This window comes from Phenylobacterium sp. (assembly GCF_030681155.1).
GTDB lineage: Bacteria > Pseudomonadota > Alphaproteobacteria > Caulobacterales > Caulobacteraceae > Phenylobacterium.
The window spans coordinates 115,344-225,062 of record NZ_JAUXXE010000030.1; the positions used below are offsets into that span (position 1 = coordinate 115,344).

General features: G+C 65.5%; 113 protein-coding genes, 3 tRNA genes, 2 pseudogenes and 1 riboswitch (2 of these 119 running past the window's edge). Of the genes and pseudogenes, 57 read left to right on the forward strand and 61 right to left on the reverse strand.

The features are described 5' to 3' along the window. The 3 genes from Q8M13_RS06875 to Q8M13_RS06885 form a co-directional block, all read left to right on the forward strand. Positions 1-528, forward strand: the end of a protein-coding gene (locus Q8M13_RS06875; RefSeq protein ID WP_305299038.1) for an amidohydrolase family protein. It extends 1,500 nt beyond the left edge of the window; the window shows 528 of its 2,028 coding nt (coding positions 1,501-2,028); its start codon lies beyond the left edge, outside the window; its stop codon occupies positions 526-528. Positions 529-583: 55 nt separating this feature from the next. After that, positions 584-689: riboswitch (SAM-I-IV-variant riboswitch) on the forward strand. 50 nt (positions 690-739) lie between these two features. Beyond that, positions 740-1,783, forward strand: a complete 1,044-nt coding sequence (locus Q8M13_RS06880; protein WP_305299039.1) for a low specificity L-threonine aldolase — start codon at positions 740-742, stop codon at positions 1,781-1,783. Between the two features lie 70 nt (positions 1,784-1,853). Next, positions 1,854-2,975 carry an AAA family ATPase gene (locus Q8M13_RS06885; protein ID WP_305299217.1) on the forward strand — a complete coding sequence of 374 codons (1,122 nt, stop codon included), beginning with the start codon at positions 1,854-1,856 and terminating at the stop codon, positions 2,973-2,975. Here Q8M13_RS06885 and Q8M13_RS06890 read toward each other — a convergent pair. The 10 genes from Q8M13_RS06890 to Q8M13_RS06935 form a co-directional block, all read right to left on the reverse strand. Next, positions 2,972-3,868, reverse strand: coding sequence for a siderophore-interacting protein (locus Q8M13_RS06890; RefSeq protein WP_305299040.1), 897 nt, complete (start codon positions 3,866-3,868; stop codon positions 2,972-2,974). The two genes, Q8M13_RS06885 and Q8M13_RS06890, sit on opposite strands and share 4 nt — an antisense overlap. A gap of 220 nt (positions 3,869-4,088) precedes the next feature. Beyond that, positions 4,089-5,117, reverse strand: coding sequence for a sensor histidine kinase (locus tag Q8M13_RS06895; RefSeq protein WP_370869976.1), 1,029 nt, complete (start codon positions 5,115-5,117; stop codon positions 4,089-4,091). 345 nt (positions 5,118-5,462) lie between these two features. Beyond that, the gene (locus tag Q8M13_RS06900) at positions 5,463-7,667 is read right to left on the reverse strand and encodes a TonB-dependent receptor domain-containing protein (protein WP_305299042.1); all 2,205 of its coding nucleotides are present in this window, start codon (positions 7,665-7,667) and stop codon (positions 5,463-5,465) included. Positions 7,668-7,769: 102 nt separating this feature from the next. Next, the gene (locus tag Q8M13_RS06905) at positions 7,770-9,032 is read right to left on the reverse strand and encodes a DUF445 domain-containing protein (RefSeq protein ID WP_305299043.1); all 1,263 of its coding nucleotides are present in this window, start codon (positions 9,030-9,032) and stop codon (positions 7,770-7,772) included. Between the two features lie 6 nt (positions 9,033-9,038). Further along, complete coding sequence (locus tag Q8M13_RS06910; RefSeq protein WP_305299044.1) at positions 9,039-9,680, reverse strand: type II toxin-antitoxin system HicB family antitoxin; 642 nt, start codon at positions 9,678-9,680, stop codon at positions 9,039-9,041. Positions 9,681-9,756: 76 nt separating this feature from the next. Continuing rightward, a complete protein-coding gene (locus Q8M13_RS06915; protein WP_305299045.1) occupies positions 9,757-10,602 on the reverse strand; it encodes a hypothetical protein in 846 nt (281 codons plus the stop codon). 98 nt (positions 10,603-10,700) lie between these two features. Beyond that, positions 10,701-11,660, reverse strand: coding sequence for a formylglycine-generating enzyme family protein (locus Q8M13_RS06920; protein ID WP_305299046.1), 960 nt, complete (start codon positions 11,658-11,660; stop codon positions 10,701-10,703). A gap of 75 nt (positions 11,661-11,735) precedes the next feature. Then, positions 11,736-12,659, reverse strand: a complete 924-nt coding sequence (locus Q8M13_RS06925) for an HAD family phosphatase (protein ID WP_305299047.1) — start codon at positions 12,657-12,659, stop codon at positions 11,736-11,738. Positions 12,660-12,661: 2 nt separating this feature from the next. Then, positions 12,662-13,018: a sulfatase-like hydrolase/transferase gene (locus tag Q8M13_RS06930; RefSeq protein ID WP_305299048.1), complete on the reverse strand. Its 357-nt coding sequence runs from the start codon at positions 13,016-13,018 to the stop codon at positions 12,662-12,664. 139 nt (positions 13,019-13,157) lie between these two features. Next, positions 13,158-13,331 (reverse strand): hypothetical protein, encoded by a 174-nt coding sequence (locus Q8M13_RS06935; protein ID WP_305299049.1) that lies wholly within the window; start codon positions 13,329-13,331, stop codon positions 13,158-13,160. Positions 13,332-13,500: 169 nt separating this feature from the next. Between Q8M13_RS06935 and Q8M13_RS06940 the strand changes: the two genes are divergently transcribed. Both Q8M13_RS06940 and Q8M13_RS06945 read left to right on the forward strand, forming a co-directional pair. Next, entirely contained in the window at positions 13,501-13,854 is a 354-nt protein-coding gene (locus Q8M13_RS06940; protein WP_305299050.1) for a DUF1622 domain-containing protein, read from the forward strand. A 1-nt stretch (position 13,855) separates the two neighbouring features. Further along, positions 13,856-14,521, forward strand: coding sequence for a hypothetical protein (locus Q8M13_RS06945; protein ID WP_305299051.1), 666 nt, complete (start codon positions 13,856-13,858; stop codon positions 14,519-14,521). Positions 14,522-14,529: 8 nt separating this feature from the next. Here Q8M13_RS06945 and Q8M13_RS06950 read toward each other — a convergent pair whose 3' ends face one another. From Q8M13_RS06950 to Q8M13_RS06970, 5 genes are all read right to left on the reverse strand, one after another. Further along, complete coding sequence (locus Q8M13_RS06950; RefSeq protein WP_305299052.1) at positions 14,530-15,666, reverse strand: BamA/TamA family outer membrane protein; 1,137 nt, start codon at positions 15,664-15,666, stop codon at positions 14,530-14,532. An 8-nt stretch (positions 15,667-15,674) separates the two neighbouring features. After that, positions 15,675-16,286 carry a hypothetical protein gene (locus Q8M13_RS06955; protein WP_305299053.1) on the reverse strand — a complete coding sequence of 204 codons (612 nt, stop codon included), beginning with the start codon at positions 16,284-16,286 and terminating at the stop codon, positions 15,675-15,677. Between the two features lie 11 nt (positions 16,287-16,297). Continuing rightward, a complete protein-coding gene (locus Q8M13_RS06960; protein WP_305299054.1) occupies positions 16,298-17,041 on the reverse strand; it encodes a DUF2092 domain-containing protein in 744 nt (247 codons plus the stop codon). Between the two features lie 109 nt (positions 17,042-17,150). After that, positions 17,151-17,708: a DUF4136 domain-containing protein gene (locus tag Q8M13_RS06965; protein ID WP_305299055.1), complete on the reverse strand. Its 558-nt coding sequence runs from the start codon at positions 17,706-17,708 to the stop codon at positions 17,151-17,153. Between the two features lie 250 nt (positions 17,709-17,958). Further along, on the reverse strand, positions 17,959-18,594 hold the full coding sequence (locus tag Q8M13_RS06970) for a response regulator transcription factor (RefSeq protein ID WP_305299056.1): 636 nt from the start codon (positions 18,592-18,594) through the stop codon (positions 17,959-17,961). Positions 18,595-18,823: 229 nt separating this feature from the next. Between Q8M13_RS06970 and Q8M13_RS06975 the strand changes: the two genes are divergently transcribed. Further along, a complete protein-coding gene (locus tag Q8M13_RS06975) occupies positions 18,824-20,287 on the forward strand; it encodes a histidine kinase (RefSeq protein ID WP_305299057.1) in 1,464 nt (487 codons plus the stop codon). A gap of 217 nt (positions 20,288-20,504) precedes the next feature. After that, entirely contained in the window at positions 20,505-22,010 is a 1,506-nt protein-coding gene (locus tag Q8M13_RS06980) for a DUF6880 family protein (RefSeq protein WP_305299058.1), read from the forward strand. Positions 22,011-22,075: 65 nt separating this feature from the next. Here the strand turns inward: Q8M13_RS06980 and Q8M13_RS06985 are convergent. Continuing rightward, positions 22,076-22,150 (reverse strand) — tRNA-Thr (locus Q8M13_RS06985). A 335-nt stretch (positions 22,151-22,485) separates the two neighbouring features. Here Q8M13_RS06985 and murA point away from each other — a divergent pair. The 11 genes from murA to Q8M13_RS07040 all read left to right on the forward strand — a co-directional run bounded on the left by murA (position 22,486) and on the right by Q8M13_RS07040 (position 29,899). Further along, positions 22,486-23,775: a UDP-N-acetylglucosamine 1-carboxyvinyltransferase gene (gene murA / locus Q8M13_RS06990; protein WP_305299059.1), complete on the forward strand. Its 1,290-nt coding sequence runs from the start codon at positions 22,486-22,488 to the stop codon at positions 23,773-23,775. A gap of 1 nt (position 23,776) precedes the next feature. Next, the gene (locus Q8M13_RS06995; RefSeq protein WP_305299060.1) at positions 23,777-24,202 is read left to right on the forward strand and encodes a DUF2948 family protein; all 426 of its coding nucleotides are present in this window, start codon (positions 23,777-23,779) and stop codon (positions 24,200-24,202) included. Between the two features lie 40 nt (positions 24,203-24,242). Next, complete coding sequence (hisD, locus tag Q8M13_RS07000; protein WP_305299061.1) at positions 24,243-25,529, forward strand: histidinol dehydrogenase; 1,287 nt, start codon at positions 24,243-24,245, stop codon at positions 25,527-25,529. A 271-nt stretch (positions 25,530-25,800) separates the two neighbouring features. Beyond that, complete coding sequence (locus Q8M13_RS07005) at positions 25,801-26,451, forward strand: SH3 domain-containing protein (protein WP_305299062.1); 651 nt, start codon at positions 25,801-25,803, stop codon at positions 26,449-26,451. A 166-nt stretch (positions 26,452-26,617) separates the two neighbouring features. After that, the gene (locus Q8M13_RS07010; protein ID WP_305299063.1) at positions 26,618-27,097 is read left to right on the forward strand and encodes a UPF0262 family protein; all 480 of its coding nucleotides are present in this window, start codon (positions 26,618-26,620) and stop codon (positions 27,095-27,097) included. A gap of 6 nt (positions 27,098-27,103) precedes the next feature. Further along, entirely contained in the window at positions 27,104-27,565 is a 462-nt protein-coding gene (locus Q8M13_RS07015) for a low molecular weight phosphatase family protein (protein WP_305299064.1), read from the forward strand. A gap of 111 nt (positions 27,566-27,676) precedes the next feature. After that, positions 27,677-27,895 carry a translation initiation factor IF-1 gene (gene infA, locus Q8M13_RS07020; protein ID WP_305299065.1) on the forward strand — a complete coding sequence of 73 codons (219 nt, stop codon included), beginning with the start codon at positions 27,677-27,679 and terminating at the stop codon, positions 27,893-27,895. Positions 27,896-27,911: 16 nt separating this feature from the next. After that, positions 27,912-28,493, forward strand: a complete 582-nt coding sequence (locus Q8M13_RS07025; RefSeq protein WP_305299066.1) for a nucleoside triphosphate pyrophosphatase — start codon at positions 27,912-27,914, stop codon at positions 28,491-28,493. After that, entirely contained in the window at positions 28,490-29,527 is a 1,038-nt protein-coding gene (locus Q8M13_RS07030) for a ribonuclease E/G (protein ID WP_305299067.1), read from the forward strand. Before Q8M13_RS07025 ends, Q8M13_RS07030 begins: the two co-directional genes overlap by 4 nt. Continuing rightward, positions 29,524-29,691, forward strand: a complete 168-nt coding sequence (gene yacG, locus Q8M13_RS07035) for a DNA gyrase inhibitor YacG (protein ID WP_305299068.1) — start codon at positions 29,524-29,526, stop codon at positions 29,689-29,691. The genes Q8M13_RS07030 and yacG overlap by 4 nt, the downstream gene beginning before the upstream one ends. A gap of 132 nt (positions 29,692-29,823) precedes the next feature. Next, positions 29,824-29,899, forward strand: a tRNA-Phe gene (locus Q8M13_RS07040). Positions 29,900-29,925: 26 nt separating this feature from the next. Here Q8M13_RS07040 and Q8M13_RS07045 read toward each other — a convergent pair. Beyond that, positions 29,926-30,435, reverse strand: coding sequence for a DNA-deoxyinosine glycosylase (locus tag Q8M13_RS07045; RefSeq protein WP_305299069.1), 510 nt, complete (start codon positions 30,433-30,435; stop codon positions 29,926-29,928). A gap of 33 nt (positions 30,436-30,468) precedes the next feature. Then, positions 30,469-31,014, reverse strand: a complete 546-nt coding sequence (locus Q8M13_RS07050; RefSeq protein ID WP_305299070.1) for a sugar O-acetyltransferase — start codon at positions 31,012-31,014, stop codon at positions 30,469-30,471. Positions 31,015-31,669: 655 nt separating this feature from the next. Between Q8M13_RS07050 and exbB the strand changes: the two genes are divergently transcribed. From exbB to Q8M13_RS07070, 4 genes are all read left to right on the forward strand, one after another. Then, complete coding sequence (gene exbB / locus Q8M13_RS07055) at positions 31,670-32,581, forward strand: tonB-system energizer ExbB (RefSeq protein WP_305299071.1); 912 nt, start codon at positions 31,670-31,672, stop codon at positions 32,579-32,581. Positions 32,582-32,586: 5 nt separating this feature from the next. Beyond that, complete coding sequence (locus tag Q8M13_RS07060; protein WP_305299072.1) at positions 32,587-33,018, forward strand: biopolymer transporter ExbD; 432 nt, start codon at positions 32,587-32,589, stop codon at positions 33,016-33,018. An 11-nt stretch (positions 33,019-33,029) separates the two neighbouring features. After that, positions 33,030-33,743: an energy transducer TonB gene (locus Q8M13_RS07065; RefSeq protein ID WP_305299073.1), complete on the forward strand. Its 714-nt coding sequence runs from the start codon at positions 33,030-33,032 to the stop codon at positions 33,741-33,743. 161 nt (positions 33,744-33,904) lie between these two features. Further along, positions 33,905-33,981, forward strand: a tRNA-His gene (locus Q8M13_RS07070). A 39-nt stretch (positions 33,982-34,020) separates the two neighbouring features. On the opposite strand, the gene putA is transcribed toward Q8M13_RS07070, so the two are convergent. Further along, positions 34,021-37,119, reverse strand: coding sequence for a bifunctional proline dehydrogenase/L-glutamate gamma-semialdehyde dehydrogenase PutA (putA, locus tag Q8M13_RS07075; RefSeq protein ID WP_305299074.1), 3,099 nt, complete (start codon positions 37,117-37,119; stop codon positions 34,021-34,023). Between the two features lie 111 nt (positions 37,120-37,230). Here putA and Q8M13_RS07080 point away from each other — a divergent pair, with 111 nt between their 5' ends. Next, the gene (locus Q8M13_RS07080) at positions 37,231-37,701 is read left to right on the forward strand and encodes an Lrp/AsnC ligand binding domain-containing protein (RefSeq protein ID WP_305299075.1); all 471 of its coding nucleotides are present in this window, start codon (positions 37,231-37,233) and stop codon (positions 37,699-37,701) included. Here Q8M13_RS07080 and Q8M13_RS07085 read toward each other — a convergent pair whose 3' ends face one another. Beyond that, positions 37,702-38,589: a glyoxylate/hydroxypyruvate reductase A gene (locus Q8M13_RS07085; RefSeq protein ID WP_305299076.1), complete on the reverse strand. Its 888-nt coding sequence runs from the start codon at positions 38,587-38,589 to the stop codon at positions 37,702-37,704. 63 nt (positions 38,590-38,652) lie between these two features. Between Q8M13_RS07085 and Q8M13_RS07090 the strand changes: the two genes are divergently transcribed. Further along, on the forward strand, positions 38,653-39,894 hold the full coding sequence (locus Q8M13_RS07090) for a hydrolase (protein ID WP_305299077.1): 1,242 nt from the start codon (positions 38,653-38,655) through the stop codon (positions 39,892-39,894). Between the two features lie 4 nt (positions 39,895-39,898). Here the strand turns inward: Q8M13_RS07090 and Q8M13_RS07095 are convergent, their stop codons facing one another. Next, positions 39,899-40,387, reverse strand: a complete 489-nt coding sequence (locus Q8M13_RS07095; RefSeq protein ID WP_305299078.1) for an Lrp/AsnC family transcriptional regulator — start codon at positions 40,385-40,387, stop codon at positions 39,899-39,901. Positions 40,388-40,494: 107 nt separating this feature from the next. Between Q8M13_RS07095 and Q8M13_RS07100 the strand changes: the two genes are divergently transcribed. The 3 genes from Q8M13_RS07100 to Q8M13_RS07110 are packed head-to-tail and all read left to right on the forward strand — an operon-like array spanning position 40,495 to position 44,181. Further along, positions 40,495-41,508, forward strand: coding sequence for an arginine N-succinyltransferase (locus tag Q8M13_RS07100; RefSeq protein WP_305299079.1), 1,014 nt, complete (start codon positions 40,495-40,497; stop codon positions 41,506-41,508). Then, a complete protein-coding gene (gene astD / locus Q8M13_RS07105; RefSeq protein ID WP_305299080.1) occupies positions 41,495-42,904 on the forward strand; it encodes a succinylglutamate-semialdehyde dehydrogenase in 1,410 nt (469 codons plus the stop codon). The genes Q8M13_RS07100 and astD overlap by 14 nt, the downstream gene beginning before the upstream one ends. Beyond that, positions 42,901-44,181: an N-succinylarginine dihydrolase gene (locus Q8M13_RS07110; protein ID WP_305299081.1), complete on the forward strand. Its 1,281-nt coding sequence runs from the start codon at positions 42,901-42,903 to the stop codon at positions 44,179-44,181. The genes astD and Q8M13_RS07110 overlap by 4 nt, the downstream gene beginning before the upstream one ends. A 23-nt stretch (positions 44,182-44,204) precedes the next feature. Here the strand turns inward: Q8M13_RS07110 and Q8M13_RS07115 are convergent, their stop codons facing one another. Next, entirely contained in the window at positions 44,205-44,450 is a 246-nt protein-coding gene (locus Q8M13_RS07115) for a DUF6356 family protein (protein WP_305299082.1), read from the reverse strand. Between the two features lie 119 nt (positions 44,451-44,569). On the opposite strand from Q8M13_RS07115, the gene Q8M13_RS07120 reads away from it, so the two are divergent. Both Q8M13_RS07120 and Q8M13_RS07125 read left to right on the forward strand, forming a co-directional pair. Next, complete coding sequence (locus Q8M13_RS07120; RefSeq protein ID WP_305299083.1) at positions 44,570-45,034, forward strand: Lrp/AsnC family transcriptional regulator; 465 nt, start codon at positions 44,570-44,572, stop codon at positions 45,032-45,034. A 6-nt stretch (positions 45,035-45,040) separates the two neighbouring features. After that, positions 45,041-46,435 carry an AMP-binding protein gene (locus tag Q8M13_RS07125; RefSeq protein WP_305299084.1) on the forward strand — a complete coding sequence of 465 codons (1,395 nt, stop codon included), beginning with the start codon at positions 45,041-45,043 and terminating at the stop codon, positions 46,433-46,435. A 3-nt stretch (positions 46,436-46,438) separates the two neighbouring features. Here the strand turns inward: Q8M13_RS07125 and Q8M13_RS07130 are convergent, their stop codons facing one another. After that, positions 46,439-47,206 (reverse strand): helix-turn-helix domain-containing protein, encoded by a 768-nt coding sequence (locus tag Q8M13_RS07130; protein WP_305299085.1) that lies wholly within the window; start codon positions 47,204-47,206, stop codon positions 46,439-46,441. An 88-nt stretch (positions 47,207-47,294) separates the two neighbouring features. Between Q8M13_RS07130 and Q8M13_RS07135 the strand changes: the two genes are divergently transcribed. After that, positions 47,295-48,557 carry an MFS transporter gene (locus Q8M13_RS07135; protein WP_305299086.1) on the forward strand — a complete coding sequence of 421 codons (1,263 nt, stop codon included), beginning with the start codon at positions 47,295-47,297 and terminating at the stop codon, positions 48,555-48,557. Here Q8M13_RS07135 and Q8M13_RS07140 read toward each other — a convergent pair. Continuing rightward, positions 48,554-49,351 (reverse strand): DUF1295 domain-containing protein, encoded by a 798-nt coding sequence (locus tag Q8M13_RS07140; RefSeq protein ID WP_305299087.1) that lies wholly within the window; start codon positions 49,349-49,351, stop codon positions 48,554-48,556. The two genes, Q8M13_RS07135 and Q8M13_RS07140, sit on opposite strands and share 4 nt — an antisense overlap. A 60-nt stretch (positions 49,352-49,411) precedes the next feature. Further along, positions 49,412-50,401, reverse strand: coding sequence for an aldo/keto reductase (locus tag Q8M13_RS07145; protein ID WP_305299088.1), 990 nt, complete (start codon positions 50,399-50,401; stop codon positions 49,412-49,414). Between the two features lie 152 nt (positions 50,402-50,553). On the opposite strand from Q8M13_RS07145, the gene Q8M13_RS07150 reads away from it, so the two are divergent. Further along, the gene (locus Q8M13_RS07150; RefSeq protein WP_305299089.1) at positions 50,554-51,078 is read left to right on the forward strand and encodes a GNAT family N-acetyltransferase; all 525 of its coding nucleotides are present in this window, start codon (positions 50,554-50,556) and stop codon (positions 51,076-51,078) included. Here the strand turns inward: Q8M13_RS07150 and Q8M13_RS07155 are convergent. Both Q8M13_RS07155 and Q8M13_RS07160 read right to left on the reverse strand, forming a co-directional pair. After that, positions 51,075-51,884: an alpha/beta fold hydrolase gene (locus Q8M13_RS07155; protein ID WP_305299090.1), complete on the reverse strand. Its 810-nt coding sequence runs from the start codon at positions 51,882-51,884 to the stop codon at positions 51,075-51,077. The genes Q8M13_RS07150 and Q8M13_RS07155 overlap by 4 nt on opposite strands. 76 nt (positions 51,885-51,960) lie before the next feature. After that, positions 51,961-52,566 carry a TetR/AcrR family transcriptional regulator gene (locus Q8M13_RS07160; protein ID WP_305299091.1) on the reverse strand — a complete coding sequence of 202 codons (606 nt, stop codon included), beginning with the start codon at positions 52,564-52,566 and terminating at the stop codon, positions 51,961-51,963. A gap of 72 nt (positions 52,567-52,638) precedes the next feature. Between Q8M13_RS07160 and Q8M13_RS07165 the strand changes: the two genes are divergently transcribed. From Q8M13_RS07165 to Q8M13_RS07180, 4 genes are read left to right on the forward strand one after another with little or no spacing between them, the layout of a single operon-like run. Next, positions 52,639-53,409, forward strand: a complete 771-nt coding sequence (locus Q8M13_RS07165) for an SDR family NAD(P)-dependent oxidoreductase (protein ID WP_305299092.1) — start codon at positions 52,639-52,641, stop codon at positions 53,407-53,409. A 10-nt stretch (positions 53,410-53,419) separates the two neighbouring features. Then, positions 53,420-53,974 carry a hypothetical protein gene (locus tag Q8M13_RS07170; RefSeq protein WP_305299093.1) on the forward strand — a complete coding sequence of 185 codons (555 nt, stop codon included), beginning with the start codon at positions 53,420-53,422 and terminating at the stop codon, positions 53,972-53,974. Between the two features lie 52 nt (positions 53,975-54,026). Continuing rightward, the gene (locus Q8M13_RS07175) at positions 54,027-54,314 is read left to right on the forward strand and encodes a 2TM domain-containing protein (RefSeq protein WP_305299094.1); all 288 of its coding nucleotides are present in this window, start codon (positions 54,027-54,029) and stop codon (positions 54,312-54,314) included. A gap of 9 nt (positions 54,315-54,323) precedes the next feature. Next, positions 54,324-55,055, forward strand: coding sequence for a dienelactone hydrolase family protein (locus Q8M13_RS07180; protein WP_305299095.1), 732 nt, complete (start codon positions 54,324-54,326; stop codon positions 55,053-55,055). Here Q8M13_RS07180 and Q8M13_RS07185 read toward each other — a convergent pair. From Q8M13_RS07185 to Q8M13_RS07195, 3 genes are all read right to left on the reverse strand, one after another. Continuing rightward, a complete protein-coding gene (locus Q8M13_RS07185) occupies positions 55,052-55,861 on the reverse strand; it encodes a phytanoyl-CoA dioxygenase family protein (protein WP_305299096.1) in 810 nt (269 codons plus the stop codon). The two genes, Q8M13_RS07180 and Q8M13_RS07185, sit on opposite strands and share 4 nt — an antisense overlap. 30 nt (positions 55,862-55,891) lie before the next feature. Then, positions 55,892-56,341: a hypothetical protein gene (locus Q8M13_RS07190; protein ID WP_305299097.1), complete on the reverse strand. Its 450-nt coding sequence runs from the start codon at positions 56,339-56,341 to the stop codon at positions 55,892-55,894. Positions 56,342-56,479: 138 nt separating this feature from the next. Further along, the gene (locus Q8M13_RS07195; RefSeq protein ID WP_305299098.1) at positions 56,480-57,739 is read right to left on the reverse strand and encodes a cytochrome P450; all 1,260 of its coding nucleotides are present in this window, start codon (positions 57,737-57,739) and stop codon (positions 56,480-56,482) included. A gap of 182 nt (positions 57,740-57,921) precedes the next feature. On the opposite strand from Q8M13_RS07195, the gene Q8M13_RS07200 reads away from it, so the two are divergent. From Q8M13_RS07200 to Q8M13_RS07215, 4 genes are all read left to right on the forward strand, one after another. Continuing rightward, positions 57,922-59,271 carry an FAD/NAD(P)-binding protein gene (locus Q8M13_RS07200; RefSeq protein ID WP_305299099.1) on the forward strand — a complete coding sequence of 450 codons (1,350 nt, stop codon included), beginning with the start codon at positions 57,922-57,924 and terminating at the stop codon, positions 59,269-59,271. A 66-nt stretch (positions 59,272-59,337) separates the two neighbouring features. Continuing rightward, a complete protein-coding gene (locus tag Q8M13_RS07205) occupies positions 59,338-60,387 on the forward strand; it encodes a LacI family DNA-binding transcriptional regulator (RefSeq protein WP_305299100.1) in 1,050 nt (349 codons plus the stop codon). 128 nt (positions 60,388-60,515) lie between these two features. Next, positions 60,516-62,624, forward strand: a complete 2,109-nt coding sequence (locus tag Q8M13_RS07210) for a M13 family metallopeptidase (protein WP_305299101.1) — start codon at positions 60,516-60,518, stop codon at positions 62,622-62,624. Next, positions 62,618-63,430 carry an RNA methyltransferase gene (locus Q8M13_RS07215; protein ID WP_305299218.1) on the forward strand — a complete coding sequence of 271 codons (813 nt, stop codon included), beginning with the start codon at positions 62,618-62,620 and terminating at the stop codon, positions 63,428-63,430. The genes Q8M13_RS07210 and Q8M13_RS07215 overlap by 7 nt, the downstream gene beginning before the upstream one ends. Here the strand turns inward: Q8M13_RS07215 and Q8M13_RS07220 are convergent. From Q8M13_RS07220 to Q8M13_RS07240, 5 genes are all read right to left on the reverse strand, one after another. Continuing rightward, a complete protein-coding gene (locus Q8M13_RS07220) occupies positions 63,427-63,897 on the reverse strand; it encodes a helix-turn-helix domain-containing protein (RefSeq protein ID WP_305299102.1) in 471 nt (156 codons plus the stop codon). The two genes, Q8M13_RS07215 and Q8M13_RS07220, sit on opposite strands and share 4 nt — an antisense overlap. A 117-nt stretch (positions 63,898-64,014) precedes the next feature. Further along, positions 64,015-64,278 carry a hypothetical protein gene (locus tag Q8M13_RS07225; RefSeq protein WP_305299103.1) on the reverse strand — a complete coding sequence of 88 codons (264 nt, stop codon included), beginning with the start codon at positions 64,276-64,278 and terminating at the stop codon, positions 64,015-64,017. Further along, positions 64,275-64,817, reverse strand: a complete 543-nt coding sequence (locus Q8M13_RS07230; RefSeq protein ID WP_305299104.1) for an isochorismatase family protein — start codon at positions 64,815-64,817, stop codon at positions 64,275-64,277. The genes Q8M13_RS07225 and Q8M13_RS07230 overlap by 4 nt, the downstream gene beginning before the upstream one ends. Next, entirely contained in the window at positions 64,814-65,446 is a 633-nt protein-coding gene (locus Q8M13_RS07235) for a GNAT family N-acetyltransferase (protein ID WP_305299105.1), read from the reverse strand. The genes Q8M13_RS07230 and Q8M13_RS07235 overlap by 4 nt, the downstream gene beginning before the upstream one ends. 1 nt (position 65,447) lies before the next feature. Continuing rightward, positions 65,448-66,008 (reverse strand): hypothetical protein, encoded by a 561-nt coding sequence (locus Q8M13_RS07240; RefSeq protein WP_305299106.1) that lies wholly within the window; start codon positions 66,006-66,008, stop codon positions 65,448-65,450. A 102-nt stretch (positions 66,009-66,110) separates the two neighbouring features. On the opposite strand from Q8M13_RS07240, the gene Q8M13_RS07245 reads away from it, so the two are divergent. Together Q8M13_RS07245 and Q8M13_RS07250 are read left to right on the forward strand one after the other, a co-directional pair. Further along, entirely contained in the window at positions 66,111-67,088 is a 978-nt protein-coding gene (locus Q8M13_RS07245; protein WP_305299107.1) for a LysR family transcriptional regulator, read from the forward strand. 108 nt (positions 67,089-67,196) lie between these two features. Then, complete coding sequence (locus Q8M13_RS07250; protein ID WP_305299108.1) at positions 67,197-69,602, forward strand: ATP-binding protein; 2,406 nt, start codon at positions 67,197-67,199, stop codon at positions 69,600-69,602. A gap of 2 nt (positions 69,603-69,604) precedes the next feature. Here the strand turns inward: Q8M13_RS07250 and Q8M13_RS07255 are convergent, their stop codons facing one another. Further along, positions 69,605-71,062: an NAD(P)/FAD-dependent oxidoreductase gene (locus Q8M13_RS07255; RefSeq protein WP_305299109.1), complete on the reverse strand. Its 1,458-nt coding sequence runs from the start codon at positions 71,060-71,062 to the stop codon at positions 69,605-69,607. A gap of 199 nt (positions 71,063-71,261) precedes the next feature. Between Q8M13_RS07255 and Q8M13_RS07260 the strand changes: the two genes are divergently transcribed. The 6 genes from Q8M13_RS07260 to Q8M13_RS07285 all read left to right on the forward strand — a co-directional run bounded on the left by Q8M13_RS07260 (position 71,262) and on the right by Q8M13_RS07285 (position 76,955). Further along, positions 71,262-71,864 (forward strand): TetR/AcrR family transcriptional regulator, encoded by a 603-nt coding sequence (locus Q8M13_RS07260; protein ID WP_305299110.1) that lies wholly within the window; start codon positions 71,262-71,264, stop codon positions 71,862-71,864. A 248-nt stretch (positions 71,865-72,112) separates the two neighbouring features. Continuing rightward, positions 72,113-73,093, forward strand: coding sequence for an ATP-binding cassette domain-containing protein (locus Q8M13_RS07265; protein WP_305299111.1), 981 nt, complete (start codon positions 72,113-72,115; stop codon positions 73,091-73,093). Further along, complete coding sequence (locus tag Q8M13_RS07270; protein WP_305299112.1) at positions 73,059-73,898, forward strand: ABC-2 family transporter protein; 840 nt, start codon at positions 73,059-73,061, stop codon at positions 73,896-73,898. The genes Q8M13_RS07265 and Q8M13_RS07270 overlap by 35 nt, the downstream gene beginning before the upstream one ends. Next, the gene (locus Q8M13_RS07275; RefSeq protein WP_305299113.1) at positions 73,895-74,671 is read left to right on the forward strand and encodes an ABC-2 family transporter protein; all 777 of its coding nucleotides are present in this window, start codon (positions 73,895-73,897) and stop codon (positions 74,669-74,671) included. The genes Q8M13_RS07270 and Q8M13_RS07275 overlap by 4 nt, the downstream gene beginning before the upstream one ends. Positions 74,672-74,734: 63 nt before the next feature. After that, the gene (locus Q8M13_RS07280) at positions 74,735-75,772 is read left to right on the forward strand and encodes an FAD-binding oxidoreductase (RefSeq protein ID WP_305299114.1); all 1,038 of its coding nucleotides are present in this window, start codon (positions 74,735-74,737) and stop codon (positions 75,770-75,772) included. Between the two features lie 13 nt (positions 75,773-75,785). Then, positions 75,786-76,955, forward strand: a complete 1,170-nt coding sequence (locus tag Q8M13_RS07285; RefSeq protein WP_305299115.1) for an acyl-CoA dehydrogenase family protein — start codon at positions 75,786-75,788, stop codon at positions 76,953-76,955. 16 nt (positions 76,956-76,971) lie between these two features. Here Q8M13_RS07285 and Q8M13_RS07290 read toward each other — a convergent pair whose 3' ends face one another. From Q8M13_RS07290 to Q8M13_RS07300, 3 genes are all read right to left on the reverse strand, one after another. Continuing rightward, positions 76,972-77,655, reverse strand: a complete 684-nt coding sequence (locus tag Q8M13_RS07290; protein ID WP_305299116.1) for an energy transducer TonB — start codon at positions 77,653-77,655, stop codon at positions 76,972-76,974. Positions 77,656-77,874: 219 nt separating this feature from the next. Next, complete coding sequence (locus Q8M13_RS07295; RefSeq protein WP_305299117.1) at positions 77,875-80,298, reverse strand: TonB-dependent receptor; 2,424 nt, start codon at positions 80,296-80,298, stop codon at positions 77,875-77,877. 229 nt (positions 80,299-80,527) lie between these two features. Continuing rightward, a complete protein-coding gene (locus Q8M13_RS07300) occupies positions 80,528-80,710 on the reverse strand; it encodes a hypothetical protein (RefSeq protein WP_305299118.1) in 183 nt (60 codons plus the stop codon). Positions 80,711-80,901: 191 nt separating this feature from the next. Here Q8M13_RS07300 and Q8M13_RS07305 point away from each other — a divergent pair, with 191 nt between their 5' ends. After that, a complete protein-coding gene (locus tag Q8M13_RS07305; RefSeq protein ID WP_305299119.1) occupies positions 80,902-81,723 on the forward strand; it encodes a transglycosylase SLT domain-containing protein in 822 nt (273 codons plus the stop codon). Here Q8M13_RS07305 and Q8M13_RS07310 read toward each other — a convergent pair. Together Q8M13_RS07310 and Q8M13_RS07315 are read right to left on the reverse strand one after the other, a co-directional pair. Beyond that, entirely contained in the window at positions 81,720-82,916 is a 1,197-nt protein-coding gene (locus tag Q8M13_RS07310) for a CaiB/BaiF CoA-transferase family protein (RefSeq protein WP_305299120.1), read from the reverse strand. The two genes, Q8M13_RS07305 and Q8M13_RS07310, sit on opposite strands and share 4 nt — an antisense overlap. Positions 82,917-82,982: 66 nt before the next feature. Next, complete coding sequence (locus Q8M13_RS07315; protein ID WP_305299121.1) at positions 82,983-84,785, reverse strand: hybrid sensor histidine kinase/response regulator; 1,803 nt, start codon at positions 84,783-84,785, stop codon at positions 82,983-82,985. A 162-nt stretch (positions 84,786-84,947) separates the two neighbouring features. On the opposite strand from Q8M13_RS07315, the gene Q8M13_RS07320 reads away from it, so the two are divergent. Together Q8M13_RS07320 and Q8M13_RS07325 are read left to right on the forward strand one after the other, a co-directional pair. Then, complete coding sequence (locus Q8M13_RS07320; RefSeq protein WP_305299122.1) at positions 84,948-86,096, forward strand: DUF2336 domain-containing protein; 1,149 nt, start codon at positions 84,948-84,950, stop codon at positions 86,094-86,096. Between the two features lie 53 nt (positions 86,097-86,149). Beyond that, positions 86,150-86,926 carry an NUDIX hydrolase gene (locus Q8M13_RS07325; RefSeq protein WP_305299123.1) on the forward strand — a complete coding sequence of 259 codons (777 nt, stop codon included), beginning with the start codon at positions 86,150-86,152 and terminating at the stop codon, positions 86,924-86,926. 6 nt (positions 86,927-86,932) lie between these two features. Here Q8M13_RS07325 and Q8M13_RS07330 read toward each other — a convergent pair whose 3' ends face one another. The 3 genes from Q8M13_RS07330 to Q8M13_RS07340 all read right to left on the reverse strand — a co-directional run bounded on the left by Q8M13_RS07330 (position 86,933) and on the right by Q8M13_RS07340 (position 89,406). Next, a complete protein-coding gene (locus Q8M13_RS07330) occupies positions 86,933-87,403 on the reverse strand; it encodes an Hpt domain-containing protein (RefSeq protein WP_305299124.1) in 471 nt (156 codons plus the stop codon). A gap of 77 nt (positions 87,404-87,480) precedes the next feature. Continuing rightward, positions 87,481-88,263 carry an NAD kinase gene (locus Q8M13_RS07335; protein WP_305299125.1) on the reverse strand — a complete coding sequence of 261 codons (783 nt, stop codon included), beginning with the start codon at positions 88,261-88,263 and terminating at the stop codon, positions 87,481-87,483. Between the two features lie 33 nt (positions 88,264-88,296). Further along, entirely contained in the window at positions 88,297-89,406 is a 1,110-nt protein-coding gene (locus tag Q8M13_RS07340) for a DUF2336 domain-containing protein (protein ID WP_370869988.1), read from the reverse strand. 129 nt (positions 89,407-89,535) lie between these two features. On the opposite strand from Q8M13_RS07340, the gene glpK reads away from it, so the two are divergent. Next, positions 89,536-91,035: a glycerol kinase GlpK gene (glpK, locus tag Q8M13_RS07345; protein WP_305299127.1), complete on the forward strand. Its 1,500-nt coding sequence runs from the start codon at positions 89,536-89,538 to the stop codon at positions 91,033-91,035. Here the strand turns inward: glpK and Q8M13_RS20980 are convergent. Both Q8M13_RS20980 and Q8M13_RS07350 read right to left on the reverse strand, forming a co-directional pair. Next, a pseudogene (locus Q8M13_RS20980) lies at positions 91,032-91,133 on the reverse strand (PEPxxWA-CTERM sorting domain-containing protein); the annotation flags it as partial. The gene glpK and the pseudogene Q8M13_RS20980 overlap by 4 nt on opposite strands. Before the next feature lie 15 nt (positions 91,134-91,148). Continuing rightward, positions 91,149-91,631, reverse strand: a pseudogene (locus Q8M13_RS07350) (CHRD domain-containing protein); the annotation flags it as partial. Positions 91,632-91,898: 267 nt separating this feature from the next. Between Q8M13_RS07350 and Q8M13_RS07355 the strand changes: the two are divergent. From Q8M13_RS07355 to Q8M13_RS07365, 3 genes are all read left to right on the forward strand, one after another. Beyond that, on the forward strand, positions 91,899-92,669 hold the full coding sequence (locus tag Q8M13_RS07355) for a class II aldolase/adducin family protein (RefSeq protein ID WP_305299129.1): 771 nt from the start codon (positions 91,899-91,901) through the stop codon (positions 92,667-92,669). A 247-nt stretch (positions 92,670-92,916) separates the two neighbouring features. Beyond that, on the forward strand, positions 92,917-94,104 hold the full coding sequence (locus Q8M13_RS07360; protein WP_305299130.1) for an efflux RND transporter periplasmic adaptor subunit: 1,188 nt from the start codon (positions 92,917-92,919) through the stop codon (positions 94,102-94,104). Continuing rightward, positions 94,104-97,256, forward strand: a complete 3,153-nt coding sequence (locus tag Q8M13_RS07365; protein WP_305299131.1) for an efflux RND transporter permease subunit — start codon at positions 94,104-94,106, stop codon at positions 97,254-97,256. Before Q8M13_RS07360 ends, Q8M13_RS07365 begins: the two co-directional genes overlap by 1 nt. A gap of 243 nt (positions 97,257-97,499) precedes the next feature. Here Q8M13_RS07365 and Q8M13_RS07370 read toward each other — a convergent pair whose 3' ends face one another. The 7 genes from Q8M13_RS07370 to Q8M13_RS07400 all read right to left on the reverse strand — a co-directional run bounded on the left by Q8M13_RS07370 (position 97,500) and on the right by Q8M13_RS07400 (position 102,059). Next, a complete protein-coding gene (locus tag Q8M13_RS07370) occupies positions 97,500-97,991 on the reverse strand; it encodes a cytochrome c family protein (protein ID WP_305299132.1) in 492 nt (163 codons plus the stop codon). Between the two features lie 42 nt (positions 97,992-98,033). Continuing rightward, complete coding sequence (locus Q8M13_RS07375) at positions 98,034-98,513, reverse strand: YaiI/YqxD family protein (protein ID WP_305299133.1); 480 nt, start codon at positions 98,511-98,513, stop codon at positions 98,034-98,036. Positions 98,514-98,875: 362 nt separating this feature from the next. Then, positions 98,876-99,733 carry a bifunctional 2-polyprenyl-6-hydroxyphenol methylase/3-demethylubiquinol 3-O-methyltransferase UbiG gene (locus Q8M13_RS07380; RefSeq protein ID WP_305299134.1) on the reverse strand — a complete coding sequence of 286 codons (858 nt, stop codon included), beginning with the start codon at positions 99,731-99,733 and terminating at the stop codon, positions 98,876-98,878. A 239-nt stretch (positions 99,734-99,972) separates the two neighbouring features. Then, complete coding sequence (locus Q8M13_RS07385) at positions 99,973-101,154, reverse strand: site-specific integrase (RefSeq protein ID WP_305299135.1); 1,182 nt, start codon at positions 101,152-101,154, stop codon at positions 99,973-99,975. A 229-nt stretch (positions 101,155-101,383) separates the two neighbouring features. Further along, entirely contained in the window at positions 101,384-101,581 is a 198-nt protein-coding gene (locus Q8M13_RS07390) for a general stress protein (protein WP_305299136.1), read from the reverse strand. Positions 101,582-101,640: 59 nt separating this feature from the next. Further along, positions 101,641-101,871, reverse strand: coding sequence for a hypothetical protein (locus Q8M13_RS07395; protein WP_305299137.1), 231 nt, complete (start codon positions 101,869-101,871; stop codon positions 101,641-101,643). Continuing rightward, positions 101,868-102,059: a hypothetical protein gene (locus Q8M13_RS07400; protein ID WP_305299138.1), complete on the reverse strand. Its 192-nt coding sequence runs from the start codon at positions 102,057-102,059 to the stop codon at positions 101,868-101,870. The genes Q8M13_RS07395 and Q8M13_RS07400 overlap by 4 nt, the downstream gene beginning before the upstream one ends. Positions 102,060-102,166: 107 nt before the next feature. Between Q8M13_RS07400 and Q8M13_RS07405 the strand changes: the two genes are divergently transcribed. Then, entirely contained in the window at positions 102,167-102,568 is a 402-nt protein-coding gene (locus tag Q8M13_RS07405; protein WP_305299139.1) for a hypothetical protein, read from the forward strand. Positions 102,569-102,573: 5 nt separating this feature from the next. On the opposite strand, the gene Q8M13_RS07410 is transcribed toward Q8M13_RS07405, so the two are convergent. The 8 genes from Q8M13_RS07410 to Q8M13_RS07445 all read right to left on the reverse strand — a co-directional run bounded on the left by Q8M13_RS07410 (position 102,574) and on the right by Q8M13_RS07445 (position 107,365). Then, positions 102,574-103,110 carry a hypothetical protein gene (locus Q8M13_RS07410; protein WP_305299140.1) on the reverse strand — a complete coding sequence of 179 codons (537 nt, stop codon included), beginning with the start codon at positions 103,108-103,110 and terminating at the stop codon, positions 102,574-102,576. Continuing rightward, the gene (locus Q8M13_RS07415) at positions 103,107-103,634 is read right to left on the reverse strand and encodes a hypothetical protein (protein WP_305299141.1); all 528 of its coding nucleotides are present in this window, start codon (positions 103,632-103,634) and stop codon (positions 103,107-103,109) included. The genes Q8M13_RS07410 and Q8M13_RS07415 overlap by 4 nt, the downstream gene beginning before the upstream one ends. 109 nt (positions 103,635-103,743) lie before the next feature. Next, on the reverse strand, positions 103,744-104,364 hold the full coding sequence (locus Q8M13_RS07420; RefSeq protein WP_305299142.1) for a lambda exonuclease family protein: 621 nt from the start codon (positions 104,362-104,364) through the stop codon (positions 103,744-103,746). Next, a complete protein-coding gene (locus Q8M13_RS07425; RefSeq protein WP_305299143.1) occupies positions 104,364-105,137 on the reverse strand; it encodes an ERF family protein in 774 nt (257 codons plus the stop codon). Before Q8M13_RS07425 ends, Q8M13_RS07420 begins: the two co-directional genes overlap by 1 nt. A 7-nt stretch (positions 105,138-105,144) precedes the next feature. After that, entirely contained in the window at positions 105,145-106,179 is a 1,035-nt protein-coding gene (locus tag Q8M13_RS07430; RefSeq protein ID WP_305299144.1) for a hypothetical protein, read from the reverse strand. 213 nt (positions 106,180-106,392) lie between these two features. Beyond that, entirely contained in the window at positions 106,393-106,701 is a 309-nt protein-coding gene (locus tag Q8M13_RS07435) for a hypothetical protein (protein ID WP_305299145.1), read from the reverse strand. Continuing rightward, positions 106,701-106,928, reverse strand: a complete 228-nt coding sequence (locus tag Q8M13_RS07440) for a hypothetical protein (RefSeq protein ID WP_305299146.1) — start codon at positions 106,926-106,928, stop codon at positions 106,701-106,703. The genes Q8M13_RS07435 and Q8M13_RS07440 overlap by 1 nt, the downstream gene beginning before the upstream one ends. Further along, the gene (locus Q8M13_RS07445) at positions 106,928-107,365 is read right to left on the reverse strand and encodes a hypothetical protein (protein ID WP_305299147.1); all 438 of its coding nucleotides are present in this window, start codon (positions 107,363-107,365) and stop codon (positions 106,928-106,930) included. The genes Q8M13_RS07440 and Q8M13_RS07445 overlap by 1 nt, the downstream gene beginning before the upstream one ends. Positions 107,366-107,853: 488 nt before the next feature. Here Q8M13_RS07445 and Q8M13_RS07450 point away from each other — a divergent pair, with 488 nt between their 5' ends. Both Q8M13_RS07450 and Q8M13_RS07455 read left to right on the forward strand, forming a co-directional pair. Then, positions 107,854-109,377 carry a radical SAM protein gene (locus tag Q8M13_RS07450; RefSeq protein WP_305299148.1) on the forward strand — a complete coding sequence of 508 codons (1,524 nt, stop codon included), beginning with the start codon at positions 107,854-107,856 and terminating at the stop codon, positions 109,375-109,377. Further along, on the forward strand, positions 109,378-109,719 hold the 5' end (the start) of the coding sequence (locus Q8M13_RS07455; protein ID WP_305299149.1) for a nitric oxide synthase oxygenase. Its footprint extends 918 nt past the window's final position; the window shows 342 of its 1,260 coding nt (coding positions 1-342); it begins with the start codon at positions 109,378-109,380; the stop codon falls past the right edge of the window.

A 109,719-nucleotide genomic window follows, 5' to 3' on the forward strand; every position in this document is an offset into this window, starting at 1 on the left:
CGCCTGATGCTCAGCCGCTCAGGCCAGGTGCAGGCGGGCGACGCCTACTACATCGACCATGTGCCGATCGCTTATCAGCGCTACCGCAAGCGCAGCTTCGTGACCGTCAATTCACCGCAGGAGGACGCCGACTATCAGGCGGGCTTCAAGAAGGTGCTCGAGGTCCTCAAGCTGCTGGACGACAACAACATTCAGCTTTTGCCTGGCACCGACGACGGCACTGGCTTCTCGGTCCATCGCGAGCTGGAGGTCTATGTCGCCGCTGGCATCACGCCGGCCAAGACCCTGCGCCTGGCCACCCTGGACCCCGAGGTTTATTTCGGCCGCGACCATCAGCTCGGCTCCATCGAGCGCGGCAAGCTAGCCGACTTCATCCTGGTCGCCGGCGATCCGACAAAGGACATCTCCAAAATCCGCGAAGTCCGAATGACCATGAAGGGCGGCGTCGCCTACTATCCGGCCGAAATCTATCAGCACCTCAACATCAAGCCGTTCGCGGCCCCGCCGCCCGTGACGCCTGCGACGTAACAGCCAAGGGGGCGGCCGCTCTTGAGCGCCGCCCCGATCTCGACTATCGAGCCTCTATAAGCATCAAGAGTTGAGCTGACGCTCAACGCCAACCTGCTCCCGAGCAAGGTGGCGCCTCCGCAAGGGGGGATGTGGCCGGTCCGGCAAACTACGGGATCATGCCTCACGTCAGACGCCGTTCGATGCGTAACCGATGAAGAGGCCAGTTCTCATGACCGACGCCATCCAACAGTTCGCCAGCGACAACTATGCGGGCATCTGCCCCGAAGCCTGGGCGGCGATGGACGCCGCCAATAGCGGCCACGCCCCAGCCTATGGCGAGGACGCCTGGACACAGGCCGCGGCCGACGCCTTCCGCGCCCTGTTCGCCACCGATTGCGAGGTGTTCTTCGCCTTCAACGGGACGGCGGCAAATTCGATGACCTTGGCGGCGCTCTGCCAATCCTATCACAGCGTGATCTGCGCCGAGTCCGCCCACGTCGAGACCGACGAGTGCGGCGCGCCGGAGTTCTTCTCCAATGGCTCGAAGCTCTTGGTCGCGCCCAGCCCGGACGGGAAGCTGACGCCTGCCGCCATCCGCGAGATCGCCGGCAAACGCAGCGACATCCACTACCCCAAGCCCCGCGTGGTGACGATCACCCAGCCGACCGAGACCGGTCAGGTCTATTCGCAGGACGAGGTGCGGGAGATCTCGGCGGTCTGCCGTGAGCTCGGCCTGCGCCTGCATATGGACGGCGCGCGCTTTGCTAACGCCTGCGCTCACCTCGGCTGCGAGCCGGCCGACATCACCTGGAAGGCGGGTGTCGATGTGCTGTGTTTCGGCGGCACCAAGAACGGCATGGCGGTGGGGGAGGCGATCCTGTTCTTCGACCATGGCTTGGCCGAGGACTTCGACTATCGCTGCAAGCAGGCGGGACAACTGGCCTCGAAGATGCGCTTCCTGGCTGCCCCGTGGATCGGGATGCTTGAGGACGGCGCCTGGCTGCGCAACGCCGCTCACGCCAACGCCTGCGCCAAAGCGCTCGCCGACCAGGTGCGGGATTTACCAGGGGCCAGCCTGATGTTCCCGGTCCAGGCCAATGCGGTGTTTCTGCAGGCGTCGGAGCAGCGCCTGGACGACCTGCGGGCACGCGGCTGGCGCTTCTACACCCTCATCGGCGGCGGGGCGCGGTTCATGTTTTCGTGGGACGCGGACCTTCGCCGCGTGGAGCAACTGGCGGCGGACCTGCGCGAGGTGTTCACGCCGGCCGCCTGAGGGCGGACGAACCCAGCGTAGGCTGTTATGCCTGACCACACAGTCGTTGGAGGGCCGCTCCTTGCTTCTCGTGCGTGAGTTTTCCGCGACCGGCTATCGGTCGCTGCGCAAGATCGTCTGCCCGGTCTCGGACCTTGAGGTCTTTGTCGGCGGTAACGGCGTCGGCAAGACCAACCTCTATCGCGCACTGGAGTTGGTCCGGGCGGCGGCGACCAACACGCTGGGGTTGGAACTGGCCCAGGAAGGTATGGAGGCGGCCTTCTGGGCCGGCCGCCGCCGCTCGGGTCCGGCGCGTATCGAGCTGGAGGTCAGCCTCTCCGATCCGCAGGCGCGGGGCGCCGCGCGTGGAATCTATCGCTATCACGTCGCCGTCGGCTTTCCCGCGCCGACCGCCGCCGCCGAACCGCAGATCAAGGAGGAGTGGCTCTCCTATGACGGGGGCGAGCGGCAGGTCCGGCTGGTGGACCGTCGGGGCCCCTCGGTGATGGCCAGGGACGAGGCGGGTCGTCCGGTCGAGATCGACATCGACCTCCTGTCCTCAGAGACGGTGTTGGGACGGCTCGAGGACCCCAGCCGATATCCGATGCTCGACATGGTTCGGCGGACCTTGCTGGAATGGCGGTTTTACCACGACCTGCGCACCGACTCCGGTTCGCCCCTTCGCCGGCCATGCCCTGCGGTCGCCACGCCGACGCTCGCGTCTGACGGTGCGAACTTGGCGGCCGTGTTCGCCACCTTGGCCCACATCCGTGAAGACACCCACGACCTGGACGCCGCGATCGCCGCGGCCTTTCCTGGCGCCCGGCTCGTCCTACCCGTCCCGGAACGCGCGGCGACCTTCGGCATGGTGTTCGCCGAGTTTCCCCAGCGGGTGTTCGAGCCAGAGGAACTATCCGACGGCACGCTGCGATTCCTCGGATTGGCCGGCGCGCTGCTAGGCTATCGGCTGCCGCCGTTCATCGCTCTGAACGAGCCTGAGGCCAGCCTGCATCCCGACCTGATGGTTCCGCTCGCGCGGCTGGTGACGCAGGCTGCAGAGCGCTCGCAGGTCTGGCTGGTGACCCATTCCCACCCCCTGGCCGACGCCATCGCCGCCACCGGCGCGGGAAAGGTGCGGACCGTGACAAAGCAGGACGGCGCCACCTGGATCGAGGGATTAAGTCTGACCGGACAGTTCGCCGACGAGGACTAGTCCAGTACACGGCCTTCGCGCCAATAGCCCATTAGGTTCAGGGCCTTGCGGTCTATTCCTCGTTCTTGGATCAGCTGCCGGCGGATGGCCAACACAGCAGCGGCTTCGCCGCCCACCCATCCATAGAATCCGCTGTCCCGGGGTGCGGCCTGGTCCCAGAGGATCACGTTGTCCACGTCCACATCGGCCAGGACCGGCACGCCCCGCGCCGGGGCGCTCAGTGGCAGCACTGCGCGCTCGGCCGCCAGAACCATCAGCGCGCCGGGCGCGTTCGCGTCCCTCGCCATCCACTCGACCGTGAGGCCCGGCCAGGACGCCAGCGAGATTTGATCGCCGCCGTGCGGGACCTCGATGAAGGCCTGGGTCTGCGGCGGCTCGGGCGACGCGGCCAGTTGTTCGAGGATGCCCGCTATAGCGGGCAGGGCGGTCTCATCGGCGATCAGCAGCAGGCGCTTCAGCCCCGTCGGTGGCTTCCATTCATATCCGCCAGGGTCGCCCTTGTGGGCCGCATTGGGCGCGGTGATCTGCAACCGGGCGCCCGGCTTGGCGTGGGTCGCCCAGGTCGAGGCGGGGCCGGTCTCGCCGTGCAGCACGAAGTCGATATCCAACTCGGCGGCCTCGGCGCGCAGTTGGCGGATGGTGTAGGTTCGCATCGGCGGGCGGAGCGCTGGATCCTGAGCCTTATAGGTCGCGTACCAGTCAGGCGCGTCGGGCAGGGCCGGCGGTCGGCCCTCGGCGTCCGGCAGAAATATCTTGATCCGCTGGTCTGCGGCGCAGGTCTTCATCGCCGCCACCTCGGCGCCGCCGAAGGTGAAACGCCACAGCGACGGCGACAGCGGCGCCTTTCGAAGCAGGGTCACATTGAACAACTTGTAGGGGGCGGGACTGGTCATTGGCGTCACTCCATCAGCGACGGATAAGGCCATATATGCGAATGACTCGCAGTAGCGTGAATGGGTTTCGCCCGCGCCGTTGAGCACGAGGAGCGCGAGAGCCTTGGCGGTATGCCGATCAGCCGGCTCTGGCACGCAGGCCAAGCCATTGACCTGCTCAAGCCTCACGCCGTCAGGCGTGTCTTAATCGAGGTGGGTCAGACCGCGACTTGTCTTGCGCTTAGGTCGCCGTCTTTGGCCGCGACGCCTCGTCGGCCGCATCGGGGACCGCCGCAATCTGATTGTGGATCACCGAGACCAGCGTCCCAGGGTGAGCGTCAGAGATTTGAACCCGAGCGCTCAATTGCTTTGCGAGCGCCTCCACGATGCCTGTGCCGAGGCCCGGCGTCGAGCTTGCCCTATCCTTGGGGATGCCTACCCCATCGTCGCCGACCGACAGGGTCCAATTTGGTCCGCGAGATTGATAGCCGACTTCGATCTTTCCCAGCCGCCCACCGGGAAAGGCGTGCTTCAGGCAGTTGATGACCAGCTCGGTGACAATGAGGCCTAGGCTGACAGAAACGTCCGCCTCACTGGTGCTGTCATCGGCCTTCACCTCTAAGACCAATTGATCGTGGTCCCTGATCATGGACGCGCCGATGCTCTCGCAGAGCTTTATGAAATAGGATCTGAGCTCGACTTCGCCGAGCCTGGAGGCCGCCAGCTGCTGTTGTAGCGCCGCGACAGACATCACCCGATTGTGAGCGTCGGTGAGGTGAAGCCGCGTCTCATCTGAGCTGACCTTGCGCGCGCTCTGCAAGATCACGCTAGCGATGATCTGGAGGCTGTTGGCGACGCGATGCTGGACCTCCTGGAGGAGGATCGCCTTTTCTCGAAGAAGGTCATCCTTTAGCTTCTCTGCAAGGCGGGCGTCAGTGACGTCAGCAACGGACAATAGAATCCAACTGTCCGCAGCGTCTCCATATTCGAGCTTCTGAGCATTCAGAACCAGCCGTCGGGAGGCTCCGCGGGTGTTCTTGAGGTCCATTTCGTAGGCGTCGATCTTCGCATCGCCAGAAGCTGTGGCGTTTAGCAGCGAACGGAGCTGACGCACGTCCCACTCCCCAGACCCTAGCGCGAAGAGCTTGAGGCCGGGAGCTGTCGACGGTTCGATATGAAATTCGCGGAAGAAAGATGCGCTTGCACCAAGGACGGTGAACTCGCCGTCTAGCAAAACGATGGGAGCCGTGGAGGAGGCGACGACCGCCAACGCCAAACCTGCGTCAGGTTGGATAGCTATGGCCGTACTTTCAGTGACCAGAGGCTCGCGGAGCGAAAGCCGTACCCGGCGTCTTGACGATTTCCATCAGTGAAATCGCGTGTGTATCCATAACACATACTACGGACAAATGCGCCCGTTCGGACGGTTGTGAGGTTGTCGGAAGGTACAGGGCTGACCTAGCCCATGCAAATGGATGGATCGGGGGCCAAATTGGCGTTTAACCAAGTCTCGCCGTCTTGGATGCGGCCGAACTAGCCGACATCTGCTCACTCCGTAGACGCGCCCAGCCATGTAAAAACGCCTCCGAGGGACCCTCGGAGGCGCTTGGCGTAGTTAGAAATCGACCTTCACTGAGATCCAGAGGCGACGCGGCTCTTGGTTGTTGGTGTACTCCGGCGCATAGGCGACCGGCGTCCCATAGGGCAGCAATTTCACGAAGTCGGTGTTCAGCAGGTTGTAGACCGTCGCATTGATGGTGACGTGCTGGGTAACCTGGAACGACCCGCCGGCGTGGAACAGGCTGTAGGCCTTGTAGTCGCCCCAGACCTGGCGCGCGGCCGCGTCGGAGCGGAAGCGTTCGCTGCGATATTCGCCGCGTAGCCAGGTGGTCAGCCGGTCGGTGGCGGCCCAACGCAGGTTGGCGTTCAGCATGTGCTTGGGGGTGTCGGTGAGGGGCATGCCCGCCGAGGCGCCGCTCTTCTGCTCGCTGTCGGTGTAGGTGTAGTTGACGCCTAGGTTCCAGTCCTCGGCGAACCGCAGGCGCGCGGAGGTCTCGACGCCGCGAGTAACCGCCTCGTCGATATTCACGCTCTGGCCGAAGGTCGGGAAGTTCGGGAAGAACCCGACATCGACGCAGCCGGCCGGGCCGCCGACGCCGGCGTTGTACTGCGCCTGGGTCAGGCCGGCGCTGCAGTTGGCGACTGGCTGGCCGGTGGCGATCTTGTCTTCGAAGGTGTTGTTGAACACCGTGGCGTTGGCGCTGAAACCATTGAGGTTGTCGTAGTAGACGCCAAACTCGGCGCTGGTGCTGGTTTCCGGCTTCAGGGTCGGGGTGCCGAGCAAGGGCAGGCGACCCTGGTTGCCGAAGCCGTTGATGCCGCTGGCTAGCTGTTCCAGCCGCGGGGTCTTGAAGCCCTGGCTGACGCCGCCCTTGAGCGTCCAGTTGTCATTGGCGTTCCAGACCAGATAGGCGCGCGGGCTGAAATGCGAGCCGAACGTGCTGTGATCGTCGTGACGCGCGCCCAGCGTCAGGGCCAGTTCGTCGGTAAAGCGCCATTCGTCCTCGGCGAACACGGCCCACTGCTGGTGCTCGAACGTGCCTGGCGCCACGCCATCGACCATCTCGGCGTCCCAGTACTGCCCGCCGACGGTGAAGGTGTGGTTGCGCCACTGTGAGAACAGCTTGGTGTCGAAGATGGTGTTGGTTGATTCCAGCTTGCGTGCGCCGCCGGCGCCGGCCACGCCATTGGGGATGATCCGGCCGATGGTCTCGGTCTTGGCCTGCGAGAGGTTGCTCTCGATCACGCCGAACCGGGTGCGCCAGTCGTGCGCCAGGACGTACTGTTCGCGGTTGAACTCCAGCGCATCGGCGTAGCCGCCTGCGGTGGTGTTGGTACCCATCTGTCCCTTGCTGTTGTCGTACCACTGCGTGGAGACATCGACGTCCAGCCAGATGTCATGATCGGCGTGCGGCGTCAGGTTCAGTCGGCCGCCGATGTTGCGCAGTTCGCTCTTGGTGGAGCTGCGGCCGAAGCCGGCCACCGGGACTTCGGCGCCGGTGGTGTTCTCGAAGGTCAGGCCGGACGCTTCGCGGTTCACGAAGCTGCCCCGCACAGCCAACCCCAGCAGGTCGCGGACGATCGGGCCGTTGGCGTAGAAGTTGCCGCCGTAGAGATTGCCGAACTGGTCGTCGCCCTGGAACGTGGCGTCCAGGGTGACCGAGCCGCCCCAGGTCTCGCCGATCTTGCGGGTGATGATGTTGACCACCCCGCCCATGGCGTCTGAGCCGTAGAGGGTCGAGACCGGCCCACGGACTACCTCGATGCGCTCGATGGCGGCGACGGGCGGCAGGAAGCTGGTGGAGGTTTCGCCAAAGCCGTTCGGTGTCACGCTGCCGGCGGTGTTCTGGCGGCGGCCGTCGATCAGGATCAGGGTGTAGTCCGAGCCCATGCCCCGGATGTTGATATTCAGGCCGCCGGTCTTGCCGACCGCGCCGCCGATGTCGACGCCCTCGACGGTTGACAGCACTTCGGCCAGGTTTGTGGCCCGCATCTGCTCCAGCTCCTGGCGCGGAATGACGGTGACGCTGGCGGGCGCCTCTACAACGCGTTGCTCGAAGCCGGACGCGGTGACGACCACCGCCTCGACGTCATTGACGGCGTTGACGTCGCTGGCCGCGCTCTGGGCGCTGATCGCGACCGGGGCCTTGCGGCGCTTGTCCTCGGATTCGCCTTCGGCGTAGGCCGCGCCGCCCATCATCGCCAAGCAGGCCCCCGCAGTCGTCCTCATCAGGACGTTGGCGAACACAGAAAGGGACATGCCGGCTCCAGGTCAAGCTAGTTGAGAGTGGGTCGCACTAGCACGCACTGGTGGCGGAAGGAAAGTTTTTGCGACGCATTCGCGTTCTTAAGTCGCGGCGCGCTACAGGTTCAGGACCTGGCTCAACGTATAGATGACGAGGCCTACAAGACCGCCAACGATTGTTCCGTTCACGCGGATGTACTGAAGGTCTTTGCCGACCTGCAACTCTAGCTTGTCCACAACGCCCTTGGTGTCCCAGCTCGCCACGACCTGGGCGATGAAGCCGCCGATCTCGTGGCGGCGGGGGGCGATCACCTGGCGGGCCAGAATGCGGGCCCATTCGTTGAGCCGCGCCTGGGCGCTCTCTTCCGTATGCAGCCACTCGCCAAGGGCCAGCAGCATCTGTTCCAGGCGCTCGGCGATCAGTGGGCTTTCGGCGGTGCTGAGACGGGTCTCGAGTTCGTTCCAGACGCCGCGCGCCTGCTCGTGCAGTCGTGGATCCTGCAATAGCCGCAGCTTGAGTTCCTCGCCCTTGGCGATCAGGTCGGGGTCATGGGCCAGGCGCTCGATGAACGCCTCAATGGCCGCGCCAAGCTCCAGCCGCCAGGGGTGGTCGGGCGCGCGCATTTCCTCCAGTACCTGCCCAAGGCCGGCGGTGATCTTTTCGGCGATTATCCGATCGACGAATTTCGGCATCCACTTCCAGGATCGCGTTTCGACATTGGCCGCGATCTCTTCCTCGTGCTCGGCGAGGTAGGTCGCCAACTGGTCCACACCCCAATCGAACAGGGCTTGCGAGCGGCCCTCGTTCCAGACCGCGGCCAGGATCTTCGACGCGGTCGGGGCGGCCGGGATGGCCTTTGCCGCCGTCATGCCGATGGAGGCGGCGGTGTCGCGCAGCATGTCCTTGGGCAGGACGCGCAGCGCGCCGGGCAGGAGGCCCGAAAGCCGGCGGGCGAGGCGCCGGGCGTGGCGGGGTTGGCGCAGCCACTCACCGCCCCAACGGGCGACTTCCAACTGCTTCAGCCGGCTGTCGAGCACATCGACGGTCAGGAAGTTGTTGGCGATGAAGTCGCCCAGCGCCTGGCCGATCCGATCCTTGTTTCGCGGAATGATGCCGGTGTGCGGGATCGGCAAGCCCAGCGGCCTACGGAAGATGGCGGTGACCGCGAACCAGTCGGCGCAAGCGCCGACCATGCCGGCCTCAGCGAAAGCACGGACATAGCCCAGCCAAGGCCAGCGGTCGTCCGCCAGGCTGGCGGCGACGAAGACCATCGCCATCACGACCAGAAGGCCGGTGGCGATGGTCTGCATGCGCTTGAGCTCGCGCGCCTTCAGGTCGTCGCGGGATCCTGCGGCGGCGACCAGCGCGGCGGCGGTCATCGGCCGCTAGCTTTCGGCCGTCGGGGCGGCCTCTTCGCGCGCCGCGCGCGCCTCGGTCTCCTTGCGGCGCGCCATCGCCGCCGAGATGTTGTCGGCGGTCTTGCGGATGGTCTCGGTCACCTTGTTGTCGAACTCGGTCATGTTGCGATTGAACGCCGAGTCGGGGCCGAGACTGTCGGTGATCTTGCGGCCAAGAACCGACCATTCGTCCTGGAGCTTGCGGGCGACGGCGTCGAAGTCGGTGACGCCGGGGCTCGCAGGCCGGTCGCCGAGCGCGGTGCGGGCGGCCGAGGCGATAAAGCCCGAGCGGCTCATGCCGCGCGCTTCGGCCCCCTGGTCGATCCGCTTCAACAGGCGTTCGCCAATCGAGATGTTCACGCGCACCGGCGTGTCCTCGACGGTGATGTCGACCAGGAAGGCGATGACCCCCGGCTTGTGGGTGACGTTCTCGATCGGGGTCGGCTTGGGCCATTCGCGGCCGTCATCGGCGATGCGTTGCAGTTCCTGCAGGACAGCCTCGCGCGCGGTGGTGACCAGTTCGGCCATGTCGGCGCCGCTGGCGGCGATGTCGGGCAGGTCGGGGAAGCTGGCCGTGTAGCCGGCTTGCTGGTCGCCCTGGGCCAGGGCGACAAAGACGAGCGTGGTCATGAGCGGTTCTCCGTCAATTGCTACGTGAGAACGTTGTGTAGTTTTGCGCAAATTCAAGAGGCCGGGGGCAGGTGAGTCAGTTTTTGGGGAACAGCAAGGTGGCGACGAAGCGCGCGCCCCACTCGGGTCCTCGGTCCGGCTGTTCCAGATAGAACCGCCCCTGGACGGCTAGGGAAACTCGTTGCTCACCGAACTTGTAGATGTGGCTCACGCCGGCGTTCAGCGGGATCGTCCACTGCTCGTGCTTCCAATCGTAGGTGGACTCCAGATTGATCGAGATGGTGGTGCTGTTGGGATATGCGTAGGCGTAGAAGGGCTGCAGGAAAGTCGCGCTGATGTCCTGGCGGTTCTTCTCTCCGGCGACGGACCAGATGTGGTTGGCCAGCAGGCCGATCGTTGTCGGCCCCGATTGCTTCAAGACCAGCGCCGTGGGACCCAGGCCCCATTTCTCGCTTCCCAGTTCATCATTCCCAAGCGGATAGAGGATCGCCGGGCCGATGCCCCAGGTGACGCCGCCCGCCTTCCTGGGCGTGAAGAAGAAGCTCTGGGTGACGTCGCCGAAGCCGAAGGAGTCGCCTTGGCCGGCGACCGTCTCGTCCTGCCAGATCACCGGCACGATGGTGCGGACGATCACGTTCCAATCCTCGTTCAGCTTTACGGGGACGACCGGCTGTATGTTGAGCGTGAACTTGCCGGCGTCCTCCGGGCCGAAGCAGCAGTCGTAGTTGCTCTGGAAGGGTACGCTGATCAGGCTGGAGACGGGGTTGGATAGTTGCTTGGCCAACTCGGCGTCGCCGCCGTCTTGGCCTAGGACGACGGTCGGCAAGGTAGCAAGCGCCGCCAGGAAGATAATCGGAGACTTGGTCACAAAGGACCCCGTGAGCGCTAGCATCCAGCGTTCGTGCGGCGGCAGTCTATGCATGAGGCTCTCCGACCAGCGTCGCCTCAACAATGTCGGGCGGCGGCGGAGGCGAGGATCAGGTGTTACCCGGTCCGGGCCAGTCAGGAGGCCCGATCAGGTCAGGCGGGCGGCCTCAGCACGCAACGGAAGCCAACATGGCTTGTCGAGGTGTCGATCGGCTGGGCGTGACGGGCCGCCGGCCGGTAGCGACGGCAGTAGCTGGGCGCGCAGAGGTGGGAGCCGCCCTTGAGCACTTTGCGGGTGATACGGGCCGGGTCGTTGGGATCGATACTGGCCGTCTCGGTCTCGGCGAGCGGCTTGCTCGCCGCACAGCAGCTTTTCGGAGCCTCGGCTGCGTGTGACGACCACCAGTCCTTGGTCCACTCCCAGGTGTTGCCGACCATATCGACCAGGCCGTACCCGTTGGGCGGATAGGCGCCGACCGGCGAGGTGCGGAGCCAGCCATCCTCGGCGGTGTTCTCGTAAGGGAACTGCCCCTGCCAAGTGTTGGCCATCTGCTGGCCGCCCGGCGCGAATTCGTCGCCCCACGCAAATTCGGTGTCGTCCAAGCCGCCGCGCGCGGCCAGTTCCCACTCAGCTTCGGTCGGAAGGTCGGCGCCGGCCCATTCTGCGTAGGCGGCCACATCTGCCCAGGCCACATGGACCACCGGGTGGTCTTCAAGGCCTTCGATCGAACTGTCCGGGCCATAGGGGTGGCGCCATTGGGCGCCGGGCAGGAAGCGCCACCAGTTGCCGATATTGCGCAGATCCACAGGCCCGTCGCTGGGCGTGAACACCAGCGATGAGGCGGTCAAGAGGTTCGGATCAGCGCCCGGGTAATCCTCGGCGCGGGGTGCGATCTCGGCCTGAGTGACCCAGTCGGTCGCCTCCACAAAGCTCCGGAAGTCGCGGTTCGTGACCGGGGCCTGGTCGATCCAGAAGCCGGCGACCGTCACGTCGCGTGACGGCGCCTCTTCAGCATAGTGCCGGTCCGACCCCATGCGGAAAGTCCGGCTGGGGATCCAGACCATGCCGGAGCGGGCATTTAGTTCAATAGGGGATGCAGCGGTGTGGGGCATGATTCAGGAGACCACGCTAGCGAGCGGCCAGCGATCAGGCCATCCCCCTAGCGGGTCTTAGGTCTTCACCTGACGTCAGGCTTGGGGTGGAAAAACCTCGGCCCAGTCCTTGGCGACGCTGACCACGGTGATCCCATAGTCGTCGGCCTTGTCCAGGGCTTCGACCAGAGGGCTGAGGCGGAAGTCGCGGTCATAGGCGACCTCGCGCTCATTGTCGTCGTGATGAACCAGCAGGGCCAATCGCCGACCCGGCGCTGACAGGGTGTAGCGCATCATCGCAAGGTCCCCGTCGGAGTTGCCGAAGGCCAGGATCGGGCGCCGGCCGATGTGCAGGCCGATGTTTTGAACCTTGACCTCGCGGTCGTCGAAGCTCTGAAGCTCGGCCAGTTTCATTAGCTCAAGATGACCATCGGTCTCCTGAAGCTTGGTGTTCACCGTGCTGCCGACGACCTGTTCGGGCGGCACGCCATAGGTCTGCTCGGCGAAGGCGCGAATGAAGTCCGCCCCGCCGCCCGAGACGATAAAGGTCTTGAAACCATTGGCGCGCAAATAGTCCAGCAGCTCGAGTTGAGGCTGGTAGACCAGTTCGGTGTAGCGCCGTCCGAACTGGGGGTGGCGGGTCTCGGCGAGCCAAGCCTTCGACAGCTTGTCGAAAGTCTCGATGGTGACGCCGGAATGGGCTGCGAATGCGACCTCGAAGACGCCTTCCTTGCCCAGGGTGTGGATCGTGGCGAGGTCGTGTTCGAGGAAAGCCCTGAACGGTTGACGGTCCTTGAGCGTGGGGTCGGCGTCAGCCAACTGCCTGATGCGAGCCTGGGCGAAGGCGACCTGCACCTGCACCGGCTGTTCGCACCACAGGGTGCCGTCGTTGTCGAACACCGCGATCCGCTCGGGCGGGGGGACAAAGTCAACCCCGCCTTGCACGGTCACCGCATTGACGAACTCTACGATGGCGTCCCGGGCCTTGCCGGAACGCCAGGAGGGTAGGGGTTGGGGCATCGCTACGAGGCGGCCGCAGTGGAGGCGTCGCGCGGCATCGAGATCACGTCGTCGATCGTGAACGAGTTCGGCTTCTGGATCGGTGGGAACTCCTTGAAGGTCGCCGCCCACTGGTTGCGCCTGGGATCCCGACCTTGGACAGTCCTGTCCGCAACACGCTTTGACCGGTGATGAAGGACGAGCGACCGGCGGTGCAGGACTGTTCCCCGTAGGAGTCGAGGAACAAGCATGCCCTCGTTGGCGAGGCGGTCGATGTTAGGCGTATTGTAGCCCATTAGGCCGTGCGAGTAGCAGCCTAGATTGCTGATCCCGATGTCATCGCCCCAGATGACCAGGATGTTGGGTTTTCCCTTGGGCATGACCGTCTCGGCTTGATCCTATGAGCGGCGATGGCATCACGTGCAGGCGGGAGGGGGGATCAGGTAACGACACTAGATAGGCCTTCAGCCCGCCCCAGATGGCTGGTGTTTCCTAAGCCCGATCGAACGGGAAAATTGGCTACTGATCGGTTTTCATGCTGACGACGACCCAGCCGCGCCTCGGCGCTTCGTCCAGCGCTGTGGCCAGTTGGCCGACATGGTTTTGCCGATCATAGGCGTACTCTCGTATCGCATCGTCGTGATGGCTGATCAGCCGAGCCGCGGCGCCGAACCGCCCGAGGTGGCGGCGCACAAGCAGACCATCGCAGGGTGATCGGCGCGGTCCGGCGGACGTCTCAGACGATGTGGGAAACGCCTGGGGTCAGTGATCGGCGCCGTCGGCGCTGGCTAGGCGTCAGCCCGGGCGGCGTGCGGGTTTTGCCTGATTTCGCGAAGCGGAGCTTCGTGGCGCCGTTTGCGCCATGGAAAGCGTCCTGGACATGATCGTGGCGACCGTCGCCTTGGCCTGTGAATTGGCCACCGTGCTGGTCGTCGCGCTGGGCGCCGGCGAGGCGTTGATCGGCCTGGCGATGGGTTGGAACAAGCTCAGCGGGCAGGGAACCAAGCGCGTCGTCTGGAGGCGCTTCGCCTCCTGGATATTGCTGTCGCTGGAGTTCGCTCTGGCCGCCGATATCGTGCGGACCGCCATCGCCCCGACCTGGGACGACATCGGCCAACTGGCGGCGATCGCCGCGATCCGGACCTTCCTCAATTACTTCCTGGAACGCGACCTTGAGGCCTTTATGCATGAGCGCAAGCCCGAGCCTGGGGCCTGAGATGGCTGACGCAAAGCCCAACGTCGATCCCCCGTGGCTGGAGGCCTTGATCGTCATCAGCCTTTCGGTAGCGGCCCTGACCACGACTTGGTCCACCTATCAGGCGGCGCTTTGGGATGGCGAGCAGGCCGCGAGCTATAGCCGCGCCAACGCTCTGCGGATTGAAGGGTCGAAAGCTGCGGCCAGGGCCGATGTTCTGGAGGCCGTGGATCTCGCGATATTTTCGTCATGGCTCGACGCCATGGGCGCTGGTGAAACCCAGTTGCAGGAATTCTACTACGCGCGGTTCAGGCCCGACTTCCGGGAGGCGTTCGACGCCTGGACGGCGCTTCGCCCGCTGACGAACCCCGATGCGCCGCAGGGGCCGTTCTTCATGAAGGAGTACAGTCTTCCGGAAAGGGCGCAGGCAGAGGCGCTCGAAGCCGAGGCCCAGGCGGTCTTCGATCAGGGCGAGCGCGACAACGATATCGGCGACATCTACGTCCAGGCCACCGTCATTCTGGCGAGCGCCCTATTTTTCGGCGGCATTTGCCAGACATTCAAGAAGCCGAGGGTGCGGATGGTCTTGGCCCTCCTGTCGGTGGCGGCTTGCATCGTCGGCGTGGTGCGGACCGTGACGCTGCCAGCGATACCTCCGGTCATTATGTGGGGTTTTGGCGCGGGCTGAGCCGAAGTTTAGAACGCCTCGCCGATGTAGAAGTAGATGGCCGAGGAGTCCTTACCCCACGCGGCGTCGAGGCTCATGTTGACCTTGTACTTGCGTGAGGCGGCGAACCGCAGCCCGATCCCGGCCGCCGGCAGGACAGTGCTGTCGCCCAGGTGGCTGATCCTGGGGGCGATGCCGCCGACCCCTGCGAAAGCCACCGCGCCGAAACGCCAGAACAGCGGGTGGCGATACTCGGCCTGCGCCGCCCAGGTCGCCCCATCGCGGTATTGTCCGGTTTCGTAGCCGCGCAGGTCGTTGTTCTGACCGAACAGGCACAGGTCATAAAACGGGGCGCCGTCGCTGGCCGCGCAGAGCGAGCTGCGCCAGGCCAGCACGCCATTGCCCATCCCATGATAGCCGTTCACCGAGCCGGTGAACTTCGAATAGTCGAAGTCGCTGCCGATCAGGTCTCCGTTCCAGAGCCATTGGGCTTGGGCGTAGATCCCTTTGGTCGGGCCGTATTCGACGTCACGGGTGTCGTACTCCGCCGCGGGCCCGAGCCCGGATACTTGGCTTTCCAGTTCGTAGGTCGGCAGGTTTAGATCAGGGAACTTCGGCGGGCCGTCTCTGTCTAGCGTGGTGTCGACCTTCAGGAACCGGTACTGGGCGCCCGCATAAAGATTGGGGCGGACGCGGTAGAGGCCTTGGCCGAGCGCGAAGATGCCCTTCTGGTTAAGGCCGATAGAGAAGTCCCGCTCGCCGGCCCCGCCGCCGATCCCGTAGAATTTGAGGTTCATGTCGCCGTATCCGCCAGCGGCCGTGAGGCGGAATTGGTCCTCGGAAAAGTGCGCCTTCTGGAAGATCGCGGCGGCCCAGCTTTCTGTGTCGGTGTAGAGACCGCCCCCGCCGGTGGTCCAGACTCCGCCCGAACCTTTCGGCTCGTAGAGCGCGACCGCCGCGAGCGCCAAGCCGTTGCCCAGCGCCGGATTGGACTGCGGGATTGGCATGATCACAAAGCTGGGCTTGCCGCCTTCCTTGGCCTCGGCGGCGGCTTCACCACTGGACTGTGCCTTGGACGCGGCTTCCTCCGGCCCCGACGCGGTCGCCGAACCGGCGGCAAGCGACAGGGCGAGCGCAAGCCCGGTGGTCACGACTACGCGACGCATGGGTGGCGTCAGTAGGGTTGGTTGACGACGACGTAGGTCACTGAGGAACCGGCGTACTGCGGCTGGTACCAAGTCCCGTTGCAGTAGGAGTAGGTGACGCCGCCATAGTAGCGGTTCGCGCAGGACGGCGGCAGGCTGTAGATCATCGAACCGACGACGGCTGATGTCACCGCCGCGGCGGTGCCGATGGCCATGCCGGCGGCGACCGGATGGTGGTCCCAGCCATCATTGTCCCAGCCACGATCGACATCGACATTCACGCTGTTGCCGACGTTCACGTTGCCGGTGTTCACGCGGTTGCCGCCCCTAGCGGCGTAGTTATCGCCGCCCCGAGCTACGGTGTTTCCACCGCGCGCGACGTTACCGCCGCCGCGATTGACGTTGGGATTCGCAGCGGCGGCCGCCTGGGGCCGTGCTCCCGCCTGGGGTCTGGAAGCGGCGGCGCGCTGGGCTCCGCCTCCGCCGCCGCCCCGATGCACGCTGCTGGCTGCTGCGCGACCGCCGCCTCCGCCCCCAGGGCGCGCAAAGGCGTCCGTCGGAATGGCGGTGATCGTCATGGCGATCGCTGCGCCCATCAGGCTCGCGACGTGGAAATAAAGGTTCTGACGAGCGGTGGTCATGGCGGCGCTCCTCACTTGGTGGCTGCGGTGGTGGCGGCCGAATTGGCGAACTTGATCGAGCTCGTGTTCGGGGGCGGTGTGAAGGCGAAGTCAGCGTCCTTAAGGCCGGGAGCGGTGTTCCAGTCCAAGTTCGCGGAGAACTGCGGGTCGGTTTCATCGAACAGGCTGGTGATGACGATCTTGCGTGGAACCGGCTTGTCGCCGCGCTCGATCCAGACCTGCCAGTCCACATCGCCGGTGGTGTAGGCGTACTGGTCGGTCTCGACGCCGTTGATCCTGGCTGGACCGACATAGAAGCCCTTGGTGATCTTATCCCGGTCGTCGCCGGGCTCGCCCCAGCGGAACAGATCCTCGAGCGGCACGTCGATGTCGTACTCGTCATGCAAGGCGTCGAGAGTGGCCCGGATCGTCGGCGGCGCGGGGGCCTGGGCGTAGACGCCGACCTTGGGCGCGTAGAGGGTGATCTGCTTGCCGTCGTAGTACAGCTTGCGGACCTTGCGGTCGGAGACGGTGTCGATGGTGAACTGGCTCGGCTTGCGCACCTTGTAGGTGACGGTGCTGCCGAGCTGCAGCTTGCGTCCATCGTCGGTGACCTCGTCGGCCACGATGTCGGCTTTCAGCTCGAAGGCGTTCAGCGTCCGCAGGTAGGCGCTCATGGTCTCCAGCGCCTTGATCGAAGCCGGATCTACCGCAGGCGCAGCGGCGGCGGGTTTTGCCGGCGTGCTTTGCGCGGCCGCCTGGATCGGTCCGGCCAACAGGCCAGCCCCCAAAATAGACGCCGCAACAAGTTTGAACTGCCTCATGAGCATGGCTCCCAGTGGGGTCTTCGCCAGCCAGGAACGACACCTGGCGACGCGTGCTGAGCTAGTTGGGCGGCGTCGGCGGCGTGCCAGCGGGCAATTTGGCTAGTACCGAATTCACCGCGGTGTCGATCTGCGCCTCGGTGACGCTTGAACCGATGTTCTGGGTGGCGACACCGTGCCAGACCGGCCTCTTGGTGCCGGTGTCGTAGATGTCTATGGCCAGGGTGCCTTCGGTGACGTTTTGGACGTCGACATTGTTGTAGGGCGCGGCCCATCCGCCGCGGAAGCCGCGGCCGTATCCGGGATAGAAGGCGCCATAAGGTCCAAAGTCGGTCACCTCGACTTTGTCGCGTTTGCCCAGGGTGAACCCGACGGCGAAGTCGCCAGGGTCGGCCTGGGTAAAGCCCCGAGACGCCAGGTTGGCGTCGATCGACTGCCGGACGCGCTCATAGGCCAGCGGGTTCATACCGCGCGGCGCGGCGCTATAGGCCCAGGAATAGGTTCTGTAGTTGGCGAAGTTCGTCGAGGGGTCGGCATCGACCTTCACGTCGGGGCCGCTCGCGCAACCGGCCAGCAACAGAAGAGTGAAAGTGACCGGTGCGGCGACTTTGCGGAACATGGGGGCCTCCTTCGAGTGCCTGGACATGTCGATGGTTCGCCCGGCGGCCGTCCGCGTCAGTCGGGCGAAACCCGCAACCGAGTTTCAGGATGGCCTGTGGGGCGCGGCCAGAACTCGCGGTGTGAGCCAGAGTTTTCGCACGGGAAGAACCCCGCCCGGTTTTCGGCGCGGTGGGATGATGACGGCTGTCCCGAGACCCTCTCAGGGTTTGCCCGGAGCCGCCGCAGATCAATGGGCAGTGCAGACCCTATCAGGGCTGAATGAGCTTTTGCTTGATGGCGAACCTGACGAACTCGGCCGTCGTGTGGACGCCGGCCTTTCGCATCGCCGCGGCGCGATGGCTTTCGACCGTCTTGACGCTCAAGGACAACAGGCGGGCGATATGCTTGTTGGAATTGCCCTCGGAGATCAGCTGCGCGACCTCGAGTTCGCGATTGGTGAAGCTCTCCAGCCGAGACTTGCGGCGGTCATGGACAGCGGCGTCCAGCAGCAGTTCCGAGACCACCGATGAGAAGTACGGACGGTTGGCCCCGAGGGCCGAAATCGCCGTCTCCAGAAGCTGTTCGTTTTCCATTTTAAGGAGATAGCCTCGGGCTCCGGCCGATAGACCGGCGCTCACGGTCTCATCGTCGTCGTGCATGGTGAAGAGCAGGACCTTGGTCTGGGGAGCATCCTGGCGAAGCCGGCGGGTCACCGCGATTCCGTTCATGATGGGCAAGGAGACATCCAGGACCATGACGTCCGGTTTCTCCTTGATCGCCAGGTTCAACGCCGCTTGGCCGTCGGCCGCCTCGCCGCAAACCTCCCAGCCGGGATGGGCCTCGACGATCTGTCGGACACCGCGGCGCACGATTTCGTGATCGTCTGCGATCAGAATTCTCAGCATCGGTTGTTCCTATCGGTTTTGGCGATCCCTTAGGTAGTACACCTGATAGTCGCATTATCGTATAGGTAAGAACCCTGATCTGGCTGTATGTATACAGTTGGCGTCGGGACGGGGCGGAAGCCGTGGAACTACTCAGTTCCGCGTACGGCGCCGCTTGGTGAGGCGGTGTCCTTCGAGGAGGGCGACGTATTCGATGGCGGGGTCAGCGCAGAAGACTAGTAACGAGCCATTGCTCAATTATGGACCGATCCTCGCGGCGATGCCGCGACCGGCCGCGGTTTTGGACACGCGTGGCGAAGTTCCAACCTTCATGGGGTTCAGCACATCTTTCCTGGCTGAACTCGGCTTGAAGGCCGCGGCGGTGCAAGGGCGACCCTTGCGGGACGTTTTTCCACCCGACGCCAGCCTGCTGATTTCCGACGCGATCAGGCGGTGCCAAAGGAGCGCCAAGGCTGCTCACGCATCGGTCACCTATCGAAATGGGAGGAGCGCGCTGCAGCGGGACGTCTTAGCCAGCCCCATCGGCGAGCGGTCGGGAGGGCAGATCCTGCTGACCGTGGAGCACGCGCGGCGCGATATGTTCTCCAAGGAAAGGCGCACCCTGCTTGACCGGCTGGGGCCGCTCAACATGGGGATGGTCTATGTCTACGACTTGGCGGCCCGTAGGACCCGCTATGTCCAAAAGGAACTGCTCGACCTGCTCGAGATACCGCCGGCGGGGATAGAGTTCGAAGCCATTCGCGGGCGGATGCATCGCCACGACGTCCCAGCCTTCATCGCCCATCTGGCCGAACTGGCCGCCATGGATGACGACGCGGTCTCCGAGGCGACGTTGCGGATGCGTGTCCGGGACGGCCGATGGCTCTCGGTGCGCTGGCGGGCCAGGGTTTTTGCGCGCGACGCCAACGGGGCGGTGAGCAAGATCATCGGCGCAGCGACCGACGTCAGCGAGCACTACGCCCTATCCAAGGCGCTGGAGGCGGCCGGCCAGGCGCTGGCTCTCGCTGAGACTGTCGAGCGGCGCAGGGTCGGGCGCGAGTTGCACGACGCCACTGTCCAGCACCTAGTCGCAATGGACCTCTCGCTCACGGCGCTCGAGCGCCGGATCAGCCTTCATCAGGAGGGGAGCTCGGCGCTGCACGATACGCGCGCGGCGCTGTCGGCGGCTCAACGCGAGATCCGGACCTTTTCCTTCATGCTGCATCCTCCGGAACTGGAGGAGCGCGGCTTGCCCGATACTTTGCGCGCTTTCGCCGATGGCTTTGCGCGTCGGACCGGCCTGCAGATTTCCGTCGATGTGGTGGGGCGTCGCCGGCCGTTGTCGTCTGAACTCGAGCTGGCTCTGTTCAGGGTCGGGCAGGAGGCGCTGATGAATGTTCACCGTCATGCGCGGGCGCGCTCCATCGGGGTGGTGCTTCGCTATGGCGTAGGGGATGTGTCTCTGCAGGTGGAGGATGACGGTGTCGGCCTGCCCGAGCCATCGGCGCGCTCGATCGGGGTAGGGGTCAACGGCATGCGCGATCGCATGGTGCAGTTGGATGGCCGCCTCAGTCTCGAGCCCGGCGTGGTCGGGTTGCGGGTGGTGGCCTGGGCTCCGGCCAGCGTCACGGCCCGATCTGCACATCGCGCGAGACGGCCTGTGTCTGACATGATCGATGTCCTGAAGGCCGAGCCTATGCAGGGTATCGCCTAGGCTCAGGAAGCGTCCGGATGGCGGCGATAAGAGCGGTCCGACGCCACGCTGCGCGCCCGCGCCCTTGCGGCAATTTGCTCCAAAACACTGATCGCGCAGATCGGGGGCGGCGAGGGGAAGCGCGAAGGCGGTTAGCAGCAACCCGGTCAGCACTCGGGCCGCCGAGCGTGATCGGCCTCGCCGAAGTCCTTCTGAGGGGCTAGGTGCGTTCTGATCGTTGTCTCCCGCGCTGGGCGACGACTTTGCTTGCACCGCCTGCCGTCTCCCGGACTATCGCGGCGTTGGTCAGGCCCAGGCGTCGGATCTTCTGCCCAGCACTCACCTATCGACTCTGGAGCCCGCCCTTGAGTTTGCCTTCCATGAGGCCGCTGTGCGCGAGGTGAAGCGGGCCGGTTCGCGCAAGACGCTCAACACGCCCAATCTGATCGCCCTCGGAGCTGAGCGGTTGGCGGCGGTGCTGATGGATGTCGCCGACGGCGATCCCAGCCTCAAGCGGCGGTTGCGCATGGAGTTGGCCAGCGAGGTCGGCGCCGACCATCTGGCGACGGAGATCGCCAAGCGGCTGACGGCGATCGAGGATCGGCGCTCACGGGTGCATTGGCGCAGCTACAAGGCCTTTGCGCGTGATCTGGAACTCCAGCGGTCGATGATCGTGGGGCCGCTCGCCGAGAAAGACCCGGCCTTGGCGCTGCAATTTCTCTGGCGGTTCCTGGCCATGGCCGAAGGGCTGTTCAGTCTGGTGGACGACGGCCGCGGCCAGATCGAGGAAGCGTTTCGAGCCGGCGTCGCGGCGGCGGGCGATATCGCTGCGCGTGCGCATCCTGAGCCGGTGGCTATGGCCGATCAGGTCGTCGCGTTGCTTGCGGCCGACAGCGAGCAAATTCTCGGCGATCTGGTGAGCAGTTTGATCCCCGCCTTGGACGAATCTGGTCTGGCGGCGCTGCGCGCGCGGCTTCAGCAGGTGTTGGACACCAAGCCGCGCGGTCGGCCGGGCGTACGCGCAGCGGTGCAGGCGTTGGCCGATGCGCAAGGCGACGTCGAGGGCTACATCGGGGCGGTTCCTGAGGCCGAGGCGCGGTTGCCCATGGCCGGGGCCGAGATCGCGCGGCGGCTGCTGGCGGCGGGGCGAACCGAGGATGCGCTGGCGGCGCTCGCTCATTCGGCCCCACCGGTCGGCGCGCGTGTGCTGCCGACGGGCGGCGAGGCTTGGGAAGAAATCTATATCGCCGCCTTGGAAGCCGATGCTCAGCGCGAGCTGGCCCAGGAGCTGCGTTGGGCCGCGTTCGAGACCCGGCTGGCGGTGGGGCGGTTGCGGGATTTCCTGCGCAGGCTGCCGGACTTTGACGATGTGGAGGCCGAGGAGCGCGCCCTGGAGGTCGCCAAGCTCTATCCCAAGTTCACCGAAGCGCTGGCCTTCCTGGTTGCTTGGCCGGCGGCCGGCGCGGCGGCTGAGCTGGTATTGAGGCGGGCGTCCGAGATCGAGCCGGTGCGGAGTGAAGTCCTTGAACCTGCGGCCGCCATGCTGGAAGCCCGCCACCCGATGGCCGCGAGCCTGCTGCTGCGGGCGATGGTCGCCGACACTTTCCGGCGGCGGCGCTCAGAACGTTACGACGACGCCAAGCGGCAACTCGCCGACCTTACCTCGCTGGCGCCCTTGGTCAGCGCGTGGGGAGAGGCGGAGACTCACGAAGCGTTCATCGCCCGAATGGAGCGCCTGCTCTGAGGTAGCCGTCGCGATGGGAGGGGAATTGGCGTTCCCCCAACCCTTTGAAGGGGTTGGGGGAACACTGGTGCCGCCGGGCAGGATTGAACTGCCGACCTCAGCCTTACCAAGGATGCGCTCTACCACTGAGCTACGGCGGCGACGAGGCGCGGGCTATAGCCAAAGCCCGCGCCGGAGTGAAGCGTAAAATCGCGAAAACCGAACTTGACGTGCAAGTCGTCTCGCCGCACCCCCATTCCGCATGGAAAAACCGGGAAAAACGGCCGCTGAAGAGAGGGAGGCGGCGCTGGTCGCCGCGCTGAGGGCGAATCTGCGACGCCGTAAGGCGGCTCCCAAGCCCGCGCCGAAGCCCGACGATTCGGACAAGCGCTCGTGAAACGGGGCCGCTTTCGCCGCTGACCCACGCAGGTTAGATAGCGAGCGAAGGGTCTGGGAGAGCGCCCCCTAAGCGCATGCCCCCTTCCGAGGGACTAGATTGGATCGCATCGCCATCACCGGCGGCGCGCGGCTTGAGGGCGAAATCGTCATCAGCGGCGCCAAGAATTCGGCCATCAAGCTTATGGCCGCCAGCCTGCTTACCGACCAACCCCTGCGGCTCACCAACATGCCGCGCCTCGCCGACACACGTTTCCTAGGCCAACTGCTGCGCCGGCTTGGGACTGACATCGTTGAACAGGACGGCGACGACGGCGCCGAGACCATCCTGCACACGCGCGAGATCGTCAGCGCTTTTGCGCCCTACGAACTGGTTCGCCAGATGCGGGCATCGTTCAATGTCCTGGGACCGCTGATCGCGCGGACCGGTCACGCCAAGGTTTCGCTGCCCGGCGGCTGCACCATCGGCGCGCGGCCTGTGGACCTGCACCTGGAAGCGCTGCGAGCGCTCGGTGCGTCCATCGACCTGCACGAGGGCTATGTCTACGCTCAGGCCCCGCGCGGCCTGGTCGGGGCCGAGATCGAGTTCCCGTTTGTCTCGGTTGGGGCGACCGAGCACGTGATGCTGGCCGCTGTGCTGGCCAAGGGCGAGACGGTGCTCAAAAACGCCGCGCGCGAGCCCGAGCTTGGCGATCTGGCCGAATGTCTCAACAAGATGGGCGCTCAGGTGTCGGGGGCGGGGACCTCCACCATCCGGATCCAGGGGGTCGATCATCTGAACGGCGCGACCCATTCGGTGATTCCGGACAGGATCGAGACCGGCACCTTCGCGCTGGCGGCCGCCATGGCCGGCGGCGAGGTGCGCCTGACCAAGACCCGCAGCGATTTCGTCGACACCCTGCTGGACAAGATGGTCGAGGCCGGCGTCGAGGTGATCCGCCACAACGACGGCATGACCATCAAGCGCAACGGCGCGCGGTTGAAGGCGGTGGAGATCGAAACCGACCCCTATCCGGGCTTCGCCACCGACCTGCAGGCGCAGTTCATGGCCCTGATGACGCTGGCCGACGGCGAGAGCGTCATCAAGGAGACCATCTTCGAGAACCGCTTTATGCACGCCCCTGAATTGGCGCGGCTGGGCGCCGACATCCTGGTGTCGGGCGGCGAGGCCCGGGTACGCGGCGTCGAGACGCTGGAGGGCGCCCAGGTGATGGCCACCGACCTGCGGGCTTCGGTCAGCCTGGTGATCGCTGCCTTGGCCGCGCGGGGTGAGACGGTCGTCAGCCGCGTCTATCACCTTGACCGCGGTTTTGAGCGGCTGGAAGAGAAGCTGAGCGCCTGCGGAGCCAATGTCCGCCGCATCGCCGGAACCGGCGAGCCAGAGGATTGAGATGACAGAGACTGCTGGTCTGCGCCTGCTGGCGGAAGACGCCGAGGATCTCGCCGTGATCGCCGCCGCCTTGCAGGATGCAGTCGGCAAGATCGGCGACATCCTCTACGAGCCTGCCACCCGCCAATTGACCTTGGCCCTCAACCGCTATCGGTGGGAAGCCAAGGGTGGCGAGCGCGTGCGTTCGGCCATCCAACTCGGCTCGGTGTTGAAGGTCCAAGCGCGCAAGCTGCGGCGCGGAGCAAAGGACGCGGTGGTTGAGCTGCTGAACATCGCGTTCGAACCAGGCGAGGCGCCGGGCGGCGCAGTGGTCTTCACCTTCGCCGGGGGCGGCGATCTGCGGGCGGAGGTCGAGTGCCTGGACGTGGTGCTGGCCGATGTCAGCTCCCCCTGGCCGACGCCGCGAACCCCGAAACACGAGCTCTGAGCCCTAGCGCGGCAAGGCCCTGGCCGCTAAACAGCGCGCCATGCGCCGCTTCCGTTTTTCCGAGCCCGGCTTCGAGGCCGCCTTCGCCGCGTTCATCGACGAGCGCCGTGAGACGCCAGAGGAAGTCGACACCGCCGTCCGTGACGTCCTGGCTGCTGTCCGCGCCGAGGGATTGGACGCCGTGCTTCGCTTCGGTCGACAGTTCGACCGCGCCGAGGTCGATGAGAGCAACATCCGGGTCAGCGCCGAGGAGATAGAGGCGGGCGCCGCCGAGTGCTCGCCCGAGGTGCGCGAAGCCATGGCCTTCGCCGCCAAGCGTATCCGTGCCTATCACGAACGCCAGCGTCCGGCGGACATGGCCTTCACCGACGAAGCGGGCGTCGAACTAGGCTGGCGCTGGACCGCGCTCGAAGCGGTCGGCATCTATGTGCCGGGCGGCCGCGCCGCCTATCCGTCCACGGTGCTGATGAACGCCGTGCCCGCCGCCGCCGCCGGCGTGGAGCGCATCGCCATGGTTACGCCGCCCGGGCGCTTGCAGCCGGCGGTGCTGGCCGCCGCCAAGGAAGCAGGGGTCACTGAAATCTGGCGGGTCGGCGGGGCGCAGGCGGTGGCCGCGCTCGCTTATGGCGCTGGCCCCATCGCGCCGGTCGACAAGATCGTCGGTCCGGGCAACGCCTATGTGACCGCCGCCAAGCGCCGGGTCTATGGCACGGTGGGAATCGACGCCCTGGCCGGCCCCTCGGAAATCGTGGTGGTGGCTGATGGAGCCAACCGCCCCGACTGGATCGCCGCCGACTTGCTGTCCCAGGCCGAGCACGACCCGGCCGCGCAATCGATCCTGATCACCGACGACGAAGCGTTCGGCGAAGCCGTCGCCGCCCAGGTCGCCGAGCAACTGAAATCGTTGAGCACAGGCGAGGACGCCACCGCCTCCTGGCGCGACCACGGGGCGATCATTATCGCGCCGCTCGATGAGGCGCCTCGTCTCGTGAATTACATCGCGCCGGAACACGTCGAGTTCGCGCTCGATGATCCAGAGCGTCTGGCCGATCAGGTCCGCCACGCCGGTGCGATCTTCCTGGGCCGGCTGACGCCCGAGGCCATTGGCGACTATGTGGCCGGCTCGAACCACGTCCTGCCGACCAGCCGTGCGGCGCGCTTCTCCTCGGGGCTGTCGCTTTACGACTTCATCAAGCGCACCTCGATCGTGAAGTGCGACGAGAAGTCGTTCGCGATCCTCGGCCCCCACACTGTCGCCCTCGCCGACGCCGAGGGGCTTCCGGCCCACGCGCGTTCCGCCGCGATCCGCCTGACCAAGCAGGGCTAGTCTTCTCCTCTCCCCGGCTGGGAGAGGCCGGGTGAGGGGGCCTCGGCCTCGCCCGTACGCGGGTTGATGGTCGATAGAGCGCCGCTGCGCGCCGCCCCCTTCACCTAACCTCCCCCGAGAGAGAGGAATGAGTCTGCGCAGCGGCGATCAACGAAGCTGAACAGTTCCTGTCAGTTCTGTCTCGGAGGCCGTTCAGGAAGGCCTCGCTAGGGTGTTCGTCATTGGGGCCGGAAGGCTCCAGGCAGAACCCTACAAGGACGGAGACCTGGCTATGCGCACTCTGAAGACTTCGAAAATGATGCGCGGCGCGGCCGTGGCGACCCTGACCGGCGCTCTGGCGATCGGCGCCGTGAGTACGGCCAACGCCCAGCAGTACCGCAACCCGACTGGCGGCGGCCCCGGCTCCATCGTCAGCTGCGACGCTCCTGGCGGCAAGCAGGTTGGCGGCGCCCTGATCGGCGCGCTGGTCGGCGCGGCCGCCGGCTCGAACCTGGCCAAGAACGACCGTGGCACGGGGACCGCCATCGGCGCGGTCGCCGGCGCGGCCACCGGTTCCTGGGTTGGCTGCAAGATGCAGCGCGATGCAGCGAACCAGAACGCCTACTACGGAGGCCAGCAACAGGCCTATCGCCCGGCGACTTATGTCCAGAATGGCTACCGCCTGAACGGCAACCTGTCCCCGGCCGCCTATGTCCGTGACGGCGGGGCCTTCGTCGCCAACTCGACCCTGAACCTGCGGGCCGCGCCCACCACCTCGGCCGCCCGGGTCGGCAGCCTGCGGGCTGGCGAAACCTTCCAGGCGATGGCTCGGGTGCGCGGGACCGAATGGATCCTGGTCGGCCAGAACGGCGTCGGGGTCGGCTATGTTCACGGCGCCTACGTCCAGCCTGCTGGCTATCAGAACGCGAACTACCGCTACTAGGCGGCCCTGTTCGCCGTCCCCGGTCCCCCTGGCCGGGTGACAAAAGCGTCCGGCGAGACACGCCGGACGCTTTTTCTTGTGCGCAGGTGCGAAGATCGCACGTGGCAGGATGACGTTAGGGGGTGCTTTGCAATAAAGCTCCAGGCAAGCCCTCACCCATTGAGCCATGGCCGACGAAGACCGCACCCATCACCGCCTGCAGTCCGTGGAGATCGACGAGGATTCCCTCGCCGCGGTCTCGCGCGACCAGGAGCAGGAGCGGCAGATCGCCATCTTCGATCTCTTGGAGGAGAACTACTTCTTCCCCGAGGGCGCGCAGACTGGTCCCTATGACCTGCGCATGGGGCTGCTGGAGAACCGGCTGGTGCTGGACGTCCGCGGCCCGGACTATGAGAAGCGACATATCCTGTCGCTGTCGCCGTTCCGCATGCTTATCAAGGACTACTTCCTGATCTGCGAGAGCTACTACCAGGCGATCCGAAATTCGACGCCTCAGCAGATTGAGGCCTTGGACATGGGCCGGCGGGGTCTGCACAACGAGGCCTCCGAGCTGCTGCGGACTCGCCTGAAGGGTAAGATCGAGACCAATCTCGACACCTCGCGGCGGCTGTTCACGCTGATCTGCGCCCTGCATTGGCGAGGCTAGGGTTCGATGCCGGCTGACGCATCGCGGCCGCCCTTGCCCGGCGCGGTCCTATTCGCTTGCAATTTCAATCGCGTCCGCTCGCCGATGGCCGAGGCGCTGTTGAAGCGCGCGCTGGGCGACCGGGTCTATGTCGACAGTTGCGGCCTGAAGCGCGAGGCGGGCGAGGCGGGCGAGGGCGCCGATCCGTTCGTACGCTCGGTGATGGCCGAGATATCCTGCGACCTGGAGGGCCATGCGCCCAAGACCTTCGATGATCTGGAGGATGCGTCCTTCGATCTGGTCATTTCCCTGACGCCCGAGGCCCAGCATCGGGCCGTCGAGCTGACCCGAGGGCGGTCGGCCGAGATCGAGTATTGGCCAACCTTCGATCCGACCCTTGCCGACGGTTCCCGTGAAGCGCGGATGGCGGCCTATCGCGAAGTTCGCGACACCCTGGCGCAGCGGATCGCTGAACGGTTCCCCCGCTAGCCATTGGCCCTTTGAGCGCGTACAGCGCTTAGCGCTAAAATCTGCAGCCCCGGCTCACGTCGCGACTCACTTCGTTGGCCGTTCCCTTGACCGCCACCTGTTGGAGCTTGCATGGCGAAAGAAGAGTTGCTGGAATTTCCCGGTGTGGTCAGTGAAGTCCTGCCCAACGCCACGTTTCGAGTGAAACTCGAGAACGATCACGAGATAATCTGTCACACGGCCGGCAAGATGCGTAAGAACCGCATCCGCGTTTCGGCTGGCGACAAGGTCGTGGTCGAGATGACCCCTTACGACCTCACCAAGGGCCGTATCACCTTCCGAGTCCGCTAGAGGCCATTTGCCAAATATGACATCGCAGCGCCTGGTGCTGGCTTCCGCAAGTCCCAGGCGGATGGATCTCTTGCGCCAGGTTGGCGTGACCCCGGACGCCGTCGTGGCCGCCGAGATCGACGAAACGCCGCTGAAGACTGAGACCCCGCGCCAGACGGCGCTGCGCCTGGCGGTCGCCAAGGCGGCCAAGGTCGCCGAAATCCATGGTGACGCCTATGTGCTTGCGGCCGACACCATTGTCGCCGTGGGGACCCGTATCCTGCCGAAGGTCGAGACGCCGGCTGAGGGGCGCAAATGTCTGGAACTACTCTCGGGCCGCGCGCACAAGGTTCTGACTGCGGTCGCCGTGGTCGCGCCCGACGGCCGCGCGGTGAAGCGGCTGGTCGAAACCCGCCTCCACTTCAAGCGCCTCACTCCCGCTGAAATCGACGCCTATCTCCAGGACGGGGAGGGGGTCGGAAAGGCCGGCGGCTATGCGATCCAGGGCAGGGCCGGCGCCTTCGTCATGTCGATCCAGGGATCCTATCCTGCGGTGGTCGGCCTGCCGCTATATGAAACCATGAACCTTCTGACGGGCTTGGGGTTTGTCCGCACATGAGCGAGCGTAGCCTCTTTCTGGATCGCGGCATTGGCGAAACGCGCGGCGTCGTCCTGCTGGACGGCCGTCCCGAACGCTTGCTGATCGAGCGCGACGGCGATGATCAGGCGACCCGCCTGGGCGCCCGCCACATCGCGCGGGTGCGCAAGGTGGAGCCGGCCTTCGCCTCGGCGTTTGTCGATCTCGGCGGTGTCGAGGCGCTGTTCTCGTTCAAGCCCGACGCGCGGCCCGTGGAGGGCCAGTCGCTTGAGGTCGAGATTCGCACCGAGCCAAGGCTTGGCAAGCTCGCCACCGTCCGGGTGATCGGGCCGGCTCAGGGCGCGCCGCGCCTGCTGGTCGCCCCGCCTTCGATGGCTGAACAACTCGCCGCCTTCGCGCGCGGCGTTGATATCATTGAAGGGCGCGAGGCGCGGCAAGTCGCCGACGAGGCCGAGGCCGAGGCGCTCGACATCATTCATCCGCTGCCCGGCGGCGGAAATTTGGCCATCGAGCCGACACGGGCGCTGGTCGCCATCGATGTCGATATCGGCGAGCGCAAGGGCAATGACGTCAAACGCGTCACCCGTGCGGCGAATCTAGCGGCGCTGGCTGCTTCGGGCCGCCTGCTGCGCCTGAAAAGCCTGGGTGGGATCGTGGTAATCGATCTGGTCGGGCGCGGCCACGACGGCAACGCCTTGCTGACCGCGGCTCGGGCGGCCTTCTCGCCGGACAATCCCGGCGTCGCCATCGGGCCGGTAGGCCGGTTCGGCACCATGGAGATGACCATCCCGCGTCGCGGCCCGCCCTTGGCTGAGACCCTGTGTGATGCGAACGGCGCCTTGACCAATCTGACGCTGGCCCTGCGCCTGATCCGGGCGATCGAGAATGAAGGCGCGGCCCAACCTGGCGCGCGGCTTACCGCCACCTGCGCGCCCGCCGTCGCTGACGTAGCCAAGCCGCTGGCCGAGAAACTGGCCGCGAAGATCGGCGCCCGCTTTACGATTCGCCCCGAGCCTGCCTCCCCCCGCGAGCGTTTCGATGTGAGTGCGTCATGAGCGCCCCTTGCCCGATCTGCAAAAAGCCCTCGACCCCCGAGTACCGTCCGTTCTGCTCTAAACGTTGTGCCGACGTGGACTTGCAGCGTTGGCTGAGCAACCGCTACGCCATCCCGGCGGCCGATGACGACAGCGGTCCCGACGAGGAAAATTCAGAAGACTGAAGAGCCGCTGGACAGGCGGCGGCGCCTCTTCTATAGACGCGGCTCCCGCGCAGGTGGGGCCCGCCGCTCTCCTCAAAAGAGGGCGTCGAACTAAAGATCTTGAGCCGCCCGACCTGATCGGAACGGCTCTGGGCCTGGGTAGCTCAGTTGGTAGAGCAGTGGATTGAAAATCCACGTGTCGGTGGTTCGAATCCGCCCCCAGGCACCACTTCCTTCCCCTCTCTATTAGTGGCCTCAGGCTTCGGCGCGCACGAATCTCGCCAGCGCTTGCCATTCTATGCGCTTCTGTTCGAACGATAGCGCGGCGTGGGCCGGGCTGCTGGAGGGCAGGGTGATGAGGGCGTAGCCGGGTTCGGGGCCAAGTTGCTTGCGGCCAAGGCTTGAGGCCTTGCCGCCGTTGAAGGCGATGGCCCGCAACTCGGGCAGGGTGGCCGCGAAATCGGCCAACGCATTGGACTGGTGATTGCGGATGTTGGTGTCCAGGCTGCCTAGGCGTTCGGCCGAAGCGATCACATCCCATACCCCGACCCCTGCCGCGAGCAAGATCGCCAACCGCTTCGCATAGGCCACGTCGGCCAAGGGTTGTTCGATCACAGTCTCCATCAGCCGCCAGAACTGATTGCGGGGATGGGCGTAGTACTGCGCGTGGGCGAGCGAGATCTCTCCCGGAAGGCTACCCAGCACCAACAGGCGAGTGCGCGCGTCAGCGACAGCGGGGAACGAAGACTTGGTTTCGGCCCGCATGCGCTCACGCTCTCTAACTTGGCTAGGCAAGCTCTAGCGCACCGTGGCCGGGTTGCCGACGGCCGTCGCACCGGCTGGCACATTGCGCGTGACGACCGCGCCCGCGCCGATCACCGCGTCATCGCCGATCGTGACGCCCGGCAGGATGATCGCGCCGCCGCCAATCCAAACATTCGCACCGATATGAATGGGCCGGCCGAACTCCAAGCCAGAGCGACGCTCGGCTGGATCGCGCGGGTGGTCGGCTGTCAGGATTTGGACGCCAGGGCCGATCTGCGTTCCCTCACCAATTGTCACGGCGGTCACGTCCAGCACCACGCAGCCGAAGTTCAGGAATACGCCGTCGCCCAACGCAATGTTGTAGCCGTAGTCGATGTGGAACGGCGGCCGGATGACGACGTCACGCCCAACCTTGCCAAGGCCTTCAATCAATTGGGCGTGGCGTTCATGTGCCGTCGTCACGGCGGGCCTGTTGTAGACGGTCATCCACGTCAGGGCCGCGGCTTGGTCGCGCTGAAGTTCAGAATCCCCGGCGCTGTAGAGTTCTCCGGCGATCATCTTCTGCTTTTCTGTCGCCATAGTGGGCTCTCTTTGGTTGGGGATGCGGTCTGGCAGGCGGCAAACGCGCCACAGCGCTGCATGGCGCCCGCGACACGCCGCCGGGCTCTCGCGCATCACCTCGGCGAACGTCGATTGACTCGGGCGCCTGAGAATCCCATGTCGCGGATGGCGGCGCCGGGTGAGTGAAATCCAGGCGGGAGGGTCCCTCGCCGCCATGTACCGGGTGCTTATTTCAAGACCAGCGTTCGGTCAGATTTGCTGCGTTGCGGCATAAAAATTCCTCCGAAAGTAGAAAATCGACCTGGATTACTTGGGTCGCGCGTTGTGCGTCGCAGCATTACACGGCCGCCGACCTGGTTCCTGGGGTCGCAGGCAGAAGTATGCCCCCTTGACGCCCGGAATAGGGGTTGCCAAAGGACCCCTGCCGCACGTCTAACATAGCGGTAAGATTTCGGGCTTCCCTCGGGGAGAACGAATTCGCACCCGCCTCTGAACGCCCAGTTTCACGTAATTGGAAACAGGCGCCACGGGTCGGGCGCAGCGAAAGCGGCTCTCGCGTCTTGGCTGGTGCAAACCAGGCGGGGCGAGGGGCTTGTTTAGTTAGGGTGGGAGACGCTCTCGCGCGACGACCCTTCGGTCCAAACGTGCTAGACCAATCAGGAACTGGCGACAGATGCTCGACAACAAACGAAAGATCCCTTTCATCGCTCTCCTCGGTGCTGTTGCGCTGATGACGAGCGCGCCGGCGTTCGCGCAGGAAGCCGCTCCGGCCGCTCCCGCCGCCGCCGACGCTGCAGCGGCCGCTCCGGCTGCTGACGCTGCGGCCGCTCCGGCCGCCACCGCTCCCGCTGACGCCGCCCCTGCGGGCGACGTTGCTCCGGCCACCATCGAACATGCCGGTCAGCTGACCGTCATGCAGATGTTCATGGACGCCCAGCCGGTCGTTAAGGTCGTTATGATCGGCCTGGTTCTGGCTTCGATCCTCTCGTGGACCCTGCTGGTCACCAAGCTGGTTGAGTTCGCCTCGCTGAACAAAGCCTCGGACCGCTTCGTCGAAGCTTTCCGCGGCGCCAAGTCGGTCAACGACATGGGCCGTATCGCCCTCTCGGACGAATTCGAAGGTAACCCGCTGGCCGATATGGCCGCCGCGGCGACCCAAGAAGTCGAACTGTCGCGTCAAGCCGGCCTCGCCGTCAGCGGCGCTCACCGCGAAACTACGCTGCACCGTGCTGAAATGGCCGTTGGCGCCGTTCAGGCCAACCTCGGCAAGCGTCTGTCCAGCGGCATGCAGTTCCTGGCCTCCGTCGGTTCGTCCGGTCCGTTCATCGGTCTGTTCGGTACCGTTTACGGGATCATGAACTCCTTCATCGGCATCGCGAACACCAACACGACCAACCTGGCCGTCGTCGCCCCCGGCATCGCCGAAGCGCTTCTCGCCACCGGTATCGGTCTGTTCGCTGCTATCCCCGCGGTTATCTTCTACAACTACTTCCAGACCCGCGTTTCTGCCTACGGCGCGCGTACGGAAGGCTTCGTTGCTGAACTGATGAACGCCATTTCCCGGCAGCTCGACAAAGGGGCCTAACCGACATGGGAGCCAAACTCTCAGGTTCTGGGGGTGGCCGGTATGCGGTAGAAGCGAACAGCGAAATCAACGTTACGCCCTTCGTGGACGTTATGTTGGTCCTCCTGATCATCTTCATGGTCGCGGCGCCAATGGCCGCCGTGACTGTGCAAGTTGCTCTCCCCCCCGCAGTCGCTAAACCCTCTACGAACCCTCCTAAGCCGGTCTACATCAGCATCCAGTCGGGCGGATCCATCTATCTTGGTGACACCCCTACGGACGTTGCTGATCTCGGTGACAACCTGCGCAGTACGATCGGGCAACGTAATCCGGAGAAAGAACGCATCTTCATTCGCGCCGACAAGGACGTCCTCTACGGGGACTTCATGGGTGTGATGAACATGCTTCAGGACAACGGTTTCTACAGCGTGGCCCTTATCGGCGAAGACAAGAACTAGGGGGGTGACGAATGGCTGAAACCACCGACACTACCCAGGAAGAGCACCACGAGCGGAGCGTCTTCGACGAGCCGAAGAAGAAGCGTAATGTTGGCGTAACGCTCGCCATCGTTGGCTCCATCATCGTGCACGGCGCTCTTGGCTTCTACCTGTACAAGTCTAAGTTCGAGCCGAAGTACAAGGAGTACTCGGATGATGTGACGGACGTGGCGATCATCAAGCCCGCCCCGCCGCCGCCTCCGCCGCCTCCGCCTCCGCCTCCGAATACGCCGCCACCTCCGCCGCCGAAGCTGCAACCGCGGCCTCCGGTGAACGTGCCGGCAGACTTGCCGACGATCCCGCCTCTGCCGGTTCCGCCGGTTGAGAAGCGGATCGAGACACCGGAACCGCCGAGGGCTGCCCCTCCGGCTCCTCCGCGTCCGTCGGTCATCACGAACCCTGATTGGGCTCGTCGACCCTCTGGCGAGGACATTGCGCGGTACTATCCTGACCGTGCGATGCGGATGAACATCGAAGGCAGGGCGACGCTGAGCTGTCAGGTGACGGCGAAGGGAAGCCTCGAAAGCTGCGAAGTGGTTTCTGAGGAACCCGCTGACCAAGACTTCGGTTCTGCGGCGATCCGGTTGAGCAAGCTCTTCCGTATGCGTCCGAAGACCCAGGACGGCGCGCCCGTTGAAGGCGGCACTGTGCGGATCCCGATCCGCTTCGTGCTTCCGAAGGGCTAACGGCTTCCAAGCCGATAGCGTCGACCCAAGAATGAGCCCCGAAGGCGCGAGCTTTCGGGGCTTTTTCGTGCCCGTTGATAATTCTTGCAAAGATCACTTGGTCGCACGCAGCAACGCTTGATTGGTCGGCCCGGCGCGACTAGAAGGACGCCTCGCGATGAGCCGCCTTAGCTCAGCTGGTTAGAGCGCTAGATTGTGGATCTAGAGGTCCTCGGTTCGAACCCGAGAGGTGGTACCATCGCGAAGAGCCCCGTTTCCGGGGCTCCTCAATTTCTTCCTACATCGTGAGATTCAGCAGGGCTGGGTCGCCGCCCTGCGCAGTGATGTTGACGCTGATGGCGCGCTCGATCGCGTAACGCGACAGCGAGTTGGGTCCGCCGGCCTTTGGGCCGGTGCCTGAGAGGCCTTCGCCGCCAAACGGTTGGACGCCGACCACAGCGCCGATAATCGAGCGGTTCACATAGACATTGCCGGCGGGAACCAGATTGCGGACCTCCGCGGCGAAGGCGTCGATGCGTGAGTGGACGCCGAGCGTCAGGCCATATCCCAGCGTGGCAAGGTGGCCCGCCACCTTGGCCAGGTCCGCCGGATCGTAGCGGACGACGTGCAGAATAGGGCCGAAGACCTCGCGCTCCAGGAAGTTCGCCGCAGGGATCTCGGCAAGCAGAGGGGCGAAGAAGGCGCCGTCGATCGGCGTCTGCAGGCGGTGTAGGATCCTCGCCTCTTTCTCCAGCCGTACAGCGTGGGCGGCGAGGGCGTTGCGCGCCTCGTCATCGATCACGGGCCCGACATCGGTAGCCGGGTCAGCTGGGTCGCCAACCACCAGCGCGTCCATTGCGCCCTTCAGGCACTCAATCAGCATGTCGGCGGTGTCGTTCGGCAGGAAGAGGATCCTCAGGGCCGAGCAGCGCTGTCCCGCCGAACCAAACGCCGACAGGACAACGTCGTCGACGACCTGTTCCTTTAGGGCTGTGGTGTCCACGAACATGCCGTTCAGCCCGCCGGTCTCGGCGATGAAGGGGATGATCGGGCCGGGGCGGGCGGCCAGGGTCTGGTTGATCCGCCGGGCGGTGTCGGTGCCGCCGGTGAAGGCGACCCCGTCACAGCCGGGATGGGCCGTCAGGGCCGCGCCCACCGTCTCTCCCCGGCCGGGAGTGAGGGCGAGCAAAGCCGGCGGCAGGCCCGCTTCGTGGAAGAGCGCCACGGCCTCGGCGGCGATCAGAGGGGTTTGTTCGGCCGGCTTGGCCACGACGGCGTTGCCGGCGGCGAGCGCGGCGGTGATCTGGCCGGTGAAAATGGCGAGTGGGAAGTTCCAGGGGCTGATGCAGACAAAGACGCCGCGGCCGTGGAGTTCAAGGGTGTTTGCCTCCCCGACCGGACCCTTCAGCACTTCAGGGCCGGCGAACCGTGTCTGGGCGAGGTGCGCGTAATACCGGCAGAAATCGACCGCCTCGCGGACCTCTGCAATTCCATCGGCCAGCGTCTTGCCAGCCTCGCGGGAGCAGATCGCGACCAGCCGGTCCATATTCGCCTCAAGCGCATCGCCCATCTTTCGCAGCACCTCGGCACGGCGATAGCCGCCGATGGCGTTCCAGGCGGGTTGCGCGGCGTGAGCAGCGACGAAGGCTGCGTCGATATCGACGGTGGACGCTTCGGCGGCGTGCCCAACCACGACGCTATTGTCAGCGGGGCTGTGAATCGCCTGGAGCTCGCCGCCCTTGCGAAGGGCTCCGCCAACCAGGGGGCCGGACGCCAGCGGCTGGAGGGCGCGGGTTGCGTGATGCAGCCGCGCCGCCTCGTCCGGGATCGAGAGATCGACGCCCAGCGAGTTCTTGCGTTCAGCGCCGTATAGGTCGACGGGTCGCGGAATCTTCGGGTGTGGCCCGGCCCCCGCCTTCTCGACGGCCGTAATGGGGTCGACCACGACGTCCTCTGCCGGAACCCGCTCATCCAACAGCGCATGGACGAAGGAGGTATTGGCGCCGTTTTCCAGCAGGCGCCGCACCAGGTAGGGGAGCAGGTCCTCGTGACCGCCGACCGGGGCGTAGGTTCGCACCACGGCGCCGTTCCGCAGGTCGTCGGCGGCGCGGTAGAGCGCTTCCCCCATCCCGTGCAGACGCTGAAACTCAATCCGCACCCCGGCCTGGCTCGCCATGGCGTGGACGGCGGCCAGGGTGTGGGCGTTGTGGGTGGCGAACTGGGCATAGATGTTCGGGCTGGCGGCGATCAGTTCGCGCGCGCAGACCAGATAGGATAGGTCGGTGGCGGCCTTGGTGGTGAAGACCGGATAGTCGGGGCGGCCGTTCACCTGGGCGCGTTTGATTTCCGAATCCCAATAGGCCCCCTTCACCAGCCGCACCATCAGGCGCCGGCCGCTGTCCTTGGCGATCTCGGCGATGCGGGCGACCGCAAGAGGGCCACGCTTCTGATAGGCCTGGACCGCGAGACCGAGGCCCTTCCACGCGCCGAGTTCAGGCTCGCGCGCCAGCCGGTCGAGCAACTTGAGCGACAAGGTCAGCCGGTCGGCTTCCTCGGCGTCGATCGTGAAGTTGATGTCGTGCCGGGCGGCGATCAGGGCCAGGCGCTTCATGCGCGGATAGAGCTCGGTCCAGACGCGCGCTTCGTGGGTGGCTTCGTAGCGAGGGCAGAGCGCGGAGAGCTTGACGGACACCCCGTGGCCGGTTTCCGGGCCCGCTCCCTTGGAGCCCTTTCCGACCGCCTCGAGCGCGTCGGCATAGGAACGCTCGTAGCGGGCCGCGTCGGTCGCTGTACGCGCGCCTTCGCCCAGCATGTCGAACGAGCAGACCTGCCCTTCCTTCGCTGCTCGCTTCAGCGCGCTTTCGATAGTGCGGCCAAGAACGAATTGCTCGCCCATGATGCCGATCGCCTGGGCGACCGCCTTGCGCACGACCGGTTCGCCAATACGTTCGACTAGGCCGCGCAGGAAACCTGGCGGGTCGGTGCGCGCTTGGTCGTCCACCTCCACCAGCTTGCCGGTCAACATCAGGCCCCAGGTCGAGGCGTTGACGAACAGGCTGTCGGATTGGCCGAGGTGGCTGGCCCAGTCGGCACCGCCGATTTTCTCGGCGATCAGTCGGTCGCGGGTGCCCTGATCGGGCGTGCGCAACAGCGCTTCGGCCAGACACATCAGGGCCAAACCCTCGCGCGTGTTGAGGCTGAACTCCTGCAGGAAGCTCTCGACCACGCCTTGCCGCTTGGCCGACCTGCGCGCTGCCCGCACCAGATCGACGGCTTGCGCCCGGACAGCGGCCCGCTGTTCGGGCGACAGGGGCCGCGCGGCCAGCAGGGCGGTGACCGCTTCAGTCTCGTCACGATACTTGGCGGATAGGTCGTCCAGAGCGGTCCAGGAAGTCATGGCGGGCCTTGAAAGAATGGAATTTCTATCGTCCGGCGTAACTCTTATGGTGGCGGATGTCCTGCGGACCTGAGTAACCCTCGCCGCATCAAAATTGGAAAATTCGAAATCATGCCGGACAATGTGCATCTGGATGACACAGATCGGCGGTTGCTGCGGGTGCTCCAGCGCGATGGCCGGATCAGCAATCTGGATCTGGCCCAGCAATGCAATCTCTCGGCGTCCGCCTGTTCGGATCGGGTTCGCCGTCTGCGGGAGCGCGGGGTGATCACCGGCTTTGCGGCCATACTGGATCCCAAGGCCATCGACCGAGCGCTCCTGATCTTTGTCGAGGTCCAGCTTGATCGCACCACGGGGGACACCTTCACCGAGTTCGCCCACGCCGCGCAGCGTACGCCGGAAATCCTCGAATGCCACATGGTGGCGGGCGGCTTCGACTATCTGATCAAGGCGCGGGTCAGCGACATGGAGGCTTATCGCCGCTTCCTGGGCGAGGTGCTGGTGGCGATGCCGGGGGTGCGCGAGACGCGGACCTATGCGGTGCTGGAAGAGGTGAAGTCCGTCACCGAGCTGCCGATATGATCAGTAGCCGGTCTCGCGGGAGACCAGGCCCTCGATCTCCTCGCCGGCTCGGAACCGCGCGATGTTCGCCGCGATCCGTTGGGAGGCGCTGACGGGATCGGTGATGGCGGCGACGTGGGGCAGAACGGTGACGGCCGGGTGGCTCCAGAAAGGGTGGCCGGCAGGCAGGGGCTCGGGCTCGAACACGTCCAGCACCGCGTGCGAAATCTGGCCCTCGTCCAACGCCGCGATCAGGTCAGCCTCCACTAGGTGTCCGCCGCGCCCGACATTGATGATCGCGGCGCCGGGCTTCATGCGCGCGAAGGTCTCCTGGCCCAGAACGCCGTTGGTCCGGGACGTCAGGGGCAACAGGTTGACGACGATGTCGCTCGCCGCGAGCAGGGACGCCAGGTCGCCATGGCTGCGGCTCCATGCGCTGACCTGAAAGCCAAGCTTTTCCAGCATAGTCGCGCTCGCGCGCGCCATTTCGCCAAAGCCCAACAGGCCCACCTGACGCTGATGGGCCGAGACCTGCGGTAACTGTCGCCACAGCGCCTGCGCTTGCTGGGCGCGATAGGCAGGAGCCCGGCGATGCAGAGCCAGCACGTGGGCGGCGACAGCTTCGGCCATCTGGCCGGCGAGGCTGGGATCGATCAGGCGCGCGAGGGGAATTTCTCGCGGAAACAGCGGATCGCTCAGCAGGCCGTCGACCCCGGCCCAGGCGCTCTGGATAAAGCCGAGCTTGGGAAGCTTGGCCAGCTCGCCGGGCGCCGGCGCGGCCACCACGGCGATCTCGGCGCCCGCCGCCAAACCCGCGAGGATATCGTCTTCCGGCAGCGCTGCGCGTAGGGCCGCTAGCCATGCTTGAGCAGCTTCGGCGGGCAGGCGGGTAAGGAAGGCGATGGACATGGCGATCAGATAGCATTCAAGGCGGCGCTTGCGCGCGCCCGCTTTTCGGCGTGACCTCGCGGCATGAAACTCAATTCCGAAGATACCGCGATCCTCGATCGGCTGGCCGGAGAAGAGGCCGAAATCGTTAGCCGCGCCGTTGATTGGTGCGCCATTCCGTCCGGCAGCCGCAACTTGGCGGGACTCGAATCTCAGCGCGTGGTGCTGGAGCACGTGCTGCGCGATTTGCCCGGCCAGGTAGACAGCATCGCCTTGGCCGACAGCCACGATGTGTCCGCCGATGGCGAGCTCAAGCCCCAGCGTCACACGCCCGCCCTGCGCCTGACCGTGCGGCCGGAGGCTGCGGTGCAGGTCATCCTCACCGGGCACTACGACACCGTCTATCCGGAGGGGAGCGGCTTCACCCGTGTGCTCCCGCGCGCCGACGGCGCCCTGAACGGCCCCGGCATCGCCGACATGAAGGGCGGCATCAGCGTGATGCTGGCGGCCCTGCGTGCGATGGAGGCGCATCCGGCCAAGGCCAATATTGGCTACCGGGTCCTGCTCTCGCCCGACGAGGAAATCGGCTCACTGGCCTCTGGTCCGCTGCTGGCGGAGCTTGCAGGGCAGGGGCATGTCGGCCTGACCTATGAGCCGGCCATGGCCGGCGGCGCGCTGGCCGCCGAGCGCAAGGGGTCGGGCAATTTCCACGTCGTGGTGAGGGGGCGCGCGGCCCATGCCGGGCGCGAATTCGCCAAGGGGCGGAACGCTATCGCGGCCGCCGCCGACCTGGCCGTGCGGCTGGTCGCGGCCAATGGACAACGCGACGGGGTGACCCTGAACGTTGCGCGGATCGACGGTGGAGGGCCGCTGAACGTCGTGCCCGACCGCGCCGTGCTGCGGTTCAATATTCGGCTGCCTGACGCGGCGGCGGCTGGCTGGGCGCTGGCCTTCGTCAAGGAGGCGGTGGCGGCCACGGCGGCGGACGGGATCGAGGCGCATCTGCATGGCGGCTTCACCCGCCCCGCCAAGCCGTTCAATGCGGCGCAGCAGACGCTGTTCGGGGCGGTGAAGGAGGCCGGCGCCTTGCTCGGCCAGGAGATCACCTGGGCGTCGTCGGGCGGGGTTTGTGAAGGCAATAACCTGTTCGCGGCCGGCCTTCCCAACGTCGATACGCTGGGGGTTCGTGGCGGCGATATCCATAGCGAGGCCGAGCATGCCTGGCCCGAGAGCTTCGTTGAGCGCGCCCAGCTCTCGGCGTTGATCCTAGCCAAGCTCGCCACCGGCGAGATCCCGGCCGCGAAGATCAAGGACGCGATGGGATAGACGCCTAGCGGCCGGTCGTCACCGGCGCGCCCCGGTAGGGCTTGGCGTCCTTCATCAGGATGTGAGAGGCGATCTTGTCGACCCCCAGACCTTCCTGCAGCAGGCGATCGGCCAGTTCGCCCCAGGCGCGGACGTCGGGCGTCACCACCTTGATCAGATAGTCGAAGGGCCCCGACACTTGCGCGGCTTCGACGACTTCGGGAATGTCCAGCAAAACCGCCTCGAAAGCTGCGAGGTCGGCGGGGCGATGGCTCTTTAGCGTCACTTCGCCGTAGATCGTGACGGTCGGGCGGATGCGCTCGATGTCGAGCCGAGCATGGTAGCCCAGGATCAGGCCATCGGCCTCCAGGCGTCGCACGCGCGCCAGGCAGGCGCTGGGTGACAGGGCGACCTTCTCAGCCAGGGCTTGGTTCGTAATCCGGCCATCGGCCTGCAGAATCGCCAGGATTCTCAGGTCCAAACGGTCGAGCGCAGAATATCCGTCCAACGCCATACCTCGCCGCATTTTCTGCGGTGGAAAGTGCTATCTTCCGCCGCCTGTTTGGTCAAATCCCTATCACACTAAGCCTCCAAGGCTTCGATCATTCTGCGGAGGATGTCATGATCGCCATCGGCGTCGTCGTCCGACCGGCTGGATTTCAAGATCTGGAGGCGTTGCACGCTCTGGCGCTGAGCGCTGGACTGGGCATGACCAATCTGCCCCCCTGTCGCGAGCGTCTGGGCGCTCTGTTGGCCGCCAGCGTTGCGGCCCTGGCCGGCGAGCGCAAGGCCGGCAGCCAGATCCTGCTGGTGATGGAGGCCGCCGGCGAGGTGGTCGGAACCGGCTGCATTTTCCCCAGTGTCGGCGGCGACTGGCCGTTTTACTCCTACCGGATCGGGCGGCTGCGCCAAACCTCCCAGGCGCTGGGCAAGGTGGTGGAGAACACCATCCTGACGCCGGTGAACGACTATGACGGGTCGGCCGAGGTCGGCGGCCTGTTCGTGCGCCCAGGCCTGCGCGGCATCGCCGGCGGGCGTCTGATGGCGCGCAGTCGCTATCTCTTCATGGCGCAGCACCGCGAATGGTTCGGAGATCGCGTGGTGTCCGAACTGCGCGGCTATCAGGACATCGATGGGCGTTCTCCGTTCTGGGAGGCGGTCGGCCGCAAGTTCTATGGCCTGGAATTCAAGGAGGCCGACCGGATCAGCGTCGGCGCGGGCAAGCAGGTCATCGCCGACCTTGGGCCGAAGTACCCGATTTACCTGAACCTGCTGCCCACGGACGCCGCGCTCGCGGTGGGACAGTTCCATCCAGACGGCGCTCGCGCCCACGCCCTGCTGACGCAGGAGGGGTTCAAGTTCGAGGGATGCATCGACATCTTCGACGCCGGCCCGACCATGGTGGCCGACATCGACAGCCTGAAGGCCGTGCGCGACAGCGGCGTCTCGACAGTGACCGAGATTGGCGCGTGCGACGAAAGTCCCGAGGTGCTGATCAGCGTGGGTGAAGCCGAGGCGTTCCGCGCCACCCGGGGCTACGTCCAGGGGCGAGACGGCGAGCTGCGCGTCAGCCCCGAGCTCGCCCAGACCTTGAACCTGCAGATCGGAGATCGCGTCCGTCATGTCGAATTCTGAGATCGTCTCGACCGATCCTTGCACTGACGAGGTGGTGTGGCGCGGGCCTACGACTTCGCCCTCCGAACTTGACGCGGTCATGGCGCGGGCTCGGCAGGGGTTTCGCATGTGGTCGGGGATGTCGCTGGAGGACCGCCACCGCATCGGACGAGCCTTCGCCGACCTCGCCAAGGCGCGGCGCGAGGTCATCGCCCGACTGATCAGCCAGGAAACGGGCAAGCCCTATTGGGAGACGCTGACCGAGGCCGATACGGTGGCCGGCAAGGTGGAGGTCTCTATCCGCGCCCAGGCTGAGCGGGCCGGCGAGCGGGTGGGGGAGGCGGCCGGAGCCCGCGCCCGGTTGGCTCACCGTCCGCATGGTGTGGTGGCGGTGATCGGGCCGTTCAATTTTCCCATGCATCTGCCCAACGGCCACATCACCCCGGCGCTGCTGGCTGGAAATGCAGTGGTCTTCAAGCCGAGCGAAAAGACTCCGGCCAGCGGTCTCTATCTGGCCGAGTTGTGGCGTGAGGCCGGCGTTCCGGCCGAGGTTCTGCAGGTGGTGATCGGCGGCGCCGAGATCGCCCAGGCCTTGGTCCCGCACCCCGAAACGGACGGCGTGTTCTTCACCGGCGGCGTGGGCGCGGGACGGGCGATCCACATGGCGTTGGCCGATCAGCCGCAGAAGATCGTGGCTCTGGAGCTGGGCGGCAACAATCCGCTGATCGCCTGGGATGTGACCGACGTCCAGAGCGCCGCCCACCTGATCGTGCAGTCGGCCTACGTCTCGGCAGGCCAAAGGTGCTCCTGCGCCAGGCGCCTGATCGTTGCGCAGGGCGCTGAGGGCGAACGCATCATCGAGGCGCTCGCCGCTCTCATCGACAAGATTAAAGTCAGCGCGCCCTTCGACGACCCGCAACCTTTTATGGGGCCGGTGATCGACATGGCCAGCGCGTGCGGATTGCTCCGCGCGCAGGGGCGGTTGGGTGGCCGCGCCATTCGCGAGTTGAAGCCCATGGCGCCGGACCGCCCCTATCTCACGCCGGGCGTGATCGACGTTACGGGTGTCGAGGTTCCAGATCAGGAGAACTTCGGTCCATTGCTCCAGGTCATCCGCGCGCCCGACTGGGAGGCGGCGATTAACGCCGCCAACGCCACGCGGTTTGGTCTGGCCGCCGGCCTGCTCTCGGACGACGAGACGCTCTATCGTCGCTTCTGGACCGAGGTCCGAGCCGGGATTGTTAACTGGAACCGGCCGACGACGGGGGCGGCCGCCACCGCGCCGTTCGGTGGCCCGGGCCTGTCGGGCAATCACCGGCCAAGCGCCTACTATGCAGCCGACTATTGCGCCTATCCCGTCGCGAGTCTGGAGGCCGACAGCGTCAACTTCCGTGTCGCTACGGGCCTGGCTGCGTGAGCGCTATCGAGATCAATTTCGACGGCCTGCCGGGACCGACCCATAACTATGCAGGCCTGTCGGTCGGCAATGTCGCCTCGCAGTCGAACTTCGGCGAAGTCTCCTTTCCACGCGCCGCCGCCCGCCAGGGGCTGGCTAAGATGCGAAGGGTGATGGAGCTGGGCCTTGTTCAAGGCTTTCTGCCTCCGCCCCTGCGACCGGCCGCCGCCGCCCTGCGTCCGTTCGGCTTCAAGGGAAGCGACGATGAGGTGCTGGCCGCCGCGGCCGCCGAGGACCTGAGCCTGTTCCGGGCGGCGTGCTCGGCCTCCAGTATGTGGCGAGCCAACGCCGCGAACGTCCTGGCCGCGCCCGACACGACCGACGGCCGCGTGCATCTGGTGACGGCGAATCTCGCCGGCATGCTGCATCGAAGCTTTGAGGCCGAGGAGACCTACCGGTTGCTGCGCCGGGTGTTTCCCGATGCTGACCGGTTCTGCATCCATGAAGCCTTGCCGTCGGCGCGGCACTTTGGCGACGAGGGCGCAGCCAACCATATGCGGCTGGCGCCTAGTCATGGCGCGCCGGGCCTGAACGTTTTCGCCCACGGAGAGCTGCGCGGCGGGAACTATCCCGAGCGCCAGAGCCGCCGGGCGAGCCAGGCAGTGGCGCGGCTGGCGGGGTTGGACGCAGAGCGCACGCTCTACGCTCTGCAGAACGATGCTGCGGTCCAGGCGGGTGCTTTCCACAACGATGTGGTGGCGGTCGCCAACGCCAATGTGCTGCTCGCCCATCCCGAGGCTTTCGCCGATCCAGCGCGGCTCTACAGCGCCATGCGCGAGCGGCTGCCCAATCTGCATGTCGTCGAAACCTTCGGGGTCAACCTGGCCGATGCGGTGTCCTCATATCTCTTCAACTCCCAACTCGTGACCCTGCCGGGCGGAGATATGGCGCTGATCTTGCCGTCGGACGCACGGGAGAACGCCGCAGCGTGGAGCGCCGTGGAGGCGGTCCTGGCCGCAGACAACCCGATCAGGCACGCCGTCGTGGTTGATGTGCGCGAGAGCATGCGTAATGGCGGCGGCCCAGCCTGTCTGCGCTTGCGAGTGCCGGTCGATGGCCTGGCTCGGGCAGGCATCAACCCGCGCTTTCTGCTGACGCCGGAACGCTTGGCGGCCCTGTCACAGGTCGTGGAGGCCCATTGGCCCGAACGCATCGCGCCAGACGACCTGCTGTCGCCGGACCTATGGGCTCAGGCGCGCGCCGCGCGTGCGGCGCTGGAAGCTGTGATCGAAGGTTGAGGTCGTTGGGGTCAAGCCAGGCTCTAGGCCTGGACTGGGCTCGAGGCCTGGGCCGCTGAAGCCTCAACGCGCAGCCGGGCGCTCATCTTGGCGTGCAGGCGCTTGATGCAATCGCTGGCGGTCTTCTCGAACCAGAATGGGAAGATCGCGTGGATCAGGCAGGCAAGGCCGGCGATGATCATCGTCACGCCGAAGGCCGCAGCTTGGGCCAGATGCTGAGCGTAGCTTTCGCCGATGGCGGTCGGGTGCCGGTTGAACGCGTCGAGCATGAGCCTCTCCTGTAGGTCGCTTGGTTGGAGAGTGCCTTGGGTGAGCGAGAAAGACGTTGTCGATCTCGTTCGGTTTGCTTCAACATAGAGAACATTATTCTCCATGTGTGGCGATCAGAATGACGAATGTTCTCCTGGATCCGACGGATCGGCGAATCCTGCGCGAGCTACAGGCCGATGCCACTATTCCCGTCGCCGAACTCGCGGAACGGGTGGGGCTGTCGCAGACGCCTTGTTGGAAACGGGTCAAGCGTCTGACGGACGAGGGGGTGATCGAGCGCAAGGTCGCGCTGCTTGACCGTGACAAACTGGACCTTGGCTTGGTGGTGTTCGTCTCGGTTCGCACCAGCCGCCACGACGAGGCGTGGATCGCCGACTTCGCCAGGGGCGCGGCGGCCTTGCCGGAGGTGGTGGAGTTCTATCGGCTGGCGGGTGAGGCCGATTACCTGTTGAAGGTGGTGGTTTCCGATATCTCGGCCTACGACCGCTTCTACAAACGCCTGATCGCCACGGCTCCGCTGAACGATGTGTCCTCCGCTTTTGCGATGGAGCAGATCAAGTTCACCACGGCCCTTCCGCTCTGAGACCCGATGAACCTCTACGACCTGCTCGCCTCGCGCTTTCCCGCCGATCGCTCCAAGCCGGCCTTCTTGCTCGCCGATGGGACCGCGATCTCCTACGGCCAGCTTGAAGACGACGTCGCCCGCACCGCCAGCCTGCTGATCGAGTACGAGGTCGAGCCCGGCGACCGGGTGGCGTTGCAGTCGGAAAAGAGCGTCGCGGCGGTCGCGGTCTATCTGGCGACCTTGAAGGTAGGCGCGGTCTTCCTGCCGCTGAACACCGCCTACACCGAGGCCGAGGTCGAGTACTTCATCGACGATGCCGAGCCGGTGCTGTTCGTCGAGGACGCCGAGGCGCTGGTCGCCGACGCCCGGACCCGCCCGCCGTTGGCCGACACCCTGGTCATGGACGACGATGACCTGGCCTCGATCATCTACACCTCGGGCACGACCGGGCGATCCAAAGGGGCGATGCTCAGCCACGGCAATCTTGCCGCCAACGCCCAGGCCCTGCATCAGATCTGGGGCTTCACCGCTGACGATATCCTGTTGCACGCCCTGCCGATCTTCCACGTCCATGGGCTGTTCGTGGGGCTGCACTGCGCGTTCCTGTCGGGCGCGCCGATGGTCTGGCTGCCCAAGTTCGACGACGGCCAGGTGCTGGACGGGCTCGCCAAGGCCACGGTGATGATGGGAGTCCCGACCTTCTACACTCGGCTGCTAGCCAATCCGGGCTTTACCCAGGGCCGGGCCAGCCACATGCGGTTGTTCATTTCCGGCTCCGCGCCGCTGCTGGAGTCGACCTTCGCCGAGTTCGAGGCGCGGACGGGCAAGCGGATCCTGGAGCGCTACGGCATGAGCGAGGCGGTGATAATCACCTCCAACCCGCTGGACGGCGAGCGCATCGCCGGCAGCGTTGGCTACCCGTTGCCGGGCGTGGACCTGCGCATCGCCGGCGGCGAGACCGGGACTATCGAGATCAAGGGACCCAGCGTATTCGCCGCCTATTGGCGGATGCCGGAGAAGACCGCCGAGGAATTCACCGCCGACGGCTACTTCATCACCGGCGATGTCGGCCGTCAGGACCCCGATGGCCGGGTGTGGATCTCCGGCCGGGCCAAGGACCTGATCATTTCCGGGGGCTTCAATGTCTATCCCAAGGAAATCGAGCTGATCTTCGACGAACTGGCGGGCGTCAGCGAGAGCGCGGTGATCGGCGTGCCGCATCCTGACTTTGGCGAGGCGGTGGTGGCGGTGGTCATCGGCCAAGGCGAAGAGAGCGACCTGATCGCCCAGGCGCGGACTAGGTTGGCGGCCTTCAAGGCCCCGAAGCGGGTGTTCTTCGTGGACGAGTTGCCGCGCAACGCCATGGGCAAGGTGCAGAAGAACCTGCTGCGCGAGCGGTTTGCCGGGACGTTTGGGTAGGGGCTAAGGCTGATAGCGGCTTGGCGCGACGCCGAGCAGACGCTTGAACATGGTGGCGAAGGCCGCGGGGCTCTCGTAGCCGAGGTCTAGGGCGATGGCGGTGACTTGGTCTCCGGCCGCCAGCCGCGGCAGGGCGACCAACACACACGCCTGTTGGCGCCATTCGGCGAAGCTCATGCCAGTCTCGCGCCGGAACAGACGCGTAAAGGCGCGCCGGCCCATGCCCAGGGCGTCGCTCCAGCCGTCGATGGTGTCATGTGGGCTCGGCTGCTCCAGGAACGCATGGCACTTGGCGACGAGCGCCGGCGTCATGGGGAAGGGGACGGCTAGCGGGATCACCGGGGCTCGCTCCAGCTCGGCGATCAGCAGCGACATGACCAGGCCGTCGCGTCCCTCCAGATCGTACTCTCGCTCGATCTCGCAGGCCTCGACAAGCAGGCTACGCAGCAGCGGCGAGACGCCAATCACCCGGCTCTGATCGCCGAGCGTGGCGCAGGTCCCGGCGTCGATCAGCACGCTGCGGGTGCTGACCGCGCCGACCATCTTCACCGAATGCAGCACGCCGGCCGGGGTCCAGACGGCGCGTTCAGGCGGGGCCACCCATGCGCCGTGCTGGGTCGACAGCGCGACGACCCCCTTGGCGGCGTAGAGAAGTTGGCCGCGTCGGTGCGAATGCCACTCCAACTCATGCGACGGCGGATAGTCGTTCCCGATGGCGACGACCGGCCTTGGGATGTCCTGATAGTCGTTCGAGTCGATCCAGGTCGTCATTGTCCCACTCGCGAAACTGAAAGACCCATAAAGGAATGCGGGCGACCCGCGAAGCGCCTAAGCGAGCCTCATCAAGTTGGAGCCTCCGATGAGCGAGCAGACCATTTCAGTGAAACCAGCGGTGCAACCGGCAGCCGGGACCGCGTTCGGCGTAATCCTCGCGATCAGCTTCTGCCACCTGCTCAACGACATGATGCAGTCGCTGCTTCCCGCCATCTATCCGAACCTTAAGCTCGAGTTCGGGCTGACCTTCGGGCAGATCGGCGTGGTCACGCTCGCCTATCAGCTTACCGCCTCGATCCTTCAGCCGCTGGTGGGCCTCTATGCCGACAAGCGCCCGACGCCGATGGCGCTGCCGGCGGGGACGCTGTTCTCGCTGGCCGGTCTGGTGGTGCTGTCGGTGGCTCACTCCTATCCGATGCTGCTGGTCGGGGCCTGCCTGCTGGGCATGGGCTCATCGGTGTTCCACCCGGAGTCATCGCGCGTGGCCCGCATGGCCTCGGGCGGCCGGTTCGGCCTGGCGCAGTCGCTGTTCCAAGTCGGCGGCAACGCCGGTTCGGCGCTCGGGCCGCTGGCTGCGGCGGTGGTCGTGGTCCGGTGGGGCCAATCCAGCCTGGCCTTCTTCGCCCTGCTGGCCCTGCTGTCGGGCGGCATCTTGTGGAACGTGGCCAACTGGTATCGCACCCATGGCCTGGTCCGCCTGCAAGCGGCCGCCAAGCGTGGTGAAACAGAAGCGCCGGTTCCGACCCGTCAGGCGATGTTCGGCATCGCGATCCTGCTGGCGCTGATCTTCTCTAAGTACGTCTATCTGGCCAGCCTGACGAACTACCTGACTTTCTACATGATCGACCGGTTCGGGGCCTCGGTTCAGGTCGCTCAGTACCACCTGTTCGCGTTCCTCGGCGCGGTGGCGGTCGGCACGGTGGCGGGCGGGCCGCTGGGTGACCGGTTCGGGCGCAAGTACGTGATCTGGTTCTCGATCCTTGGCGTGCTGCCGTTCAGCCTGCTGCTGCCCTTCGCAAACGAGTTTTGGACCCTGCCGTTGACGGTGGTGATCGGCCTTATCCTCGCCTCGGCCTTCCCAGCGATCGTGGTCTACGCCCAGGAGTTGGCCCCTGGTCGGGTTGGGATGATCTCGGGGCTGTTCTTCGGGTTCTCATTCGGCATGGCCGGGATAGGGGCGGCCGTGCTGGGCGCACTGGCCGACGCTACGGATATCGAGACAGTCTACCGGGTTTGCGCGTTCCTGCCGGCCATCGGCCTGCTGGCGGCGCTGTTGCCAACGGTCGGGCGTCATCAGCCACCGCCTCCACCCCCGACGCCGGGCCTGGAACCAGAGACCGTGCCCTAGGGCGCGCGCGGCGGCAGGGGAATGAAGCTCGATGTCCGACGGATATAGGCTTCATACCCCGGCCGCCTGCGGCGCATGCGGTCCTCCAGCATCGGCACGCCGCTTAGCTTGGTGAGCAGGAAAGTGATCGTGATTGGTCCCAGGATCGAGGCCGCGCCGACCCAGCCCGTCTCGGCGGCGATCAGATAGAGGCCCCACCAGACGCAGGCGTCGCCGAAATAGTTGGGATGGCGGGTGTAGCGCCAGAGCCCAGTGTCCAGCACCGCTCCCTGATTGGCCGGATCAGCCTTGAAGCGGGAAAGTTGCAGGTCGCCGATGCTTTCAAATCCGACGCCCATCACGGCGAGAGCGACACCGAGCCAAGCCATCGGCCCAAGCGCGGTGGTCACGGCGTATTGGCCGAGTTGGACGGGCAGGCAGACGACGAACATCAGCGGCGCTTGCATCGCGAAGACGATCATCAGCGAGGCCTTGCCGAAGCTCCAGCCTCGTTCCGACTGGGCCTTGCCCAACATCGCGACGTAACGGGGATCGGGGCCGCTTTTGCGCCAACGCCAGAAGAGATGGATCCCTAGCCGCAGGCCCCAGATCGTGCAGATTGCCAGCAGCGCCATGGCGTGCGGCCCATGGCCGCCGGTGACGAGGTAGGTGGTCCAGGCGGCGACCACCATCCCGACGGCCCACCAGCTGTCGACGAAACTCACGTCCTTGAGCCGGATCGAAATCAGCCACAGCACCGCGAAGCAAACCGCGATCACGGCCGCGTTGACGACAAGGATGTGAGTCGCGTCCATCGATGAAGGCTGCCGCCGTTCCGCCAGGGAACGCAAACGGAACGGCGGCGGCCGGGTTCCCTAGGCGTCGACGAGCGTCATGCCGCGTTCGTCGTACCGCTCGCCCTGGACCTTCTGCGCCAGCGAGTTGAGGCTGGCGGTCTCTTCGGCGGTGAGTTGGATGTCGGCCGCCTTGAGGTTGGTTTCCAGGTTGGCCAGCTTTGTGGTGCCAGGAATGGTGACCACGTTGGGCTTTGTCGCGAGCACCCAGGCCAGGGCGATCTGGGCAGGCTGAGCGCCTTTGGCTTTGGCCACCCGCTCGATCTCCGCGACTAGATTGATGTTGGCCTCATAGGCCTCGCCCTTGAAGCGGGGCGAGACGACAGCGCGATAGTCCTGGCCCTCGGGCCTGTGATCGTGGGTGAAGGCGCCCGTCAGCATGCCGCGTCCCAGCGGGGAATAGGCCACGACGCTCACACCGGTTTCCACGCACAGGGGCAGCACCTCGCGCTCGATGTCGCGCGTGAAGATCGAGTACTCCCACTGCACGGCCGCGATGGGATGGACGGCCTGGGCGCGGCGCAGGCTGTCGGCGTTGACTTCGGAGAGTCCGATCGCGCCGATCTTGCCTTCCTTGACCAGCTTGGCCATCGCCTCGACGGTTTCCTCGATAGGGCGACCCGGGTCCTTGCGGTGCAGATAGTAGAGATCGACATGGTCGGTCTTCAGCAGTCGCAGCGACTGTTCGATGGCACGGCGCATATTTGCCTCCGAACCGTCCACACCGCGCACGGTGCGTTCTTTCAGGTCGCCGACCGGTCCGAACTTGGTCGCAATGAACGCCTTATCGCGGCGGTCATGAAAGGCTGCGCCCAGCAGCTCTTCGTTGGCGCCGAAGCCGTAGAGTTCGGCGGTGTCGAAATGATCGACGCCGCGATCCAGGGCGGCGTGCAGAAGTTTGACGGCCTCGCCTTGGTCCATCGCCTCGCCATAGGCGATCGACATACCCATGCAGCCCAGGCCGATGGCGTTCACTTCACGGCCGGTTCGGCCGATTTCCCGACGGATCATGGAGGTCTCCGCAGATTCAGATTGTGGGGGATGTGAGCGCTCACTCACAAGCGATAATTAGCTCCCACCTTGAGGAGCGTCAAGGGGAAGGCGTTTGTTCCGGACGTGATTTTCGGCTGGCGTCCGCGCGCGGCGTGTGGATTTACGGAGCGATGCACATCTCTCCTGCCACCGCGTCCGATCTGCCCGCCATCGCCGCCCTGGTGAACTCGGCCTATCGCGGCGACAGTTCGCGGCAGGGCTGGACGACCGAGGCCGACTATCTGGGTGGCCAGCGCACGGACGCCCAGGCGCTGGGACATGACCTCGCCACCAAGCCCGAATCTGTCTTGCTGACCCTTCGCGACGAAGCCGGCGGGCCGCTGCTCGCCTGCGCATGGCTGGAGCCGGCGACTGACGGAGCCTGGTATCTGGGTATGCTGACCGTGCGTCCCGACCTGCAGGATCGCAAACTGGGCCGGACCATACTGGAGACGGCGGAGGCGCATGCGCGCGCGCTTGGCGCCCGGCGGATCATCATGACGGTGGTGCAGATCCGCGACACCCTGATCGCCTGGTACGAACGCCGCGGCTATGCGTCTACCGGCGAGACACGGCCCTTTCCCTATGACGACCAGCGGTTCGGCGAGCCGATGCGCGACGACCTGGCCTTCATCGTTCTTGCGAAGACGATCTAGCCGCCCGCGATCCGCGCCTCGATCAACGGAAAAAGCCAGGCGCCGCGCCGGGTGATGCTCATATGCGTCGTGCCCGGCAATACGGCGAGCTGAGCGTCGGGGATCAGTCGAGCGGCCTCAGCGGCGCGGTCGATCCGCACGAAGTCGTTGTCGCCGATCGCCAGTAGGACCGGCGCGCTCAGCGCCGCGATCTTCGCTTCTGGCCAGCCCGGCCATTGCGCCAGCATGACGTTGAGCTTGCCCAGGATGTCCTCGAAGGCGTCAGGGTCCGGCGCGCTGCGGCGGAAGCTGTCGGTCCAGGCGGCGAAGTCATCGGCGGTAGGCAGTAGGGGGATGAGGGCCGCGGAAGGTTCGTGGGTGGGGTCGCGTTGCAGCTTCACCAGTTCGGGCAACATGTCGTCGAAGGTGTAGGTCGCCCCGACGGCGGTGATGCTGGCCACCTGCTCAGGATGGCTGATTGCTACGCCGAACGACACGAGCGCGCCCAGGCTGTGGCCGATGAAGTGGGCGCGGGCGACTTGAAGGTGGGTCAGGACCGCCGAAGCGTCTCGCGCCATCTGGTCCAGGGTGATGGCGCCATTGCGGTCGCCCGTGTGGCCGTGGCCCTGCATCTCCATGGCGATCACCGGCCGTTGGCGCGACAGCAATGGCAGCAGGTCGTCCGCAAACGCCGTCTCGATGGTCATCGCCCCGCCCGGCAGCAGCACGAATGGAGCGCGCGCGCCATCGGGCGGGCCGCCATGGATCTCGTAGTAGATGTCCAGGCCGTCGCTTGTGACGTAGCCGCTGCTTGTCGTGGTTCCCATGGCGGACTCCTTGTCGCGGGTGGCGATCAGAGGACGAACGAGGATCCCGCCGGCCGACATACGGCGTCGGGAAACGTCAGGCCCGCCAGGAGTCCAGCACAGCCTCGGCGGCGGCGTCCAGTTCGGCCTCAGTCCAGCAACGGCCCTTAAGCTCGCTTTTCAACATGTAGCCGACCGGAGCGAAGAAGAGGTTGGCCAGCAGGTCGCCGGGCAGCTTCTTGAACAGGCCGCGCTCGATTCCCGCCGCCCGCAACCGCGCGACAGCGCCGGCGATCGCCTCGTGCGCCGCGCCGCCTTCACGTTTGGAAAGCGAGGATTCGGCGAAGCGCTGCCCGAACATGAAGGCGTCGGAGTCTGCGCGATAGGTGTCGTAGAGCTTGCGCCAGACCCGCTTGGCCCGCGCATCCGGGGCCTCGTCGCCGTGCTCGCCGTCGCTGATGGCCTCGAACACGCTTTGCTTGATGCCGCGATAGACCTCGATCAGCAGGTCGTCCTTCGAGGGGAAGTGACGATAGAGTGTGCCTTCGGCGACGCCGGCCGCGCTGGCGATGGCCGCGGTCGTGGCGGCTTCGAAGCCGTCGCGGGCGACGATCTCAAGGGCCGCGCGCAGCAACTTGTCCTTGGTTGAAAGGGCCGGGGTGAGCATCTGCTCACAGGTCATGGGCCGGGCGTTCGATGTCAAGTCTCGGCTTCTGTGGCGCAGCGGCGGAAGGTCGCGCTAGAACACCGCAACGAGAAAATCAGGGAGTTGCAAATGGACTTGGGTCTCAGGGGCAAGAAGGCGGTCGTCACCGGTGGATCGCGCGGTATCGGCCGCGCCATCGCCGACCTGCTGGCCGACGAGGGCGCCGATGTCGCCATCTGCGCGCGCAACGCCGAGCAGGTGGCCGCCGCCGTCGAGGCGCTGAAGGCGAAGGGCGTGAACGCCTGGGGCCAAGTCGTGGACATCGCTGACGGTCAGGCCCTAAAGGCCTTCGTCCAACAGGCCGGCGAGACCCTTGGCGGTATCGACATCATGGTCTCCAACGCGAGCGCCCTGGTCCAAGGCAATGGCGAGGAGGAATGGCAGGCGATGTTCGACATCGACGTCATGGGCGCGGTCCGGACCTTCGAGGCGGCCAAGCCGTTCCTGCTGAAGGCGGGCGAGGCTAATGGCGACGCAGCCTTTCTGATCACCTCGTCGGTCTCGGCCGCCCAGGCCGACAATCCCTCGTCCTACGGGACGATGAAGGCGGCCCTGATCCACTACGCCAAGGGCGTGGCTCGCGAGAATGCCCCCAAGCATGTCCGTTGCAACGTCATCTCGCCGGGCACGGTGTTCTTCGAGGGCGGCGTCTGGGGCAATGTGAAGGCTGGCATGCCGCAGTTCTTTGAGCAGATGATCAAGCGCAACCCGACGGGGCGGATGGCAACGCCGGAAGAGGTGGCGGCCGCGACCGTCTTCCTCGCCAGTCCGCGTTCGGCGTTCACGACCGGCATCAACATGCTGGTTGACGGCGCGATCTCCTCGCGCGTCAATTTCTAGAGCTAAAGCTTTGGAATACGATTACTTTCAACTCCGACTGGGCCGTGAACGCACGGCCCAGAAGGCGCTCGCCGACCGGCTGCACACCGCGCCCGAAGCGGTGGCGGTGTTCGCGCCGCTGCTGGGCTTCGCCTCCAATGAGGCGCTGGTCCTGGCGCGGGCTGGGGCCAAGCTGGAGCTACCCGCCCACAGCGTCGATCGCCTGACCCCGACCCTGCGTCCGACGCAGGATGCGGCGCCCGAGACCGGCGGGATCTATGTCCACAACTGGTTCACCATCGACGGTGGCGCCGTCGATGAGTTCGTCCGTCTTTCGGGAGAAGCCTGGCCTGATTTCGAGCGCCGGTTCGAAACCAAGATCTATGGCCTGTTCCTTGCCGCCGAGAGCGAGGCCGACCGCACGGACGGGGCGCGGAGGCTGCTGTTGATGACCCGCTACCGCGATCTTGGCGAGTGGCAGGTTTCCCGCGATCCGACGTCCGATGCCATGCAGGTCTTCCTGCGCCGACGGGAACTGACGCGCGTGTCGCTGGCGCGCGCCTGCACGGTCATGCCGCGAGGCTAGCGATCCGCCTCAAATTGAGGTGAGATCGCACATCTGGTCGGGAGACGACGTGATGGCTGAAGACGAAGAACTGAGGCTTCGCAGGATCGCCGAGCGCAGGGCGGACGCCAAGCTGGGATTTCGGAGCCACCTGATGGTCTATGCGATCGTCAATGCGGGCTTGGTGGCGATCAACCTGGCGACCGCTCCCGGCTACCTGTGGTTCGTCTGGCCGATGGCGGGCTGGGGGATAGGGCTGCTGGCGCACGGCTTCTCGGTCTACGCCCATGCCGGCGACCAGCGCGAGCAGATGGTCGAGAAGGAACTTACCCGCCTGCGCAACAACCCGCCGAAGAACTAAGAGGGATAGATGATCGAACAGACTGTCGAGGTCCCGACGCGGGACGGGGCGACGACGACCTTCATCGTCCATCCCGAGCGGGGTGGCCCGCATCCGCTGATCCTCTTCTACATGGACGCCCCAGCGATCCGGGAGGAACTGCGCGACATGGCGCGCAGGCTGGCGAGTTGCGGCTATTACGTCATGTTGCCGAACCTCTACTACCGGGCCGGCGTGCTGGAGATGTCCGCCGAAGACCGGGCCGATCCCGAGCATAAGCGGGTGTTCGAGCTGATGAACTCTCTGACCATCCCGCTGGTGATGGACGATACCGACGCGCTGCTGGCCTATGCCGACAAGGACCCCGCCGCCTCGAAGGGCAAGGCGGGCTGCGTCGGCTACTGCATGAGCGGGCAGTTCGCGATCAACGCCGCGGCGCGTCACCCGCAGCGGATTGGCGCGGCGGCCTCGATCTATGGGACCTTCCTGGTCACCGACAAGGGCGACAGCCCTCATATCGTCGCGTCAAAGGCGGGGGGCGAGCTCTACTTCGCTTGCGCCGAGATCGATCGCTGGGCGCCGCTGGAAGTGGTGCAGGCGTTGGACGTCGCTTTGAAAGCTGACGACGTTCGGGCCGAGGTCGAACTTTACCCGGCCGCCCAACATGGCTTCGCCTTCCCGCAGCGGGCCGCCTACGACAAACCCTCGGCCGAGAGGCATTGGGAGCGGCTGGTCGCGCTCTACCGGCGGAACCTGGGCTAGCGATCGACCGGCGCGATCCAGCCGTCTTCCAGGCTCTTCAGCGGGTGCGAGCCGGTGACCTGGCCCATGAACGGTGGCCAGATGTTGTAGCCCAGCAGGTCTTGCAGTCGCGGCGACATCGCCGCGGCCCTCTCGCGCGGGACGCCCAGATAGAAGTTCTCCTGCGTGCGCCCCCAGGGCTCGCAATACTGATTGGTGAAGGCCAGGCGCGGCGCCTGGCTGCGGTTGGCGCCTCCGCGATGGAGGAGGGTTCCCTGGAACACGATCGCGCCGCCGGCGGGCATCGTGACGGGGCGCATCATGGCGATCGCTTCATGCGGGTCGATGGTCGCGATCTTCTCATCGCTCCAAGTGTGACTGCCGGGCAGGATATCGGTGGCGCCGTTGGTGTCGGTGAAGGCGTCGATGGCGCCGATCACCGACAGGCTGATGGCGGGACGTGGGCGGGGCTGGCGATAGAAGCCGTCGTCGTAGTGGACGCCCTGGGCCGCTTCGCCGGGATAGATGCAGATCGCCTGGCTGGCGCTGAGCAGGTAGCCAGGCTGGAGGAAACGATCGAGCAGGGCCAGCAGCCGGGGTTCCTCGGTCAGACGTTCGAACACCTGCCCGCGCGCGACCAGGGTGTAGACGCGCTCCGTGGCGAACCCTTCGAAGCTGTTGCGGCCGTGATGACTGCCCAGATGTGGCGCCAGGGCCTCGCGAGCCTGATGCAGGGCGGCGGCGTCGGCGAAGTCTTCGATAATCGTATAGCCGTCCTGCGTCAGACGCTGGACGTGAGCCTCGATATCGAACGGCGGGGTGGTCACGTCGGTCGCCTCCCTGATGTTTGGAGGAGTCTAGCCGAATGACGGCAGGGCAAGTCCAGGCCGTTCATTGTCCCAGATCATCGACATGATGCGCCAGCGGCCGTCGGCCTCGCGGTAGAGTTGGATGGAATTGATCCCTCGGCGTTCCGGCTTGGCGTCGCCCAGCGCACTCCTGGCCTCATAGGCGCTCCAGACCTGCGCCATGTTGCCGAACTCGTCGACGCGGCGGCCGATCTCGACCTCGTAGAAATCGTTGGCCTCGAAGAACGGCGCGACATCGGCGCTGTAGTCGTCTGGAGCCATGATCTTGATCCACGGGCGGCTATCCTCGCCCAGCCCGGTGCGCATCTGGCGGGCCTCGGCGTGGAATATCTCGCCTTGGAGCGCCCAGTCGCGCGGCCCCTTGGGGCCGGAAATCATCGCGTACATCGCATCGACGACGGCGCCGATGTCGGTGGGATCGAAGGGGAGCTGCTTCATGCCCGCGAGCTTATGGCGGGCAACGGGCCGACGTCACCTGGTCATCGACGAACGCGGACCGGGTCGTGACGAGCCGAAACGAAAGCGGCGGCGCGAGATAGCTCGCGCCGCCGCCAAGTCTGGTCTCGCAGGAAAGATCTAGGCCCGCGCGGGGATGATGACCTTCAGCGACTCATAGCCCTTCACGAAGCTCGAATAGGTCCGGACCGGCTCGCTCACCACCTTGATATCGGGGAAGCGCTTGAGGATCTCTTCCCAGATCACCCGCAGTTGCAGCTCGGCCAGACGGTTGCCGACGCAGCGGTGGATGCCGAAGCCGAAGGACATGTGGTTACGGGGACGTTCGCGGTCGATGATGTAGTCGTTCGGACGCTCGATGACCTCGTCGTCGCGGTTGCCCGAGACGTACCACATGACGACCTTGTCGCCCTTCTTGATGGTCTTGCCGCCCAGTTCGTAGTCCTGGGTGGCGATGCGGCGCATGTGGGCCAGCGGCGTCTGCCAGCGGATGGTTTCGGAAACCATCGACGGGATCAGCGAGGGGTTCTCGCGCAGCTTCTTGTATTGGTCGGGGTTCTGGTTCAGCGCCAGGATCGAGCCGGTGATGGTGTTGCGGGTGGTGTCGTTGCCGCCGACCGTCAGCAGCACGATGTTCCCAAAATACTCGCGGGGCGACATGTCCCGGGTCTCAGGGCCATGGGCCAGCATGGAGATCAGGTCGCCGCCGGGAGGGGCGTTGACGCGCTGGTTCCACAGCTCAGTGAAGTAGGCGTGGTACTCGACGAAGATTTGCATCTTCTGCTCGATGGTGTCGACCAGCGGGCTCTTGCCGGGAACGGCGGTGACCACGTCCGACCAGTAGGTCAGCTTGCGGCGGTCTTCCTGCGGCATGTCGAACAGGGTGGCCAGGGTCATGGCCGTCAGTTCCATGGAAACCTTGTCGACCCAGTCGAACTCCTCGCCGATCGGCAGGCTGTCGAGGATCTTGGCCGAGCGCTCGCGGATCAGCGGCTCGAGGATCTGGAGGTTCATCGGCGAGACAGCAGGGCTCACCGTCTTGCGCTGAACGTCGTGCTTGGGCGGGTCCATGGCGATGAACATGGGCAGCGGGCCCTCGTCGCCGTCCTGCGAGGCGATGGTGATGCCGCCTTCCGAGGAGAACACTTGGTGGTTCGTATCGACCGCCATGATGTCGTTGTACTTGGTGATGGACCAGTAGGGGCCGTACTCGCTCTCGGCGGTGTAGTGGACCGGATCTTCCTTACGTAGGCGCTCAAGCACTGGCCAGTGGGCGTCGGTGCGGAACAGAGCCGGATCGCCAGGATTCAGCTGATCCAACGGCAAGGCGTATGCCCGGGTGCGGGCATCTTGGGTCAGGTCGATATTGCCGTCGCTCATAAGTAATCTCCTCCGGTCCTATAGCGCTCCCGGTCTCCAGCCAAAGATGACGCTGGCGTCAAGTTTAGCGCGCCTTCTCTTCGGCGTCTCCAACTGATCTGCGTTCAGGTGAAGTTTTTCTCTCGTTTAAAATCCCACAAAAATGATAGGAATTAAATTCACGGATCCAGGGAGTGCGAGCCATGAGCCAGCGGCCGACAGTTGTGGTGATTGGGGCGGGGTTCTCGGGACTGCTCACGGCTCTGCACCTGGTGGCCGATCCGCAGGGGCCCACGGTCCGGCTGGTCGAGCGGGCCAGGGCGTTCGGGCGGGGCGCGGCCTATTCCACCGGAAACCCCGACCATCTGCTGAATGTCCGGGTGGCCAATATGAGCGCCTATCCGGACGATCCCGAGCACTTCACCCGCTGGCTGGCGACTCATGAAGGCTGGAGTTCGCACGGCGGCTTCGTCACGCGGGGCGTCTATGGCGACTACCTCCAGGACCTGCTTCGCGAGGCGCTGGAGAACACCGCCGCAGGACGGCTGCTGCTCGAACAAGACGAGGCGGTGGACGTCAAGCGCGCCGGCGAGGGATGGCGGGCTAGGCTGGCGCTCGGCCGCGAGATCGAGGCCCAGGCGGTGGTGCTGGCGCTCGGTGTGCTGCGTCCCGCGCCGCCGGCGGCGGCGACGGACGCCCTGCTGGGATCCGCGCGATATGTCGGTGACCCATGGGACCCGGCCGCTTCGCTGGACGAAGGGGCCGATGACGTACTGCTCACCGGAACCGGTCTGACGATGATCGATGCGGCGGTCACGCTATGGCGGCCAGGACGGCGGTTCTGGGCGATATCGCGCCGCGGCCTGATCCCACGCGCTCACGCTCCTGTCGCGGCCAATACTCCGGAACTCCAGGCCACTGGGTCGCCTCGAGAGGTCCTGGCGGCGGTGCGTCAAGCCTCGGGCGATGGCCAGTGGCGCGAGACTATCGACGCTTTGCGACCGCACGTTCGAGGGATTTGGGAAGGTTGGAGCCAGGCGCAGCGCCAGTCGTTTCTGCGCCACCTGCGTCCCTGGTGGGACGTGCATCGCCACCGCTTGGCGCCCAGCGTCGCGCGGCGGGTCGGCCTGTTGATGCGGTCGCGGGAACTGGTGGTGAGGGCCGGTCAGATTGTCAGCCTCGCCCCGAACCGCGAGAATATCGAAGTGACTTGGCGGCCGCGCGGCGGAACGATCACCCGGCGCCTAACCGTGGACGCCGTCGTCAACTGCGCCGGCCTCTTGGGCGATCTGGACCGGGCTCGCGAGCCGCTGCTGAAACAGCTCATGGCGCGCGGACATATCCGCCCGGACCCTTGCCGGCTTGGGGCCGAAGTCGACCGGACCTCGCGGCTTATCGGGACGGGCGGCGCGCCGGAACCGGGCCTCTATGCGGTGGGGCCGCTGACGCGCGGGGCGTTCTGGGAAATCACCTCGGCGCCCGACATTCGAACCCAGGCCGCAGAGACCGCCCAGGCGATACTCGGCCGTCTAAGGCGGGCTCGCGCGGCTTAGGCCGCTTGGCGCCGCGATCAGGCGCACGCTATGAACTTGGCTTGAGTTCAGCGGGAAGCCGAAATCGTGACTGCGCGTGAGAGGGTTGCGAAGGAGGGGCCGTCGGGCCGCCCGACGATCAATGACATCGCGCGCCTGGCGGGCGTCTCCAAGAAGACGGTTTCGCGGGTCATCAACGAGAGCCAGTTCGTCAAGGAAGACACCCGCAGGGCGGTCCAGGCGATCATCCAGGAAACCGGCTACGTGCCCGATCCGCAGGCGCGGGGGCTGGCGTTCCGCCGCTCGTTCCTGGTTGGGCTGATCTACGACAACCCAAACGCCCAACACACCATCGACCATCAGCAGGGGTTGCTGGAAGCCATGGCCGGGACGGGTTTCGAGCTGGTCGTGCGCCGGGTCGACCGGACCAGCCCGACGCTGCTGGAAGATATGCGCGCCTTCATCGAGCGCCAGAAGCTGTTCGGGGTGGTGCTGCCCTCGCCGGTGTCGGAGGAGGAGCGCCTGGTCAGTCTGCTGAAGGCGCTGGACCGTCGCTATGTGCGAATATCCTCCACCCCTCTCGACCAGCCTGACCGCATGGTGGTCAGTCACGACGGCAAGGGCGCGGCCCAGGCGGCTCACCATCTGGCGGGCCTTGGGCACAGCCGTATCGCCCTGATCTCTGGCCAGGAGGGGCGGCGTTCATCCAGCGTGCGGATGAGGGGGTTCGAGGAAGGCCTGGCTGAACATGGCCTAGCCCTCGATCCGAACCTCGTGCGGCGCGGCGCATATGCCTACGAGTCCGGGGTCGCAGCGGCGCGCGAGCTCTTGGCGCTTGAGCCTCGCCCAACCGCGATCTTCTGCCTGAACGACGAGATGGCGGCCGGCGCGTATCTGGCGGCGCGGGAGCTTGGTCTCGTGGTGGGCGCTGACATATCCATCGTCGGTTTCGACGACGCACCGATAGCCTCGCGGCTCTGGCCGACCATGACGTCGGTCCGGCTGCCGCTTCGTCAGATGGGACGTATCGCCGGCGAGTTGCTGACGTCCGACGGGCTGCACGACAGGCCGCCGACGCCGCGGGAGATCGTGCCCGAACTGATCGTTCGCAACTCGACCGTGGCGCTTCGCCCCTAGCGGGCTGAGCTTTCGCCGACGACCATGACGGAAGTTTAATGCGCCGCAGCGCGCGGGTGCGCGTCGGCGGTGTAAGAAAGTCTCCAAACGCAGACGGCGCGCGCGTCGCGCCGCGCATGGAGCCATTGATGACGACCTGGAAGTCCCTGCTGCTGGGCGCGTGCGCGCCCGTTCTCCTGTCGGCCCCCGCCACGGCCGCGACACCGCCCAAGGCGCAAGCCGCCGCCGTGGCCGATGCGGCCAAACCGAAGCCGAAGTACGGAACCTTTGGCTTCGATACCGCAGGCATGGACCGCGCCATCGCCCCTGGCGACGACTTCTACGGCTACGCGAATGACGGCTGGATGAAGACGACGGAAATCCCGGCCGACCGAGGCAGCTACGCGACCTTCGGCGTGCTCGCCGACGTGGCCGCCGAACGTACTCGGGCCATCATCGAGGACTCGGCCAAGGCCGGAGCGCCCGCTGGCTCCGACGCCCGCAAGATCGGGGACTACTATGCGAGCTTCATGGACGAGGCGGCGATCGAGGCCGCCGGCCTGAAGCCGTTGCAGCCTGAACTTGATCGCATCAAGGCGATCAATTCCCGCGCCGACCTTTCGCGCGAGCTCGGCGCAAGCCTGAGGGCCGACGTCGACGCCCTGAACGCCACCGACTACACGACCGATCGTCTCCTTGGCCTGTGGGTGGCCGAGGACATGAACGACACCAGCAAGTACCGGCCCTATCTGATGCAGGGCGGACTGGGCATGCCGGACCGCGAATACTACCTGGACGCCAGCCCCCGGTTCCAAGAGTTGCGCGAGAAGTACCAGGCGCACATCGCCAAGATGCTGACCCTGGCCGGCTATGATGACGTCCAAGCGCGCGCCGCCCGCGTTCTGGCGCTGGAAACCGCCATCGCCCGCGCTCACTGGACGGTGGGCGCCACCGGAGACATGGCCAAGGCCAATACGGTCTGGACCCGGGGCGACCTCGCCAAGAAGGCGCCGGGCATCGATTGGACCGCGTTCCTGCAGGCCGCTGGCATGGCGCAGCAGCCTAGCTTCGGCCCGTGGCAGCCGTCGGCCATCAGCGACATCGCCGGGCTGGTCGGATCCCAGCCGATCGCAACCTGGAAAGACTACCTGGCCTTCCACGCCATCGAGCGCGGCGCGCCCTACCTCTCGAAAGCGCTGGTCGACGAGCATTTCGCCTTCAACAGCACGGCCCTGGCCGGAACGCCGCAGCAGCGCGACCGCTGGAAACGCGGTGTCGACAACACCAGCGAGGCCCTCGGCGAGGCGGTCGGCAAACTCTATGTCGAGCGCCACTTCACGCCGGAAGCCAAGGCGCAGATGCAGGAGATGGTGAAGAACATACTAGTCGCTTTCGACGCGCGTATTGACCGCCTGGACTGGATGAGCCCCGAGACCAAAGCCAAGGCCAAGGAGAAGCTCGCCAACTTCCGCGTCGGCGTCGGCTACCCTGACAAGTGGCGGGATTATTCGGGCCTGGAGATCGTCCGCGGCGACGCCTATGGAAACTGGGAGCGGGGCGAGGCCTTTGAGTACCGCCGCAACGTGGCCAAGCTGGCTGGCCCTGTGGACCGTGACGAATGGTGGATGACGCCGCAGACGGTCAACGCCCTGAACCTGCCGATGCAGAACATGATCGTGTTCCCGGCGGCGATCCTGGAACCGACCTTCTTTGATCCGAACGCCGACGCCGCGGTGAACTATGGCGCCATTGGCGGAGTCATCGGCCACGAAGTCGTCCACGGCTTTGACGACACCGGCGCGTTGTTCGACGCCAAGGGCAACCTCAAGAACTGGTGGACGCCTGCGGACATGGCCCAGTTCAAGGCACGCAGCCAGGCGCTCGCGGCTCAGTATAGCGCCTATGAACCGCTGCCCGGCCTGCATCTCAACGGCAACCAGGTTCTGGGCGAGAACATCGCCGACCTGGCGGGTCTGGCCAGCGCCTACGACGCCTATCACCTGTCGTTGAAGGGGCAGGCCGCCCCGGTGATCGACGGTTTCACCGCCGACCAGCGGTTCTATCTGGGCTGGGCGCAGAACTATCGGTCCAAGTTCCGTGAAGCCTCCCTGCGCCGCAATGTGCTGTCGGGCGTCCATTCTCCGGGCGAGTATCGCGCCCAGACCGTCCGCAACCAGGATCCTTGGTATCCAGCGTTCGATGTGAAAGCGGGACAGGGCCTCTATCTGGCTCCCGACCAGCGGGTGAAGATCTGGTAGTCGTTCGGATAGACGATCCCGCCGACCCGCGCATCGCGCCCTATCGCGATGTGCGGGAGCGCGATTTGGTGGGGCGACAGGGGCTGTTCATCGCTGAGGGCGAGGTGGTCCTGCGGGTGTTGGCGCGCTCGCGCCTGCACAAGCCTGTGTCGTTGCTGCTCGCCGAGAAGCGGATCGCAGGGCTGTCCGAAATCCTTGAGACCCTGCCAGACGACGTGCCGGTCTATGCGGCGGGGCAGGATGTGATGGATGCCGTGGTCGGATTTCCAATTCATCGCGGGATCCTCGCGGTCGGGCGCCGGGTCGCTGAGCCGGAGCCGGCGGAACTGCTGGCGAGTCTGCCTGAAGATGCGCTGGTTCTGGTGCTCTCAGGCATCGCCAACCACGACAACATGGGCGGGCTGTTTCGCAACGCCGCGGCGTTCGGCGCCGACGCCGTGATTCTAGATTCCGACTGTTGCGACCCGCTCTATCGCAAGTCGATCCGGGTCTCGGTCGGGGCGGCCCTGATCACACCGTTCGCGCGGATGGCGCCCAGGACTGATCTGCTGGAGTTGTTGGAAGGTCATGGCTTCGAGGCCGTCGCGCTCAGCCCTAGAGGGCAGGAGACTCTGGCAGAGGCGACCCGAGCGCCGCGCGCTGCGGTGGTGCTGGGAGCCGAAGGGCCTGGCCTGGCTGCAGATCTATTGGCCAGGGCGAAGACCGTCCGCATTCCGATGGCGGACGGCTTCGACTCACTGAACGTGGCGGTGACCGCCGGGATCGTTCTGCATCACCTCGCCTTTGCGGCGAGGCGCAACAGTTAGCGCGCGCGGCGAATGCCGAGCGTGCGCTCGTCGGAGGATTCTTCGATGAGTGAACGGGTCAGGTTCAGGATAGCGGTGCGCATCGCCGGTTGCTGAACGCTGGCGAAAGCCTCCAGCAGTTGAACGGCGCCCGGTACGGCCAGTTTCTCGAACAGGCTCTCATCGCCGAGCGGTGCGGCGGTTTCACCAACCAGCTCGCCGACAGAGGTGTCGAGCTTCTGGGCGATCTTCACCAGCATGGAGGCGGAGACGCGGTTAGCGCCGCGCTCGTATTTCTGGACCTGCTGGAAGCTCACTCCCAGGTGGTCGGCCAGGGTCGATTGGGAAATGCCGAGCCACTTGCGACGAACGCGGATGCGATGGCCGACGGCCACGTCGATGGGGTCGGGTCCTTGATCTTCGGAGTTCTCGTTCACTGAAAAATCCTTGCTGACGATGCGGCAACTTAATTTTTCGCTATCTCGCATAGGCGTAAGGCCTGCCGCTACACCTTTATGGTGAAACGGACGTTGCGTCGCAGCGGAGCGTTAATAATTCCCGTCCGGCGCGAGCTCTACAAGTAAACAATGTTCTCGCGAGGGCCTCTAAGCGTCGGGCGCCCGGTTCTCGAGAATCGCTCCGATCTGGTCGAGCACGGCGAGGGCGGTCTCCTCTCCGTCGCTTTCGCATATCTCGTTCGCGCGGCGGATGATCTGTGAGAGCGCGGCGAGATCGCGCGGGCCGAGCAGGCTGGCCATGCGCAGGAGTTCGGCGGCATCCGGATCGTCGAGCCGCCCCAGGTCGTCGACTTCGCGACTGAAGCTGCGGAAACCCACGAGGAACGGGTCGCTGGGCTTGGATTGAGTCATGGTGCGTTCGCCGCGGCCAAGGCCGAGACGCCCTCCTGAAATAGCTCTTCTGACGCGATCATTCGGCACAGTGGCGACAGCGACATGATGGGGCCGCTCATGGCCATCCGCTGGAGGCGCTCGTCCTTGGCGTTGATCGCCACGGCGTCCTGCAGGATTTCAACGGCAACCTTGCGGTCGGCCGCGGCGAAAGCGGTGGCCAGCACGCTGTCGCAGAGCGAAAAGCCGATCAAAGCCAGTGGCCCGCCAAGCGCCAGGGCGGCTTGGGAGAAGGTCGGGTGCGAGAAGGCCGAGGGCCCGGATCTCACGTAGATCGGTTCGCTCGGGAGCGGTTCCAGCCCGGCGATGGGCCGTGCTCCATCGGGGTCGCCCTCGCGGCGGTGGACATGGAGTATTGGCCAGCGCTCCCGCCGCGCGCGCAGGAGCACCTGGCGGCAAGCCTCAGTGGTGCGCGCGACGCTCGTCGGCGAGATCGCATGGGCGAGGCGGGCGCGCTGGAGATCAAGACAGACGAGGGCGACTGGCGGGGCAGGGCTCATCTCGACAAGCCGCCCAGGTTCGAGGCCGGGCGCGTGGCCGACGTGTCGAGGACGCCAGCCTCGTCCCAGGCTCCTTCAGGCCGTAGCAGCACGAGCGGGTCGCTGTCCAAGGTGAGGGCGTCCGGCGGTGGAACGCCTTCCACGATCATCTCGACATAGTCATGGTCCGACACCACGAAGCCGTCGCGATTCTCGCGGATCTGGGCGTTGAAATATTGCTCCCAGAACGGGATCAGCCGGACTTGGCCGTAGCCCAGGATTTTCCGGTAATTCTTCTTCTCCGCCAGTCGCTTGGCGGCAAGAATGAGCATGAGGGTGGCGCGGCCGCGGCGATACTCTCGACGTACGGCGACCCGCTCGACCTTGGCGAAGTCGGCGAACCACCGGATGCGCAGGGTTCCGATCGGCTCGCCGTCGCGGCGTAGAATCAGATGCGTGGCTCCGGCGAAGTCGTTGCCGTCATACTCTTCGTCATACGGGCAGGCCTGCTCGCCGACATAGACGAGGGTGCGAACCGCCATCGCCTGCATGATGTCGGGCAGGGTGCGGCAGACCATGATCTCCAATTGGCCCTCGTCCACCTCGGCGGCGGGGCGTGCGTCCAGAGGCATGCGGACATTGGCGTTCATGTCAGGCGGCCCGCCTTGCCGGTGTCCAAGGTTGGGCGACCACCAAGCCGCCCGGTCCCGGAACGGCCTGAGCGCCGATCCGCCGTAGCAGAGTGCGTTCTCCCCCTGGCGTCGCGGCGCGGCCATAGAGCGGCAGGGTGGGGAATATCTCGCGGTGCAGTTTGACCGCTCCGGCCATCACCGTGGCCCGTCCTCGCCATGTCGCCCCGGCCATGCCCCAGCCATAGATGGCGATCACGGGCTCTCCCGGCCGCGCCACCAACTCTTCCGGGGGGGTGATCCCGTCGAACATGCCGCCCGCGAGTTGTGACCGCGCGGCCGCTCTCAGGGGGATGATCGCGATAACGCCAGCGATGGAGCCATCTGGTGTTCTTGACGTGAAGCAGGACGCCCCGGTCAGCTCCTGGACGCGGGAAAGCGTTTCCACGGTCGCGATGTCAGGGCTGACGGTTCGAGCGGCCAGGGCGCGGCCCTGCACGATCTCGTGCCTGCTGGCCGCGGTCATGCCAAGTTCGCCTAGGCCTTGTCGGCAGCGTTCGGCGAAGTCGCGAATGATTGTCATCTCACCGCTTTCTTGTGCGAAGATGAGATTTGGTAGAGCGTCGAGCCTCACACGTGCAGCCACCAATTTCGTATGGGGGCGCCACGGTCTTCTGGGTGTCGCATGGACAATCGGGACGGCGGCCTAGCCGATTGGGACGATCTGAAAACCTTCGTAGCGGCGGCCCAGGCCGGTAGCTTCGGAGCTGCGGCACGGCGTCTGCGCACGACCCAACCCACGATCACGCGCCGAATTGACGACCTTGAAGCTCGATTGGGCGCTCGGCTCTTCGACCGGGGCTTGCGTGGGGTGACGCTGACGCGGGCCGGCGAGCTGGTTTACGATCGCGCCCTGACGATGCAGCGGGCCTCTGCGGACATCGAGCGCCTTGCTTTCGACAGCGCCGCCCCGGACACGGGCGATGTCACCATCGCCGTGCCGGAGGGAATCGGCGGATATCTGCTGGGCCTGGAGGTCGCCGATTTCCTGCGGGAAAACCCTGGGATTCGGTTGGGCCTGGATTGCGGCTTCTATCCCGAGAACCCGGTCGATCCGCATATCGACCTGTCGGTTCAGCTGAGCGACGCGGGCGGCGCGCCCGAATTGGCGGCCACACCCTTAGCGACGCTTCACTACGCGCTGTTCGCCTCCCGCGACTACCTTGACACGTATGGCGCCCCCACGCGGATCGAGGAGGCGGTGGGGCACCGGTTCGTCCACCACTCGGCTCAGGTCAAGGATCGGGGCAACTGGGCCAAGAAGACCTCCGCCTTCCTGGAACTTTCAGCGCCCTCAATGGTGGTGAACTCTTCGACAGCCATGCTGCACGCGGTTGAGCGCGGCGCCGGCATCGGCGCCATTCCCACCGCGATCGTCGCCTATGCGCCGCATCTGGTGATGCTGGATATTCCGCCGCTGGCGTCGGCGACGTTGTGGCTGTGTCACCATCGCGAGGCGGTGAAGTCGGCGCGTGTCGCCAGGGTCGTCGAATGGCTGACGGGGATTTTCGACGCCCGAGAACGGCCCTGGTTCCGGCCCGACTTCGTACATCCGCGCGAGTTCGCCGGATGGTCATGGCCTGTGGCGACCGCGCGCGGTTGAGTTTCGCAACACTTACAACCGTTTAAATCGGGCCTTAACCTTAGAGGCCGAACCTCTCCGGGCTGATACCGATAAACATAACCAGGGGGGATCAGGATGGCGGGAGACATGGCGAAGTCATGTCCATTTGGCTTGGATATCTCCCAGGCCGTCTGTGATCGCGCGACGCGCATCGCAAAGACTCTGTTTGGCGCTCTCGACGCCCAGGTGGTCTTCGTCAGCGGCGACGAGGTTTGGCGCAGCCGTGATCCTGACAGGCGGGTGGTCCAGGACGTAGCGCCGGTCGCTGTCCAGGTCTGCGAAAAGGGCGAGGTCCTGTGGGTTTCCGACGCGCCCGCCGACCCCGAGTTCCGCAACAACCCTTCGGTCGTCGGCGCACCCTTTCTGCGCTTCTACGCCGCCGCGCCGATCAAGTTGGCTGACGGCTCCAGCCCAGGAATCCTGGCTGTGGGCGGGCGAGAGCCGAAGCCGTACGACGCCAGCCTCGCGACTCGCCTGCAGGATCTGGCGGACATCATCGCGGGCGATTGGGACCGCGCCCAGACGGTGAAGGCGCGCGAGCAAAGCCTGCGTGAACGCGACGCCATCCAGGGAACCCTGGGTTCGATTGTCGGCTCCATGCCAGTGGCGCTGGTGCTCACCGACCGCGAGATGCGGGTCCTGGGGGCCAGCCCGCGCTGGATCCGCTCGTTGGATCTGGAGAACAAGGAAGTCTACGGCCGCACGCTCTACGAGCTTGCGCCGAAGATGTTCGAGCCGTGGCGGACGGCCCATGGCCGCGCCTTGAGGGGGGAGACCATCAAGGCGGACCGGGTGCCGGGACCCGAGGACGAAGCGGTGCGGCGTTGGTTCAATGTGGAACTCGCCCCCTGGCTCAACGCCGATGGCGAGGTCGGCGGCATCGTCATGGCCAGCCACGACATCACCGAGATGGTCGAGGCGTTGGAAGCGACGGAGCGCTCCGAGCAGCGCCTGACACTGGCCATGGAGATCGCCGACATCCACGTCTACGAGATCGACTATGTGCGTCGCGAGCTGATCAAGGTCGGGGCGGAGGATACCTTCTTCACCGAACCCAAGACATACGAAGAGCTCTATCGCGACATCTACGCGACCACCGATCCACGCGATCGCCCCGGGGTGATGGAGGCATGGCGGCGGCATGTGGAGGAGGGCGCGCCCTACCATCCGGAATACCGCCTGGTGCGAAACGACGACCGGGAGGTCTGGACGGCCGGGACGTGCCGCCTGATCCTCGACGAGGAAGGCCATCCCACACGGCTGATCGGCGCGTTGCAGAACGTCACCGAGCGCAAGGCGGCCGAGCGCGCCCTGCTGCAAGCCAAAGAAGACGCCGAGACCGCCAACCGGGCCAAATCCACCTTCCTGGCCACGATGAGTCACGAGATCCGCACCCCGTTGAACGGCGTGCTGGGCATGGCCCAGGCGATGGCGGTGGACAACGGCCTGTCGGAAATCCAGCGCGACCGCCTCGACGTGATCCGCCAGTCCGGCGAGACCTTGCTGGCGATCCTCAACGACGTCCTGGACCTATCGAAGATCGAGGCGGGGAAGCTGGAGCTGGAGGAAACCCGGTTCGACGTCGCCGAACTGGCGCGTGGCGCGCATGCGGCCTTCACCGCCATCGCCAACAAGAAGGGACTGTCGTTCGATCTCGTGATTCAACCCAAGGCCCAGGGCATCTACCGGGGCGATTCCACGCGCGTCCGGCAGATCCTCTACAATCTGGTGTCCAACGCCCTGAAGTTCACCGAGGAGGGCGAAGTCCGCGTAAGTGTGGCCCGCGACGAATTCGGTCTACGGCTGAGCGTCTCCGACACCGGCATCGGCATCCCGCCGGCACGCCTCGCCAGCCTGTTCCAGAAATTCGAGCAGGCCGATGCATCCACCACGCGGCGATACGGTGGGACGGGGCTGGGGCTGGCTATCTGCCGCGAACTGGCGAGCCTGATGGGCGGCGCGATCACCGCCGTCAGCGAGCTCGCGCAGGGGACGACCTTCGTGGTCACGCTGCCGTTGCCATGGATCGGGGGCAGCATCGTCTTGCCGACCCCGCCATCGGTCGACGCCCACCCGGCCGAGATGACGGAGGGGCCGCCGCTGCGCGTGCTGGCGGCTGAGGACAACACCGTGAACCAACTGGTGCTGAAGACCTTGCTGCATCAGATCGGCATCGATCCGGTAGTTGTGGAGAACGGCCTCCAGGTCGTCGAAGCCTGGGCGCGGGAGCCCTGGGATGTGATCCTGATGGACGTGCAGATGCCGGAGATGGACGGCCCCACCGCGACGGCGATCATCCGCGCCCGCGAGATTGCGGAGGACCGCCAGCGCACGCCGATCATCGCCCTTACCGCCAATGCAATGGCGCACCAGGTGGCCGAGTACCTCGGCTCCGGCATGGACAGCTTCGTGCCTAAGCCCATCGAGGTCGGGCGCCTGTTCGAAGCCCTTCAACAGGTGCTGGAAGATCAGCCGTCGGTGAGAGTCGCCTAGGGCTACTCCGCGGGCTCGGGGGTCTTCACCACGTCGTAGGCGGCGGGATCGAACACGGCCACCGCCTCGGCATAGGCTCGCGCCGTGTGAGGCCAGTTGTTGAGGATCTTGCCGTCGGCGGTCTTGTACCAACTGGTGCAGGTTCCGGCCCACGGTGTGTTGGCGAGCTGTTGCTGCAAGTCGTCGTTGTAGCGCTCCATGACCTTGGGCTTCACCGACAGCGGCCGGCCAGCGGCCAAAGCCTGCAGCACGTAATCGACCTGGGCTTCGATCATGTAGATGATCGAGTTGTGGCCGAGATTGGTGTTCGGCCCATACAGCATGAACAGATTGGGGAAGCCGCTGACCGCCAGCCCCAGATAGGCCTCGGGACCATCCCGCCAAGCGTGCGCCAAGCTGACGCCGCCCAGGCCGGTGATGGCGGTTTCGCCGGCGAAAGACTTGGTTTCGAACCCGGTCGCGTAGATCACCACGTCCACCTCGTGCAGGCGGCCGGTCGCGTCGACCACGCCTTGGGGCGTCATTCGCGTGATGGCCTCGGTGACCAGCTCCACATTCGGTTGGGTCAGAGCCGGATAGAAGTCATTGGAGATCAGCACGCGCTTGCACCCGATCTCGTAGTCGGGCGTGAGCTTGGCGCGCAGCGCCGGATCAGCGACCTGATTGTGCAGGTGGGCGAGGGGGATCGGGACTTCCTCGACCGGCAGGGTTCCAGCACGCTTGGCGGCCAGTCGGGCCTCGGCCATCTCGAAGATTTCGGTGCGGACCTTCTCCATGGCTTCGGGCCGGGCCTTGAACTGCGCCTTTTCCGCCTCGGTGTAGGGGCGGTTCATACGCGGCACGATCCAGTTCGGAGAGCGCTGGAAGAGCGTGAGGGTTCCTGCTGTCTTGGCCACGTGCGGCACGAACTGGATGGCGCTGGCCCCGTTTCCAATCACCGCGACCCGCTTGCCAGCCAGATCGACGCTCTCGTCCCAGTGGGCGGAGTGAAATGCCGGTCCGGCGAAGTCGTCGCGCCCGTCAATGGGCGGCAGCTTGGGCCGGTTGAGCTGGCCCCAGGCGGTGATGAAGCTCTCGGCCGTGACGAGCCCGCCGCCCCCGGTGGCGATCCGCCAGAAGCCTCCGGCCTCGTCCCAGGCCGCGCCAACCACTTCAGAATTGAGGCGGATATGGCTGGAAAGGTTATGCTTTTCGACCACGCCGTCGATGTAAGCGAGAATATCCGGCTGGGCCGAATAGATCTCGGGCCAATCGGGATTTGGCTCGAAGGAATAGGAGTAGAGGTGGCTGGGGATGTCGCAGCCTGAACCGGGATAGATGTTCTCCCGCCAAGTGCCACCGACTCGATCGGCCTTTTCCAGGATCACGAACGAGGTTTCGCCCTGGGCCTGCAGCCGAAGCCCCATGCAAAGGCCAGCAAAGCCCGCGCCCAGAATGGCGACCTTGTGGTCAGCGCCCATGCCCTCGTTTCCTCGACTGCTTCTTGTTGCGAAAAGCTAGCGATCACATTGTATGTGATCAATGGTTAGTTTGGGGGGAAGCAAACGGGGCGGCCTCGACAAGTTCCCTCAAGCTTGGGAAAGGTTCCGTTGGGTCACGTGAGCAGAGCCCGCCATGAGTCGCAGTCTTGATGCTGTGGCCGACAAAAGGGAGGCGCCGATGTCCTGGGCCGAAACCGACTCCGCACGGAGCCGCCGTCCCTATCATGTCGGCAATTTGCGCGCCCAGCTTCTGGATGAGGCGCGCGCGCTATTGGAAAGTGGTGGTCGGGCGGAGCTAAACCTTCGGGGTTTGGCGGCGCGGGCCGGGATCGCGCCAGGTTCGGTCTATCATCACTATGCCTCCAAGGCCGCGCTGATGGCCGGCCTGGCCGCGGTGGGCTTCCGCGATCTTGAGGCCATTCTAAGAGATGCGGCGGCCACGGCCCCGCAAGCCACACCGATCCGCACCTGCGCCCTGGCCTATTTCGCTTTCGCCCGTTCGCAACCGGCGCTCTACGATCTGATGTTCGACGCCGCGATGATGAGCGATCGGGAGGTGGCGACCGCGCGCAACAGCGCCTTCGCCGTATTGGAGGCGGCCATAAGCCAGTCCCCAAGCCAGCAGAGCCGCGATGAGGGCACCATCCACAAGGTTGCGTTGGCCGTGTGGGCCTGCGGTCATGGCGCGGCCTCGCTGACCCTGGCAGAGGGCCCGGCGGCCGCTGACACCCTGATGGAAGACGTAATCCAGGGCCTGGAAGCTCTGTTCGGTCGCCGCTAGGCGTCCGCTGGGCATGGCGCGGCGGACACACCTGGCCGCTTTTGCGCATCTGGTGGTTGTGGCGCTGAAATGCCTCGGATACAGCTACCGTCGTTCCGCGAACCTGTTCGCGGCTGAAGTGGATTTGATCTCGATGACCGGACTGTCCGGACAGATGCGCAACGCTAATGGGCACGGCCTCCCGTGCCTTTACCCGTTTGCATGCTTGTCCGCCGCCGTCCGCACCCTATCGAAGATCGAAGTCTCAAATGTCAGCCGTCATCACCATCGCGAACCTCAGGAAGCAATACAGCTACGCTAAGCGTGGGCGCGGCCTGTTTGGCGGCTTCTCTCCTCAACATGTGAGCATCGAGGCCGTCGACGGCGTTTCATTCCAGGTCGAGCGCGGCGAGCGCGTGGCGGTCATCGGCCCCAACGGCGCCGGCAAGTCCACGACCTTGAAGATGCTGTCGGGCATCCTGGAGCCGACCTCGGGAGAGGCCAGCGTTCTGGGCCTCACGCCCTGGCGCGATCGCAAGGCGCTGGCCTATCGGATAGGGGTCGTCTTCGGCCAGCGCTCCCAACTCTGGGGCGAGTTGCCGGCCCGCGACAGCTTCAACCAGCTTCGCCACATCTACGACCAGGACAAGGCGGTCTTCGAAAAGCGCCTGGGTGAGATGGTCAAGCGCTTCGCCCTGGCCGAGCTGCTCGATCAGCCGGTGCATCGGATGTCGCTGGGCCAGCGCATGCGCTGCGAGATCACCGCCAGCTTGTTGCACGGGCCGGGCCTGCTGTTCCTGGACGAGCCGACGATCGGGCTGGACGTCACCGCCAAGGCCGCGATCCGCGACTTCATTCGCGACCATGCGCGCGATCATGGCCAGACGGTGCTGCTGACCTCGCACGACACCCGCGACATCGAACTGGTCTGTGACCGGGTGATCGTCGTCAACGCCGGTCGGGTGGTGGTGGACCAGCCCACCGACCAACTGCGCCGGCGGTTCCTGGGGCGCAAGATCGTCACCCTGCTGTTCAACGGGGCGCAAATCGTTCTGGACCTGCCGGGCGTCACCCGCAGGGCGTCGGACGCGCACGCCGTCGTCCTGGACGTCGACACGCGGCTGGTCCGGGTCGAACAGGTCATCACCGCGGCCCTGGCCCATGGCGGGGTCGAGGACATCACCATCGAAGATCCTCCTATGGAGGAGGTGATCCATGACATCTACGCATCTGCCGTCACGACCCAATGAGGCCAGCCGTGCCGCCAGCGCGCTGCTGTCGGCCTTCCGGCTCGGAGCCGGCCAGACCCTGGCCGGATGGCCAGTGCTGGTCGGGCGCTGCATCTTCTATGTGATCTTGCTGATCGTGCTTTCGGCGCTGTGGGACAAGGTCGTCGCCGAGCGGCTGCCCGGCACGCTGGCGGGCGAACTGCCGGCTGGCGGCCTGGCGCTCTACATCGGCGTCACCGAGTGGATCACCCTGGCCCTGCCTGCCGTACATCTGAAGCTGGAGGACGACATCCGCTCAGGCGGATTGGAGCCTCATCTGCTGCGGCCCAAGTCGTACTTGGCCCAGACCTTCAGCCAGAGCCTGGGCGCGGCGATGGTGCGCCTTGGCGCGCTGGGCGTGACCGCGCTTGTCTTGCTGGCAGTCTCGGGCCGTGAACCGCCGCCCTGGGAGGCGTTCGCCTACATCGTGCCGCTCGGCGTGCTCGGCGTGGTGGTTGGGATACTGCTCTATGCGCTGGCGGGCCTGATGGCGTTCTGGGCGCGGCGAACCTTGCCGTTCCAGTTGGTGATCCAGAAGCTGATGTTTCTGCTGGGTGGCCTCTACGCGCCGGTGACCCTGTATCCGCCTCTGCTGGAGGCGGTGGCCAAGGCCTCGCCCTTCGCCGCGCATCTCTATTGGCCCAGCATCCAGGCGATCGTCACCTCGCGAGAAGGCTTCCTTACGGGCCTGGCCTGGCAGGGGTTCTGGATCGTCGTGCTGTCGTATGCCTGCCTGTCACTGTGGCGCGCGGGGCTCGCCAAGGTGCTGCGGGAGGGCGGGGTATGATCGCTTTCCTGCGGCTCTACGCGCTTCAAGTCGGCGCTGCGGTGCGGATGAGTTTCGCCGACCGCGCCAACTTCGCGCTCCAGGTGGCGGGCATGGCTATCAACAACCTGGTGTTCCTGACCCTCTGGGTGCTGTTCTTCGCCGGCTTCAAGAGCGTGGGCGGTTGGGGCTTCTCGGACATGGCGCTGCTGCTGGGGCTGACGATGACCATCGTCGGGATTTGCGGTGTCGCGTTCGGCGGCTATCGGGACATGGCGGTGTCGATCTTGCGGGGCGAACTCGACGCCTTGCTGACCCAGCCAAAGGGTCTGATCTCGCGGCTGCTGGCGCGCGAGAGCCTGGCCACTGCGTGGGGCGACCTAGCCGGCGGGATCACGGTGCTGAGCCTGTTTGCAGAGGTGAGCTTATCCGACCTGCCTTTGCTGATCCTGGCGCTGTCGGCGGGCTTGACGGGCTATCTGTCGGCGGCGATCTCGTTTGCATGCTTGGCGTTCTGGGCGTCCGGCGCGCGCAGCTTCGCGCGGGACCTGACCGATTTCACGCTGCTGTTCTCCAGCTATCCAGGGTCGATTTATCAGGGCGCGGTCAAGGTTGTGGCCTACAGCATACTGCCAGCCGGGTTCGTCGTGATGGCGCCGGTTGAGATGCTCCGCGAGCCGGGTCTCAAGAGCGTTGCGGTCGTGGTGACCGCGGCTATGGCCTATGCGGTGTTGGCTGCCGGATTGTTCCATCTTGGCCTCAGGCGCTATCGCTCCGGCGCGTCGCTGGCCTGAGCGGATCACTATCTTTTGCGGTTCCGAGCTTGATTTTGAGCGCGAAGCCCGGTCGTTAGGCCCATGAGCAAAGGCGCTAAGATCACTGTGGCCGGAGCAGGCGCGCTCGGGCTGACGACGGCGTTGGCCCTGGCCGACGCCGGCGCGCAGGTGACAGTTTTCGACCCGGCGCCGGCCGCCGACAATGCGTCGGGCGTAGCCGCCGGCATGCTGGCGCCGGCCTTCGAGGCGGTGCTGGACACGACCGCAGCCCCTCAATTTGATCTGTTGAGCGCCGCTCGTGACCTGTGGCCCGCGCTCGAGGCGCGCATTGGGGTGATGGTGGACCGGTCCGGGGCCGTCGCCGTGGGCGAGGCCGACTATTTGGGCCGCACCGATGCCGGGCTGCGGGCGCTAGGTCTGCACCCGGTGGAGTTGGAGCGTCGCGCCCTCGACGGCCTTGCGCCGGGCCTTGCTCCACGCTGGACAGCCGGATTGCTGGTTCGTGAGGACTGGCGGATCGAGGCGGCGCAGACCTTGCTCGCCCTGCGCCGCGCCGCCGAGAGCGCCGGCGTCGTGTTCCACCAGGCTCAGGCCACGGGGTTCGAGGATGGCGAGCGGCTGGTGATCGCCACCGGAAACGGTCGCGATCTGGCGGTGGTCGCGCCGGAGCTAGACAATCTCGCGCCGATCAAGGGGCACATTCTGCGCGCCCGTGGGCGGGCCTATGACGGCGTCGTCGTGCGGGGGCAGGGGGCTTATGTGACCGGAGCGCCCGGCGATCTGACCATCGGCGCCACCATGCAGGCCGGCGTTGAGGACCGCTCCGTCGATCCCGACCAGGTGGCACCCTTGCAGGCCGCGGGCGCCAGGCTGTTTCCCGCCCTGGCCGAGACCGAGTTCGTGGCGGAGACTGGAATTCGCGCGGCGACGCCCGACGGCCTGCCGATGGTGGGGCGTGGCCGCCATCACGGGGTGCTGCTGGCGGTCGGGGCGCGGCGCAATGGTTGGTTGCTGGCGCCGCTGATCGCCAAGCTCATCGTGGCTTGCGTGACGGAGGGGGAGGCTGGCCCCTATGCCGAGCGGTTGAACCCGGCGAGGTTCGACGCGAACGGCAAGTAGCGGAAGGGGCGTGATGAGCGGTTTCTGGCTGAGCGACGAACAACAGGCGATCGTCGAGAGCGTCAGTCGTCTCTGCGCCAATTTCGACGCCGAGTATTGGCGCCGGACTGACGAGACAGGCGAATTTCCCGAGGCCTTCGTTGCGGCCATGGCGGCCGGCGGCTGGCTTGGCGCGGCCATGCCGACCAGTCTGGGCGGCGCGGGGCTTGGCCTGACCGAGGCGGCTCTGGTGATGCAGGCCGTGGCGCAATCGGGGGCGGGTTTCTCCGGCGCCAGCGCCGTCCACCTGAACATCTTCGGCCCGATGCCGATCGCTAAGTTCGGATCCGAGGCCTTGAAGCAGCGGGCGATCCCACGGCTGATCTCCGGCGAAGACAAGATTTGCATCGGCATCACCGAGCCGGACTCCGGCCTCGACACCACCAGCCTGACGACCAAGGCGGTGCGCACCAAGGACGGCTATGTGATCTCCGGCCGCAAGGTGTGGACGACCATGGCCCAGCGCGCGACCAAGATGCTGATCATCGCCCGGACGACGCCGAAGGATCAGGTGAAGAAGGCTACCGAGGGGCTGAGCCTCTTTTATACCGACTTTGACCGCAGCCGGATCTCGGCGACGGTGATCCCTAAGATGGGGCGCAAGGCGGTCGAATCGAACGCGGTCTTTATCGACAATCTGGAGATCCCCGAGGGTGACCTGATCGGCGAGGAGGGGCGAGGCTTCTACTATCTACTGGAAGGGCTGAACCCTGAGCGGGTGCTGTTTGGAGCCGAAGCCGTAGGCCTTGGGCGCGCGGCGCTGGCGCGGGCCACGACCTACGCCAAGGAGCGCGTGGTGTTCGGGCGGCCGATCGGACAGAACCAGGGCGTCGCCCATCCGCTGGCCAAGGCTTGGGCCGAGCTTGAGGCGGCGAACCTGATGGCCTTCAAGGCCGCGGCGCTATACGACGCCGGCCGCGAGTGCGGGGCCGAGGCCAATGCCGCCAAATATCTGGGCGGGGAGGCGGGATTTAACGCCTGCGAAGCCTCGGTGCTGGCCCATGGCGGCATGGGCTACGCCAAGGAGTTCGACGTTGAGCGCTATTTCCGCGAGGCGATGATCGCCCGGATCGCGCCGATCAGCCGGGAAATGGTGATGAACTACATCGCCGAGCGCGTACTGGGCCTGCCCAAGAGCTATTGAGCAGGCCCATCGCGATCTAGCCGCCGACGTTGAAGCGGATCGGGATGCGAACGCTGCCCCCATCGACGGCTTGGCCGTCCTGAGTTTGCGGGCTCATCCTGAAGTAAGGAGCCAGCCGCAGAGCCGCCTTGCCGAACCCTTCGCCCTCCGGCGTTTCGCCGACGATGCTGCAGCCGCTGAGCGTGCCCGCCGCGCTGACGGTGCAGGCCAGGGTGGCCTGGCCGCCGATATCGCGACGCAAAGCGCTGTCGGGATAGAAACGGGCGAATTCGCGTGCTCCTGGCCTGGCCAGCCAGTTGGGCGCGCGGATGACCGGCGCCGCGATGGGCGGCGCGGGCGGCGGAGGGGCGATGCTGGTCACCGGGCCTGTCGGCTGGGGAGCAGGGGCCGGCGCCGGCGGGACCGGGATCGGCGCCGGCATGGGGATGGTGGTGTCGATGGGAGCCGCTTCCCTGGGCGATATACTAGGACGGGGCGTCGGCAGGGGCTCGATCTTCGGCGGGGGCGTGAAGGTCTGTACGTTGATGATCGGGCCTTCAGGAAGAACGACAGGCTCGGGCGGCGTCCAGGTCTGTATGGCCAGATAGACGGCCAGGGCGCCGTGAACCGCGATCGACAAGATGATGGCGGTCTTGACCGCGGGCGAACGCGGCCGGCGGTGCGTGCTCTCGAAAACAGGCAGGAATTGGCGAATGACCATGGCGACCTCCCTTTCTTTTTTCGTCACCAAAACAAAGGGTCGCGCCGGGATCGTGTCCGAAGCTTGGCTGTGGAGAAGCCGAACGATGGCCGAGCGGTGACCATCCGGTGGTGAGGTGAAATCGCGGTCTTGAGGGCGCAAAAAAAGCGCCCGATCCAGGGGACCGGGCGCTTTGGGTTTGAGGTGGCCGCCGACTGTCGGCGACGGCTGTTCCCGTCGCTAGTAGGCGAGCCGCAGGGTCATGCCGTAGGTGCGCGGCATGCCGAGGAAGGCGTTGTAGGAGCCTGTCTGCGCGACGGCGTCGAAGCCGACCTGCGTATAGTATTCGTCGAAGATGTTCTGAGCCCAGGCCTCGACCTGCCAGCTCTTGTCGTCCGGGCCGATGCCGACCCGGGCGTTGACCAGGGTGAAGCCGGGCTGGTTCTTCACCGGATCGAGGTTCGAGCCGGTGTTGTAGGACGACTGGTACTTGGCGTTGACGGCGAACCGGCCGATCAGATTGTCGGTGATCTCGTGCTCATAGGTCGCCGCGAGCGAGGCCGACCATAGCGGGGCCAGCGAAAGGCGCGAGCCAGGCAGGCGCTGGTTGCCGACCGGAACGGCCGGCGGCGGCGGCGGCGTGCCAAGAACGCTGGAGGTGCTCTTCGGGTAGTAGGTCTCGGCGTAGGTGACGCCGCTGTTGACGCTGAGGCCCTTGATCGGCGTGAACCACATGAAGTCGGCGTCGACGCCCTTGGAGATCACGGTCGGAACCGAGGTGACGTTGAAGACCAAGCCGTTGAAGCTGTTCAACTGGAAGTCTGAATAGTCCTGATAGAAGATCGTGGCGTTCAGCAGCACCGTGCGGTCGAACAGTGTGTTCTTCATGCCGATTTCGTAGGAGTCCACGATCTCGGGCTTGAAGCTGGTGTCGAGGATCGGAGCGGCGGGCTTGCCGCCCGATTGGGTCGGCTGGGCGATCCGGTCGAGGTTGAAGCCGCCGGCCTTATAGCCCCGCGCGTAGGACGCATAGGCCAGGATCTGGGGCGTGAAGCGGTAGTCAGCCTTCAGGGTGCCGGTGAGCTTTTCTTCCCTCAGGCGCTGCTTGTTGGAGCCGAGCTGCGAGAAGGCGGGGTTCTGGAAGGTCCCGCAGATGAGCGCGCCAGGAGCGCCCAGTGTCGGGACGCGCGACAGCGCGGTCAGGCAACCGATGCCGCCATCGGTATTGTTCCAGGTGGTGTCGAGGTCCTTCTTCTCCCAAGTGTAGCGGGCGCCGCCGGTCAAGGTCAGCTTGTCGGTGATCTTGAAGCTGTTGTTGGTAAAGATCGCCGCGCCGTTCTCATCTTGCTTGTAGGTGTCGTTCTGGCCTTGGCCGGCCACGAAGGTCGAACCGTTGACCGGGCGACCGGTGAACAGCGGCAGAGCGCCCCCGAACAGGCCGTTGGCGTAGTTTTCGAACTGCGTGCCGTAGACGAGGCGCGTGTGTTGGGTCAGCTCTTCGTCGGTGAAGAAGGCCCCGACCAACCAGTTCAAGCGCTCGGTGTCACCGCTCAGGCGGAACTCCTGGCTGAACTGGCGGAACTGGACGAAGCCCGGATTGGAGCTGTCGACCGGCGGGCCATAGAGCACGTCGACCAAGGTGCCGTCGGTGTCGCCGCCGCCTTGGCTTTTCCAGTCGCGAATGGCGGTGATCGAGGTGAAGCGGGCGCCGTTGAACCACGGCGTGGTCCAATCGACGGTCGCCGAGACGCCCTGATCCACGACATGCTTGAGATCATCGTGGGTGCCGAACGCGGTGTAGGCCTCCGGGTTCGGCGGATTGAGGATCGCGCCGGGCACGATCGAGTTCAGGACTGCAGTGGGGCCGGTCGCATTCTTGATCTGGACCGCGCCGCAGCAACGTTCGTTGCGGTCTGTATAGTCGGCGATGACGTTGATCTCGGCGTCGTCATTCAGCCGGAACAGCACTTGGCCGCGTGCGGTGTAGAAGTTCTGGGTGTTTGTCGGAACGCCGCCGACGACGTTGTAGATGCCGTCGCGGGCCCGTCCGGCGAGGAACAGGCGCCCAGCGATCTTGTCGGCCACGATCGGACCGGTGAGTGACAGCGAGGCGCCGACGGCGTCGTAGTTGCCGACCGTGATCTCGCTGTTCGCGCCAACCTGGAATTCAGGCCGCTTGGTCAGGATGTTGATGACCCCGGCCGAAGTGTTCTTGCCAAACAGCGTGCCTTGCGGGCCCTTCAGCACCTCGATGCGCTCCAGGTCGCCCAGATCGCCAAACGCCACCCCGTTGCGGGGGCGGTAAACGCCGTCGATGACCACGCCGACCGAGGACTCCAGGCCGACGTTGTCACCGACCGTGCCGATGCCGCGGATCCGTGCGGTCGTCGAGGTGTTGCTGCCGGTCGTCGTGACCGTCAGGCCGGGCGTGACCACGGTCAGGTCCTTGATGTCCCGGACGCCGGCGTCCTGAAGCTGTTGGGCGTTGACCGCCGTGACCACGATGGGAACGTCTTGGAGGCTTTGAGTTCGTTTTTGTGCGGTGACGACAATTTCGTCGACCGTTCGGGGGGCGTCTGGAGCGGTGGATTGCGCCTGCGCGCCCACGGCGACGAAGATCAAGGCAAGCGCGCTGGAGCCAGCCAGAATATTTTTGACGTACACGATGAAAAATCCCCGGGGTTTTTCTTGTTGCCCAAGTGTTGAGCCGTGTTTCGATGACCTGCAAGCGATCAGAACTGACAAGTCAGATAATTTTTGCGAGCTGCGGTTGTGAGCGCGCCTTCGCGCGGCTTTCCAACCACCAGGGCGAGTGGTGTCTTGTTGTTTTGACTTAAATGTCAAAATGAATGCTGTTGAAGCGGAGCTGCGAGTAGGGTGGCGTCGCCCGCGATCATCTGTTGAATGGGTCCTCCAGGTCCGGAAAGAGCACCTTGGCTCGGCCCTCCAGCGTCGGTTGGAGCCACAGCCGGTCCTCATCGGGCTCGACGCATTCGTCTTCGGCCAGCTTCCGCCGTCCTGGCACGCGGCCGATCGTCAGCCCGGCCAGGTTCGAAGCCATTTCGAACAGGCGCACGCCCACGCCGACTAGGACCTCACCGTCGATACCACCCGCGCCGCGAATCGCGGCGGCGTTCGAAAACCCGCCAAAAGTCTCGGCGTTCGCGCGTCTTCTAGCGCGGGAGCAGGGCGGCGAGAGGGCGGGGCTCCAGCGGTTGCGCGAACATGGTTAGCACCACGTTAACCATGTGCGGCCACATCTTGCCCATGGCCGTCCATGGAATCAGAGGAGTTGTCGAAGCTGCGATCCAGCGCGCGTCCAACGCCACTGGTGTCGATTTCAGCTTCCTCATGGGCACGGCCGCTCGCGAGAGCGGATACAATCCGAAGGCCAAGGCGCCAACCTCGTCAGCCGCCGGCCTCTTTCAATTTGTGGAGCAGACCTGGCTTTCGACGCTTAAGCAGCATGGAGCCAAGTACGGCTACGCCCGCTACGCCGACCTCATCACCAAGGGGGCCGATGGTCGCTATCGGGTGAACGGGGCCGAGGCGCGCAAGGCGGTGATGGACCTGCGGCTCGATCCTCACGCCGCATCACTGATGGCCGGCGAGCTGACCTCCGATCATGCATCGTACCTGAAGGGCCGGGTAGGGCGCGCGCCGACGGCCGGCGAGCTCTACGCCGCCCACTTCCTGGGGCCGCAGGGATCGGCCAAGCTGATCGAGGCGATGCGCACGCGGCCCACGGCCAGCGCCGCCAGCATTTTTCCCGATGCCGCCGGCGCGAACCGATCGATCTTCTACCGCGATGGTCGAGCCGCCACCGTGGCCGAGGTCTATGCGAACCTGACCAAGACCGGCGGCGCGGGACACGCGACAACCGGGGAGCGGAGCAGCCCCGTCGACGGGTTCATCCAGTATGCTTCGGCGCGTCAGCGGACCCTGCAGGAGGGGCAGGACGCCATGGTCGATATCATCCTGCGCGGCTCGCAGTCGGACGACGACGCCAGTTCCGGCGTCAGGATGACCGGCTCGTTGTTCACCAGCGAGATGCTGCGCGTCCTGGCTGAGGCCCGCGACAAGAACTAGGCGGCCGAGCCGGACGCCAGCATCGCCTCGATTTCCGCCGGGGCGTAACCAATCTCCGCCAGGACCTCGCGTGTGTGCTGGCCAAGGCCGGGTGCGGCCGGACGCACGGTGGCGTCCGCGCCAGGGAACCGCGCAGGAGCGGCCGGCGAGCGATAGGTGCCGCCTTGTCCATCCTCCACGTCGATCAGGGCGCCGGCCGCGGCGACCTGCGGGTCTGCGGCCACCTGGGCCGGAGTCTGCACCGGCGCCCAGACGAGATCGACCTCATCGAGCCGGCGGGCGATGTCCTCGAAGTCCAAGCCTCCGAACGCGTCGTCCAACTCCGCGACCAGGGCCACGCTATTGTCCTTGCGCAAGCGGCCGGTGGGAAAACGCTCATCCTCTAGAAGGTCCGGCCGGCCGCAGGCGGTGGCGAGCAACTGCCAATCCTTGCCCCCGCCGCGCGGATTGAGCACGAACCAATGCCCATCGCGGCTCTTGTAGAAATTCGCGGTCGGATCGAAAGGCGCGCTGCGGGGGCGGTTGGAGGCCAGCTTACCGAAAGCCAGCTGCACGGCCATGTCCGAGCCCACGGTGTAGACGCCTGTCGCGAGCAGCGAGGTCTGCACAAGGCGCCCCACGCCGGTCTTTTCCCGCTCATACACCGCCGCCAGGATAGCCGAGACCGTGGCGAGCGAGGTCGTATGGTCGCCTACGCCGGTGCGCAGGATGAAAGGATCGGTACCCTTCGGCGCGTGCATGTGCGCCACGCCCGCCCGTGACCAGAAGGCGGTGACGTCGAAGCCGGGCTTGGCGGCGTCCGGTCCATCCAGGCCGTAGCCAGTCACCACCGCATAAATCAGCCGAGGATTGGCGGCCCGCAGGGTTTCGTCATCCAACCCCGCGCGCTTCAGGGAGGCGGGCCGGACGTTGGTCAGGAAAATATCGGCCTCCGCCGCCAGGCGGGTCAGCGCTTCGCGACCCTCTGGCTTGGAGGTGTCCAGCACCACCGCACGCTTGCCGCGATTGTCCAGGCCGAAGGTGGGGTTGCCTGACAACGCGCTCTTTGCGTCGCCGAATACGTTCCGCATGGGATCGCCTTCGGGCCGCTCGACCTTGATCACCTCTGCGCCCCAGTCGGCGAGTATGCCCGCCGCTCCCGGCGCGGCGATGTAGGAGGCGAACTCAATGACCTTCAGACCCTGCAGCAGCATGCGACGTCCTCCCTTATTGTTGTTGGGAGCCACCTTGCAGGTCGCCGGCTATGGCCTCAAGGGCGCTCAGGCGACGGATCGCGCCGGCAGTTCGCTGCGCTCTGCGGCGATGGCGTCGGCCACGGCCCGTGCGACGGCCGCGACGCTGACCGGCTTGCGCAGCACGGTGTCGGCTCCGGCGTCTACGCATTCCTTGGCCTCGGCGGCGTCGCCGCCGATAACCCCGACGATCGGAACGCGGGCGATATCGACGTCGAGCGCCCGGATCGCGGCGATGCAGGCCGGTCCGTCCATATTCGGCATGCGGCCGTCGATCATCAGCAGGTCGAACTCGCAGACCTTGGCCAATTCGAGCGCGCGACGACCATCGACCGCGTGGACCACCTGGTGCCCGAGCTGCTCGACCACCGCCCGCAGCATGGCGGCGTTGAGCCCGTCATCCTCGGCGATCAAAACGCGCAGGCGGGTATGTGTCTCTGCGCCGCCGCTGGAGGCGGGCACAAGATCGAGTTCACGCTCGGGAGTGGCGGCCTGGTCATAGGGGAGTTCGAGCCGGAAGCAGGATCCGACGCCGAGTGCGCTGTGCGCGGACAGCTCGCCGCCCATCAAGCGGGCAAGCTGGCGTGATAGCGACAACCCAAGGCCTGCGCCGGACGTTCCGGCGCTCGTGCGGGCGATGCGGCTGAAAGGTTCGAAGGCGCTATCCAGTTCTTCGGCCGTCAGGCCGGGGCCGGTGTCGGCGACCTCGACGGCCAGTCGGCCGGATGCGCTGAGTTCGATGCGGGCCTCGACTCGGCCGCGCACGGTGAACTTCAGAGCGTTGCCGAGCAGGTTGGCGAGAATTTGCCTTACGCGATGGGTGTCGGCGATCGTTGCGCCGGCGTCCTGGGCGGTGAGTTCGGGCGCCACGTGCAGGGTCAGCTCAAGACCCTTCATGGCTGCGTTGGGCCGATTGAGCAGGACGAGGTCGCGCATCAAGGCGACCGCGTCGAACGGGTGGGTGTCCACCTCCAGGCGGCCGGCTTCGGCGGTTTCCGAATCAAGCGTGGTGTTGAGGACGGCGATCAGGTCGTTGGCCGCGTCGAGAGCGGCAGAGAGCTGTTCACGAGATGGCGCCGAGCGCCCATTGGCGCCGACGGCGGCGGTCAGAACGTGAGCGACGCCGGTGAGGCCGTTCCGGATCTCGTGGCTAAGCGTGGCCACCAGGTCAGACTTTGATTGGGCCAGTCGGCGGGCCTCTTCCATCTGTCCCGCGCGATCGGCGATCAGGACTTCGCGCTCGGCGGCCAGGGTGAACTGGCGACGCAGGATGCGGTTGACGATCAGTCCCAACGCCAGGGCCAGGGCGATCGCACCCCAGGCTAGATTGGCGGTCGAGGCGCTCTCAGGACGACGAAACAGGAAAAACAGAGGGCCGGCCGCAGCGGCGCCGCCAACCAGCAGCAGGCTGGGCAGCCAGGGCGAGGCGAAGAAGATAATCAGCACCGCGCCGCCCACCGCGATCATCATAAGCGGTTCGCGGGTCGGTCCCGCGCCCTCGGCGAAGGCGGCGATCTGCGCCACGGCGCTGGCCCAGATGAGGCCGCCCACCATATGGGCTTGGCCGCGACGGGTTTCGTTGGCCCTGATTTCCGGACGCTTTAGCCAGCTGACGGTCGCGTAGAAGTAGCCCCAAGCCACGGCGAAGATCGCGAAGGTCGCGGTCATCCACGCGGCGTTCGGCGCATGCGATCCAGCCCACACATAGGCGGGCAGGGTGATGGTGAATACGGCGAGGGCGTAGGGCAGCAAAGCTGCTTGCGTATCAAGGGCTTGTTGGTTGGCCGACAGCCCGCCACGGGCGTGGGACTTCTGGGTCTCAACCAACATCAACGGATCCCTCGGCGGCACAGGGGGGACTCTAACGTCGTAGGGTTGGCGAGTGGTTACGGCCCGGCAGAAATCCACAGGATAGACAGCAATCGTTCATTAAGCTTAACCGTGGAGGATGCGGGCTCGGGATCCTCGATCTCGAGTGGGGGCTAGGCAGGAATGGCGATCACGCGCTCGGCGCTGACCGACGAGGATATTCGCACCTTGGTCAAGGGTGCGACGCCGGACGAACGCGCCGCCGCGGCCCACAAGATCTGCCGCGCTTTCGAGACCAATCCATTGACCGACGACGACCGCGCTCGGGCGCAGGACATCCTTCGTGTGATGGCGCGGGATGCCGCCGATCTGGTCCGCCGCGCTTTGGCGGTGACGCTCAAGAGCTCTCCCTTGGTCCCTCACGATGTCGCCATGCGTTTGGCGCGAGATATCGACAGCATCGCCATGCCGATGTTGGAGGCCTCACCGGCCTTTACCGACGCCGACCTCGCCGAGATTGTGCGGATCGGCGGGCCAGTGCAGCAGGCGGCGATCGCCAAGCGGCCTCGGGTGTCCCAGACCCTGACGCGGGCTTTCGCCGATCACGGCGGCGAACATGCCGTGGAGGTTGTCTGCGCCAACGACAACGCCGATTTCGCCGAACAGACCCTGCAGGCCATCGTCCAGAAGTTCGAACAGTCCGAACGTGTGCTCGCCGCGGTCGCCTATCGGGCCAGCCTGCCGCTCTCGGTGACGGAAAAGCTCGTCAGCCTGGTCGGCGACGAGGTGCGCGACCATCTGCTGAACCACCACGAGATATCCGCTGAGCTGGCGCTGGAGGTGGTGGTCGGTGCGCGCGAGCGGGCGACGGTCGATCTGGTGGATCAGGCCGGCAGGACCGCGGACGTGAAGAACTTTGTCCTGCATCTGCACGCCAACGAACGGCTGACGGCCTCGCTGCTGCTGCGCGTCCTCGCGCACGGCCACATGACCTTCCTGGAGTGGGGACTGGCGGAACTGGCGAGCGTTCCGCACCATCGCACTTGGCTGATGATCCACGACGCCGGGCCGCTGGGGCTGAAGGCGATCTATGACCGGGCCGGTTTGCCCGCGCGCCTCTACGCCGCGTTCCGCGCCGGGGTCGATACCTACCACTCAATGGAGTTCGACGGCGGGACCCGTGATCGCGAGCGGTTCCAGGAGAAGATGCTGCAACGGTTCCTCACCCAGCCGGTCGTGCCGGGCCGCGACGACGTGGACTACCTGTTGGACAAGATGGACAAGCTTTCGCAGGCGGCGCGAAGCTCCAGCCGGGCGATCGCCCAAGCCTAGGGTGTCCTCGCGTCATGCTTGCGCCGCAGGGCGGTCGCTCGCAAGCTGATGACATGAGCCCTTCGCAAGACATCAAGCCCGCCGCCACCATCCTGTTGCTGCGCGACGCTCCGGCGTTCGAGGTGCTGATGGTCAAGCGCCACCATCAGATTGATTTCGCATCTGGCGCGCTGGTGTTTCCCGGCGGCAAGAGCCATGCGGGGGACCATGACCCGGCTTGGGCCGAGCACGCCCTGGGATGGTCGGAATACGATGTCGAACAGCGGGGCCTGCGTATCGCGGCGATCCGTGAAGTCTTCGAGGAGGCGGGTGTCCTGCTGGGGCAGCGCCTGGATGGCTCGGCCATCGGCGGAGAGGCTTGCCCACTCGACGTCCGCACGGCGGTGGATGCGGGAGTTGTGGCGTTCCTCGACGTCGTGCGCGATCTCGGGGTTCGGATCGACCTGAACGCCCTGACGGTCTTTGCGCGCTGGATTACGCCGCCGCTGACACCCAAGCGGTTCGACACCTGGTTCTATGTGGCCGATGCGCCCGACGACCAGCTCGCCGCTTGCGATGGCCGCGAGACGGTGGACGCTGAGTGGATCGAGCCCAGGGAAGTGCTGCGGCTGGCGGAGGCCGGCGAGCGCAAGGTGATCTTCCCCACGCGTATGAACGTTCAATTGCTGGCCGAAGCCAACAGCGCCCAGGATTGCATTGATCGGGCAAAGGCTCGGAGGTTGGTCACCGTGGAGCCGCAGATCCGCGATCGCGAGGGGGGCAAGGTGCTCGTGCTGCCGGTCGACGCCGGCTACGGCGTGGTCGAAGAGCCGCTCGATCGGGTGATGTAGCCAGGCCTAGCCGGCCGCGGCGACCTTGCGTTCCAGTTCCTCGATCAGCACGCGGCCGACCGGGTGCTCGTCAGTCTTGATGTCGTCGCGCACGGCGGCCTTGATGCCGTCGATGTGGGCGTCGACCAGCGCCATCGAGACCGTCAGGCGCTTGTCCTTGTCGTCGATAAGCCGGCAGAGCGAGGCGCCGATCCGCGTGATCAGCGGAAATTCGTAGGTCGTGCCCAGGCCCTTGAGGTCATGGGCGCGCAGATAGAGCGTTTCCATGGTTTCGACGTTGACGCCTTCGTCGCGCACGCGCTGGCGGGCGGCGTCGAGCTTGACCACCTCGTCGTTCAGCCACTGCGTGAAGTTTCCCGACAGGCTTTTGAGCGCCGCCTCAGCCTTGGCGATCGCGCTCGGGTCGATAGCGCCAAACCGGCCGCCGAGCTTCAAGCGAAGGCTGGGCGGTTGGGTGACCGGGTTCTGCTGGCTCACAACGCTCTCCTGGAACAGTCGTAAGACAGACTAGGCTCGATGCGTTAACAACGAATGGAGCCTGTAGTGTGATGTATTTAAACGGAAAACTGCTCTGCGAGCACCCGTTCCTCGAGGCTGCGACCGGCGTCGAACAGCATGTGCAAGGCAACGTCGCGATTTTCGGCGATATGGACTTCCACCACGTCCCGCACCTCGAAATTGTCGGCTACGGCGCTGACGGGGCGCTTGTCGGCCTCAAGAATTTCGAAGGTGACGCGCGCAGTATGGGCCAGTAGAGCGCCGCGCCAGCGTCGAGGCCGGAAGGCGCTGATCGGTGTCAGGGCCAGCACCTTGGCGTCGAGGGGGATGATCGGGCCGTGGGCCGACAGGTTGTAGGCCGTCGACCCCGCCGGGGTCGCGACCAGGGCGCCGTCGCAGGAAAGCTCCCCCAGTCGCACCTTGCCATCGATGGAGATGCGCAGCTTGGCGGTCTGGCGTGTCTGGCGCAGCAGCGACACCTCATTCATCGCGATCGCGCGGTGTTCCTGGCCGTGGACGTCGACCGCAAACATCGACAGCGGGTGAATGATGGCGCGCTCGGCGGCGTTGATCCGCTCCAGCAGCCCGTCCTCGCTGTACTCGTTCATAAGGAAGCCGACCGAGCCACGATTCATGCCGTAGATCGGTCGTTCGCTGCCTAGGTTCTCGTGGAGGGTCTCGAGCATGAAACCGTCCCCGCCCAGGGCGACAATGACCTGGGCCTGGTCAGGGCTGGCCTGACCATAGCGCGCGATCAACGCATCCTTGGCTTCCAGGGCCTCGGGGCGGTCGCTGGCCGTGAAGGCGAGGCGGGTTACGAAAGGCTCAGGCTTGAACATGGCCGGGCAGAAGTCCGTGAAACGCGCGATCCGTCAACCGATCAGCGCATAGCGGAAGGCGGCCCCGGCGACATCGGGGTTAAATGGGCCAAATGCGCCGTTTGCGCGGCGGGCGCCTTCCGGTCCCCCTCCAGGCCTGCCGGCGTTCAGATCGCGCACCAGCGTAAGGAGAGTAGGGAAGACGCTGCGGTCGATGCCTACCGAGGCGCAAGCGAGGGCCAGCAACTCCGGGTGATCGGAATTGACGGCGCGCTCGACCTGTTCGGGCTCGAAACGCCCCAGCATCGCCAGCCCCGCGATGAACAGCGACAGGTTCCGATCTTTTAGGGCGCGTAGCAGATAGCCGGGGCTGAGTTGGCCGGACATGTTGAGCTTCGCGACCAGGCGCTGTTCCATCTCGTCGCGTTCGCTGGGGCGCGGCTCCGCCACGATGTCGTCGGCCTCGACCGGCACGCCGCCGTGCGCCTCCTGCACCGCCAAGCCGATGGCGGCGTCGAGGGCGTCGGCGTCCAGGCGGAAACGGCCGATCAGAGAGTGCCGCAGGGCTTGGCCGACCCAGACATAGAGTTCGCGCGCAAGACCATCGGTGAGCGCCGGGTGACGCGCAAGCAGCGAGCGCATCGCCGCGATCCGCTCCGAAGCCTTCACCAGTTCCGAGAGTTCCTGAGGGCCGACTTCGGCGGTCTCGTTGCCGGCCAGGGCGGTCAGGACGGCCGGCTCGCTCTGCCGCAGGATGGCGGCGACGACAGGCCGGCCGATCCTGGGCCGTCGCGCAACCTCGATCTGGTGTTCGATGGTCGCCTCCAGCACCAGCTGGACCAGGTCTTGATCCTTCAGCACCGGGCTGATGGCGATGATCGGTCGGGCGATTTCGATGTCGTCAAAGGCCAGGACACTGACCAGGCCCGACGGGGCCCACGTCGCGCTGGCCAGTTTTTCAGAGAGCCGGCGGCGGATATCCCATTCAGCCTCGACCACGAGGTTCATGAAGATCGACTGTAGTTGCGCCTGGATTGGCGCAGACGACAAGTGTGTCTTGTCGCTTGCGCCGCACAGATCGACGACGGCGAGCAGGAGCCGCTCGCGGTCGGCTGGCGCGCGGCTACGCGCCAGATTCAGCAGTGCGTCGGTGTTGGCGGTCACGCTCAAACCCGGATCCCGGCGATCAGGCGCCTAGCTTCGAATCTACGCCTGGCGGATGAAAACATGATTACTAGCTGTTGAGCATGCGGCGCTGGTCATCGCGAACGCTTGTCGCATAGGGGGCGCGAGATGTCTGAACCGCTGATTTTGGCCCTGGACCAGGGTACGACCTCGACGCGGGCGATCCTGTTCGACGCCAAGGGAGCTCCGCTCGCCGACGCTGGTCGGCCGCTGGAGCAATTCTATCCCGAGGACGGCTGGGTCGAGCACGACGCCGAGCAAATCTTCGAGACCTCGGTCGCCGTGATGCGGGAAGCGATCGCCAAGTCAGGCCGGTCGATCGCCGACGTCGTGGCTATCGGCATCACCAACCAGCGCGAGACGGTGGTGATCTGGGACAAGACGAGCGGCGAGCCGATCTATCGCGCAATCGTCTGGCAGGATCGTCGTACCGCCGCGACGTGCGAGCGCTTGCGCGCGGCCGGCAAGGAGAGTCGGGTCACTGACATCACCGGCCTGCTGCTCGACCCCTATTTCTCGGGCACCAAGATCGCCTGGGTCCTCGACCATGTGCCCGGCGCGCGGGCGCGGGCCGAGGCAGGCGAGCTGCTGGTCGGCACCATGGACTGTTGGGTGATCTGGAAACTGACCGGCGGCACCTCGCACGTCACCGACGCCACCAACGCCTCGCGGACCCTGCTGTTCGACCTGAAGGCGCAGGCCTGGTCGGCTGAGATGCTGGAGATGCTGAACGTTCCTGGCGCGCTGATGCCCAAGGTGCTGGACTGCGCCGACGCCTTCGGCGTCACCGAGCCGGAACTGCTGGGCCGGGCGATCCCGATCTGCGGCGTCGCCGGCGATCAGCAAGCCGCACTGATGGGGCAGGGGTGTATCCGGGCCGGGGAGATGAAGGCTACCTATGGGACCGGCTGCTTCTTGCTGGTCAATACCGGCGAGCATCTGGCGCCGTCGCGCTCACGCTTGCTCACCACCGTCGCGGCTCGACTGAATGGCCGGACAACCTACGCCCTTGAGGGATCGATCTTCATCGCCGGGGCGGCCCTGCAGTGGGTGAATGAGGGGCTTAAGGTCGATGGTGGGGGCGCCGGCGTCGAGAAACTGGCTCAGACCGCGAAGGAGGATCACGGCGTCGTGCTAGTGCCGGCTTTCACCGGCCTGGGCGCGCCGTGGTGGGACGCCAATGCGCGGGGCGCGATCTTTGGCATGACCCGCGATTCCGGGATTGCGGAAATCGCACATGCCGCCTTCGACGCCTGCGCGCTCCAGACCCGGGATCTGATCGAGGCGATGCGCGCCGATGCGCCAGGCGCGTTTGGCCGGGGCGTGGAACTGCGGATCGATGGCGGCATGTCGCGCAGCGTCTGGTTTAGCCAGCGACTGGCCGACCTGACGGGAGTGGCGGTGGGCCGGGCCACTTATCTGGAGATGACCGCGCTGGGCGCTGCTCTGTTCGCCGGGATTGGCGCTGGCCTCTACGCCAACGCCGAAGAAGCGGTTGCGGCGCGACCGACCACCGAGCGTTTCGAGCCTTCGCCGGACAGCCACAGCCGCGAAGCGGCCTATGCGCGCTGGCTGGACGCGGTGGCGAGGGTCCGGACCGAGACCTAGCTCACTAGCAGCGGCGTTCGCCGACGCCGGACGGTCGCACCGACAAGGCCAAAGCCGGTGATCATCAACGCCCAGGTCCCAGGCTCAGGCACCGCGGCGAACTGTCCGCGGATCTCGCCGCCCGGGAAGGCGGTGGTGTGAAGGTTGAGGTAGGCCTGGCCGCTGTTCAAGCCGGCGAAGAGGGCGGCCTCCGCGCTCGCCGCCGTGCCGCCGCTGCCGACAACGAATGGCGAGTTGTAGGTGCTGAGCTGAGTTAGATCGAAGACGTTCATGTAGCTGCCGCTGGTGACCCCGGTTGGAAAGCCGGTGAAGCTCGGGGTCATGGTCGATACCCCCGCGTTGGCCGGCGGCGCGGCGCAGCAATGGATATGCGCCGCGGTTGTTGGCGCGGTCAGGCCCTGGAACGTCACCGATAGGGTCATGGTGTGGGCGACGATGTCGAAGGTCAGGGTCGCTTCGCCGGTCCCGGGACTGGCGTTCACCGGGTTCTCGTTCGTACCAGCGAGGGTTGTCTTGTAGACGGTGGCGGCCTCGGCGGCGCCGGCGAAAGAAAGGCCGGCGACGATGGCCAGCATCTTGATGGATTTATGGGGCATATTGACCTCCGCATTGGATTTTCAATTGCAGAACTAAGTCAAAGCTTCACCGGAAGACCGTTAGAGATTGTTTTGGGCGGCAAAAGTCATTTTACGCTCGCCAACATATTCTATTTGAAATGCAATACTCATGGCCGCCAACTCGGAGTCAACGCTGCAGTGAGGGTGGTTCAATAGCCCGGACGCTCAAACCCCGTGCTTGACGCTGGGGGCCAGCGGCGCGACGCTGATGATCAACGATCAGACAGAAGACTAAGGGAGGCCGCGATGGCCGATGGTTCGCTTGCAGGCGTGAGCTCGCTCAAGGGCAAGGTCAGCGCCGAGGAGTGGCAGGCGCGGGTCGACCTCGCCGCCCTCTACCGACTGGTGGCGCTCTATGGTTGGGACGATGCGATCTATACGCACATCTCGGCCCGCATCCCGGGGCCTGAACACCAATTCCTGATCAATCCCTACGGCATGTACTTCGGGGAGATGACCGCCTCGTCGTTGGTGAAGATCGACCTGGACGGAAACATCCTCCAGGAGACGCCGTATTTCATCAATCCAGCGGGCTTCACGATTCACTCGGCGATCCACGCGGCGCGGGAGGACGCTCATTATGTCATGCATCTGCACACCGACCAGGGCGTAGCGGTCGCATCACAGAAGGACGGCCTGCTGCCGTTGTCGCAGCACGCGCTGATCATCGGAACGATGCTGGCCTATCACGACTATGAAGGCATCGCCCTGAACCTGGACGAGCGTGAGCGTCTGGTGGCCGACATCGGTGACAAGGATGTGATGCTGCTGCGCAATCACGGTACGTTGGCGGTGGGCGAAAGCGCGGCCGATTGCTGGATCCGGATGTTCTACCTGGAGCGCGCCTGCAAACAGCAGGTCATGGCCTTGTCCGCCGGCCGGGAAAACGTCCTGTTGGCGCCCCAGGCCGCACAAGACGAAGTGAAGATGCAGTTGTCGCGTGGACTGGGCGGGAAGCTCGCCTGGGCCGGAGCTTTGCGCCAACTCGACCGAGCCTTGCCGGGCTACGACGCTTAGAGACTTGCTTCAGGATTGAGTGGGACGGGCGCCGGGTCTTCGGCGCCCGTTTTCTTTGCGCTTACGAAACAATACCCACTATGGGCGCCCAGGATATGTCTTAGGCATAGGCTGATCGCGGTCTATTTCAAAGCTGACACGCAAAGCCATCGTTCTGTCACTGGACGGCGCCTATGTGGCCGCCATATGACCCGGTTCGATTCACAATCAGCCGATCTCCATTTGGAGCCCGCGGAGTTCCCGTAGTTTGATACGACGTCACTTCTTCCTCGCCGCCGCTATTCTGATCCTCGTCCTCATGGTGGTCGCGGGCGGATGGAAGCTGACTATCGGTAAAAAACAAGGACCTGGCGGACCGCCAGGCGCCGCCATGGCCGCCCAAAAGGGCGGCGGAGCCCCCAGGGGCGGTGGTGGCATGGGCGGCCCTGCGCCGGTCAACTTGGTCCCGGCGCAGTCCAAGACGTTCACCGACGCGATCGACGTGATCGGCGTCGCTAAGGGCCGCCAATCGGTGACCCTGACCGCGGCGACCACGCAGCTTGTCGAGCGCGTGCGCTTCACCGACGGCCAATCGGTGGCCAAGGGCCAGGTGCTGGTCGAACTGAAGTCCACCGAACAGAGCGCCGGCAGCGCCCAGGCGCAGGCGCGGCTGGTGCAGGCTCAGCGCGACTATGACCGCTGGAAGCAACTCGCGGCCCAGGGCTACGCCTCGAAGACCGCGCTCGACCAGCGCGAAGCCACCTATCTCGCGGCCAAGGCCGATGTGGAAGCCGCCCGCGCGCGCGAAAGCGACCGGATGGTGCGTGCGCCGTTCTCCGGGGTCATGGGCTTGTCGGATATCGCGCCGGGCATGCTGATCAATCCCGGCGTGGCGATTGTGACCCTCGACGACATCAGCGCCGTGCGCGTCGATTTCGAGGTGCCAGATCGCTATCTGGCCTCGGTCCGTCAGGGGCAACCGCTGGTCGCGCGCATCGACGCCTATCCGGGCGAGACGATCCAGGGCCGGATCCAGACCCTAGACACCCGGATCGACGAACGCACCCGCGCTTTCACGGCGCGAGCCGAGTTCCCCAATCCTGGCGGCAAGCTGAAGCCGGGCATGATGATGCGTATCAGCATCGCGCGCGGACAGCGTGATGTGGTGGCCGCGCCGGAAGCGGCCCTATCGGTCCAGGGCGACACCGCCTTCGTCTATGTCGTGAAGCGTGACGGCGACCGGAGCGTCGCTGAACAGCGTGCGGTCTTGACGGGTGCGCGCCAGAACGGCCTGGTTGAGATCCGCGAAGGCCTGCAGGTTGGCGAGCAGATCGTGGCCGATGGACTGAACAAGATTCAACCCGGGCAGCCGGTCCGTGTGCAGGCGGCCGCCGGCGCCCGCGAAGCCGCCGCTGACACCCAGCCAGGAGCGCGCAGCCCGCGGCCTGGCGCATGATGCTGTCTGATCTTTCGGTTCGCCGGCCGGTCTTCGCCGCCGTCGCCGCGATCATTCTATGCGTGGTCGGCCTGGCCGCCTTCGCCTCCCTGACCGTTCGCGAACTTCCCAGCGTCGATCCGCCGGTGGTCTCGATCTCCACCACCTATCGCGGTGCGTCGGCCGAAGTGGTCGAGGAGCGGATCACCGAGGTTATCGAGCGGCAGATTTCCGGCATCCAGGGGATCGATCGGGTCAATTCGTCGTCGCGTGACGGCCGTTCCAACATCAACATCTCTTTCCGTCTCGACCGCGACCTCGACGCCGCGGCCAACGATGTCCGGGACGCTGTGAGCCGCGTTGCGGCGAATCTGCCGTTGCAGGCCGACCCGCCCCAGATCGCCAAGGCGACGGCGGACGGCTCGCCGATCATGTTCATCTCGTTCGCCTCGACGACGCTGAACCGGTTGCAGCTCTCCGACTACGCCCAGCGCTATCTTGTGGAGCGGTTCTCGACCATTGACGGCGTCGCCCAGGTGTTCGTGGGCGGCAGCCAGCTCTACTCCATGCGAATCTGGCTCGATCCGGACGCCATGGCCGCCCGCGGCGTGACCGTCGACGATGTCGAAAGCGCCCTGAACAGCCAGAATCTGGAACTGCCCGCCGGTTCGCTGGAAGCGCCTTCCAAGGATTTCACCATCCGGGTGGCGCGCGGCTACTCCACGCCTGAACAGTTCGCCCAGCTTCCGGTGGTCGCCTCCGGCGGCCAAGCGCCGGCGCCGACCGGCAACGCCTCCCAGGCCCACGTCACCCGCCTTGGCGATATCGCCCGGGTCGAGGAGGGGCCGGACGAGCATCGCCGCAGCTTCCGCTCCAATGGTCGCGATCAGGTCGGTATCGGTATCACCCGCCAGTCGCAGGCCAACGACCTGGATATTTCCAAGGGCGTCAACGACCTGCTGCCGGAGCTGAACAAGTCCCTGCCCAAGGGCACGACTCTGGAAGTGGCGGTCGACTACACGATCTTCACCGCTCACGCGCTCCAGGAGGTCTGGATCACCATGGGGATTTCGCTGGTGCTGGTGGCGCTGGTGAACTTCGTCTTCCTCGGCACGTGGCGAGCCGCCCTGATCCCGTCGGTGGTGGCGCCGATCTGCATTCTGTCCACCTTCATCGTCCTGGCCCCGCTGGGCTTCTCGCTAAACCTGCTGACGCTGCTTGCCCTTGTTCTCGCCATCGGTCTGGTGGTCGATGACGCGATCGTGGTGGTCGAGAACATCCAGCGCCGGATCGACGATGGCGAGCCGCCTGTCGTCGCGGCTCAGCGCGGCGCCCGCCAGGTGTTCTTCGCCGTGGTCGCCACGACCATCGTGCTGATCTCGGTGTTTGCGCCGCTGATGTTCCTGCCGGGCTATATCGGCCGGCTCTTCGTGGAGCTGGCCGTTGCGGTCGCCGCGGCGGTGGCTTTCTCGGCGCTGCTGGCGCTCAGCCTGTCGCCGATGCTGGCCTCGAAGCTGCTGCGGCCGGCCCATGGGCAGGGCTTCCTCGCCCGCTATGTCGATGGCGCTATGGACAAGCTGAAGGCCTCCTATCACGCCTCGCTGGACAGTCTTCTCGGCCGGCGGTCGGCCTCCATCGGCACGGCCGTACTGGTGGCCGTGCTCGCACTTGGCGCGGTCGGGCTGTTCACCGTACTGCCCCGCGAACTGGTGCCTGAGGAAGATCGCGGACGGATCGACCTGAACATCTCCGGGCCGGAAGGCGCGGGCTACGACTATACCCGGAAGGCGGCCGATCAGATCGAGGCGCGCCTTCAGACCCTTTTGAAGGACGGGGTGATCACCCGTTACATCCTGGGCGTTCCGCGTTTCAACGGCACCCAGTTCAACGGCGGTTTCGGTAACGCGAACCTGGCGCCCGACGCGGGCGTCACCTCGAACGAACTCGCCGCGCAGCTCAATCGCGAGCTGTCGTCCATCACTTCGGTCCGAGCGATCGCCTCGGTGCGTCCGGCCTTCTCGCGGGGCGGGGGCGGTGGTGGCGGCGTCGAAGTCATCGCGATGGGCGACGACTACGATCAGGTGGCGGCGTGGATTGCGCCGTTGCTGGCCGCGGCTGAGGCCAATCCAGGTCTAGCGCGGGCGCGCCTGGACTATGAGCCCACCAGCCCCCGGGTTCTGGTGAGCATCGATCGGGAAAAGGCCGCCGCGCTCGGTGTTTCGGCGCAAGCCGTTGGCCGCGCGCTGGAGAGCAATTTTGGCACCCGCCGGGTCACGACCTACATCAAGAGCGGCCAGGAGTACGACGTGCTCCTCCAGACCGACCGTGAGCAGCGTCAGTCCGAGCAGGATATCGGCAATCTCTATGTTCGCGCGCAGTCCGGGCAACTCATCCCGCTGTCGACCGTGGTGACGACCGAGGTCCGGGGCGACACGCCCGACCGCGCGCGCGTCGACCGCCTACGGTCGGTGACCCTGACGGCCCAGCTCAACCCCGGTTATGCGGTTGGGGATGCGGTGAAGTTCTTTGAGACTGAGATCGCCAAGCTTCCCGCCGGGACCCAAACCAAGTGGGGCGGTATCGCACGTGACTACCTTGAGGCCGGCGGGGCTGTCGGCCTGGCCTTCGGCATGGCGCTGTTGTTGGTCTTCCTGGTCTTGGCGGCCCAGTTCGAAAGCTGGATCCATCCGGCGGTGATCATGCTGACTGTGCCGGTCGCCGCGCTAGGCGGGCTGTTTGGTCTGCTGATCTCCGGGTCAACCATCAACACCTACAGTCAGATCGGTCTGATAATCCTGGTCGGCATTGCGGCCAAGAACGGCATTCTGATCGTGGAGTTCGCCAATCAGCTGCGCGACGAAGGCCTGACCATCCGCGAGGCGGTGATCGAAAGCGCCACCCTGCGGCTGCGCCCGATCATCATGACCTCGATCGCCGCGGCGGCTGGGGCCATCCCGCTGATCATGTGGGGCGGCGCGGGCGGTGAAAGCCGCAAGACGATCGGCGTGGTGATCTTCTTCGGGGCGATCTTCTCGACTGTGCTGACGCTGTTCATCGTCCCGGTGTTCTACAACATGCTGGCGCGCTTCACGAAGTCGCCGCAGGCCACGGCCCGCCGCATCGAAGCCTTCGAAGAAGCCGAACAGACCCGCGCGGCCAACGCCGCCGAATAGTCGCCTAAGGCGGCCATGCCCTGCAGATGCAGGCATGGCCGTTCTGCTTCGCGCAATCGTCCCGCTCAAAACGAAAATGCCTCCCCCGAAGGGGAGGCGAGTTGTCGGGGTGGCGCCGCCGGCGACAAGGGGGTGTCGTGGGCGGGCGCAGGATCTCGGCTGACAGATGCAAGCGCAGCCTCGACGCGCTGATGGTGCGGCCGAACTTTATTCTCGTCAAGGTTGCTTGTTGCGAAGTTTCGCTCAGGGAGCCTTGTAGCCGGTCTCGACCTTCAGATAGGCGATCAGGTCGATGCGATCCTTGGGGTCCTTGAGCCCGGCGAACGACATCTTGGTCCCCGGCAGGAAGGTTCGCGGTTCGGCCAGCCACTTGTCCAGATGCGCGGCGTCCCAGACGAAGCCGGCGTTCTTGACGGCGTCGGAATACTTGTAGCTCGCGACCTCGCCGGCCTTTCGGCCGAACACCCCATGCAGGTTGGGCCCAGTCATGTTGGCGCCGCCCGGCACGATGGTGTGGCAGGAGCGGCACATGCCGAATTTCTGCTTTCCGTTGGCTAGATCGGCGGTGTTGTACGGCGCGGGCAGGGAGGCCAGTAGCGCCTGCTTTTCGGCGTCGGTCGGTTCGGGAACGGCCGGAGCTGCTGGCGTCTGGGCGGCTTGCTCGGCGCCACCCTGGCCGCAACCGGCGAGCAGGGCGCAGGCCCCCACGACTGACAGCATCACCGCGTTGCGCATTTTATAATCCCTTCGACAAACTTGACCGCAAGCTAGTCCCGCCTAGCCGCGTTGCAAGGCGCGCTTGCGACGTTCCTTCTGGATAATTTCGTCGAGGGCCTGGAGATAGCGCGAGCGGTCGTTGCGATCGAACGGCTTGGGCCCGCCCATGATGTCCCCGGTGGAGCGAAGTTGCTCCATCAGAGCCCGTTGTGCGATGGCCGCGCCAATCGAGTTCTCGGTGAAGGGCTTGCCGCTGGGCGTGAGCGCGTGGCCGCCGGCCTGCAGGACCCGCTCAGCCAAGGGAATGTCGTTGGTGACGGTGACATCGCCCGGCGCCACATGCTTGGCGATCCAGTCATCGGCGACGTCGGGTCCCGCATCGACGATCACCCGCGCGACCAGGGGAGACTGCGGGATCTGGATGAAGGCGTTGGACACGACCCAGGTCTTCAGGCCGTAGCGTTGGGCGACCTTATATGTCTCGTCCTTCACCGGGCAGGCGTCGGCGTCGATGAAGATCTCGATAGGCTTGCGGTCCAAATCTCGCCTCGGCAAACAGAAAGCACCTCGGGCCACCCGGCTGGGCGGCCCGACACGATCTCTTTAGGACAGATCGGCGCAAAGCGAGAGCGGCCTCAGCGGAACCGGCCGCCGCCCCGCATTCCGCCCCCGCGCATCCCGCCCATGTGGCCCGCGGCCGGCTGGCGCTGAACGTTCGAACCCGGCTCCGCCCGCGCGGTCGCGCTCGAAGCCACGGCGCGGCGCGGCGCGATCGAGGGATGGGTCGGGCCGGTTGGCCTTACCGCCGCCTCCGGCCTGGTCCCCGCCGCCGCCGACTAGCCCCCTCGATCGTGCGGGGCGTTCGTACAGGGCCGAGAGGCCGGTCAGCTTCTGCTAGGCGCTCACGCCGCCAGCTGCTTGCGATAAAACACCGCCACGGCGTCGCTTGGAAGCATCTTGGCGAACGGATGAGCGATACGCGCGAACCCGTAGGCGGCGACGGAGAGCAACAGCCCTTCGTCGCGAACCGAGCGGATGCGCGACCAAAGGCCTCGCGTATCGGTGGTGTCGAGCCGAACCTGGCGAACCTCGGCAAGGTTGGCCTTCTCGGCCGCTCGCGTGAGGTCGCGAGGCGTCATGTACCAGATGTGTGGGGAGGGAAGGCCTACCTGCCAGAGGCGTTCGTAGGCCGCCCGCATCCCGAGACGCTCCAGGATCGATGCGACGCGGAAGAATAGGCCATTTCGGCTAGGGCAATTGAGCACCAGAACGCCGTCATCAGACAGGTGACGATGGCTCGCCGCGAGCGCCTGTAGCATGTCTGGAATGTGCTCTAGCACGTCGTTGAAGACGATGACGTCGAACCGCTCATCGGGCGCAAGGGCGTCGGGAAAATAGCCATGGCGGACCTTGGCGCTCGTGGTCGCTGCGAGAGCGACATTGGCGTCTGGCTCGATCCCCACGGCCTGAAACGCCCCCGCCTGCGCGAGTAAGAATCCAGGCCCGCAACCGACGTCCAGCAACCGCCGTCCGGCTGTCAGACCATATATGGTATCGAGCAGCCGCGCGTTGTTCCGATCTCGCAACGACGCCAATCCATCGACCCTCGCCTGTTCATCGATGGCGCTTGCGCGCGGCTTCGCGGGGATGGCGATGTCGAGTGTGCTTCGAAGGACGCCGCATCCACACGCGCGCACCCACGACAGTCGCGCTGGACGCATCGGCCCATCGCAGGACGGGCAATCGTAGGTGTCGGACATGCGTGTTCGCTCTCAGGTTGCCGTGCGTTATTGGTACAAGTGGAGTCTGTTCAAGGTCCACCGCCTTTGACTGGCGCCGGAGTTTTCCCGTTCGTTCCCGATTTCCCTGCATGAGGGATATTGCGTGAACCCCCGGAAATCCTCATAAGCGGCGCGGGCCGGCTTAGCTCAGCTGGTAGAGCAGCGGTTTTGTAAACCGAAGTTTAGGCCGCGCGGCGGCGACGAAAACTCCAACAACATCAGCTATTTGGGTCATCTGTGCCGGTGGCCTTTCGAGCTGCTCCGGGACTATTCCGGGACGAGGTGTCATCTGCCTCGATCGCGTCCCGGAGGTCGTCTTCTAGGGCATGGGCATAGCGCATCGTCGACTGAATGTTGGCGTGACCTAGAAGCCGCTGGCTGAGCTTCAAGTTGCCCGACTTCCGCAGCAGCATCGTGCCCGCGTGGTGGCGCGTGCCGTGGATGCGGCGCCCGGGGGTGACCTTGGCGCGGTCGGCGGCGTTGTTCAGGCGCGCCTGGAGGCCGTAGTAGGTCAATGCCTCCAGCGTGACCTCGCCGGTCTCATCGTCGCGCACCTCGACATACCAGACGTGCTCCAGGCCGCCTTTGCGCGCCCGTGCGACCCTGGCGGCGATCTCTCTGGCGTGTTCCGCCCGCAGGGGCAGGACATGGGCGCCAGTGTCGCGCTTGCGGCCCTTGCGGCGCTCCCCATCGGCCATGAGGCGGCTGCGGATGTTGAGGCGGGGGCCTTCGGGGTCGAAGTCGGCGGGAGAGAAGAACAGCTCTCCGAAGCGCAGGCCGTAGGTCAGAAGCAGATCGAGGGCGAGGCCGGTCGTCGGCCCGCACTCGGCGCGCCAGGCCGCCTGCTCGTCGACGCCGTAGATCTTGACCAGCCCGGCCGGCTCTTCCAGCCGCAGGCGACCCCAAGGGATGTCCTGCACTCTCAGGCCTCGCTTGCCGAACAGCATCACGGCGTGGCGCATGACCGGCCGAAGGTGCTCGATGATGTCGCGGTTCACCGTCGCTGCGGACGGCATGTAGAGCTTCGCGTCGGCGGCCTTGCCCTTCTTGTAGGGGATCACCCGGCGCTTTCGGATGGCGGCCGATACCGTTTCGGCGTCGATGTCCTTGAGCATCGTCGCCTTCGGGATCAGGCGCTGCACCATCTCCAGGCGCCGCTCGACATCGACGGCGTCGCCTCGGTGCTTTCCGACGTCATCCCACCACGCGCCGCAGGCCTGATCGAGCGTCAGGCTCTCGGCTGAGCCGTGCCGGCCTTCGCCGACTTCACGGCGCTTGCGCTCCTCGACCTTCTCGGCGGCGCGTCGCGTAGTCTGCCCGGTCGAGCCGAAAACCCGGCGACCCTCAATGACGAAGTCGTACTGCCAGAAGCGGCTTTTTGCGGTTTTGTAGACGGACACGGAGCTTCGTGCTCCTCCAGGAGATAGGCGCGTAGGTCGCGCTCGGTGAAGGCGCGCAGCTTGCCGCGGGGAACCGAGCGGATGACGTTCCGCTCAGAGAGTGCGTCCAGGGTCTTCACGTCAAGGCCGATGAGTTCGGCTGCGGCCTTGGCGGTGATGACGGCGGCGTCGGCGAAGGCGGTAGCGAACCGCTTTTCCGTGGTGGGGCCAAGGTCGAGAACGGTCGCGCTCATTCTGGCTCCCCATCAGGCGGACGGCGGGGGCTGACGGAGCCGCCAACGCGGCCAGCGCTGGCTGCCAACTCCCGGTTCTTCGAGAAGGCCCTCTCCTGTGGCTCGACGCTCTTGCCGCCCTTGGCCGCAATCTCGCGCCTGCGCTCAGGGGAGAGCTTGGCGAACCCACGGAGCTTCTTCGGTTCGTCGGCCATTGGTCAGTCGCTCCCGTGGTCTGATTTCAGCAGTAGAACACCTGAAGAGGTCATGCCGCTCACCACTGTTGCATCTGGGCGAGGTGTTCTTCGGTGGCTGGCGCTGTGACGAGCGCCCAATAGGCGCGCCACTTCTGAGCCAGGGCCTTTCGAACCGAATGGGTCGGCTGCGACAGACAGGCGGAGGCAATCGCCAGGGTGAAGACGATCTCGCGAAGTATACGGATCTCCTCGGCGACAGCAGGCTGCACGGCGTAGGTCAGCGGTCCAACTTGGATGCGGGGGTTCAAGCGCTGGCCTCGTCGATGATGTGGGCGAAGTCCGAGGCGGCGCGGTGCGTCAGCAGCAGCGTTGGCCGGCCCGCTTGGTGGATCTCCACGCCTTCAGGCGTGCTGACGAGGCGGTGAGACTTTAGGCGTAGGGCGCCTATTGCGGTCATCATGTCGGCCGCCATGTCGATGAGAAGGTTGCGGCTCATGCTGAAGCTCCGGGAATCGTGACAGCGTCAGCGCCATGCTCTGGCTTCAGGTCCTTACCGAACGCGCACTTGGCTATGAGGTCGATTGGAGCGCGACTGCTTCCTGGGTGCAGGCGATTGGATCGGTCGCGGCGATCTTTGCGGCGATACTGATCAGCCGTCGCGAAGGCCGGCGGCAGATCGAACGCGACAATGCGAGCCTCATCGAAAAGCGGAGAGCGGCCTTCATCGCTATGGAAACCGTGATTGAGCAGCTTGGGCGCCGCGATCGCGTGTTCAGTGGCGAGGTAGCCGGAGCGGCCAGCGTACTTTCCAGTCTCGATACGAGCATCCTTCCGCCGAACGGCATGGTCGCACTTGTCAATTTGAAGAGCCGCGTGGCGCTCGCGCAAGGTGGTGCGGAGCATGACGCGCGGCTGATGCCCAATCAGGACGTTCGCCTGAACTTTGACGCTGTTTCCGCTCGCCGAAATCTGGAGCTCGCGCGCGCCGAAATGGGAATGATCTAAGGCTGTCACATCGTCCTCCCGGCGATGAAGCGGACGATCACGACCTGGCCGTCATTCCCGCTGCGGTAAGCCTGATGGAGGGCGGTGACGAAGTCCGAGGCCTCGACGCGGAGACGCGCCCAGAACTGACGCTGGCCCTTGTCGCAGGCGTTCGGCGCTAACTGGTGGTGCCAGCGGCAAAGGATGCAGGAGTTCCGGTCGTGGCCCTTCACGCCCTTTTTCCAGCCGTCCACGCGCTGGTGGGCGACCTCCATGGGGTTGGGCTCGCCCTTCAGTTGGTCTGCCGTCGGTGGGCCTTCGATTTCACAGGCGACACAAGTCAGTTCGCTATCGTGAAGCCATGACATGAACCCGGCATCGGCCTCGTGGCCGCCCTTGGGCTTCGTCCGCTTGTGGTCGATGCGGGGCCGGCGGCCGAACTCGCGTTGAGCGCGCCGGCTGGCCTCTGCGATCTTCTTCGCTTCGCGGCCGGGGTCTTCCAGGCGGCGAAGTTCGGCCTTCAGCTCGTCACGGCGACGGCGGGTGTTGGCGTCCAACATCATGCCGCCACCCGGCGCGGCTCGCGCTGCTTCAGCAGGGTTTCGAGCTCGACGCCGATCAGACCGGCCAGATACTCCAACACGTCCGATTTGCTCTTCTGGAAGGCCTCCTTACCCATCGACGGGATGTCCTGAGACTTCGCCGTGTAGCGGGTGACGAGGCGACCGGAGCAGACGACGAGAGCGTATTCGTCGATAGGCGCGATGAACTCGGCGAGGCGCGACGCCTCCGGCCGGTTGCGGCAGACAGTCGTCACCTCGTCCCGGTGGCCGGTGACGATGAGGGCGTGTTTCCGTAGAGCCGTGGCGCTCATGTATTGCTGATCGAGCGGGTAGGGCAGGTTCTCCCAGGCCGCGTTGACCAGAGCGAAGTAGTGACGGTGGCTGGCGGCCGAACGCTCGTCCTCGACCGTGATCCGGTAGAGTTGGCCAATGGTGTAGTGATAGTCAGCCGCCCTCGGGTTCATCGGAACCAGGGCCTCGCCGTCCCAGCGGAACGGCATGGTCGGAATTTTCTCTGCGCTCATCGCTGACCCTCCAGCGATTGACGACGCGAACCGTCACGCCGGGACCGAAAGCAGTCGCGGACCTTGTCGAGCCAGGCGCGCACTTCCGCATCGCTCTTCAGGGTGTCGGTCATGCCGCCACCTTCGCGGGCTGGCCGTAGCGGCGGATGCGCTCGACCGTCTCGTGAAGTTCGACGTTGAAGATGTCGACGGCGCGGGCGAGTGAGGCGATGTAGGCGTCGTCGCGATACAGGCGCTTCCGGAACAGGGGCATCTTCGGCCAGTAGACGACAAGGTCGATCCACTCGCGCTCTGCGACCCAAAGGCCCCCCTGGCATTGGGCGACGTGGCTGGACGGGAAGGTGTCCCGGTCCAGCGTCTCGATCAGCAGGTCGGGCTGCTGGGTCTTGATCTCCAACAGGCCCACGTCGCCGATCAGGGAGTCAGGCGAGTAGCCAGTCTTGCCGTTGCGCACGAAGCCGACCTGCTTGGGGTCCTCGTCGGTCATGAGGGCGTAGAAGCGGCGCGCCTCGGCCTCCATGACGTTGCCGCGCTCCATGGACGAGCTTTTGAAGCCCTCATGCACGGCGCCGGTGATGATCTCTCCGGCCAGGGTGCGCATGTAGGTGGCGCGGACCTTGCCTTCGCCCTTGGCCAGGATCTTTGAGAAGTTCGAGGCGGTGGCGATGCCGCGGCGCGCCTCGTGCCACTCCGGCGTGCCCTGCTCGCAGTTGAAGATCTCGACAGCCATCAGTGACCGCCTTGCGCGGCGAGGCGCTTCTTCTGGGCGATCAGGCCAAGCGCTTCAGCGTGCCGTCGGCGCGGGATGTGGGCGAGGGTGTCCAGCTGCAGGAAGTCGAGCAGGCGGTCGCGGTCGAGCCCGGCGTCGTCCATCAGAGCCGTGAGCTCGGCGACTTCCGCCTGAGAGATCCGTTCTTCGCCGCCGGTGTTGTTCCCGTCGTTGTCCTCGTCCTTCAGGACGATGTCGAAGGCGAGAACCTTCACGTAGCGCCGGCCGTAGGTCATCGACGAGCCGTAGGCGTGGACGGCGACCTTATCCGGCTCGCCTTCATACGCGTCGAGATCGGCCGGGACGTCCCCATGGAAGGTCTCGGCGTGCCCGCCGATGTGGCGGACCTTGCAGGTCACCCGGTAGTGGCGCTCAAGCGGGGAGTCGGCGGTCCCGAACGAGGTCGAGAGGCCGTGCGCGTGGAGTATCGGGTCGATGGCCTGGCTGATGGTCTCCAGACGGGCGTAGCGCGACATCGTGGCGTCGTTCTCCGCATCCTTCACGATGGGCGACATGGCCTGCTGAGCGGCCGTGAAGGCGATGTTAAAGGCCTGTTGGGCGTCCTGCGCCGTGATCCGCTCGTGGGCGCTGGCGATCTGGCCCAGCTTCTCAGCCGAGACGGCGGGATCGCGGGCGATGTCCGAGAGCAGGGTCAGAAACCGTTCGGTCTCCGAGGCGGGTTTTGCGGCGCGCGGCTTGCGCACGCGCGTGGCTTCAAGGGCTGCTGCTTGCATGGCGTCCTCAGAATTGGATTTTGACGTTGGGGACTGACCCGGCCTTGATCGCCTTCACGATCTCGCGGGCCTGATCCTCGGTGACGCCCAAGCCCATGATCGCCAGCTTGGCGGCGGCCATGGTCTTGGAAACGTGGGCTCGGCTCCGCTCCCGCTTGGCGGTCTCTTCCGCCTCGGCGGCATCAGCAGCGGCCTTGTCGTCGGCGATCTTCTGGAGCCGGTCGAGTTCGGCCTGATGGGCGGCGGCTTGGTCGTCCAGGGCGTTCTGGGCTAGTCGCGCGGCCTCGGCCGTGGCGTCCTCAGCAGCCTTGCGGGCAATCTCGTCCTCACGCGCCTTGGCCGCGAGGGCATCAGCCGCCTCCTTCTCCTTGGCTTCGGCGGCTTCATTGGCGAGGCGGTCTTGCTCTTCACGCGCCGCAGACTCCGCGCGCAGCCGGTCCAGTTCGGCGCGGTCGGCTTCGGCCTGGATCAAGCGGCCATGGGCGGCGCGCAGGACTTCGACCGTCTGCTGGCGAGTGGCCTCGGCGCGCTCAAGGCTGTCGCCGAAGGTCTCGGCGTCCAGGGAAGCCCCTTCGTAGGTCGCCAGCCGCTCGGCCACGCCTTCCGACGTGTCGTCGTTTAGGATGACCACGGCGCGCTCGGCAGCGGCGAACCAGTTCGCGACCTTCTCGACGCGATCCTTCTCCGCCTCTTCCCACTCGGTCAGGGGCTTGCGGGCCTCGTCTTCCATCTGCTCAAGGCGCGCCTTGATCACCCGCCCCGAGGCGTTGACCGCGTCCGTCTGCTTGCGCCACGCCTCGGTCTTCTCCTTTCGCGCGGCCTCCACCGCCGTCCTGGTCTTGGTGACCTTGAAGGCGAGGGACTTGATCGCGGCGCGACCGGTGGCGGTGCTGAGGTCGGGCACGAAGGCGTCGATCTCCGCCCGGATGCGCGCAAAGAGGGCTTCGGCCTCGTTGGCGCTGGTCAGGACCGCCAACGGCGTCTGCTCGACGATGAAGGAGACGGCGGTCTCTTCGGCCACAATGGGGCTATGCGCGTTCATGGGGCTTCCCCAGTGATGACGTGAAGGACGACCTGGAGGGCAAAGCCGAGCGCGACCATGCCAAGCGTCCAGGCGATGAAGTTGGCGATCCGGCGCGAACGGCGGATGGGAGGGGGCGGGGGCTGTACGATCATCGCGCGCCGACCGATTGGAGGACGGCTGCGACCGAGAAGGTTACGGTCGCGAGGAAGGCCAGCTTGGCGAGAAAGAGGGTCATTCGCGAACCTCCGAGACTTCGACGCCGTAGACGGCGAGACCCAACGCTTCGCTGAAATCGACGCCGCCAAGCAGGCAGGCGATCACACGGCTGCCGATGGGGCAGGTCGATCCAATCAGGCCGTACTTGGAGACCTCATCGAAGAACTTCGGCTGATCTACGTTCAGGGCGATGGTGCGCTTGGTCGTTCGCCCACGCCCGCGCGAACCGTCTGAATTGCAGGGCGCGGTGTGTTGGTGATGGCCGCCGCAATGCTCACAGAGGGCAGGCGGCCGGCGTTCGTCTTTTGCGTAGTTGAGGACCATCACCGACGCCCCCGCTCAAACGACAGACCAGCGTTGTATGCGGCCTGATCCAAGAACCAGGGGTCGAGGCCGTTGGGCGCGATCTGCTCCAACTTGTCGGCGATGCGCTTCAGGCTGACTGCGATAGAGGCCATCAGAACCGTCTCGCAAGCCGTGCCCATGGTGGCGACGGCTGACGGTTCGAGGTTCTGGTCGAGCGCCAGCGGATCGGGGTGTGGTCCGGACATCACGCGGCCTCCGCGACTGGGGCCATGAGGATGTCCGCCAGGGCCTGACGAGCTTCGCGACCGTCAGGGCCGGGGACATTGTTCAGAGCGGAGAGGGCGCAGCCGACCTCCGCCGCGCAGGCGGGGCGATCCAGGCGGAAGAACCCACGATGGTAGGCGCCCAGCGCGCGGGTGGCCTCAGCGACGTAGCCGCCAGCCTTCCCGATGTTGATGACCGCCGAATAGAACCGGCCCTGAGGCGAGGCGGTGAAGGTCTTCTGACGGGCGAGGGAAGCCTCCGCTGCGGCGATGTGATCGCGCGGCGAGCGGGGAGCCGGCGGCTCAAGAACGTCAGCGTTGGCGCGGTAGTGAGCCTCGCGCGCGGCGTCTTTCGAAGCCTCGACCGCAAGGTGCGGCGCGAGCTCGGGGCGGATCGAAGTAATCTGGGCGGTGGACATGGTGTCTCTCCGGGTGTGGAGATACGGTATGAAACATACCCAAATGGGTCAAGCGGAAAAGGTAGGAAAAATACCCAGATCGAAATTGATGATCGCTATTGTCGCACCTCGGCCTGCGGCGCGAGTGGACAGGCCTGCCATCGAGCGCGACGGTGGAGCATCGAGCGGGGCAGAGGCCGATGAACGAGCGATACGCCATCGAGCAGGACAGGGAAGGGTGGATGGTGTTCGACATCTTCACGGTTCAGCCGGTCGTGATCGTGAACGTCCTGAAGGTCGTTTGGAGATACAAGCCGCGAATCACCTGGCCGAGCTGCTGCTTGGGCTTTGATGGCTCTGGCGGCCTCGCATGGCTCTTCGGCCCGGGAGTTACCGCCAGTCTAACCTCCATCTCGCCAAGAAGGCGAAGCTTGTTGACCTCACGCCCTACGTGCCGTTGATTGAATATGCGCGGTGGAAAGCGCGCCATTCTCTTGGGGCAGTGAGACGTGAAGGCAGTAACATTTTCCGACGGCGCGATGCCGTTGGTGTCGGTGAATGGCGGGGGCCGACGCGTACTGATCGTTGACCTGAACAATTTCTCTACGTTCCCGACCCTTGCGGTCGGCATAATTGTCGCGGCTCTTCGAAATTCAGGAAACGCAGTCAAATTGATCTCACCCTTGGCGAACGACGTGCCGGCGGCGGAGCGAGAACATGCAGAGACTATTGTCGACCACTATCAACGCAGGCTTCATCTGAGCACCCTGGCGCCGGCGCGCGGCATTCGGGACGCCGCGCGCTCGCTGCGTTCGTGGTGGCGGGAGCGACCACATCCCCGGGTGGTCGCGGAGACGGTTCTGGCGCTCGAGGAGCAGCCGGACGTACTATTGCTTTCGGCCTACCTGCAACATTTTCCCACGGTCCAGGCCTTGGGCCGTGTTGCCGCGCGTCGAGGCATCCCGCTTATTCTGGGGGGGCCGATGTTCAACTTGCCCAATACAGCGTCGGCTTGGCGCGCCATACCTGGGCTGACGGCGATCGTGGGCGCCGAGGTCGATCTCAACATCTCGGAGATCGTAGAGGCCGCGTGCAATGGGGATGACCTGACAGCGTTTCCCGGGGTCACACTACCGAACGGGATGCAGTCAAAGGCTGCGCCTCCGCTACGGGCGCTTGATCTGACACCGCTCCCCGACTTCACGGATTTTCCGTGGGATCGGTATCGGATGCATGTCATTCCGTTGATGGCTTCTCGAGGTTGCCAATGGAACAAGTGCAATTTCTGCAGCGACATTATTTCGGCCAGCGGACGGACCTACCGTAATCGCAGTGTAGAAAGCGTCCTTCATGAGATGCGGGAACAGTCCCGTCGCCACCGATCCAAGGACTTCATCTTTCTCGACTTGAAGCTGAACTCCAATCCAAATCTGCTGCGCGGCATCGTTGAGAACGTTCAATCGAATATTCGCGGAGCTCAGTGGATCGGCACGGTCCACGTCGATGAACGGGCAGACAACGGACTGTCACGTCGCGAGCTGAAGCTTGCGGTGGCAGCAGGCATGCGACGGATCAGCTTCGGACTCGAAAGCGGCAGCCAGCGCCTTTTGGATGCCATGAGCAAGGGGTCCACCGTCGAAGGCAATTCTGAGTTTATAAGGAATGCCTTCGATGTCGGATTGAGCGTCCGTTGCACGATGTTCAAGGGTTATCCTGGTGAGACTGCGGCCGATCTGGAGCTGAGCGCTGACTTCCTGGAGAGGCATCTGCCCTATATTGACCGCGTTCGCTTCAACGACTTCACGTTGCTGGACGGTACGGAGCTGAGCGACCAAATCCACGCGAACCCTGAGGCATTTCCCAATTTCAGCGTGTCTCAAGCCCGGCCGCGTCGAGCACAGTCGCTCTATGTGAATCGCGGCGGAAATGGGGCGGCGTATCGGCATGCCAAGTCTCGCGTTCTTCGCGCGGTTTTCGAAATCAACCGTCGAAAGATCCGATCGTCAGCACGAGTGTTCGACGGATTGATGTAGATGAGCGCGGTACTCGTAGACACGCGGGCGAACTCGGATCCTTTGAGACGACGTTTGCGCCGGCTCACGCTCGGTGAGCGCGTGGAAGAGGCGAGGGATTTTATCGACCTGTTCGGTCGCGAGCAGGGTCTGCCCAGAGAACAAGTCCGAAATAGGCGCGCCGCGGTCATAAGCCAGCTGCGCCGTCAGGGTTGGTATGAGCACACATCAGAAGAGCTAGCTTTCGGCGCGCGCGTCGCCTGGCGAAATTCGGCGCAATGTGTGGGCCGAATTTTCTGGAAGTCGTTGGAAGTCATTGATTGCCGGGCAGTCACCGAGCCGTCGGCTATCGCGGGTGAGCTC

Bases quoted from the DNA above. Each gene is read 5' to 3' on its own strand.
- Q8M13_RS06880 (WP_305299039.1), top strand. From the start codon at position 740: ATGACCGACGCCATCCAACAGTTCGCCAGCGACAACTATGCGGGCATC.
- Q8M13_RS06890 (WP_305299040.1), bottom strand. From the start codon at position 3,868: ATGACCAGTCCCGCCCCCTACAAGTTGTTCAATGTGACCCTGCTTCGA.
- Q8M13_RS06900 (WP_305299042.1), bottom strand. From the start codon at position 7,667: ATGTCCCTTTCTGTGTTCGCCAACGTCCTGATGAGGACGACTGCGGGG.
- Q8M13_RS06905 (WP_305299043.1), bottom strand. From the start codon at position 9,032: ATGACCGCCGCCGCGCTGGTCGCCGCCGCAGGATCCCGCGACGACCTG.
- Q8M13_RS06910 (WP_305299044.1), bottom strand. From the start codon at position 9,680: ATGACCACGCTCGTCTTTGTCGCCCTGGCCCAGGGCGACCAGCAAGCC.
- Q8M13_RS06915 (WP_305299045.1), bottom strand. From the start codon at position 10,602: ATGCATAGACTGCCGCCGCACGAACGCTGGATGCTAGCGCTCACGGGG.
- Q8M13_RS06920 (WP_305299046.1), bottom strand. From the start codon at position 11,660: ATGCCCCACACCGCTGCATCCCCTATTGAACTAAATGCCCGCTCCGGC.
- Q8M13_RS06925 (WP_305299047.1), bottom strand. From the start codon at position 12,659: ATGCCCCAACCCCTACCCTCCTGGCGTTCCGGCAAGGCCCGGGACGCC.
- Q8M13_RS06930 (WP_305299048.1), bottom strand. From the start codon at position 13,018: ATGCCCAAGGGAAAACCCAACATCCTGGTCATCTGGGGCGATGACATC.
- Q8M13_RS06940 (WP_305299050.1), top strand. From the start codon at position 13,501: ATGGAAAGCGTCCTGGACATGATCGTGGCGACCGTCGCCTTGGCCTGT.
- Q8M13_RS06945 (WP_305299051.1), top strand. From the start codon at position 13,856: ATGGCTGACGCAAAGCCCAACGTCGATCCCCCGTGGCTGGAGGCCTTG.
- Q8M13_RS06950 (WP_305299052.1), bottom strand. From the start codon at position 15,666: ATGCGTCGCGTAGTCGTGACCACCGGGCTTGCGCTCGCCCTGTCGCTT.
- Q8M13_RS06955 (WP_305299053.1), bottom strand. From the start codon at position 16,286: ATGACCACCGCTCGTCAGAACCTTTATTTCCACGTCGCGAGCCTGATG.
- Q8M13_RS06965 (WP_305299055.1), bottom strand. From the start codon at position 17,708: ATGTTCCGCAAAGTCGCCGCACCGGTCACTTTCACTCTTCTGTTGCTG.
- Q8M13_RS06970 (WP_305299056.1), bottom strand. From the start codon at position 18,594: ATGCTGAGAATTCTGATCGCAGACGATCACGAAATCGTGCGCCGCGGT.
- Q8M13_RS06995 (WP_305299060.1), top strand. From the start codon at position 23,777: ATGACAGAGACTGCTGGTCTGCGCCTGCTGGCGGAAGACGCCGAGGAT.
- hisD (WP_305299061.1), top strand. From the start codon at position 24,243: ATGCGCCGCTTCCGTTTTTCCGAGCCCGGCTTCGAGGCCGCCTTCGCC.
- Q8M13_RS07005 (WP_305299062.1), top strand. From the start codon at position 25,801: ATGCGCACTCTGAAGACTTCGAAAATGATGCGCGGCGCGGCCGTGGCG.
- Q8M13_RS07010 (WP_305299063.1), top strand. From the start codon at position 26,618: ATGGCCGACGAAGACCGCACCCATCACCGCCTGCAGTCCGTGGAGATC.
- Q8M13_RS07015 (WP_305299064.1), top strand. From the start codon at position 27,104: ATGCCGGCTGACGCATCGCGGCCGCCCTTGCCCGGCGCGGTCCTATTC.
- infA (WP_305299065.1), top strand. From the start codon at position 27,677: ATGGCGAAAGAAGAGTTGCTGGAATTTCCCGGTGTGGTCAGTGAAGTC.
- Q8M13_RS07025 (WP_305299066.1), top strand. From the start codon at position 27,912: ATGACATCGCAGCGCCTGGTGCTGGCTTCCGCAAGTCCCAGGCGGATG.
- Q8M13_RS07030 (WP_305299067.1), top strand. From the start codon at position 28,490: ATGAGCGAGCGTAGCCTCTTTCTGGATCGCGGCATTGGCGAAACGCGC.
- yacG (WP_305299068.1), top strand. From the start codon at position 29,524: ATGAGCGCCCCTTGCCCGATCTGCAAAAAGCCCTCGACCCCCGAGTAC.
- Q8M13_RS07045 (WP_305299069.1), bottom strand. From the start codon at position 30,435: ATGCGGGCCGAAACCAAGTCTTCGTTCCCCGCTGTCGCTGACGCGCGC.
- Q8M13_RS07050 (WP_305299070.1), bottom strand. From the start codon at position 31,014: ATGGCGACAGAAAAGCAGAAGATGATCGCCGGAGAACTCTACAGCGCC.
- exbB (WP_305299071.1), top strand. From the start codon at position 31,670: ATGCTCGACAACAAACGAAAGATCCCTTTCATCGCTCTCCTCGGTGCT.
- Q8M13_RS07060 (WP_305299072.1), top strand. From the start codon at position 32,587: ATGGGAGCCAAACTCTCAGGTTCTGGGGGTGGCCGGTATGCGGTAGAA.
- Q8M13_RS07065 (WP_305299073.1), top strand. From the start codon at position 33,030: ATGGCTGAAACCACCGACACTACCCAGGAAGAGCACCACGAGCGGAGC.
- putA (WP_305299074.1), bottom strand. From the start codon at position 37,119: ATGACTTCCTGGACCGCTCTGGACGACCTATCCGCCAAGTATCGTGAC.
- Q8M13_RS07080 (WP_305299075.1), top strand. From the start codon at position 37,231: ATGCCGGACAATGTGCATCTGGATGACACAGATCGGCGGTTGCTGCGG.
- Q8M13_RS07085 (WP_305299076.1), bottom strand. From the start codon at position 38,589: ATGTCCATCGCCTTCCTTACCCGCCTGCCCGCCGAAGCTGCTCAAGCA.
- Q8M13_RS07090 (WP_305299077.1), top strand. From the start codon at position 38,653: ATGAAACTCAATTCCGAAGATACCGCGATCCTCGATCGGCTGGCCGGA.
- Q8M13_RS07095 (WP_305299078.1), bottom strand. From the start codon at position 40,387: ATGGCGTTGGACGGATATTCTGCGCTCGACCGTTTGGACCTGAGAATC.
- Q8M13_RS07100 (WP_305299079.1), top strand. From the start codon at position 40,495: ATGATCGCCATCGGCGTCGTCGTCCGACCGGCTGGATTTCAAGATCTG.
- astD (WP_305299080.1), top strand. From the start codon at position 41,495: ATGTCGAATTCTGAGATCGTCTCGACCGATCCTTGCACTGACGAGGTG.
- Q8M13_RS07115 (WP_305299082.1), bottom strand. From the start codon at position 44,450: ATGCTCGACGCGTTCAACCGGCACCCGACCGCCATCGGCGAAAGCTAC.
- Q8M13_RS07120 (WP_305299083.1), top strand. From the start codon at position 44,570: ATGACGAATGTTCTCCTGGATCCGACGGATCGGCGAATCCTGCGCGAG.
- Q8M13_RS07125 (WP_305299084.1), top strand. From the start codon at position 45,041: ATGAACCTCTACGACCTGCTCGCCTCGCGCTTTCCCGCCGATCGCTCC.
- Q8M13_RS07130 (WP_305299085.1), bottom strand. From the start codon at position 47,206: ATGACGACCTGGATCGACTCGAACGACTATCAGGACATCCCAAGGCCG.
- Q8M13_RS07135 (WP_305299086.1), top strand. From the start codon at position 47,295: ATGAGCGAGCAGACCATTTCAGTGAAACCAGCGGTGCAACCGGCAGCC.
- Q8M13_RS07140 (WP_305299087.1), bottom strand. From the start codon at position 49,351: ATGGACGCGACTCACATCCTTGTCGTCAACGCGGCCGTGATCGCGGTT.
- Q8M13_RS07145 (WP_305299088.1), bottom strand. From the start codon at position 50,401: ATGATCCGTCGGGAAATCGGCCGAACCGGCCGTGAAGTGAACGCCATC.
- Q8M13_RS07150 (WP_305299089.1), top strand. From the start codon at position 50,554: ATGCACATCTCTCCTGCCACCGCGTCCGATCTGCCCGCCATCGCCGCC.
- Q8M13_RS07155 (WP_305299090.1), bottom strand. From the start codon at position 51,884: ATGGGAACCACGACAAGCAGCGGCTACGTCACAAGCGACGGCCTGGAC.
- Q8M13_RS07165 (WP_305299092.1), top strand. From the start codon at position 52,639: ATGGACTTGGGTCTCAGGGGCAAGAAGGCGGTCGTCACCGGTGGATCG.
- Q8M13_RS07175 (WP_305299094.1), top strand. From the start codon at position 54,027: ATGGCTGAAGACGAAGAACTGAGGCTTCGCAGGATCGCCGAGCGCAGG.
- Q8M13_RS07180 (WP_305299095.1), top strand. From the start codon at position 54,324: ATGATCGAACAGACTGTCGAGGTCCCGACGCGGGACGGGGCGACGACG.
- Q8M13_RS07190 (WP_305299097.1), bottom strand. From the start codon at position 56,341: ATGAAGCAGCTCCCCTTCGATCCCACCGACATCGGCGCCGTCGTCGAT.
- Q8M13_RS07195 (WP_305299098.1), bottom strand. From the start codon at position 57,739: ATGAGCGACGGCAATATCGACCTGACCCAAGATGCCCGCACCCGGGCA.
- Q8M13_RS07200 (WP_305299099.1), top strand. From the start codon at position 57,922: ATGAGCCAGCGGCCGACAGTTGTGGTGATTGGGGCGGGGTTCTCGGGA.
- Q8M13_RS07210 (WP_305299101.1), top strand. From the start codon at position 60,516: ATGACGACCTGGAAGTCCCTGCTGCTGGGCGCGTGCGCGCCCGTTCTC.
- Q8M13_RS07220 (WP_305299102.1), bottom strand. From the start codon at position 63,897: ATGCGAGATAGCGAAAAATTAAGTTGCCGCATCGTCAGCAAGGATTTT.
- Q8M13_RS07225 (WP_305299103.1), bottom strand. From the start codon at position 64,278: ATGACTCAATCCAAGCCCAGCGACCCGTTCCTCGTGGGTTTCCGCAGC.
- Q8M13_RS07230 (WP_305299104.1), bottom strand. From the start codon at position 64,817: ATGAGCCCTGCCCCGCCAGTCGCCCTCGTCTGTCTTGATCTCCAGCGC.
- Q8M13_RS07235 (WP_305299105.1), bottom strand. From the start codon at position 65,446: ATGAACGCCAATGTCCGCATGCCTCTGGACGCACGCCCCGCCGCCGAG.
- Q8M13_RS07240 (WP_305299106.1), bottom strand. From the start codon at position 66,008: ATGACAATCATTCGCGACTTCGCCGAACGCTGCCGACAAGGCCTAGGC.
- Q8M13_RS07245 (WP_305299107.1), top strand. From the start codon at position 66,111: ATGGACAATCGGGACGGCGGCCTAGCCGATTGGGACGATCTGAAAACC.
- Q8M13_RS07250 (WP_305299108.1), top strand. From the start codon at position 67,197: ATGGCGAAGTCATGTCCATTTGGCTTGGATATCTCCCAGGCCGTCTGT.
- Q8M13_RS07255 (WP_305299109.1), bottom strand. From the start codon at position 71,062: ATGGGCGCTGACCACAAGGTCGCCATTCTGGGCGCGGGCTTTGCTGGC.
- Q8M13_RS07260 (WP_305299110.1), top strand. From the start codon at position 71,262: ATGTCCTGGGCCGAAACCGACTCCGCACGGAGCCGCCGTCCCTATCAT.
- Q8M13_RS07265 (WP_305299111.1), top strand. From the start codon at position 72,113: ATGTCAGCCGTCATCACCATCGCGAACCTCAGGAAGCAATACAGCTAC.
- Q8M13_RS07270 (WP_305299112.1), top strand. From the start codon at position 73,059: ATGACATCTACGCATCTGCCGTCACGACCCAATGAGGCCAGCCGTGCC.
- Q8M13_RS07275 (WP_305299113.1), top strand. From the start codon at position 73,895: ATGATCGCTTTCCTGCGGCTCTACGCGCTTCAAGTCGGCGCTGCGGTG.
- Q8M13_RS07280 (WP_305299114.1), top strand. From the start codon at position 74,735: ATGAGCAAAGGCGCTAAGATCACTGTGGCCGGAGCAGGCGCGCTCGGG.
- Q8M13_RS07285 (WP_305299115.1), top strand. From the start codon at position 75,786: ATGAGCGGTTTCTGGCTGAGCGACGAACAACAGGCGATCGTCGAGAGC.
- Q8M13_RS07290 (WP_305299116.1), bottom strand. From the start codon at position 77,655: ATGGTCATTCGCCAATTCCTGCCTGTTTTCGAGAGCACGCACCGCCGG.
- Q8M13_RS07305 (WP_305299119.1), top strand. From the start codon at position 80,902: ATGGCCGTCCATGGAATCAGAGGAGTTGTCGAAGCTGCGATCCAGCGC.
- Q8M13_RS07310 (WP_305299120.1), bottom strand. From the start codon at position 82,916: ATGCTGCTGCAGGGTCTGAAGGTCATTGAGTTCGCCTCCTACATCGCC.
- Q8M13_RS07315 (WP_305299121.1), bottom strand. From the start codon at position 84,785: ATGTTGGTTGAGACCCAGAAGTCCCACGCCCGTGGCGGGCTGTCGGCC.
- Q8M13_RS07320 (WP_305299122.1), top strand. From the start codon at position 84,948: ATGGCGATCACGCGCTCGGCGCTGACCGACGAGGATATTCGCACCTTG.
- Q8M13_RS07325 (WP_305299123.1), top strand. From the start codon at position 86,150: ATGAGCCCTTCGCAAGACATCAAGCCCGCCGCCACCATCCTGTTGCTG.
- Q8M13_RS07335 (WP_305299125.1), bottom strand. From the start codon at position 88,263: ATGTTCAAGCCTGAGCCTTTCGTAACCCGCCTCGCCTTCACGGCCAGC.
- glpK (WP_305299127.1), top strand. From the start codon at position 89,536: ATGTCTGAACCGCTGATTTTGGCCCTGGACCAGGGTACGACCTCGACG.
- Q8M13_RS07355 (WP_305299129.1), top strand. From the start codon at position 91,899: ATGGCCGATGGTTCGCTTGCAGGCGTGAGCTCGCTCAAGGGCAAGGTC.
- Q8M13_RS07365 (WP_305299131.1), top strand. From the start codon at position 94,104: ATGCTGTCTGATCTTTCGGTTCGCCGGCCGGTCTTCGCCGCCGTCGCC.
- Q8M13_RS07370 (WP_305299132.1), bottom strand. From the start codon at position 97,991: ATGCGCAACGCGGTGATGCTGTCAGTCGTGGGGGCCTGCGCCCTGCTC.
- Q8M13_RS07380 (WP_305299134.1), bottom strand. From the start codon at position 99,733: ATGTCCGACACCTACGATTGCCCGTCCTGCGATGGGCCGATGCGTCCA.
- Q8M13_RS07390 (WP_305299136.1), bottom strand. From the start codon at position 101,581: ATGGCCGACGAACCGAAGAAGCTCCGTGGGTTCGCCAAGCTCTCCCCT.
- Q8M13_RS07400 (WP_305299138.1), bottom strand. From the start codon at position 102,059: ATGAGCCGCAACCTTCTCATCGACATGGCGGCCGACATGATGACCGCA.
- Q8M13_RS07410 (WP_305299140.1), bottom strand. From the start codon at position 103,110: ATGATGTTGGACGCCAACACCCGCCGTCGCCGTGACGAGCTGAAGGCC.
- Q8M13_RS07415 (WP_305299141.1), bottom strand. From the start codon at position 103,634: ATGAGCGCAGAGAAAATTCCGACCATGCCGTTCCGCTGGGACGGCGAG.
- Q8M13_RS07420 (WP_305299142.1), bottom strand. From the start codon at position 104,364: ATGGCTGTCGAGATCTTCAACTGCGAGCAGGGCACGCCGGAGTGGCAC.
- Q8M13_RS07425 (WP_305299143.1), bottom strand. From the start codon at position 105,137: ATGCAAGCAGCAGCCCTTGAAGCCACGCGCGTGCGCAAGCCGCGCGCC.
- Q8M13_RS07430 (WP_305299144.1), bottom strand. From the start codon at position 106,179: ATGAACGCGCATAGCCCCATTGTGGCCGAAGAGACCGCCGTCTCCTTC.
- Q8M13_RS07435 (WP_305299145.1), bottom strand. From the start codon at position 106,701: ATGGTCCTCAACTACGCAAAAGACGAACGCCGGCCGCCTGCCCTCTGT.
- Q8M13_RS07440 (WP_305299146.1), bottom strand. From the start codon at position 106,928: ATGTCCGGACCACACCCCGATCCGCTGGCGCTCGACCAGAACCTCGAA.
- Q8M13_RS07445 (WP_305299147.1), bottom strand. From the start codon at position 107,365: ATGTCCACCGCCCAGATTACTTCGATCCGCCCCGAGCTCGCGCCGCAC.